Here is a 112,888-nt window from a genome sequence, read left to right as displayed (position 1 = left end):
AGCGCGAGCGTGTAGCCGGTCATCGTCCACGCCACGCGGGCGTAGGACGCGTCGAACTCGCTCTGGAACGTCGGCAGCGCGACGCTGACCACCGTCACGTCGAGGATCGACATGATCGCACCGAGCACGACGACGCCAGCCACCTTGAGGACCGCGGCGTCGAGCTTGTCCGATGTCGGGACAGGCTGCGGTGCCGCGACGGATTGCTGTGTCACGAAGTCTCCTGAAGTCGGATCGACCGAACGGGTGAGCGGTGGTGGCGGCGCGGCGCCGGCGAGGGGCGGGCGCGACGTGCTGAGGAGGAAGCCGCAGGGAAGATTAGCCCCCGCCACCGACACTCCGCCCCCGGTTTAGCGGGCAGCAGACCAACCTGTGAGGACGACCACGGCCGGGCCGGTGGTGGACATGGTGCTGACGGTACGAGCGGCATAGACGTGCCACCACGAGACCCGCATCGCCTCGGCTGATCGGAATCAGCGCGGACGGGGTCGGGCGTGCAGGGCGGCTCGCAGTGCCGGGCCGAAGATGCGCCGCACCTCGGCCGGGGGCAGGGCAGCGATGGGACGGATCGGATTCAGGTACCGGGTGAAGATCAGGCCGCCGAGCACTCCGACGGCCGCGGTGGCACGCTCGGTCGCGTCCGGGCCGCCAAGAAATTCAGCAATGCGGCCGAGTAGCTCACTCTCCAGGTAGCCGCGGAAGGCGCGCATCGTGTCGTCGTCCTGCAGCGCCATGCGGTTCTCGGTGGGTGCGGTGGCGTCCCACAGGGCCGTGACAGCGGTGAGGAGCCGGTCGGCCAGGCCGGCCTGGTCGCCCTGAAGGGCTTGGTCGAGGGCGCCGGGCTGCACGCACAGCAGGTTCAGCGACTGGCCGAACAGGCCCTGCTTGGAGCCGAAGTGGTAGCTGATCAGCGCCGAGTCCACGCCGGCTGCGGCGGCGATCGCCCGGACCGTCGTACCCCGGTAACCGTGCTCCAGGAACAGTTCACGGGCGACCTCGGCGATGCGGGCCTTGGTGTCGGGGTTACCGCGGGGACGACCCCGGGTTTTATTCAGCACCGTTGAATATTGCGCTCCTCCCCCGGCACCGTCAACCCCACCAACCCCACACGAGGAGCGAGCACCCATGCGTACTGTCGTCTTCGGCGCCACCGGCCCGACCGGCCGCCAGCTCACCGAGCAGGCCCTGGCCGCCGGCCACGAGGTCACCGCCGTCACCCGCCGGCCGGGCAGCATCGGGCCCCGCCCCGGCCTCACCGTGGTCACCGCCGATGCCGGCGACCCCGACGCCGTCGCACGGGCCATCGCCGGCAGCGACGCCGTCCTGTCCAGCCTGGGAGTCCCGCTCTCCCCGAAACCGATCACGGTGTACTCCCAGGGCGCCGCGAACATCATGGCGGCGATGCGGCGCCACGGGGTGAAGCGACTGGTCACGGTCAGCTCCAGCGTCATGGACCCGACGTGGCGACCGAGCGGTGAGTTCTTCTTCAACACGGTCATGGACCCGCTGGTCAACCGCCGGCTCGGCCGCACCGCCCACGAGGACATGCGCCGCATGGAGGCGCTCGTACGCGACAGCGACCTGGACTGGACGATCGCCCGGCCGTCCGGGCTGTTCGACAACCCGACCGTCACCCGGTACCGCGTCGAGGAGGACGTCGCGGACGGACTGTTCACGGCGCGCGCCGACCTGGCGGCGGCCATGGTGGCGCAGCTGACCGACGACCGGTTCGTGCGGCGGGCGATGGCGGTGATCACCACCGAGGTCAGGCCGAGCATCCTGGGCCTGATCTGGCGCGAGGCTGTCGCCAAGAAGAAGCAGAAGTGACGCGACACCTCGGCGTCGATGGCCGGCCGGAGTCGCACCGCGGATCGCCGAATTCAACCGGTCGCCGGCTCCGCCTCGACCTCCCCGGCGCTGGGCGCCGGCGGCATCCGCCGTTGCAGGAGCCGCACGCGCCGGGCGCGGGCCATCTCCGACAGCCGGTTCGTCCAGGAGGCGAGCAGGAGCACCAGCATCCCCGCCCCGACCACCCACGCGAGCCGATCGTCCAGGGTCCGCACCGCGGGCAGGGTGATCGCCAGGGCGAGCGCGGAGACGCCCGGGAAGATCAGACCCATGGCCGCCGCCTGGGCCAGGTGCCCGTCCTGCTTCCGTTTCCAGTAGAACGCCTCCCAGCCGAAGAGGGTCCCGTTCCCGGTGTACTGGGCGATGGCCGGGCGCAGCACCTGCTCGATGTAGTCACCCGCGATGCGGATGTCCCGGTACTGCGAGACGACGTTCAGGCCCAGCGCGGCGCTGACGAGCGGCAGGAGGAGGAGCAGGCGGAGGTCGGCCTTCTCGGCGAGGATGAAACCGGCCACCGCCGCGACGACGGTGAGATGCACACCGATGACGTTCTGGTTGTGGGTCGCCTTGCGTTCGATGGTGCTCCGGATCGCCGCGGCGTCGGCCAGTGCCGCCGTCAGGGCTCGTTCCCGCATCTCCTCAGTCACCGGCAACTCCTTCGCGTACGTCCTCTCCCGGTCTACCAGTCGCAGTCAAGATGGTCGATGCAGGCGTGCCCGGGGTGGCGAACTGCACGTTCGAGGCGCACCTGGCCGGCGAACGGCGGGTTTCCTGCGGTTTCGCACCTTCTCGGCGCGAACGCGCCACCGACGCTGGCGTCCGCGCTGTGGCGGCAACGTCAACAACTGGACTCCGTTTCACCCGGATCCTCGCCGGGTAACCGCGTCGCCCGGCCAGTTCGCTGTCCCGGTACGGCGGACCGTGGCACGCCACCGGACGACGGCTGACGCCGATCGCGGTGCGAAGCCAGGCGTGCCGAGCGCAGGCGGTTGGGCACGTCGGTCGGCGGTCCAAGCGGCGGTGGTCGCCGTGAAGTCGGGCGTTCGGGGGAGGCATGCGCGAACTGCTGGTCGTCGTGGCCTGGGTCGTTGCCGCCCTGCTCGTGGCCTTGCTCGCTAAGTTCCTCGTCCGGTGGGCGGCCACGTCCCGCTTCGGGTGGATCGTCAGACCGATCTATCACGCCTGCCGCTGGCCCGGGGTGGCTGTCCTGGTGATCGGGGCCTTGTTCGCCTCGGTGCCCGCCGCGAGAGGCGGGTGGCTGTCGGCCTTCCGACACGGACTCCTGCTCGCGTTCGCGGCGGCCTGTGCGTGGTTGGTGATCAGACTTCTGCAGGTCAGCGAGAGCCTCGCGTTGGGGCGGCTCGCCCACGAACCGACGGCGAACCGCCGGCAACGGCGGATGCACACCCAGGTCCGGTTGATCCGTGGCCTGACCGCCGTGATCGTGACGCTGGCCGCGATCGCGGTCGCGTTGATGAGCTACGAGCAGGTGCGCGTGGTCGGGGTGTCCCTGGTGACCTCGGCCGGTGTGATCGGCGTACTCATCGGTGTGGGCGCCCGTACCTCCCTGGCGAACGCCTTCGCGGGCCTGCAGATCGCCTTCACCGACGCGATACACGTCGACGACGTGGTGGTGGTCGACGGCGCGTGGGGTCGCGTCGAGGAGGTGAAGCTGACCAGCATCGTGCTACGGATGTGGGACGAGCGCCGGCTGATCCTGCCGACCACCTACTTCACCGACCGCCCCTTCCAGAACTGGACCCGCCACGAGGCCCGGGTCGTGGGCGAACTCCGGCTGCACCTCGACTACACCGCCGAGGTGGAGGAATTGCGGAGAGAGGCGCGGCGGCTGGTCGAGGAGTCGCCGCTGTGGGACCGCGCGCTCTGGACCCTCCAGGTGGTCGACGTGACGCCGCAGACGCTGGAGGTCCAGGTACGCGTCTCGGCCGCCGACGGGCCTAGCTCCTGGGACCTACGCTGCGACCTGCGCGAGGGCCTGATGAAGTACGTCCGCGAACAGCACCCGCAGTGGCTGCCGCGTACCCGCGGCGAGTACCAGCCCTAGCTTCCCCGACCGGCGCGGGCAACGTCGACGTCGCCGGAACACCGGTGAGTTTCCCGGCGCCCGGCAGTCCTACCCCGGTGACGACCTCCGCCATCTCCTTCGTCGTCGGCGGGACGCCGACCCGCGCGGACATCCCCGCCCTCTGCGACGAGCTGGCCGAGGTGCTGCGAGGCCGGGACGGTGGCGTGGTGGTCTGCGACGTGAGCCTGGCCCGCCCCGACGTGGTCACGATCGAGGCGCTCGCCCGGCTGCGGGTGACCGCGCGGCGGCACGGCTGGCGGCTGGTGGTCAGCGGCGCCGGCGCCGGTCTGCTGGAGCTCACCGACCTGCTCGGCCTGACCGACGCGCTATTCCAGCCGGCCCGGCAACCCGAACAGCGGGAACAGGCGGGGAGTGTCGAGGAAGTTGTTGACCCCCGCGATCCGTCCGCCTGAGATCTCCAGCACGATCAACGCCCAGGGGTCGTGCCCGGCGCCGTCGAGGCTCGGGCGGTACTGCCCGAACGCCGGCAGGCCGCCGGCACCAGCCGGGAGCCGCGGCATCCGCAGCCCGTGCCGCTCATCCAGGCGAGGATGTCGTCGTGGCCGCGCAGCCACAGCGGCAGCGGCGGCATCGACAGCGTGGCGTCCTCGTGCAGCAGCGTCGTGAGCGCGCTCAGGTCGTACGCCTCGAACGCTTTCACGTACCGCGCGAGCAGCGCCTTCTGCTCGTCGTCGAGCGGCCGGTAGACGTCGGTGGCGGTGTCGGCGAGCGTGGCCCGGGCCCGCTGCAGGGTGCTGTTGACGCTCGCCACCGTGGTGTCGAGGAGGTCGGCCACCTCCTGGGCCGACCAGGCCAGCACCTCCCGCAGGATGAGCACGGACCGCTGCCGCGGGGGCAGGTGCTGCAGTGCGGCGACGAACGCGAGCCGCACCGACTCGCGGCCGGCGATCACCTCGGCCGGGTCGCTGCCCTCCGGCAGGACCCGGCTGTCCGGCTATCCTGCCCGGGCTGACCCACTACAACCTCTTCTCCTCGCCGCTCTTCGCCGCGGTCACGCTCGCCTTCCTCGACGAGGAGAGCTGACCAGGCGTAGCCGGGCGGGAAGTGGGTACGCGCGGCGCGCCCGGTCGGGGCTGCGGGGAGCGTGGGGGAAGGTGGTGCCAGCGTGGCGAAGTTCCTGGTCAAGGCGACCTACACCGCCCAGGGGATCGCCGGGCTGGGCAAGGAGGGCGGCACTGCGCGCGCCGAGGTCGTCCGGGCTCTCATCGAGAACAGCGGCGGCCGGGTGGAGACCCTGTACTTCGCGTTCGGCGAGTACGACCTGTACGTGGTGGGCGACCTGCCGGACACGGTGACCGCCGCCGCCCTGGGCATCGCCGTCCGGGCGGCCGGCGGCGTGGACGCGCGGGTCGTCCCGCTGATCACCCCGGAGGAGATCGACGCGGCGGCCCAGCTGCCGGTCATGTACCAGCCACCGGGCCGGTGACGCTGGAGCGGCTCGGCGGGGCCGGCGGTGGCTCGCCACCGGCCCCGCCGCCGTTCAGCGGCGCTCCCCCACCCGGTACGTGACCAGGTTCGGGTCGGCCTTGAGCTGCTTCTCGGTGAACTTGATCGTGTCCCAGCCCTTGCCCGAGTACAGCCGGGTCTGGTCGGCGGGGTTCGCCCGCGGGGGCAACGCGCCCACCGTGCAGGTCGTTTGTTGCGGTCGACCAGACCGCGGAACGGGCTACCTCGTGGAGCACTTCTCGATCGGCCGGCTCGGTTGTCAGTGGAAACGCTGGTTGGTCGACGGCTTGGCCGTCAGCCGAGGTTCCACATCCTCCGGCAGTTCAGCACCACAGAGCGCACAGATGTAGTCGTCGTCGCGGACGACGTTGCGCTCGCCGCAGTCAAGGCAGCGCCGGAAGATGACGGCCACGGTGAAGCCTTCCGGGCTGTCGATACCTGCCCGGTCGAGGGCGCCCGCCACCGCCACCCATGAGGTGGGATCGGGGCAGTAGCCGGTGGACTGGTTAGTCACCTCGGTCACGACCCAGCCGTCCCGCCCGCCGGCGAAGGCGATCTCTCCCGCGCCGAGGACCTCTCCACCGCCGGCGCAGGCGACGTGCTCACTGCGTCTCGGCGCGAGCAGCAACGTACCGCCGGTGTCGACGACGTAGGTGAACGGCTCGTCACGGTCGCGTGGATCCGCAGCCGCCAGGTAGGTGTCGAGATCGACCGGCGCTCGGATGGGCCGGCCCTCGGGAGCGTCGGCGACCGACGCCCGCACGTCGGCCGGGCCGACGTACCGGTATCGACGCCCGTCCACAGCATCGACCCTACGCCCGTGCGGCCGCCCCCAGGGGCAACGCACGCCGCCGGACCGGTGCGCTCATCGCTGCAGCGTCGCCGTCGCGTAGCCGTCCGGGTAGAACTCCCAGTAGTCGCGGTACCGGACCGTGAAGGTGGTGGTGCCGCGAGGCAGCGCGTAGGTGAGGGTGTACCTGCCGCTGGCGTCCATCTTGCCGCGCCAGAACTCCCGCTCCGCCCCGCCGTTGGTGGACGCGGTGATCCACCAGTAGTTGTCGTCGCCGATCGGCGAGCTCCAGGTCACGGTGAGCTGCGCGGTCTGCTTGTCCTTGCCGGTCCCCACCTGGGCGGTGACGGCCAGGTCGGTGACCGGCGGCCTCGGCGGGTGCGCCGGCCCGAAGGAGTGCAGCAGTTGGGTTTCCTGGTAGGGGTCGGTCGAGCTGACCGCCCAGGCCCGGGTGCCGTCCCGGTTGACCAGCAGCGTGCCCTTCCAGAGGCTGTCGCCGTTGCGGAAGTCGACGGCGTACGCCGGGACCGTGCTGCCCTTGCCGTAGAGGTAGACATCGGCGTCACCGGTGGAGGTCGAGGCGCGGCCGATGGCGACGGTGGAGCTGTCCGCGGACCAGGCGGCGTCCTGCGGGTAGACGCCGCTGGGATAGACGGTGGCGTCGGCGAGGTCCGGCAGCCGGTAGGAGTGGTGCTCGTACGGGTGGCCGACCGTCTCCACCACCTCGGTGCCGTCCGGGCTCACGGCGTAGTCGATGAGGTTGCTGCCGGTGTTGTCCCGCCGCGCGACGATCCTCGGGCTGTCACCGGAGACGTCGATGACGTACGTGGTGACGGGCGAGTATCCGGTGTCGCCGGCGACGAGGAGACCGGGCGCGCCGGGGCTGGCGTCGATGATCGGGTGGTAGTTGGGGCCCTCGGTGTAGACCACCGGCGGCACTCCGGGCGCGGACCAGATCAGCAGACCGCCGGAGCCGAGGCCGGCGTCGATGAACCCGCCGATGACTTTGTCTCCGGTCGGTTCGACCGTGTACAGGTGGGCGCCGGGGGGTGCGGGGTAGCTGGCGACGATGGCGAGCGTGGCGGCGTCCAACGCGACGATCCGGTTGAAGCCCTGGGCCGCGTACAGGATGCGCCCGTCGTCGCTGAGGACGAGGTCGGAGATGTCGGCGACGGCGGTGACCCGTTGCAGCAGCCGGCCGTCGAGGTCGGTCACCACCAGCGGTAGCCCGCCACCGACGCCCTGGGCGATGTAGAGGCGGCCCCGTGCCTCGTCGAGCTCGATCGCCCGGAAGTCGTCGATCGGTAGCTGGGTGCCGACGCTCTTCAGTGGGGCTATCGCGGCGGCGGCCGGTGCTGCTCTCAGCAAGTCCCCGGCGCTGATCCCGATCGCCGCGGTTATCCCGGACGCCAGCAGATGACGACGCCGCATGACACCTCCCCGTGTCGGCCGCCGCCGTCGCGACGGCCAGGCGAGATCCTAGTACCGGGTTCGCGGCCGGCGCTGCACCTCACCGCCCGCCCCGCACCATGGACAAGGTGATGGCGGGTAGGCCCGACAGCGCCCGGCCCTCGGCCGAGTCGCGTCTCGCGTGGCGGTAGCACCGGCGCGGCGTCGGTCAGGAGAAGTGCGTCTTCGGTCGGCTGAGCCGCTCGCCGCCGACGATCAGATCGACCTTCTCGTTGTAGAAGGCGATCAGGCCGGCGATCGGCAGGAGCGCCGCGGTGGGGAAGGCGTACGACCAGGCCAGGTCCGGGTGGACGGCGTCGTCGGCACGGACGGACCAGTAGTCGCTGGTCCGGCCCTTGTACGGACAGGCGGTCGTCGTCGCGGACGGCACGAGGTGGTGGAAGTTCACGTCGGTGCGGTTGAGGTAGTAGCGCGTCGGGAGACCGGTCTCGAAGACGAGCACGGGCGACGTCGACTCGGCCAGAACGACGCCGTCCAGTTCCACCCGTACGCTGCGGGTGGACCGCAGCGCGTCCACCCGGGCGTACGGGTTGCGGGGGTGGACGAAGACCTCCTCATCCTCCTCGAACCAGCTGTCCATGGCGTCCCAGTCGAACCGGATCATGTCCGCCAGCCCCGGCAGCGCGTCGTCGCCGTACCACCGCCCGCACGAGCGACGGACTGTCTCGCCCACTCGCAGCCCATGCAGGCGCGCAGTGCCGCGCCGCGACTCCTCCGTGCGCTGCTCATCAACCAGCAGGCTGCGATTCACGTCGGCGACCGGGATGTAGTACTGGGGGTAGAACGCCCACTCCCACACGTACCGCGCCTGCGTGGTGTCCAGCACCTGCTCCCCGGCGAGGAAGGCGCGGATCCGGCGGGGCACCGGCTCCATACGGTCGACCATGGCGATCACCTTCGGAAAGTCCGGCACCGTGTCCTCCTGGGCTCGCAGATCCGGTATCGGTCTAACGATCAGTGCTGCCCAGCGGATTTCGACGCCCGGCCTTCCGGGTGGCCCTGCCACCGTGCAGGCGGCGGTCTCGCGTCGGTGCGCTCAGCGGGTGGCCGCGGCCAGGAACATCGGGACGGCGACCAGCAACCGATCGTCCTGAGCGCGCCGAGTCTGCTCGCTGACCCACTTTTCGGCTTCGTCGCCGCTGATGGCGCCAGTTTTGTGTGCGGCGGTGGCGTGCCCGACGAGCATGGGCAGCATGGTGGCGTCCGTGAACACTGCGGTGTGGACCTCGACGTCGACGTCGTGGAATCCGCCGTCGAGGAGCAGGTTGCGATGGGCGCGAGCGATGCGTGGGTGGGGAATGGTGTCGGCGCGGGCGTGGACGATGCGACGGGTCAGTTCGGGTTGATCGGAGTCGATGACCAGGGTGTCCCAGTCCTGGCCGAGCAGCACGATTCGGCCACCGGGCGCGAGGATCCGGCGGGCCTCGGCCAGGGCGGCGGGCGGGTCGGGCAGGACGTGGTAGAGCTTGTCCGCCCGGTATCCGTGCGCCTGCCCGTCGCCGAGCGGCAGTTCGGTGGCGTCGGCGACGCGTACGTCCATGTCGGGAAACCGGCTGCGGGCGGCGGCCAGCATGGCTGGGTCCAGGTCCACGCCGATGGCGTGGGCTCCATGCTCAGCCAGTTCGGCAACGGCGCGTGCGGTGCCGCAGCCGACGTCGACCACCGTCGCGCCCGGGGATAGCCGCAGGAGCTGGTAGCTGCGCGCACGCAGCCGCGCGGCGGCGGGCATGGTCTCCGCGGCGTCGAGTAGCCGGATCAGCGTGTCGGTGTCGGTGTGGGCGGTGTGCGTCTCGGTCATGCGCCTGAGAGTGCGACTTCAGGTCAACCTGAAGTCAACCCAGCTGCTTCCATGGTGCACATGAACTCCGGGGAGACGGTGGTGGAGTACTCGATCGGGGAGCTGGCGGCCCGTTTCGGGCTGGCCACGCACGTGTTGCGGCACTGGGAGGACATGGGGTTGCTGTCCCCGGCGCGGCGGGTGGCGGGGCGGCGGGTGTACGGGCCGGCGCAGGTGACCCGGGTGGCGGAGATCCTGCTGGGCAAGGACGCCGGATTCAGCCTGGAGCAGTTGCGCGAGCTGTTCACCGCCCCGGACCGGAACCAGCGGCGGGAGGTGCTGCGTGCCCAGCTGGCGCAGGTGCGGCAGCGCATCGCCCGGCTGACGCTGTCGCAGACGATGCTGGAACACGCGCTCCGGTGCCGGCAGCCGGATTATCAGACCTGCCCTCACTTCCAGGCCATGGTGCTGGCCCGGCTGGACGGGGTGGATCTGGCGGAGGCCCTGGACCACGGCTGACGCTGCGGTTGCGGCACCGCCCATCTCCGAACGCCGCGAACGCGAACGCGCTCAGCGCCATCAGCTGTTCATCACGGCCGCCCGGGAACTGGCCGAGGCCGAAGGGTGGGAGGCGGTGACAACGCGGAGGCTGGCCGAGCGCGTGGAGTACAGCCAGCCAGTGCTTTACAGCCACCTCAACGGCAAGGACGCCATCATGCGGGCCGTCGCCATCGAAGGCTTCGGTGAACTGGCGCCCGCCTGGGCCGTGCCCGGCTGGACACCCCGGAGCCGCCTCAGGCAGTGCACGCCGTCTGCCGCGCCTACCTGGAGTTCGCGACCGAGCAGCCCGGCCAGGTTCATCCTGCCGACCGGCGTGAAGTTCGCGCACGCCGAGACGCCGCCCCCACTGCGCGCCGCCTTCGATGAGTTCGTGAGCTGCTTCCGCCCGGACAATCAGCGACGCGAACTGTTCGCCGAAGTCACCTGGAGCGCGTTGCACGGCATCGCAGCTCTGACCGAGAGCGGCCGCATCCCCGAACGGCCAAGCAGAGCGGCTCGGCTTTCCTCGTCACCCAGATCGCCGGGCACAGCGAGTGGCCCGGCCACGGCCTGAGGGTCAAACGAAAGGCGAAGAATCTAAAGCACCCGGCTGGACGTTAGGATTTGACCATCTCCGTATCGAGCAGCCTCCCGGAGATTCCGCTGTCCTTCGACCCGCCGCAGGTTACGCGACCCGGCCGGAAGTGCCCGGACTCCGAGTCGCGTCAATCGGTCAGCACTCGTTCCACGGCGCTGAACCGAATCCGCTCCTGCTCCAATCGCAAGGCGGATGCGTACCGGTTGGCGACCAGATCGCGGTACAGCTGCGACTCCGCGGGCGTCAGGTGGGCGAGTTCCACCGCAACCGGGGTAGCCTCCCGGCCCCAATGTTCCCGGTGACCTAGCAACGTCGCGGAGTCCATCAGCACCGACGTCGTGTGCGGAAACACCTGGCGGAGCCGGTCGAGGATGGCAAACCCGTGGGTGTCAATGTCGCCCCAGTAGCTCAGCTCCCGGTCGTGCAGCCAGGTCAGCGGCGCCAGCGCGCGGACCGCGTAGCCGCCGCCGAAGACCGCAACAGTGTCCGGCATCGGCGGAAGGGCCAGGTACGTAGTCTCGTTCTCCACGACGAGCACCCGGTCAAGGTCGAGCGGAGTGCGCGCCAACTCGTCGACCCGGACCGTCACCTCGCTGAACGGACCGAGCGCCGCCGGGATGGGGCGGGCAAGCGCGCGCAGCCGCACGTACGTGGGCTTGGTGCGGAACCGGTACCGCTCGGCGAACCGGGCCGGGGGCTTTGCCGTATCGATCCGCTCGGGTGCCAGCTGCCGGTCCAGCAGCTGGGCCAGGACGCCGCGGTGCTGCTCGATGAACTTGGTGTCCACGCCGGGGACGTCGATCTGCCGCACGTAGAGCTCCTTCGTGGGGTGCCGGTCGATCCAACGGACGACGTCGACCAGGCGGGCCCAGCTCTGCTCGTTGTCCAGGACCTTCATCGGCTCGGCGGTCATCCACTCGACCAGGGCGGGCGCAGCCGGAAGCGTAGCCTCCAGCAGCCGCACGAACGTCTCCACCTGCCGCCTTACCCGCAGCAGCGCCCACACCTGGTCAGGACTGTCGATGACGGCCCGGTACGGCACCTCGTTGCGGCCGACAAGTCGCCCGCCGACGCGTTTCCATTCGAGGCGCACCAGGGCCGGGTCGACGGCCTGCCACGCGACGAGCCAGTCCTGGGCCGCGCCGAAGTTCTCCGCCAACTCGACCGCGGTCGGCGCTCGCAGCGGCACGACGATCGGCTCCCACCGCTGCCGCGCGTACGCGCTGAGCAGCTCGCCGGAGTTCCACCGCCGGCGCACCTTTGTCAGCAGGTCCGTCGGGGTGGACCAGCGCGACGCCGGCACTGTCACTCCCCGACGGTGATCAGGTGGGCGAGCTGGTGCGTCTCACGCTGCTGGTGGTACTCCTCGATGGTGAGGCTGCGCAGCCGCGAGTTGCTGCCGGTGGGGTTGTCGACGAAACCAACGGCGGAGACGTACGGCTCGATCACGTGGATCTTCTGCAGTGGGGTGACGATGAGCAGTTGCAGCCCGAGCCGCCGGAACAGCGCGAGCGCGAACCGCGTCGACTCGTCGGAGCCCCGGCCGAACGCCTCATCGATGACCACGAAGCGGAAGGTCTGGCCGGGGTCGGTGGTCAGGTCGAGCTTGAACTGGTACGCCAGCGACGCGGCGAGGATGGTGTAGGCGAGCTTCTCCTTCTGCCCGCCCGACTTGCCGCCGGAGTCGCTGTAGGTTTCGTGCTCGCTGTCGTCCTCCCGCCACCGCTCGGAGGCGGAGAAGACGAACCAGTTGCGCACATCGGTCACCCGCCGCGCCCACGCCTTGTCGATGTCGGTGAACCCCGGACGGCCGCGGAACCGTTCGATGAGCTGCTTGACCTGCAGGAACTTCTGCTCGGAGTACTGGTCACCGTCGTCGCGGGCGAGCGAGTTCTCGGTGCAGGCGCGCAGGTCGTTGATGAACTCGCGGATCTCCACGTTGGGCGTGCGGTTGCCTTCCAGCCGGATGTACCGGCCGTCGTTGTAATCGATGCCCACCAGCGACCGGTTGATCGTGTCGATGCGTTCCCGGATGAGGTCGGCCTGTTTGTGCAGCCGGGAGTGGAACCCGGCGATGTCGCGGATGGTGTTGGTGTTGAGGTACGTCTTGAACTCGTTCTCGAAACGCGGCAGGTCGTCGCGGACCAGCCGCTCGTGCATTGCCCGGTACTCTGGCGCCGACTGCATCGAGCTGTCCAGCTCGGCGGCCTCCACGGGGTAGGTGTTGCGGAAGTCCATCATGCGGCTGACTGCACGGTTGCCGGCCAGGGCCTGCCGGTGGGCAGCGTCGTTGCGGTCCTTGGTGAGCCGGTCCTCGGTGACGCTCCGCAGCTGGTCATAGTCCTCAGGGCTGGGCAGCGTCGTGTCGCCGGCGAGTTCGGCGATCGCTGCGTACCAGCGCTCCGCCTCCCGCGCGGCCGGCTCGCTCAGCAGCGCCTCCGCGTCGCGCCGGCCGTGCTGGGCCTGTTCCAGATGTACGTCGGTCTGGGCGACCCGGCGCTGCAGGTCGTCGCGCTCGGCGCTGCTGCCGTCGATCGCCTCGAGCACCGTCTTCAGCTGGGCGGTGACCCGCTCCAGCGCCCGGGAGGAGCGTTCCAGCTGCTGCTTCTCCTGGCGCAGCCGCCGCACCCGCTGCGCGGAGGACTGCCAGTCGACGTCGGTGAAATCGGTGAACTCGACGAGCTTGCTCAGCACGTCGAGCCGGCGGTTGAGCGCGCCGAGCCGGTCGACGACCGCTTCCCTGGCCGTCGCTGCCCGAGCCTTGTCGGTGGTGAGTGCGCGCGCCTTGGCGAGCAGTGCGTCGATCTTCTGCTCGATGCTCCAGCCCAACACGTACGTGCTGCGGTCGTCGATGCGGCTGCGGTCGTCCTTCTCGTGCCGGCCGCCGGTGTCCTTGACCTGCCCGGCCCGGGTGATGGCCCGTTCGGCCCGGCGGAACTCCTCGATCGTCTGCACGCACTCGTAGCCGGCACGGCGGCGCAGCTGGCGTTCCAGCCAGGGCCGGAATGGTGATTCCTTCAGTTCCAGCTTGGCGACGAGCTGCCGGCCGGCGTCGGCGGGCAGCGGCTCCGCCTGCCGGGGCAGGGTCGCCGGTACCCGGTAGTAGACGAGCCGGCCGCCGAGATGACGGCGGTCGACCCAGCCGGCCACGGCCGGGTAATGCTCGTCCGGCACCAGGATCGACAGCGCGAAACCGCGCAGCAGCCGCTCCGCCGCCCCCTCCCAGTCGGCGGCGTCGACCCGGACCTGGATCAGCTCGCCCGCGAACGGCAACGCCGCCTCCGGCAAATCCAGCTCAGCGCAGATGCGCGCCCGCAGCTCCAGGTTGCGCCGGGGGATGTTGGTGCGCCGCTCCTGCAGGCTGCGCAGCTCGGCGTTCACCTCGCTCTCCTGCTGCTCCAGCTCTCGCACCCGCACCGCGGCGTCGGTCAGGTCGTTCTGCAGGCCGGCGCGCTGCTCCTCGGCGCCGGTCAACTCGTCGGCTACCTCCCGTTGCCGGGCGGTGAACTGCTCGATCGCCTCCACCGGCGGGAGGCCCGCGTCGGCCAACAGCCCGCTGAACCGCTCGAACCGGCGCCACCGCTCGTCGCGGGTGCCCTCGGCCTCGGTGATCTGCCGTTCTAGGTCGGCGATCCGGTCACCGCCGTGCCCGGCGCGCTCGAGCTCCAGGCGCTGCCGCTCGACGTCCAGGTCGGCCAGCCGGGCCCGGGTGGCGGACAACTGCGCACGCAGCTCCGCGAGCTCGGCGGTGTGCGCGGCGACCCGGGCGGCGTACAGCTCGGCCTTGCCCCGGGCACAGAAGTACGGCAGCGCCTCCCGCTTGGCGTCCAGCTCGCCGATCGTCTGGCCGTGCGCGTCGTAGGCGTCGCACGCGTCGAGCAGCGGCTTCAGCGCGGCCAGCTGTTGGCGGGCCTTGACGACCGCCTCGTGCGCCTTGGTCAGGTCCTGGAAGTGCTCGACAAGACGCCGGATCCAGCCGCCGGTGTCGAACGGCTCCAGCATGTGGTGGCGGACGAAGTCGTTGAGGTCACCGACCGCCTTCATCGAGACGGTCTGGTGGAACAGCTCCATCGCCTGGTCCGAGGCGATGCCGAGGCGGCGGCGGAAGTCCTTGCCGTACTCCGGGAAGTGGTCATACACCTTGGCGCCGGACTGGCGCAGCCGCCGCTTCAGGTGGCCGATCTCCGAGCCGAAGTCGGCGAAGTCGCCGGCGATCGTGAACTCCTGACCAGCGGTCACGTAGAAGCGCTCCGGCTGGCCCGGGTTGCCGTCGTGCAGCCAGAACACCTGCGCCAGGCTGACCGTCGCCCCGCTGGCGGGCTCGGCGAAGACGCCGAGCAACACCGAGTAGCAGGAGCCGCGGCGCAGGCCGACCGGCTCGGAGGCGCCGGTCTTCTCGTTGCGCTCCGACTTGTAGTGGCCCTGAACGTAGGAGCGCAGGGAGCGCTCCCGCGTGTCGGCACCGGCTGCCTTGTTGTACGAGATCCGGTTGGCCGGCAGCAGCAGCGTGGTGATGGCGTCGACGACCGTGGACTTGCCGGAACCGATGTCACCGGTGAGCAGGGCGTTGGCGCCGTCGAGGCGCAGCGTCCAGACCCGGCCGTCGAACGTGCCCCAGTTGTGCAGCTCGAGCCGTTGCAGGCGGAACCCGGCGAGGGCCGACGGCACCTCGAGTGTGATGTCTTCGGTCAGGGTCTCGGTCACCGGGCCGCCCCCAGCTCGGCGGCGTACTCCGCCAGCCGCGCATCGAAGTCCGCCAGCCACTGGGCGTCGACGAAGGCCTTGATGATGCGCCGCACCTCGTACGTCGCCTCGGCGTCGTCGATGCGGCGCAGGAACCCCAGCTCCACCACCTTGCCGATGTGCGTGTCGATCTGGTCGATCAGCCGGGCCTCGCTGGTCGACGCGGGCAGGAAGACCGCGCACAGGTCCACAATCTGCTGCCGGGTCAGCACCAGCCGGGTGTCGGCGTTGCTGGCGTCGAACTCGGCGAGCTTCTTGCGCAGCAGCGCCAGCAGCAGACTGACGTGGAACGACAGCGCCCGGCGAGGGATGAGCCGGGGAATCGCCGGCTGCCCGTCCGCCTCGTCGTCGCTGGGCTGGGAGCGCAGGAACGCGTACCCCTCCGCTTCGTCGATGACGACGGTGAGGCCGAGCACGGCGACGTAGTCGCGGACCTGCGCCTGCAACCGCATCAGGTGATGCCACGGCACCGGGTGCGTGTCGCGGTAGACGACACCTTTCATCAGGTGGGCGGCCGCCACGGACAGACTCGGTTCCTCGCTTCTGGTCGCGGCCATCACACACCATCCAATGCCGGCACCCGGCGCACGAACGACACGGCGGGCAGGATCGCGGTCCGGGTCCGCCCGTCGGGATCGCGCCACCGCACCTGATCCCGCCGGTCCTCGTCGAAGACTACGTCGAACCCCTGATCGCGCAGCGACAGGTACGTCACCAGCTCCGCCAGGCCCTGCTCCAGCGGGCGGGCGGCCAGCAGGTCGGGCAGGGACACCTGGGAGCTGCGGCGCAGCGCGGCGCGCACGGCGTCGGTCAACGGGCCCGGATCGACATGCACCTGCTCGAACAGCCGGGAGACGTCGACGTCGGTCTCCCCGGTGTCGACCGTGCTGTCCAGCGACTGCTTCGCGCGAGGCCGGTACAGCGGACGCTCCATCGGCAGCACGATCTGCGGTGCGGGCGCGTCGAGCTCGAAGACCAGCCCGTGCGTCGGCTGGTCGCGCAGTGCCAGCGCGTGCGCCTCGATGCCGCGCAGGAGGTCCATCACCCGCCGATTCTCCAGCCACACCTGGTCGTCGAGGAACCGGCGCAGCTGCTCCGACAGCAGCCGGACCGTCGCCTGCGTGCGCTCCGCCGCGTCGAGCCAGTCGTAGTGGATGCGCCGCATACGCGGATCCGCTGCCCCGATGACGTCGAGCGACTGCACTCGCGCGATTAGGTCGCTGAACTCCTGCTGGCGCTGTGGCGACAGCAGGAAGTCGTAGAAGGCGTGGAAGCTGCGCCCCTGGTCGGAGTCGGCGATCGCGTGCCGGCTGCCGACGACCTCGTCGAGCAGCTCGCCCTTCGAGCCGCTCCACGTGGCGATCTTCTCGCGCAGCGCCCGATCCAGCGCCCGGAAGTTCGCCTCGACCTCGCGGAAGTCGGCAAGCAGCCCGCGAGCCGTCGTCACGAACTGCTGGTACCGATCTCGCTGCGCCGCTCCGTCGAGCACCTCCACCTGACCGGCACGCACCTTGGCGATCTCGGCGTCGATCGCGTCACGGCGCGCCTGCAGCTCCGCCAGCCGGGCGTCCGGATCGGTCTCCGCGCCGTAGACCATCTGACGCAGCAACTCGAGCACGATGTTGAGCCGGGATTCGGTACCGACGAACGATCGGGCCTGCAGCGACTGCGCCCACGACAGCGCTCGCTCCACCGCCGGAGTCGCGTCGAAGTGCACCTCGTCCGAGTCGGGCGGATAGTACTTGCGCAGCCAGCCGACCTCCGACTGTGACCAGTCGTCAAGGTACGACTTGGCGGCGCGCGGGAAGGTGCCGGCACCGAGACGCTCGTTGAGCGCGAACAGCTCGTCCTCCAAGCGCGCGGTCAGCTCGACGCCGGAGATGGAGCGAACGTTCTCCTCGACGAACACCCGCCCCAGGAAGCTCAGGACAAGAGCGGCATGGTCGGCGCGCAACAGCCGCCACGCCGCGTTGTTGCGGCGCAGCCACTCGACCTCGTCGAACTCGATCGTCACCGCCGTATGCCCGTCCCTGACCGGTCAACCAACCGCCGCCCATGCTAGAGACCAGGAGGGACATTCTGCTCCGGTCCCTGTGGGCCGGCCGGCCTGCTTGTCCTTAGCGGGGCTTCGGCAGCTGCCGGTTGAAGCGGGGCTTGAGGGCCAGGACCAGGGCTTCCTTCGTACCCTCCGGGTTGTCGGTCTCCTGCCAGCGCACCTCGTGCTGGGCGAGCCAGCCGGCGATGTCCTGGGCTGTCGCCACTGGGTCCTGCTTGTCGAGGAGCTTGCCGACCTGCTCGTGCAGCACCGACGACTCGCGGTTACCGGTCAGGTGCTGCCGGAGCCGGTTGCGCAGGTTCCCGGTCCGACCGACGTAGTGACCGTGCCGCCTTCGAGGACCACGTGCACGCCGGGCGCGCGGGGAGCGTCGGCGGCGGCCTCCATCGTGTACGGCCGGGGAGGCGTGAAGCCGGCCAACAGGTCGTCGATCAAGGGTCGGACATGCACGGAGGCTACTCCCCCGTGACCCCGCACGGGCCGTCGTGGTCGTTGCGGCGTCGGCAACGGCCAGCGCCGTCGAGCCTGGCGTCACACCAGACCCGGGTATGCAGGAACTGGCGATCCTCCTCACTGAGGGTGGTCTCGCCGAAGTCGATGGCGGTGACGTGGCCGAGCGACTCGCGGAGTGCGGTGGCGAGGATGACCGCGCCGTCGAGGCTGGTCAGCGTGGTGGGCAGGTGGATGATCCAGCGGGGTGCGGTCATCGCGGCCACCGGCTGTTAGGCGAACCGGGAGCGGTGTGCCGGCAGCCGGCGTGGCGGGACTGCCACTGGCGCAGCGCCTGGCGGATGCGTTCCGCTTCGGTGTTCGTGGTGGTCAGCTCCCGGTGGAGGCGGTCGAGTTCGTCGGCGATCCGGTTGAGGTAGTCGTGCACCTGGCTCGGGTCGAGGCCGCGCCAGCGGGTGTCGAAGGTGGCGGTGCGGACGTGGTGCGCCTGCAGGCGTACGCCGGTCACATAGATCATCGCTGCGGTGCCTCCTGCTCGGCGATCAGCGCCTGAACCTGCCGGTCGGTGAGGCCGCGCTGGTCGAGGACGCGTTGGCCCCAGCGGTGCAGTCGGCACGGGTGCGGTGCCCGGTCGTTGCGGCAGCGCGGGCCGTCGGGCCACTGCTCGGGCGCGTGCACGGTCAGCGCCTTGACGGCGAAGCCGACGTCCTCCGCGGTGACGTACAGCGGCAGCGGCAGCTCGCCGAGCACCTCGTCGATCGAGTCCATGTCCCTCCCTCGCGTTGGTAGGGCACCGAGGCGGGCGGGGACGGCGCTCGTCGTTCGGTTCGACGCCGCCGGAGCCCAGCACCCGCCCCGGGCCTCCATCGCAGGGTTGTGGATCAGTGCGGCAGACCGTATGACGTGCGCGAGGTAGCCAATATGCACGGCTCGTATGCGGCTGCTCTACCGACTGTTGGCACCACTCCGGTAGGCCTGCCACTGACGGGCGGCATCGAGAAGTGGCTCGTGGTGGGGACCGGGCGCTGCCTGCTGCTTGCGTTCCCAGAGGCGCACCAGCCCGTCGGCGAACGCGTTCACTACCTCGTCGGACGCCTGCGCCCACGCCGGGATCTGCCGGGCCCACGCCTCGGCGGCGGCCGGTTTGTGGCCGGCGCGGATGAGGCGTACCAGCATGAAGGCAGTGTCGATCCACGCCGCGCCGCCCGCCGGGCTGGACCAGTCGACGAGCCGCAGCCGGTCGGCTAGCAGGAAGTTCCGCGGCGTCAGGTCGGTGTGCAGGAGCGTGTCGCCGTCGACCAGTTCGGGGGCGATGAGGTCCCGCCACCGATCCGCGAATCGCTGCACCGGGATGGGCGGAGCCGGGGTCAGCTGACAGTTCAGGGCGCTCAGCAGCTGCGCCACCGGAAGCAGGTCGGGCGATCCCGGGCCCAGGTCGGGGTGGCGGCCGGCGGCGTACTCGAACCCGAGGAGCAGCCAGCCCTCCTCCTCGATCGCCCACCGGAGGCGAGGCACCACGTCGGGCAGGTGTGGATTGACGCGGGCCTCGTTGCGGTAGAGCCATGCGCTCGGGCCGTCGCTGTCGCCGCCCTTGCAGAAGATGCGGCCAGTATCGGTATCGAGGACGGCCGCGAGCTCGCAGGACGCACCGATCGGGATCGAATACGCGGCGTGGATGGTGCCGCTGTGGTGTTCGACCTGCCGGCGTACCTCGTCGGGAAGCTCATGCCAGTGGCGGCGGCGCGGCATGCGGTGGCCTCCCGACGGCGAGCGGTCCCGGGCAGTGTATGCCCGGGACCGCTGGTGAGCTGCCTATCGAGTGGGGCTGTCGGTGCAGCCGGCGTGGCACTGGCTGCACTTTGAGGAGCAGTCGGCGGCCGAGCCACCCCACAGCTCGTGGTCGAGGGCGAATCCGGCGGCGGTGATTGCCGCGACCGTACGGGAGATCGGAGCGCCGATCGGCTCGGGTCCGGAGGGCGGGTCGTCCGGGGTCGGTTCGGGCTGGTGGTGGATGAACCGGCCGGCGATGCGCTGGCAGAAGTCGGCGTACTCGCGGGTGTACAGGATGAACGCGTGCCAGCCGATGTCCACCAGGTCGCTCGGGCCGAGCGGCTCGGTGGCGGTGGCGCAGGCGGCGAGGAAGGCGAGCGCCTGGTCCAGGATCCGGGCCGGCAGGTCGGGGGCCAGTTCGGGGTGGTCGCGGGCGATGCGGGCGGTCAACTGGGCGAACAGGTCGTCGGAGACGAGCGCTCGGCCGCTTCCGACCCGGTCGATGGTGAGCATCCTGTTCCTTCCGTCGGCGTGGATTGCCTCACCGGCAGGCTCCGGCGGACTGGCCGCGATCGGCATGACGGCGCGAGGATCGTCGATATACGTGGCGCGTATACCGCGAACCCTAGAAACGGTTTGAATGGTTAGGCTCGACAGAGCGCAATGGACACAGCCACCCGCGAACGGCGAGGTTGCCGGTGACACCTGCGAACTGCCCCCGCTGCGGGGGACGCCTGGCCCGCGACAACGACAGCGGACGCTGCGCGCCCTGCCAGGCCGCCGAACGCGTCCGGCTGAGCGCACCGCCGGAGGTTCCGGCGACGTTCTGGTCGCACCCGCCACTGCGGGCAGCCTTGGCGGAGCGGCATCTCGGGCGGGTGATCCGGGCGTACCGGCACCACCCGTACCACGGGCGGGCGGCGTTGCCGCAGGCCGTGGTGGCGGGCTGGCTGGGCATCACGCAGGCGCAGCTCAGCCGCGTGGAGAACGGTCCGCCGATGGTGCACCTCGACCGGCTCGCCCACTGGGCACAGCTCCTGCACATCCCGCCGTCAGCGTTGTGGTTCTCTCTTCCGGGCAGTCGTACTGTGGCGACTGTCAGGCCCGTCGACCTGGCCCCGAAGGCCCTCGAAGAAGGTGGCACCACGAACCGCCGGCAGTTTCATGCCCTGGCCGCACTCGCTGGTCTCCACGCCAGTGGCTGCATCGACCTGCTCACTTCGCGGGCCACCACACCCACCAGCATCGGCATGGATCACGTGCGCTACGCCTCGACTCTTGTCGAGGAGTTCCGCAGAGCGGACGCGCAGATGGGCGCTGATGCGCTCTGCGACGTAGCGATCCATGCGCACGACCGGTTGTCGGCCTGGGCGGCCAAGGCGTCGTACAGCCGATCGGTGGGCGACGCGCTGCAGAGCGCCCTGGCTGAACTGGCGATCCAGGCAGCCTGGCTCGCCATCGACGCGAACCGGCGGGCAGAAGCTCGTCCCTACCTGAATGAAGCCATCGCACGTGCCCGGATCGCCGACGACTCACGAGTTGAGGTACGGGCACTGGCATGTATGTCGCTACTCCTGCGGCAGGACCGGCCGAGCGAGGCGGCCCAGTGTGCCGAAGCTGCACTGCGTGCGTCCGCCGGATGGGCAACGCCTAGATTGCGCACGTTGCTGCACCTGCGTGCCGCACACGCGCACGCCACGCTTCAGGACAGTCTCGGCTACGAACGCGAGATGACCAGGGTGCGGCGGGCCTTCGACGGCGGTGAGCACGAGGACGACCTGCCGTTCATCACCTTCGTGACGGCCCAGGAGGTGACCGGCATCCAAGGGCTTTCGTACCTCGTACTTGGCCGCGCCGATCGTGCCGCCATCTGCTTCAGGTCCGTCACAGCTACGCCGGCTGGAACTCACCGCCGGAACCAGCTCTACTACACGGTCCAGTTCGCTCGGGCAGCGAACCGGCAAGGTGACTTTGAGAGCGCAGCAGAGGCGGGTCTGAAGGCGCTGCCGGAAGTGGGGCGGGTGCGGTCGGGGCGAGTAAGCGCGCTGCTGGCCGAAGTGCGATCCGATCTTGCGGGGGCAGGCACCTCGCTCCCCCGCGTTCGGGAGTTCATCGACGCTCACGACGGGACGCTGGCGTGATGCAGGAAGACCTGCGGCTGCGGCACTACACGGCTGAGGAAGCCCAGCCGTTGGTTGACCAGCTCGTCGACATCTACCTGGACGCCCATGCGAACGACGGACCGCTGTACAACGCTGAGCGGTACCGGAAGCAGCTCGCCGCGCACATGCCATGGCCTGGCTGGGAGCTCGTGACGGCGACGGTCGACGGCGATTTGGTGGGATACATCTACGGGTTCCCGTTGGCGCCGGACACGCGGTGGTGGGATGGCATCCAGGAGCCGGTGCCGGCCGGCTTCACCGAGGAGACTGGCCAGCGAACCTTTGCCGTAAGCGAGTTGCTGGTACGCCGCGCGTGGCAGCGACGAGGCATAGCCCGAGCCCTTCACGACGAGCTGATGAGCAGCCGGACCGAGGAGCGCGCCACCCTGCTGGTTCGTCCCGACAACGTCGTCGCCCTACAGGCCTACAAGCGTTGGGGTTGGAAGGGCGTTACCCATCTCCGGCCAAACTGGGCGAATGCGCCGGCCTACCTCGTGCTCACTCGGACGCGAGACTGCACGGCCCCAACACTTCCCGACGCTACCGTCTGACGTGACATGACCCTCTAGGACTGACCCTGTCAACGCTGCCAACGCTGTGGCCGTTCGATGGAGAGACCGCATCCGCTGCTAGTGGCACCATGCGGATCATGGTTGATGCAGCCTTCGACGCTCGGTTGCGAGCAGCCGCCAGTGAGTGGCTCATGGAGCGCACACGCAGTCAAGGTGAGCTGGCAACACACGCGGAATTGGCGGAATTCACGTTTGAAGGAATTCGAATCCCCTTACTTGACCGGCAACGCGGCATCCGCAAGCCGGCCCTACTTGACGCCGCCCTGTCATTCCGTACCACATTTACGCCACCAGGGCAGTCACCACCGTACGAAGACCGCGAAGGACCAGATGGCCTACTGCGGTACAAATATCGTGGCGACAATCCTAATCACCCAGAAAACGTAGCACTGCGCCGCGCCTACGAACTCGACCTTCCCCTGATCTGGTTTGTCGGTATCGCCCCGGGCGTGTATTTGCCAAGGCACCCGGTATGGTTAATCGCCGACGAGCGTAAGGAACTCCAGTTCGCAGTCGCGCTCGACGAAGACCAGAAGCTTGTGGAACCCGGTGCCGTCCTTGAGCCCGATCGGCGGCGCTACGTTGAAAGGTTAACCAAGCTACGGCTCCATCAGCCGCTCTTCCGCGCCCGGGTACTACAGGCGTACGGTGCGAGCTGCTCCGTATGCCAGCTCCGGCATCGATCCCTACTTGAGGCTGCTCACATCATTCCGGACGGCCAACCCCAGGGCGAGCCTGTCGTGCCAAATGGATTGGCTCTTTGCAAGATTCACCATGCAACGTTCGATCAGGGCATCCTCGGCATTCGTCCGGACCACGTGGTTGAAGTACGCAAAGACATTCTCGCCGAAGTCGACGGCCCAATGTTGCGTCATGGCATCCAAGAGATGCATGGAAGACTGATTTCGCTTCCTCGGGACCGTTCGGCCCGCCCGGACCGTGACAGACTTGAGATTCGGTACGAACAGTTTCGGAAGGCCGCCTGACGACAAACGCGGACCTTAGATGGCAGCGCCTGCACGTTGCATCGAGCAGCACAGCAACAATGGATCAAGCAGCAGTGAGGTACGCAGTAGGTTACCCGTGGCCGCAGCATTGGCAACCCATCTGATCACAGCGGCAGCCGGACGGCCCCGGCGACGCCGTGTTCTTCTGAGCCGCCGGGATGGCTACGCCGCCCGCTACGCCCCGACCACGCTCGCCGGCTCCGGCGGTGCATGCGGCCCACTGATCGGCCGCTCGTCCCCATGCCCCGGCCACCACGCCTTGTGCCCGATCAACGCCGTCAACGCCGGCACGAAGAACATCGACATCACAAACGCCGACAACACAATCCCGATCGCCACCGCGAACCCCATCTGCTGCAGGAACGAGATCGGCGCCAACATCAGCACCGCGAACGTCCCGGCAAGGATCAAACCAGCCGCGGCCACCGTCGGCCCCGCATGCTCCACCCCGATGGCAGCCGCCCGGCGCGGCTCGTTGCCCTCCCGCGCCTCCTCCCGCAGCCGGGCGATCATCAGGATGTTGTAGTCGGTCCCGATCGCCACCACGAAGAGGTACAGGATGATCGGCAGCTGGAAGGTCACGCCGGGCTGGTCCTGCACCCCCTGGAAGAGGTAGACCGTCGCGCCCAGCGTCGCGGCGAAGTTCAGCAGCACCGCGATCACGAGGTAGATCGGCGCGACCAGGCTGCGCAGCAGCAACGCGAGGATAAGCGCGATCAGGCCGGCCGCCACCGGCAGGATCACCGACAGGTCGCGGTTGTTCGCCGAGTTGATGTCGGCGAAGATCGCGGTGGTCCCGCCAACCAGCGCCCGGGTGCCGGGTGGAGCGGCCGCGTGCACGGCGTCGCGCAGGTCGTCGCGGACGAGCGTGATCGCCTCGTTGGAGACCGGGTTCTCGTTCAGCAGCAGGTTGAAGCGGGCGACACTCGGGTCGCTGCCGCGCTCCGGGGGCTGTGCCTGGCCCACGCCCGGGGCGTTCGCCGCTGCCGCCGCGAAGTCGGTGACCTGTTGGTCGGTGAGCGGCGTCCCGTTGCCGGTGGTCAGGTAGACCTCGGTGGGGGCGAGCGCGCCGGCGGCGAACCCGCGCTGCAGGTCCTGCGCGGCCTTCGCCGACTCGGTGTCCTTGGGGAAGCCGGCGCTGAAGTCGTAGTCGGCCTTGTAGCCGAGCACGCCCGCGGCGAGCGCGACCAGCAGGGCGCCGGATGCCGCCGCGACGAGCGCCGGCCGGCGCCCGATGAGGTTGCCGAGACGGTGCGACATCGTGGCCTTGGGCGGACGCTGCCAGGCCTTGGACGGCCAGAAGACGTACCGGCCGAGCAGCGAGACGACCGCCGGGATGAGCGTGAGCGACGTGATCAGCATGACGCCGACGGCGATCGCAAGCGCCGGGCCGAGTGAGCCGAAGAAGCCCAGGGAGGCGAGGAGCAGCACCAGGAACGCGACGATGACCGCTCCCGCGGCCGACGTGATGACCTCGCCGACCCGCTGGACGGAGACGATCATCGCGGTGCGCTTGTCGTCACCGGCGCGCAGCCGCTCGCGGTAGCGGAAGAGCAGGAACAGGATGTAGTCGGTGCCGATGCCGAACAGCACGATCAGCAGGATCGTCTGCAGGTCCTGGCTGACATTGAGATCGAACGCCTTACCCACGGCGGCGACGAGCCCGGTCGTGACGCTCATGACGACGCTGATGACCACGATGGGCAGCAGCGCGGCGATCGGGCTGCGGAAGATGGCCAGGATCAGTCCGATGATCAGGATGATCGTCGCGATGCCGACCACGGAGAAGGCCTGGTTGAAGGTGTCCTCGTTGTCGACGAAGCTCGCCACGTCGCCGGCCACGCCGGCGGTCAGCCCGCTGCCCTGAAGCTCCGGGCCGATGGCGGCCCGCATGTCGCGTACGGCGTCGAGCAGCCCCGGGTCGTCCGGGGTGGGGGCGTCGAGCCCGACGTTCACCACCTGCACCGACTTGTCCGGTGCGACCGCCTGCGGACCGGTCAGGTAGCCGGACGTGTGCGGGATGTTCTCGGCCTTGAGCGCCTGGGCGAGCTGGCCCACCTTCGCCTCGTCCGCCGGTGTGAGCGGCTGCCCGTCGGCGCGTTTGACCACGATGATCGCGGTCGCAGTGGCCGCCTGCGGAAATGCCTTCTGGCCGAGCTCGGTGGCCTGCACGGACTCGTAGGAGCTGGGCAGGAAGCTCTCCTGGTCGGCGGAGGTGATGTCGCCGAGCGACGGTGCGGTGAAGATGATGGCGAGCGCCGCGAGCAGCCAGCCGGCGATCACCCACCACGCTCTGCGTACGACGAATCTGCCCAGCCGCTCGAACATGGAATCCCCCGTCTGTTCGGCACAACCGACGTCTGGGCCCCCGGCCGCCGGCTCGTCACCCTGCCGGGCAGCCGTCGCTACCCGGTGTGCAGCCTACCGGCGGCACGCAATCCATTTCGGACGCTCGCGGCAACGCGTCGAGGATGCGCACCCGGCGCTACGCGTACACCGTCCTCCTGATACCGCGATGGTCGGCGCACTCGTCGGGCTGTCCGCCCACCAGGCCGATCAGGCCGTCTCGGCACGTCACCAGGTGGCCGCTGCCGCTCAGGAAGTCGGCCATACAGGGGAAGTAGCTGCACACGTCGGCGGCCGGTTGGTGGATGAGCGCGCCGCCGCAGTAGTTGTAGCCGTACGGGTTCGGCGGCGCCCCGCAGCGGTCGATCTCGGTCGGTGCGGCCGACGGCGAAGGGCTCGTCTGGGGACCGCTGGACGTCGGCTGCGGCTGAGGGTCACCGGAGACGGTCGGGGTGGGCGACGGCCGTACCGGGGCCACGACACCGCCCGTCGCCCCCGCAACTACTGTCGAGCCTCCCGCGGCGGCCTCCCGGGACGGTGGCGGCGTGACTTCCCCGCCCGGTCCAGCGCTCGTCGTGGCGGCTGCGCCGCTGGCGGTCGGGGCGACCGTGCTGACCGCGCCGATCGCCGACGCCTGCCCGTTGAGTTCCGAGGCCGGCCTACCGTGCCCCACGATGCCCACCGTCGTCGCCGTGACGAGCATCGCGACGGCCGCCGCCCCGACGGCGATCCGCCGGTCGTGCAGCAGCGCGATCTGCGGGGCCACGTCGGCGTCGGCCGGGTCGGGCACCGCCGGCCGCGCCTGCTCGTGGGCGGTGATCTGCTCGTCGAGGTACGCGGCCACCACGTCGCGGTCGCCAAGGACGTCGGCGAACGCGAGGGTCAGATAGAACCGGAAGTTCAGGGCGGATTCCGGTGGCACCCGCAGCCCGGCGAGCTTCCCGCCGTGGATGGTGTGCAGCAGGGTGACCGGGGCCTGCGCGTGGTGCGCGGGTCCGGTGAGGTCGGCGTACCACCAATGGCGCTGGCCGCGCGGACCGGCGAAGGCCACGCGGCGGTCCGTGACGACGGCCAGGCCCGCGTCGGTGACTCGCAGGCCGCGCGGCAGCGCGCGGCCGGGCGCGTCGGCGGGGAGCGGCGTGACGGCGAGCCCCGGCGCGGGCAGCCCGGCGAGGTGCCGGGCGGTGGCCTCGACCAGCTCCGCCGCCGGGAGTACGCGGAAGACGACCTCGTCGTCCTCGAGGTCGACCGGTAGGCCGGGTTCGTGGTAGCCGTGGAAGCAGTCGACCTCGGCGCGCAGCCGGGCCAGCTCGTCGGCCCGCCGGCGCCAGCTCTCGGCGTCGGCGTCGTGCGCGCGTCGCCGTCGCTCGTTCTCCCGCTCCGCCCACCGGGCCCGCCAGTCCGGACGCCTCACGTCCCTGGTTGCCAGAGCTGCGGGTGACTCCCCCCTCACATCCGGCACAACCGCTCACGTTCCGCTGGGGAAACGCGGCGACCGGAAACCGGCCCCATTGCTGCCCGTCCAGGCGAAGTGTCCGGACGTGCCGTCAGGTCACCGGCACACCGTCGCGCTTCTCGTCAGGGCGGCAGGCGGCGGTGAAGGTGGCGACGGGATCCAGGTACGCCCGGGCGACGAAGCTCATCCACTGATGGACCGCGTCCTCGTTCGACGCCAACGGTCCCGGCCGGAAGTGGGGAGAGGAGAGCCCGCGCTGGACCGACTCGCACGCCGCCCAGTCCTGGCGGTTGGTGATGTCCCAGAACGTCACCGCGTACGCCACCTCGGTCGCGTCCTCCGGCACGTACCAGCTGCACTCGACCCGCGTCCGGTCGGGTGCGAGCGGCTCGATCCGGTGCGTCATGACGTAGTCGGGGTGCGCCGAGATCAGCAGGTTCGGGAAGAGGCCGACGTACCGGACCGTGCCGCGGGGAGCCCCGTCGATGAACCGCCCGCGCGACCGGCCGTCCAGCGACATGGTCTCGGCGTGCTCCCGCAGGTCCATCGAGCCGCCGATCCAGGCGCCCGGCAGATCCCAGTTGTCACCCGATGCCGGCGGCGAGACCCGGCAGAGCTCCGGATGGATCCGCGGGCAGTGGTAACACTCGTGGTAGTTCTCCACGATCACTTTCCAGTTCGCCGCGACGTCGTACTCATGGCGATCGCCGAGGCGCAGGCCCTCAGGCTGGTACGGCGCGATCAGCCCGTCGAGGGCGCCGACGTACTCCGCGAACGGCCGAGCCCCGCCCGCCGCGTTGACGAACACCCAGCCCTGCCACTGCGCCACCGGCAGCTCGATCAGGCCGTGATCCGCGGGATCAAAGGCCGCGACGCCGCTCATGGCGGCCGCCGCGGCGAGCGTGCCGTCCAGCCGGTACGCCCAACCGTGGTACGGGCACACGATCGCCGCCCGGTTCGCCGTCTCGCCCGCGGCAAGCAGTTCATGGCCGCGGTGCCGGCACACGTTCGCCAGCGCCCGCACCGTCGCGCCGTCGAAGGTCAACAGCAGCCCCGTGTCGCCCACCGTGACCGCCCGCTGGTTGGCTGCCCCGCCCAGCTCCGACCGCCGGCCGACGCAGACCCAGCCGCCGCCGAAGAGGTGCCGGCGTTCCCACGCCAGCACCTCCGGCGAGGTGTACGCGCGGGCCGGCAACGTGCGGGACGAGCCGAACGGCAGCGACGCCGCGAGCAGGTCGTCCGCGTCCAACGGTGCGGCCGGGCCGTCGAAGCGAACAGACACTGGTCCTCCTGCGCTGCGGGCGTTCCCGATCCAACCACCGCCGCAAGGGACTTGTCGACAAGCAGCTCAACCGCCCCTTCGCGAGCTCGACAACCCCAGCAGCTACCCGACCGGCACCAGCTGCCGGACCAGGGCCTGCATCCGAGTCCGGTCCGCAGCGCTGGAGGACATCTGCTTGAGCCCTGCCACGGCGGGTGCGCCGAAGAAGCGGTGCAGTACCTCCGCGGCCTGGCGTCCGGTGACGCTGACCGGCCAGTCAGCGACTCGCAGCCCGGCGGCGTAAGCCGCGTGGATGAGCCGCCACAGGTCGACCGCGTCCTTCGGAGCAAACCGTCCGCGGTAGGCGAGCGCCTTCAGGCAGAGCGCGGACGTTACGTCCGGGAGCGCGAGGCGCAGACTGAGCTCCTCGCCGTTGGTGAGCTGTACGCGGACGTCCAGCAGCTCGGCAGGCCGGTGCAGGGCGAGTACGAGGCCGGGCACCTCGTCGACCACCAGATCGCCGTGCCTCTGGTTGGGCACCAGCCCGCCCCGGTACGACGGCGCGAGGATGTCGATCACCAGGCTCAGCTGCCCGTACCGATCGTCGGTGTCGCGCGTGAATCGGTTGGCTGCCTCCCGAGACCGGTAGCCGCGCTCGATGAGGGCGGCTGGCAGACGAGGGTCCGCGATGACGGTGGGCAACGCGGCGAAGTCGGCATCAGCGGTCTCCCGCAGTGGCACCTGCGCGGAGACCCCGTGCAGCGCCACGAGCAGGGTGACCATGTGCCCACCGACGATCCGGTAGTCCAGGTCCAGAGTGGTGGTGATCTGCGCCAGATCGGCAAGCGTCAGAAATCCGGCGTCTGCGGCCCGGCTGGTGGAGACGAGCGAGACAGGTCGGGGCTCGGCCGGGGCCGGACTCGCTGGCGTCGGACCGGTCATGCCGCGTACCCCCGATCACGGTGATCGCGGCGCAGCACGTCCCACACCCGCTGCGCCGCCTCCTCGCTGTCGGAGCCCGGCGAACGCCGCACATCCCAGAGGATCTGGAGCGGGTCGGCAAGGGGAAGATTGGGCGTGGCGGGTACCGCCATACCGGACGGCTGCCACAGGCCCGGGTCTCTCGGCACGGTGAATTCGAGCGTTGCCTCCTCCACGCCTGAGGGGATGAAGCCCGTATCGGCCAGGTTCACGCCGGTGGTGGCATACAGGATGGCGCGGGTCGGGGCACGCCAGGGAGCGATGATGTCGGCCGCGACATCTCCGGAGACCGCGACGCCATGCGAGTCGCCTGCCGCGACCATCTCGACGACCGTCCGGGCCTGCTCGACCGCTGACGCCAAGCCGTACCAGTACGTGCTGATGCCTCCCGGTCCCGGGTAGTTCTCCAGCCACCACCGGATCGCCTCATCCAGTTTCCGGACCGTCCACCCGCTCGACGTGCGCTGCACGACGTCTTGATCGGCAAGCGTGCGCAAGGCCTGGGACACCCGCGGCTGGGAGACGCCGACGAGGGCGGCCAGTTCCTGCTGGGTGGTGTACGGGCGCTGCACCATCCGACGAACCAGGGTGAAGGTTCCCCACGGCACCGGGCCCCGCTTGGCGGATCGCTTAGCCGCTTCTGCCTGAGGCTGAAGTGCAATTCGTTCCCCGCCGATGCGCAGCACACCCGTGATCGCCTGCCCGCTTTCGGCTAGCCACGACCAGCCCGCCGCCTCGACCGCCTCTTGAACGGCGGGCGTAGCCGCCGGAACGATGATCAAACAAGGTTCCGGATGGCGGCTGACCAGAGCAGCGATGTCACGGGGGCTCAGCGGGGTTGGAGACGCGACAACAGTCAAGGTGACGCGGGCGTCGGCGTAGCTCAGCTCGACGCGGTCGGCGCCACGTGGGATGAGCGCGACGCCAGCGTCCGTCAGCACGCGCCACGCAGACGTCGATATAAGCATTACCTAACCTCCATAGATAATACTTATACACCCTGTTGGTCGGCGAATCAGCCGTTCAGGTATGCGAGCACCGCCAGCACCCGTCGGTTGTCGTCGTCCGACGGCGGCATGCCCAACTTGCTGAAGATGTTGTTGATGTGCTTGCTGACCGCCTTCTCGGTCACGAACAGCCGCCCGGCGATCGCCGCGTTCGACCGCCCCTCCGCCATCTGCCCCAGCACCTCCCGCTCCCGAGCGGTCAGCTCCCCCAACCGGTCAGCGCCCGCGTTCCGGGCCAGCAGCTGGGACACCACCTCGGGGTCCATCACCATCCCGCCGTCCGCGACTCGGCGCACGGCGTCGATGAACTGCCCCACGTTCGACACCCGGTCCTTGAGCAGGTAGCCGACTCCCCCACGCCGATCGGCGAGCAGCTCCCGCGCGTACAGCTGCTCGACGTGCTGCGACAGCACGAGGATCGGCAGCCCCGGCATCTCCACCCGGGCGGCGAGCGCCGCCTGCAGTCCCTCGTCGGTGAAGGTGGGCGGCAAGCGTACGTCGAGCACGGCGACGTCGGGTCGGTGCCGGGTGAGCGCCGGCAGCACCGACGGCCCGTCGGCGACCGCCTCGACGACCTGGAAGCCGTACGCGTCGAGGATGCGCGTCAGCCCGTCCCGGAGGAGGGCGAGATCCTCCGCGATGACAACGCGCACGGCAGCTCCATGGTCACGACGGTCGGTCCGCCGGGCGGACTCGTGACGGTCATCGTGCCATCGAAGGCTGCCAGCCGGCGTCGCACACCCGCCAGGCCGCTGTCGACATCGAAAGAGGCGCCGCCGCGCCCGTCGTCACCGACAACGACTCGCAGCACCGCGTCCCGATGAACAAGAGAGACCCAAGCCCGACCAGCTCCACTGTGCTTGGCGACGTTCGTCAACAACTCGGCCACCGCGAAGTACGCCGCGGACTCGACCGCCGCCGGCGGGCTGCCGGGCAGGTCCACGTCGACGTCGACGGGCGGCGTGACGGTGAGGGCGAGGGCCTGCACCGCGCCGTCCAGGCCGCGCTCGGCGAGCACCGGCGGGTAGATCCCGCGTACGAGATCGCGCAGCTCGACCAGCGCCCGGCCGCTGGCCTCCTGCGCCTCGCTGAGCAGCCGCGCCGCCCTGGCCGGGTCGTCGGCCAGGAGTTCCTCGGCCAGGCCGATGCTCATCCGCAGCGCGACCAGCCGTGCCTGCGCGCCGTCGTGCAGGTCGCGTTCGATGCGGCGCAGCTCGGCGGCCTGGCTGTCGATGGTGTCGGCGCGGGTGGCGGCGAGGTGCCGTACGCGCAGCGCCAGCTCCTGCGCCTGGGTGGGTGCGAGGAAGAAGCCGGCGAAGCGGAAGTGCAGCCACACCAGCCACGGTGGGACGGCCAGCCCGCCGCCGAAAATCAGCCAGCCCTGCGGCATGGACAGCCACGCCTCCAGGTAGTTGTCCATCGGCCAGAAGACGCCGTAGCCGTACCAGTCGGTGATGGCGTACAGCAGTATCGGCACGAGCAGGACGCCTTCGAGGCCGTAGAACGGCAGCACGAACGCCAGCAGGCACGCCCCGCCGGTGATCGCGCCAGGGATCAGCCAGGCGAAGTCCCGCCACGTGGCCGCGTCCGAGACCACCCAGCGGAACCGCTTCCAGGTCCCGAGCGACGCGCCGGCCGGGACCGGTTGGTACGGCGACGCGATCGGCGCACGGCTCCAGCGGCTCAGCCGGCGTTGCAGCCCCACCGACAGGCGCACCAGCACGGTCACCGCCGGGAAGAGCGCGAACCCGATGCCGAACGCGGGGATGAGCGCGAGCGACACCACCGACAGCACGAACAGCGCCACGTTGGTGGTCAGGCTCAGCAGCGCCACGGCCAGGCCCTGCACGGCGGCGACCGCGCCGGGCCGCACCAACTGCCACACCACGGCACGTACGGAGCTGTCCACGGCGCTCATTCTCCGCCCCCGGTGCCACGGATTTCGGTGGTGCTACCACCACCCCCGTTCGGGACCTGGCACTCCTGTCTTCGACCCGCGCCGCTCGAAGGATCGAAGGCATGACCACGACCACGGAAACCGCGCGGAAAGGACTGGCCGGCATACCGTCCGGCCGCCGCGGCAAGTACGCGATGCTCGTCTTCTGGCTCGTCCTGATTGCGGCGGCCGGGCCCCTCGCCATCAAGCTGACCGAGGTGCAGGACAACGACGCCCTCGGCGCGCTGCCCGCCACCGCCGAGGCCAGCCGGGCGGTGCACCGGGCGGAGGAGGCGTTCCCGGACTCGCAGAAGCCCCTGGCCGTCGCCGTCTACGTCCGGGAGAGCGGGCTCACCGACGCCGACCGCGCCAGGGCCGAGGCCGACCGCAGGGCCTTTTCCCGGTACGCCGACGGCGGCCAGGTGTCCCCGCCGGTCCCGAGCGAGGACGGGCAGGCGCTGCTGCTCTCCTTTCCCGTCGGCGGCGACGCCGACCAGCGGGCCGAAGCGGTCGCGGACATCAAGGATCACCTGGAGAACCCGCCGGCCGGGCTGAAGACCGCGTTGACCGGTCCGGCCGCCGCCGAGGACGACGTCTTCGACGCGTTCGCCGGCATGGACAGCGCGCTGCTGCTGGCGACCGCGGCCACCGTCGCGCTGCTGCTGCTCATCACGTACCGCAGCCCGGTCCTGTGGTTGATCCCGCTCATCACGGTCGCGCTGGCCAACCAGCTCGCCAGCGCGGTGGTGTACCTGCTGGCCAAGCACGCCGGGCTGGCCGTGGACTTCCAGAGCCAGAGCATCCTGACCGTCCTCGTCTTCGGGGTCGGCGTGGACTACGCCCTGCTGCTCATCGCCCGCTACCGCGAGGAGCTGCGGCGGCACGCCGACCGGCACGCGGCGATGGCCGTCGCGCTCCGGCGGTCGTACGGCGCGATTGGCGCCTCGGCCGCGACCGTCGCAATCGGCCTGCTGTGCCTGCTCGCCGCGGACCTGCCGTCCACCCGGGGCCTCGGGCCGGTCGGCGCGGTCGGGATCGCCGCGGCGTTCCTCGCCATGACCACGCTGCTGCCGGCCGTGCTGGTCATCTTCGGGCGGTGGCTGTTCTGGCCGTTCGTCCCGCGGTACTCGCCCGACGCGGTCGGGCTCGACGTGGCGGCCGAGCACGGCGTGTGGCGGCGGATCGCCGGGTTCGTCGGGCGGCGGCCCCGCCCGGTGTGGCTGGGAACGGCGGCGGCGCTGGTCGCCCTGAGCTTCGGCATCGGCAACCTGAGCATCGGCCTGCCCGGCGACGAGACCTTCACCAGGGAGGTCGGCTCGATCACCGGCCAGCGGATGATCGAGGCGCACTACCCGGGCGGCACCGTCGCGCCGGCCGAGATCCTGGCCGCCGCCGGCTCGGCCGACCAGGTGGTGGCCGCCGCCCGTACCGTGCCGGGGGTGGCCGAGGTGGGCGAGCCGGAACCCTCCCCCGACGGCCGATGGGTACGCGTCGCCGCGGTCCTGGCCGCCACGCCGGACAGTGACGCGGCGCTCGCCACCGTCGAGCGGCTGCGCGACGCGGTGCACGGCGTGCCGGACGGGCAGGCCCTGGTCGGCGGGGACACCGCGTACCTGATCGACGAGGAGCGGACGGTCAGCCGCGACAACCGGATCGTGGTGCCGCTGGTGCTGGCGGTCGTCTTCGTCATCCTGGTGCTGCTGCTGCGCGCGCTGGTCGCGCCGCTGCTGCTGCTCGCGAGCGTGGTGCTGTCCTACGTCGCCGCGATGGGCGCGGCCGGGCTGGTCCTCGACGCGATGGGCTACCCGAAGCTGTTCGTCGGGATCCCGTTGCAGACGTTCCTGTTCCTCGTCGCCCTCGGCGTGGACTACACCATCTTCCTCGCCACCCGGGCCCGCGAGGAGACGGCGCGGCTGGGACACCAGCAGGGCGTGCCGCACGCGCTGACCGTCACCGGCGGGGTCATCACCAGCGCGGGCGTGGTGCTGGCGGCCACGTTCGGCGCGCTGAGCGTGCTGCCGCTGGTGCCGTCCGTGCAGACGGCCGTCATCATCAGCGTCGGGGTGCTGCTCGACACGTTCCTCATCCGCAGCCTGCTCGTCCCGGCACTGGCGCTGGACCTCGGCCCCCGCACCTGGTGGCCGAGCGCCCTGGCCCGGCCGGCGTTCCGGCCGCTCGCCGCCCCGCCGGTCGAGCGGATTCCGGTGGGGTCGTAGGAGCCCGGCTGCGGGAGAACTCATGGGCGCCGGCCGCACCCCGACGGTACGGCCGGCGCCGTACGTTGCCCACTGGTCGCCGCCTGATCGCGGACAGCCCTGATCAGGCATCCAGTATGTGGTCCGTACGGCCTTGACGGATCCCCCATGGGGAGCCTCGTCCCGCGTGTCTCGCTGATTCCGGAAATGAGATGAGGCGCCAGCGCACCGGCCGCGCCTCACCACTCCGTCCCGCTCGGCACACGTTTGCCGGGCGTTCAGGACCACGCCTCGGGTGCCGCCACCTCAGCCCGGTCCACACTGGCAGGGACCAGCGCGAAGTGAACCGTACGGCCGAACCGGCGCCGCCCGACCCGATGCGTCAGCGGCACGAGCACCCCGTGCAGCAGCGGATACTTCCGACGCAGTGCACGGGCGGCCCCCACATACTCCGGACCCGTCAAGCGCCGCGCCAAAGCCGCCACCCCCGGCCCGGTCGCCACGCCACGCGCCGTCGACAGCGCCACCACCACCGCAGGATTGTGCGCGATCCGCCGCGTCTTCCACGCCCGCTCGAAGCTGCGTACGTACGCCCGATCATCCGCCACCGCGATGCTGACCGGCGTCACGACCGGCGTGCCGTCCCGGCGGAACGTGGTCAGCACGACGGTCTTCTGCCGCCCGAACGGCACGAACGATGACACACGAGTCGGCGCCACGAAACCCAGCACCCAGCCGAGCTCCCGCCACCGCGCCACCAGCGCAGCCGCGGCCACGAGAGACGACACCGCGATCAACCAGGTCTGCAGATCGCTGCCACCCTCGTTCCGGTCGACGATGTGCGACACGGTGTGTGCGACCGCCCCTACGAGGTACCCGCCAAGAGCGACCGCGAGCCCGTCCGCCCAGATCAGGGCCAGCAGGAGCGTAGCCCCGATACCGAGCTGGAAGGCGCCCACGTCATGGACGAAGTGCCGATGCTCCGGGAAGTTGACCGCCGCGGCGAACCTGTCCGGTGCGACCAACGCCCACACGCCGACCACGACAGCGAGCGCAGCCAGCAGCGCGGCGAGGCCGCGCACGATCCCTCTCATGCCCGGACGACGCGGCAGGCCCCGAGGATGTGACCGAGGGGTGCGGACGCGCCACGGGCTGACCCCGACGGACGTCGACCTGCCGCAGCTGTTGCGTTCTGGTGAGCTGCGCAGATATCACAAGCGTCGATCCCTTCTCACCTCTCGGAGGGCCTTGTGTCCGTCGTTCGGTTACCTTCTGCGCCGACCGCACGGGGGCGGCGATGACGTCGCCTACTCGCAGACGGAGCGTTCGCTGGTGGCTGCCGACCGGGGTGGCTGCGGTCCTGCTGATCCCGGCAGCCCCGGCGCCGGCGGCCGGGGAAACCCCGTTGGTCGCGCCGGCGCCGGCCGTGTCGGACAGCCCGCCGACCACCGCGTACCTGCACGATGTGTCCCAACCGATCCCCGGGGTGACGGTGACCGGCTCGATCGTCGAGCACCATCGGATTGCCGCACCCGACGGCGCGATGGTGGACAGCTGGATCGTTCGCCCGCCGGTCAGCGAACCGGTCCCGGTGGTGCTCGACGTGACGCCGTACTACGGTGGCGGCTCGCCGGTGCTGGAGGGCGGTCTCCGCCATCTACTCGGGCGGGCTGCGGATGTCCTGGTGCCCCGCGGCTATGCCTACGGCGTCGTGTCGCTGCGCGGCACCGGCAACTCCGAGGGCTGCTTCACCATCGGTGGCCCGACCGAGGCCCGGGACACCGCGGCGGTGATCGAACACTACGGCCATCAGCCATGGTCGAACGGGCGGGTCGGGCTGATGGGCGTCAGCTACGACGGCACCGCACCACAGGACGTGTGGGTGGAAGCGCCACCGTCGCTCAAGACGATCGTGCCGATCAGCGGAATCTCTGACCTGTACAAGTACAACTTCGTCAACGGAGTGCCGATCAACATCCAGGGTTTCGGGTTCAACACCTACTACTGGACCCTGGTGGGGCTCAGTCCGGTCGGCCTGTACACCGGCAGCACCCAACTGCGCGATCCGGTGCACATACCGGGCGCCGTCGCCGGCGAGGTCTGCTCCGAGCAGGTTTGGGTCCAGGAGGGCGGCGTCACCTCCACCGTCAACGGGAACAAGGACGGGTACTGGCAGTTGCGTGACTTCGGTGCCGAGTTGCGCGCCACGCCGAACCGGCAGCGGGCGAGTGTCTTCTACATCCATGGCCTGCAGGACTGGAACGTGAAGCCGCACAACATGGCCGATTGGCTGGCCGATGTGCAACGGACCGGGGTGCCGTTCAAGGCATGGCTGGGCCAGTGGGCGCACGCGTGGCCGGCGCGCGCCGACTGGTGGGAGCAGGTGATGGTTGCCTGGTTCGACCAGTTCCTGAAGGAACGCAACACCGGCATCCTCGCCGCGCCGGCCGTCCAGGTTCAGGACGACGCCGGACGGTGGCGGCACGAGAAGGACTGGCTGCTGGGTGTCCGGGACGCAGTGGAGCTGTACCCGCGCGCCGATGGCAGCCTCCGCACCGCACCAGGCACCGGCTCGGTGCACTACTACGACTACCAGGGTCGGCTCGCCACGGAGGCCGAGGAGTCCAGCAGTGGCCTCGGCAACGGCAAGGTGCTCTTCGCCTCGGCCCCGCTGAACCGCGACATGGTGCTGTCCGGCATGCCCAGGTATCAGGCCACGGTCACCGCCAGCGGCAACCGGGCCAGCCTGGTGCTGTCGCTGATCGAACGGCGGGCCGACGGCACTGAGCGCCCGATCAACTGGGCGGCGCAGAGCCTCAACCACGTGACGGATCCGGCGGCCGGCCGGTTGAGCGTCGCTGGTCTGCCGCAGCGGGTAAACGTCGACTTCTTCCCGCAGGACACGGTCGTCCAAGCCGGTAGCCGGATCGTGCTGGTGGCGGCCGGTAACACCGTGGGTGACCAGCCGAGCCTGCAACCGGTGGCCGACGGGTCGACGATCGTGCTGGATCTGGCCGACGCCCGGCTCACCCTCCCGGTCGATACCTCGCTGCGGTTCGAGCGGTCCTGAGCTGTCGTGATGCGGGTAGGGGTCCGGTTCGCCCGGACCCCTACCCGATTCCGAGTCCGCGACTGGCGGTATGACCGACTGGCGGATGGTTGCGAGCGCAGCGGCGTCGAGCGGCTGTTACGCCGCAGGTGGCCTGGGCGATACATCGGTAGGACAGGCTTCCGTCGGTCTTCCCTCCCAGTGAAAGGGGAACCCGCGTGTCCACCAAGACACGAGGCGCCCTTGTCGCGGCCGGCGTCGCGACACTCGCCCTGCTCGTCGCCCTCCCACCGGGCACCGCCGGTGCGGCGACCTCAGCGACCGTCACGATCGCCACCGTCGATGGCAAGCCCGTGAAGAACGGCAAGGTGTCGGCACCGTTGTCGGGTACGGTCCCGGTCGCCGGGACGGCCGACCCCGCAGCCACGACCCCCGCGCCCGCGCCGGCGCCGCTGGTCGCCGATGCCGGCGACAGTCCGTTCGTCACCGCCGGCGAGCGCGCGGTCCTGCTCGGCTCGGCGTACGGCGGCACCGCCCCGTACCAGTTCTCCTGGTCCAGTCCGGCCGGCAAACTCATCAGCCCCGACGCGTCCAGCACCGAGCTGGACACCACCGGCCTGGCCGCCGGCAGCTACCCGGTGACCCTGACCGTGCGGGACGCCACCGGGAAGTCCACATCGGACACCGCACGCGCCGTGGTTTACCAGGCCGGCGAGACCACGCTGCTCGACCGGACGAACAGCGACCTCACCCCGGGGACCGTGGCGACCGGGGAGAAGCTGGAGTTCGGCTTTGCGGTGCCGGCCGGGACCCGGCGGATCACCGTCAAGCTCTCCTTTACCAACGCCGTCAACGACTATGACCTGGAGGTGTACGACCCGACGGGTGCCCGGGTGGCATCGTCCGGCGCCTCGGCCGGCCAGCCGGAGGAGGCGGTCGTCGCCTCGCCCGCGCCCGGTGCCTGGCGGGCGGTCGCGGTCAAGTTCGCCACCGTGCCGCCCGAGCAGGTACGGGTCGTGGTGACCGGCGAGACCGGCGCCGCCGACCCGCGGCCCGAGGTGACCTCCGGCGGGCCGTACGCGTTCGCGACCGGCGCCGAGCAGGCGTTGCGCGGCACGGTCAAGGGCGGAGCAGCGCCGGTCGCCGCGGCCTGGGACCTCGACAGCGACGGGGTGTTCGAGACCGCCGGCGCCTCGGTGACCGCGCACCTGCCCGAGGGGCGGCACCTGGTGACGCTGAAGGCCACCGACGCGGCGGGACTAGAGCGGCGGGAGACCACCAGCGTGCTGGTGGCCGACCCGGCGGTGATCGCCACGAAGACCACCCCGCTGACCGTGATCGGCATCGCCGACACCGGCATCAACCCGTATCACCTCGAGTTCTCCGCGCAGACCTACCCGGACCCGGACGTCCTCGCGCTGACTTGGAACTTCACCCGGCACCCCGGCGAGTACGTTCCCGGCTATCCCAAGGACGCCAAGGCGCTGAACATCACGCTCGGCCGGGGCTACTTCCCGCCGGAGGACACCAAGATCTGGTCGGGGAACACCACGGTCCAGGCGGGCTCGATGTATTGGATCCCGGGCACGAAGATCATCGGAGCGGTGGACGCCGGTGGCTCGACCGGGGTCACGTCATCCGACGACCCGCATCCGATCCTGGACGACAACGGGCACGGCTCGGGATCCGCGTCGGTCTCCGCCGGCAACCGGTACGGCTACTGCCCGACCTGCCTGCTGGTGGTCGTCGAGGCGCTGGACGAAACCGTCGTGGCCAAACTGCCCTGGGTCGACATCTCCAGCAACTCGTTCGGCTACGTCGGCGGCGCGCCCGTCGGTCCCATCGTTAACGGGCAGGACGTGACCAAGCGGGCGGCCGAGCGCGGCCAGACCACCCTGTTCGCCGCCGGCAACGGGGTCGGCAACGCGTTCGACGTACCGGTGAGCACCTGGCACTCCGACCAGACCGGGCCGGACTGGAACATCACCGTGGGCGCGATCCGGCGCGACAACCAGCGGGCGATCGTCGGCGACGGCATCCCGGTACACCTGTCGTCCTGGGGTGATGGCAACCTGCCCTCGGCCTGCCGGACCGGCACGGTGGGCCAGTGCGCCTTCGGCGGCACCTCGGCCGCGACGCCATACACCGCGGGGGTTTTCGGCACGGTGCTCGCCCAGGTGCGGGCCGCTCTCGGCGACGGCGCCGCGGGGCAGCGCCCCGGTCAGGCGGTGGCGGTGGGCGTGCCCCGCGCGGAGAGTGGCTACCTCGCCGACGGCAAGCTGACCCGCGACGAGCTGCGGCAGGCCGTGCTCAAGAGCGCCCTGCCGCTCGGGCGGGACAAGACGGGAGCGCCGTACGCGTACCCGCTGACCGCGCCGTACACGGGCGAGCCGAACGTGCTCTTCGAGGGGTACGGGGCAGCCACCCCGGAGGCCGCCCAGCGGGCAGTCGCCGTCCTGCTCGGCGAGGCGCAACTGCCGGAGCGGCCGTTCGAGGACCAGTTCTTCGCCTACGACCGGGCCGTGCGGGACACGCTGTGGGGTGGCTTCGACCGAGACGGCGACGGCAAGGCCGACTCCTCGGCGCTCGCCAGCGGGCTCGGCGTGGACCTCGCCGACGTGGCCACCTCGGCTGGCGCGCTGGCCGTACTGCAGAAGGTCGCGGCGGCCAAGTCGCCCGCGGCACAATCCACGCTCCAGCCGCTCGGTGACAACACCCTGTCGTACTGGCTGCACCGCCGTGTCGCGTCGACGCCCGGCGTGAGCGGCTGCGCGGCGACGGACAACGAGCAGTACATGGACCGCGCGGACAGCGCGGGCGACCTGGAACCCTGCTTCGAGTCCCGGGTCACGTCGGTGGTCGCGGCGTACCGGCCGGTGGGCATCTTCGCCAGTACGGACACCCTCGACGCGCCGCTGCCCGCCGAGTCGACGGTCAATGTGGAGCTGTACATCGCCGGTGAGACACCCGCCGTGATCCGGCCGGTCGGCGTCCTGATGGCCACCGACCGCGAGATCGGCACGGGCGAAGGGCTGGCCCAGCCGGTGCTTGGCAGCGGGCCGGGCGGCGCAACGTGCGCCACCCTCGGCGAGACCTGCTGGACCCGGTACGCCTACTCGTTCCGCACCAACCGGCCGGCGTTCACCGGGGAGCAGCTCACGTTCCAGGTGCAACTGCTCGGTGCGCGGTCATGGGCGTTCGGGTTCGAAGGTCAGCACGCGTCCCGCGTACAGATCACGCCCGCGCCGCTGCCGCCGAGCGGGCTGGACTTCGGGGTGACGATCGACTCGCCGGCGGACGGCACGGCGGTGTCCGAGGACGAGACGGTGCGCGCCGGCGGGCGGTACACCTTCCCCGACCTGGGCGAGGACCCGACCGGCGCGGGCGACCACCCGAGCCAGCGCCGGGTCGAGGTATCGGTCGACGACGCGTCGTTCGGCAATCCGGTGGAGGCGGAACTCGACTCGACGACCGGCACCTGGTCGGTGTCCCTCGGCAAGCTGCCGGTCGGTGAGCACACCGTCTACGCGCGGGCGCGCCAGGACAGCACCACGTCGGCGGTGACGGCGAGCACGTTCACGGTGACGCCGAACGCGGTGGTGCAGTGGCAGGTGGTGGACCGCAACGGCGCGGCCGATCCGGCCGGGTGGCGGGCCGCCACGGGCCTGACGGACTGGACCTTCCGCATGGACACCGACGAGTACGGCTCCGGCCAGAAGATGATCCTGATCCGCTTGGTCGAGCGAGAGATCGAGACGGCACGGGACGTGGTACGGGTCACGATGCATTAGCCCCACGCACCGTCCCGGTACTCAAGCGAACCAACCGCAGACGGGACTGGGGAGCCGGCCACCGCGCCGGCTCCCCAGTCGTACCCCTGCTCAGGCCGGAAACTCGAAGACCCGGCGGACGTCGACCTCGACGTCGACCCCGTCCTCGATGAAGAGGTTGGTGAACCGCCGCCCCCACTCCATCGCCTCGTCCTTGTCCCGCACCTCCAGGATCGCGAACCCCGCGATCAGCTCCTTCGTCTCGGTGAAGGGCCCGTCGGTGACGGTCACCTTGCCCTTCTCGGCGGTGATCCGGCCGGACTCCTTGCTGCTCTTCTCCAGGCCCTCACCGGCCAGGAATACGCCGGCCTTCTGCGCCTCCTCGATGAAGGCGCCCATCTTCTCGATGAACTCGGGGCTCGGGTCGAAGGCGCGCGGCTGGTTCTCGTCGAGCTTGTGCATCAGCATGTAGCGCATCTCAGACTTCCTCTCACGAACAGGTCCGCGCGAAGCGGACTCCGTATCGGGCTTTCACTGACGCGTCGATCGGGCCGACCCGGATCCGACATGCGTACTCAAGATTTTTTTAAGCGGTGCCCTTGCCTCGCCGTGCGATTCTCTCTCCGACGGCCGCAAAGAGGATCGAGGTACGGGCGTGGAGCTGCGCAGAAGCAGGCGTCTCCTGGTCATGGGCATCGTGTTCGTCGCCGGCGGCGGGCTCGTGTTGCTCTGCGGCATCGCGGGCAGCTCCATCGGAGCGTGGATCCTCGGTGGCTTCGCTCTGCTGCTCGGCGGCGCGCTCGTCGTCAGCGAGCTCCGGCCGTTCCGGTTCCACATCGGAGCGGACGGGCTGACTCTGCGGGCCGCCGGGCTCAACCGGCTGGTGTCCTGGGCCGAGATCGACGCGCTCGTTCTCGACGAGCCGGTGCCGACGATCGGCCGCAACAAGCCGACGTCCCCAACGTTGTTGCTGGTACCGGCCGGATCGACCATCGATCGCCCACTCGACGGCAAGAGCCCGCTGGACGGCCGCGCGGGTCTGGTCCTCCTCGAGCTGGACGACGTCCGGCAACCAGTGGATGAGGTGGCAGAGGCCCTGGCCCGCTTCGCCGGAGGTCGCTTCACGGACGTGCGGCAGCTACGCCGGGCCCGGTTCGACTCGCCGGACCTCACCATCGGGCTGCGCGGGTACGAGCCGACCCGGGTCGACGAGCTGATCCGGCGGGCCCAGGACGCGCTGCTCTCGGGCAACGGGTTGCAGCGCTACGGGGCCCGGGCAGAGCTCGACGACGCCCGCAAGAATCTGCCCATCGCGATGCGCGGATACAACCATGGCCAGGTCGACGCGCTCCTGGATGAGCTGTCGGCTGAGCTGGCCCGGTGGCCGCACGACGACACCGAGCCCGAGTAACGCAGAAGGAGCCGGCCACGACAGCCGGCCCCCCGCCTACGTCAAACCGCCTTCGGCCCCTCGTACGCCCGGCGGACGTCGACCTCCACGTCCAGCCCGGCGTCGATGAAGATGTCGACGAACTTCTTCGACCACTCCACCGCCTCCTCCTTCGACCGCACCTCCAGCAGAGCGAACCCGGCGATCAGCTCCTTGGTCTCGGTGAACGGTCCGTCCGTGACCGTCACCTTCCCCTTCTCCACGGTGACGCGCGCCGACTCGCTGCTGCTCTTGTGCAGCCCTTCGGCGGAGACCAGGATGCCCGCCCTGTCCACCTCCTGGATGAAGGCGGTCATCCGCTCCATGAACTCCGGGCTCGGGTCGAAGGCGCCGGGCTGGTTCTCGTCGAGCTTGTGCATGACCATGTAACGCATCTCGAAGCCCCCTTCAGGACAGGTCGGCGCGGACGCGGGCGGACACGGCCGTGAACCAGCCGAAGATGAGGGCCGAGCCGGCGGCCATCCTGATGCTGATGCTGCCCTGGTCGGGCCAGGCCATCACGACGACGGTCGCCGCCGCGACCAGCACCGACACCAGCGCCCAGCCGCCCCGACCAGCAGAGCGGAAGCGTCGGGCGAACACCAGGCAGGCAACGGTGAGCGACCCGAACGCCAGCATCGCTCCGACACCGTGGCCGACGGCGTGCCAGCTCAGCGTCCCGGGCGCTCCCTCGGGGGCGCCGGCGGGCCAGCCCATGCTGGGGTCGCTCGGCAGCACCCCGCCGATGATCAGCCCGGTGCCGAAGACCGCCACCAGCGCCGGCCCCCACGTCCCGCCCCCGCGACCGTGCAGCGCGCGGCGCAGCCCGGCGGCGCCGGCGAGGGCCAGCAGGCCGGTCAGGACGAAGTTGGTGATCTGGATCCAGCCGTACTCGCCGAGGGCGAGCAGGCTGAGCGGTTGCCGGCTCAGGTCGAAGCCGTCCCGGGTGAGCACCTGCGCGAAGGACAGTCCCAGGAAGAGCGGCCCGGCCGCCATCCCGGCGGCGAGCAGGGTGCCGGTGGAGACGGCCGTGCCGGCCCGCGGAAGTGTCGTACTCGTCATTTCGATCTCCTCGTCGGTGGTCTCTCACCGACGCGTCGATCGGGCCGACCGGGATCCGACATGTTGTTTCAAGATTTATCCGGGGCCGCACGCGGCGGCGCGGTCGAGCAGCAGTGCCCGCTCCCGGGCGTTGCCGGCGAGCGACGCCGCGCGTTCGAACTCGCGCCGCGCCTCGTCGTGCCGCCCCAGCCTGGCGAGCAGGTCGCCGAGCACGCTCGGCAGCAGGTGGTACTGCGCCAGCGCCGGCTCGTCGGCCAGCGCCCGAGCGACCTCCAGGCCGGCGGCGGGCCCGTCGGCCTGGGCGACGGCGACGGCCCGGTTCAGCTCCACGACCGGCGAGGGCACGAGCCGGGCCAGGTCCGCGTAGAGGGTCGCCATCCGCGCCCAGTCCGTCTCCTCGGGGGTACGCGCCCGCGCGTGGCACGCCGCGATCTCGGCCTGGATCGTGTACGGGCCGGGCTCCTCGGGCACGCCGTCGGCGGCACCGGCCGCCGGCGAGCGGGCCCGGTCGAGGGCGGCGAGCCCACGGCGGATGAGCAGTTGGTCCCAGCGGGTGCGGTCCTGGTCGTTGAGGAGGATGGGCTCGCCGTCGGGGCCGGTGCGGGCGTGGATGCGGGACGCCTGGATCTCCAGCAGCGCGGCGAGGCCGTGCACCTCGGGCTCGTCGGGCATCAGCCCCTCGAGTTGGCGGGCCAGGCGCAGCGCCTCCTGCACGAGGGTCGGGCGCATCCAGTCGTCGCCGGCGGTGGCCGCGTACCCCTCGTTGAAGATCAGGTAGACGACCTCCAGCACCGAGTCGAGCCGCTCGGCGCGCTCGGCCGGGCCGGGAACCTCGAACGGGACGCGGGCGGCGGCGAGGGCGGCTTTGGCTCGGGTGATCCGCTGGCCGACGGTGGACTCGGTGGTGAGGAAGGCGCGGGCGATCTCGCCGGTGGTGAGGCCACCCACGAGCCGCAGGGTGAGCGCGGCGCGGGCGATCGGCGAGAGCACCGGGTGGCAGGCCACGAAGATCAGCCGGAGCAGGTCGTCCTCGATCCGGTCTTCGAGGGCCGCGTCGAAGTCGGGGGTCACCTGCTCGTCGAGGTCGCGGCCGAGCGCGGCGACCACCCGCTCCCCGGTCTGCCGGCGGCGCACCGCGTCGATCGCCCGGCGCTTGCCGACGGTGGTCAGCCAGGCGCCGGGATTGGCGGGTACGCCCTCGCACGGCCACGATTCGAGCGCGGCGACCAGCGCGTCCTGGGCCAACTCCTCGGCCTGGCCGACGTCGCGGACGATCGCGGCGATGCCGGCGACGACCCGCCCGGCCTCCAACCGCCACACCGCCTCGATGGTGCGCCGTACCTCTGTCTCCCCCACGCGCACCATGACAGCAGCCCGGTCCGACGCCCGCCAGTGCCGCCACGCGCGAACCGGTCACCACCGTCGGCGACCGGGCGGAGACGGACCGGATCAGCCGGGCGGCGGCCCGGAAATCCTTGCCGCGCGACGACTTTAAGTTTCCCTTATCGAGGCTCCTGATCTGCGAGGAAGATCGGTACCTTGCCCGGATGCGACACCTCAGAACCGTGATCGCCGCAATTCTCGTGGGCCCGCTGTCGTGGCTCCTGTTCGCCGCCGGCCAGGACCGGTCGGCCCAGGCGTTCGCGAACGCGGCCGACGGCGGCGTGCCGGACGGCGCCGACCTTCTCCGCCCCCTGCTGGTACTGGCGGCCGCCGGGATCCTGCTCGGGCTCATCGCCACGCTCCGGATCTCCCCGCTGGGCGCGGCGGTGGCCGGGTTGATCTACTCGGCGAGCTACCTGGCCCTGCTGGTCAGCCCGGGCCTGGTGACAACCGTGTTCGACCACACGCTGACCCTGGCCGGCTACCGGGTGGACCTGATGGCTCCCGTACGGAACGGCACGTCGCTGCTGGTGGGCTCGCTGCTCCTCGTCGGCGTCGTGAGCATCCGCCGCTGGCGGCGCTGGCCGGAGCCGGCCGGCGACGCACCCGCGGCGCTGGCACCGGACGAGATCATCCCCGCCGTGAAGGAGAAGGACCGCCCCGTGGGCGTGGACGGTCTCGGCCTGGGCCGGCCGGCCGCAGCGCCGGAGCCGGAGCCGGTCGCGGCCGGCGGCCAGGGCTGGGCCAGCCGCTCCGACGGGGCCGGCGGCCAGGGCTGGGCCGGCCGTACCGACTGGGCCAACCTGCTGTCCGGCCGCTCGGAGGCTCGTCCGACGGATTCGTCCGACTGGACGCGCCCATCCTCCCGATGAGCTGCCGCTGACAGCCCGGCGCGTCACGGCGCCGGACGCCGGGGGTGCGGGTGTCGAGCCCGCACCCCCGGCGCTGTTTGTCAGGCGAGGCGGCGGATCCGGCGGACGGCGAGGAGGATCAGCAGCGCCGCGAGGGCGACGAAGATGCCAGTCTCGATCGCCTGGAACAGCCAGTACCGGTCGGCGGGCTGGTAGAGCTGCCAGTTGTGGGCGCCCGGGCCGAGCCCGAGGTCGGCACCGCACTCCCGGCCGTCCGGACCGGTCGCGCCCTCCGGGCACATCACCTGGGCGTTGGGGGCGACCAGCTTGCCGGAGGCATCACGGACGCCGTTGGCCAGGATCCAGTCCCCGTCGATCCGGTCCGCCGTCGCGGCGCCGCCCTGCACCGGGAACGTGAGCTCCTCGGCGGGCAGGTAGCGGGGCCGGGCCAGCACGCCCACGGCGACGCGTACGCCGATGAAGCCGACCAGCGTGACGGCCATCGCCGGGAGCATGCGGGGCCAGACGGTGCCGGCGAAGATGCCCAGCGCGACGGCGAAGAGCGTGTACCCGGCCGGCGCGACGCCCTGCATGTCGAAGAAGAACGCGTCGAACCGGTTCTGCTCCCAGCCCTGGTTGAGCGGGGACATCGACCAGGACACGCCCAGCCCGTAGCCGACGGCCGCAAGGAGGACGGCGGGGGCGATGAGGCCGAGCTTCACCAGCGCCCAGCGCCGCCGGCTGACGCCCTGGGTCCAGACCAGCCGGTGGGTGCCCTGCTCGACCTCCCGGGCGATCAGCGGGGCGCCCCAGAACAGCCCGACGATCAGCGGCAGCGCCAGGAACAGCACGCCCGCCAGGTTGAGGTCGGGACAGCCCGACCGCCAGGTGGAGCAGGGTGCTCTTGCCCGCTCCGTTGGGCCCGACCAGGGCGGCGATGCGGCCGGCCGGCAGGTGCAGCGAGCAGTCCCGCAGCGCCCACTGTCGGCCGTACCGTTTGCCGAGTTGGTCGGTCTCCACCGCTGCCTGCATGGCGTGTCCTCTCATCGTGCCGACGCGGTCTGCTGTGGTGGTTCGGCGGGGAGCGACGCCCGCAGCGTCGTCTCCACCAGGGCGGTGATGTCCTCGGGTGTCAGCCCGGCGGCCTGGGCCCGGTCCAGCCAGGCCACCAGGTCCGCGCGGAGTTCGGCCTGGTTGGGCAGGGACGCCCCGGCGAGGGTGCGGGTGACGAAGGTGCCTACCCCGGGGCGGCCCTCCGCCAGGCCCTCGATCTCCAGTTCGCGGTACGCCTTGAGGACCGTGTTCGGGTTGATGGCCAGGGACTGCGCCACGTCGCGCACCTTCGGCAGTTGGTCGCCCGGGCTCAGCAGCCCCACCCGGAGAGCCTGCTTGACCTGCTGCACGAGCTGCACGTAGGTGTTCACCTTCGACCGGCTGTCCAACACGAACTCGATCACTCGCCGTTGCCCTCCCCTATTGTCCTACGCAAGTAGGACTATAGGGCAGCGTGGGTGCGATCGGGGCCGTTGTCAAGCTCCACGGCCGACGGTCAGACGGACGGCGACCTGCCCGGCGAGCGGACCCGCGAACTCAGCCCGGCCGGTCGCCGGTCGGGGTGGCGTCGGCGCCCGGGCCGCTCACCGGACCGGTCATCACCGCCCCCACGATGCCGACCAGCGCGGCGAGCAGGATCGCCCCGAGCGCGATGGCGACGCTCAGGAGGATCTTCCGCGGCCCCCAGCCACCGCACTCGTTCCGCGGGCGGGTGCGGGCGTCGGCGGCGGGCACGGTGGGCGCGGGTCGGGGCGGTGTCCGCGCGAACGAGGGCCCGGAGACGCCCCAGCCCGGTTGTCGGCGTACCCGGCCGCCGGGCCCGGACGGAGCCGGCGGTTCGGCGGCGGGCTGGCCCGGGCCGGGGAAGGCGACGAAGCCCCGGACCAGGGAGGCGCTGCGGAAATGGTCCTCGGCGGCACAGTGCAGGCACACGTCGTCGGCTGTGGACCGGCCGCAGCCCGGGCACTGGCGGGCGCGAATTCGCGCCCCGTCCCAGCCGGGGCGGCTGTCATCGGTGGAACCGGTCACCTCGTCCCCCCACGGGCCCGGGACCGTTCGGCACGACCCGCTCGTCCCGCGTACGGTACTAAGACCGGCGTCCCGTCGCCACGCGTGCACCGACATCCGAGACCGGCGACGCCGGCGGCGGAGGTCGGCCGAACGGTGACCGTCCACCATGTGCGCCGCGGCTACCGTACGGCGGTCGATCTCCCTACCGTGTTGATCGTGAGCGTCTTCGACGGGGTGGACTGGACGGCGCGCCGGGCGGGCCGGTACCGCGGCCTGCACCAGGAGCCGGGCGGCCTGGGGCTGAGCGTCGGCTACCTGGTCCTCTGCGGTGTCGGCATCGTCGTGTACCCGTACCTGTCCGACGTGCAGAAGATGGTCGACTTCCTGCTGCTGTCCTTCGCGACGGTGCCGGCGGTCATGATCGGGCTGAACCGGACGCCCGCCGGGCACCGGAAGCCCTTCTGGTTCCTGCTCGCGGCCCTGGTCAGCTTCAACGCCAGCAACGTGGCCTGGTACTGGTACGTGTTCGCGATGCGCCTCCCGAGCGGGGACGGCGGCGTCGTGGGGCTCTTCGCGGCGCTGGGGCAGGTGTTCATGTTCGCCGGGGCGATCACGATCGTCGTACGGCGGGGACGCGACGACGTGGGCGGGCTGATCGACGCCACGATCGTGTCCATGGTGGCCGGTGGTGTGCTGTGGAACTTCCTGCTCCTGCCCCACCTGCGGGACGTCGGCGCCCCGGCGATCTCGCAGGTGTCGACGTGTGTGATGGTCTTCATGCTGACCGGCATCTTCGGGTGCCTGGTCCGGCTGCTCCTGACCGCCCGGGAGTTCATCCCGGCGCTGTGGTTCCTGCTCGCCGCGATGGGGTCCTCCCTCGTCGGGGTGGTCAGCGTCGCGCTGGTGGTCGTCCCGGGGTCGAGTGATCGGCCGGCGTACACGGACATGGCGTACCTGGCGGGGTACACGGCGGTCGGGTTGACCGCGCTCGCCCGCTCGGTCGTCCGCCTGCTCCAGCCCGGGCCCGCGCCGACGGACGAGCTGAGCAAGGAGCGGCTGCTCTTCCTCGGGCTGGCGCTGTGTGCCATGCCCGCCGTGGGTAGCGCGAGCGAACTGCTCGGCCGGAACGTCGACACGACGCTGCTCGCGGTCAACACCGCCGCCGTGACGCCGCTGGTCATGCTGCGGATCTGGAGCGTGTGGTCGGAGCGGGTACGCGTCCTGCGCTACCAGGCGAGCGTCGACCCGGTCACCAACCTGCCGAACCGGGCGGAGTTCCTCCGCCGCCTGGACGCCGCCCTGGCGGCGGGCCGCCCGGTGGTGGTGCTGTTCTGCGACCTGGACGGGTTCAAGAACGTCAACGACCGGTACGGACACGCCGGGGGCGACCAGGTGCTGGTGGACATGGCCGGGCGGCTGCGCGGCTGCGTCCGCCCGGGTGACACGGTGAGCCGGTTCGGCGGCGACGAGTTCGTCATCCTGTGCGTGGACGCCCAGCGGGACGACGCGACGGAGCTGTGCCGGCGGATCGAACGGGTCTTCCGGCCGCCGTTCATCGTGGCCGGTGAACCGGTGCGCCTGGGCGCGAGCATCGGCGTGGCGTGGAACGACCGCCCCGAGGACGGCGAGCGGTTGATCCGGCGGGCGGACACCGCGATGTACACGGCGAAGCAGGACCGCCGCGCCGGCCCCGGCCTGCAGATCTGCCTCGCCACGTCGGAGCGTGTCACACCCGGGTCGTAGCGTGCGCCCGTCAAGCCCCCTCGTCGACGAGGAGCCGTCATGCTCGACCACCTTGGGATCCAGGTGCGTGACCTGCCCGCCAGCCTCGCCTTCTACGACGCCGTCCTGGCACCGCTCGGGGCCCGCCGCATGATGGAGTTCCCGGGGGCGGTCGGTTACGGCAGCAGCGCCCCCGACTTCTGGCTCAGCCCGCTGGACGGCGAGGCGCAGGGCGTCGAGTCGCACATCGCGTTCACCGCGCCGGACCGCGCGGCGGTGCAGGCGTTCCACGACGCGGCCGTGGCGGCCGGCGCCGAGGTGCTGCACGCCCCGAAGCTCTGGCCGGAGTACCACGCGACCTACTTCGGCGCGTTCGTCCGCGACCCGGACGGCAACAACGTCGAGGCGGTCTGCCACAAGCCGGAGTGACGACGCAGGACCGGCCCCAGGGCGTGGGCCGACGTCCTCGGCTCGGCCGAGGGCTTCGACACCTGCCCTAGCCGTACACCGGGGATCTCGCGCCGCGGTGGGTCGCACACGTGCCGCCCGGGCCACCGACCCAGCCGATCAGCCCGTCCTCGCACCGCACGAGATGGCCCTTCCCCCGCCCGAAGTCGGCGACGCAGCGGAACCAGCCGCACACGTCGGCGGCGGGGTCGTGGATGCGGGAGCCGCCGCAGTAGTTGTAGCCGTACGGGTTGGCCGGCGCCCCACACCGGTCCGGCCCGGTGGGCGCCGACGACGGAGGCGTGGGCGGCACGGACGGGGTCGGGTCGGAGGGAGGTGGCTGTGGCACCACCACCGGCGGGGAGTCGGGCATGGCCGGCACGGCCGACGGGCCGCCCGGGCCGGGCCCGCCCTCCTGCGTGCCGCCGCCCGGCGGGACACCGCCCACGGACCGACGCCCCCGGGGCTCCGGGGCTGCGGGGGCGGTGGGTGGCGTCGCGCCGGTCGGGTGCGCCGGCGAGCCGCCGTCCGGTTGGGGCGACGGCGTGGTCGGCACCCCGCTGGCCGTCGGCGAGCCGTCGACCGGGCCGGTCACGTCGCTGACCACGACCGGGCTCGGCGTCCCGCTCGGGACAGTCGGGGTGAGCGTCCGGCTGACGGCGAACGTGGCGCCGATGACCAGCGACGCCGCCACCGCCGCCGCGGCGCCGGCGAGCCGGCGGTCGTGCAGCCGGGCGATCACCGGCGCCTGGGTGGGTGCGGCGAGCGGTGGCGCGACCGGTCGGGTGCGCTGGTGGGCGGCGACCAGGTCGTCCAGGCAGGCGGCGACGGCGTCGCGGTTGCCGAGGCCGTCGGCGAAGGCGAGGGTGAGGTAGAAGCGCAGGTTCAGCGCGGCCGGTGGCGGCGCGAGCAGCCCGGCGAGCGGGGTGCCGTCCGTGGTGTGCAGCAGGGTCAGCGGGGCGCGCGGGTGGTGCGCCGGGCCGGCCAGGTCCGCGTACCACCAGATCCGCTGGTGGTGACGGCCGAGGAAGGCCACCCGGCGGTCGGTGACCACGGCGGTGCCGGCGTCGACCGCGCGGATGCCGGGCGGCAGCGGGCGCGCCGGCGCGTCGGTGCCGGCCGGATCGACGGCCAGGCCGGGAGCGGGCAGGTCGGCGAGGTGCCGGGCCGCGACCTCGACCAGTTCCACCCTCGGGAGTACGCGGTAGACGACCTCGCCGCGGCGCAGGCGCACGACGGGCACGTCCGGCGGCAGGCTGGACCCGAGGAAACAGGTGGCCTCGATGCGCAGCCGGGTCAGCTCGTCCGCACGGCGGCGCCACGCCTCGGCGTCACCGGCGTGGGCGCGCCGCCGCCGGTCGTTCTCCCGCTCAGCCCACCGGACACGCCACGACGACCGCGGTGCAGCGGGGGGTGAAGTAGCCGTCACGCACGGTACAACGTTTCACATCCCCGCGGGGACACGCTCGCCCGCCCGGCGCACGGTCAGCGGACCGGGTCGTGGGTGCCGCACGGGACGTCGGGGCGGCAGCGCCGCAGCCGGTCGGCTGCCATCCGCCCGCCCAGGGCGAGGCCGTACCGCTCGACGGCGGCCAGCCCGTACGCGCTGCACGTCGGGGTGTAGCGGCACTGGCCGGGCCAGCGGTGCGACAGCCAACGCCGGTACCCGAGGATCGCCGCCCGCCCCGCCCGGTCCACCAGCGACAGTGGCCGGCCGGCGGCAGCGGAGGTGGGAGCGATCCCCGGCGCGCCGTCCGGCCCGGCGACGGAGGTGGGAGCCGCCTCGGGCGCGCCGTCCGGCCCGGCGCCGTGGGCGGCGGCACCCCCCGGGCCACGCAGGGGTACGTCCTTCCGTCCGCCGCCGGGCGAGACGAGCCGCGCCCCCAGAGCGCCGAGGGTGAGCAGGGTCGAGAAGAGCCCCAGGTCCAGGCAGGGAAAGTCGCAGTCGCACCCGTCGCAGCCGTCGCAGCGGTTGCGCTTCTTGCGGCGGCGGCGGTCCCGTTTGAGGTTGATCACGCGTCCCATGGTGAGACAGTCGCGCCACCTCCCCGCGGATCAGCGCCGGAAGGTACGGCGGACGCCGCCGTACGCGCCGCACGCCCGGGAACTGCCGCCGGCGAGGCTGACCGACCCGTCCCCGCACTGCACGAGGTACCCGCGTCCGGCCCAGAACTCGGGCACGCAGTCGAACCAGTCGCACACCTCGGCAGCGGGTCTGCGGATGCGGGTGCCGCTGCAGAAGCCGTACCCCATCGGGTTGGCCGGCGCACCGCACAACTCCTGCTCAGACGACGACGGTGACGACGCGGGCGCGGGCGACGACGGCGCGGGTGAGACGTCATCGCGGCGCGGCCTCGACGACGCGGCGGCCTCGACCGGCGTCGCGGTGGTCGTCGTGGGTGCCGGCGTGGCGGCGACCGCGACCTCGGAGCGGCCCGGATCCGACGGGTCGGACTCCAGCAACGCTACCGGCACCAGCAGCGCGATGCCGGCGGCGACGGCCACGGTCCGCCGGCCGCCGGGCACGAACCCGCTCAGCCGCGCCTGCGCGGGCGTCGCGATGGCCGGCCGGAACGGCTTGAGCTGGTCGTGCTCGGCGATCGCCTCGTCGAGTTGCGCGATGACCGCCCGGCGCTGCTCGATCGCGTCGGAGAACGCCAACGTCAGCTTGAACCGGAAGTCGGCCGCCACGTCGACCGGGAGCAGCAGCCCGGAGGCGCGGCGCCGGTCGAGCACCTGGATCAGCGTGACCGGCGCGGTCGCGTCGTGGGCCAGGCCGGTCATCTTCCCGTACGTCCAGTCGCGCCGGCCGCGCCCGCCGAGCAGCACCAGCCGGCGGTTGGTGATCACCGCCATGCCGGCGTCGGCGATCCGGATGCCGTCGGGCCGCCGATTGCGCAGCGACGCCGGCTGCGGCGTGACCGTGAGGTCGGGCGCGGGCAGCACCGCGGTGTGCCGGACCTCGACCAGTTGGGCGGCGGGCCACGCCCAGAAGACCACCTCGCCGGGGGCCAGCTCCAGGGGCAGGCCAGTGCCCGCGTCGGTCGAGCCTTCGAAGTCCTCGGCGAGGGTACGCAGTCGGCGCAGCTCGTCGTCGCGCCGCCGCCATGCCTCGTCGGCGTCGCGGAAGGTCCGCTGCCGCCGTTCGTTCTGCCGGTGTGCCCACCGGTACCGCCACGTCGAACCCGTCGAATCAGTCATTGCCACGCCGACTCCTAGGCCCTGGGCCACCAACGGGGTGTCACACCTGTTAACTCCGGTGGGGCCCGCGCGGGGACGGGTTGCCGGGTGCAAATTGCCCGATCGGTGGAGCAACCCGGACGATAGGGCGGTTTCGCTGAGTCGATTCATGCCGTCCGGGCGTGTCGCGTGACCCGAGGCCCCGCGGCGGGACCACTCGACACGCGGCGCGCCCGCGCGCCGGACCGCACGACCGGATTCGCCGTCCCGCCCGCCCTCGGCTCGGTAACGTCAGCGACGGCCGGGGGCCGCGCACGGCGAGGGGGTGGGGCCGGTGACCGACAGGGCCCTGGGCGTCGTGATCGGCGTCGACGTCGGCACCACCAGCACGAAGGCCGTCGCGTACGACACCGGTGGCCGACTGGTCGCCCACCACTCCGCCGGCTACCCGCTCGACGAGCCCCACCCCGGGTACGCCGAGCAGGATCCGCACCGGATCCACGCGGCGGTCATCGAGGCGATCCGGGGCGCGGTGGCCGGACTCGACCGACCGGTGATCGCCCTCTCCCTCTGCAGCGCGATGCACAGCCTGATCGGGCTCGACGCCTCCGGCGACCCGATCACGCCCTCGATCACGTGGGCCGACTCGCGGTCCGCCCGGCAGGCCGAGCGGCTGCGGGCGGTGCCGTCCGGGCTGGCCCTGCACCAGCGCACCGGCACCCCGATCCACCCGATGGCACCACTGCCGAAGCTGCTCTGGTACGCCGAGATGGAGCCGGAACTCTTCGGCCGGGTGGCGTACTGGGTGGGCATGAAGGACTGGCTGCTGCTGCGGCTCTGTGACGCGCTGGTCACCGACCACTCGATCGCCTCGGCGACCGGCCTGCTGGACATCCACCGGCTGTCCTGGGACGCCGAGGCCCTCGGCATCGCCGGGATCACGGCGCAGCAGCTGCCCGAGCTGGTCTCCACCACCCATGTCCTGCCGGGCCTCATCCCCGAGGTGGCCGCGGCGACCGGGCTGCCCCGGGACACGCCGGTGGTGGTCGGCGCCGGGGACGGGCCGCTGGCGAACCTGGGTCTCGGCGTGGTCGCCCCGGGGATGGCGGCCTGCTCGATCGGCGCCAGCGGCGCGATGCGGGTGATGGTGGAGCGGCCCGGCGTCGACCCGCTGGGTGGCGTGTTCTGCTACGCGTTGACCGAGCAGCGCTGGGCGGTCGGCGGCGCCATCAACAACGGCGGCATCGTGCTCGACTGGGCCGGCGAGGCGCTGGCCCCCGAGCTGGGCCCCGACGCCGAGGAGGAGCTGCTCGCCGAGGCCGCCCGGGCGCCGGTCGGCTCCGGCGGGTTGCTCATGCTGCCGTACCTGCTGAGCGAGCGGGCCCCGCACTGGTCGGCGTTGCCGCGCGGCGCGTACGTGGGGCTGACCCACGGGCACCGCCGCCGGCACCTGGTCCGGGCCGCTCTGGAGGGGGTCTGCCAGCAGCTCGCGCTGGTGCTCGGCGCGATCCACGGGGCGGGCAACGAGGTCCACGAGGTCCGGGCCAGCGGCGGCTTCGCCCGCAGCCCGCTGTGGCGGCAGATGCTCGCCGACGTGCTCGGCATGCCGGTGCGCTTTCCCGCCGGCCGCGGGGGGTCCGGCTTCGGCGCCGCGCTGCTGGGCATGGAGGCGCTGGGCCTGGTCGCGTCCATCGACGTCGCGGCCGAGCTGGTCGACATCGAGGAGGCCGTCCGGCCCGACCCGGCCGCCGCCGCCACGTACGCGTCGCTGCTGCCACTCTTCTCGGAGCTGTACGAGGCGCTGGTGCCCGCCTTCTTCACGCTGCGCCGGCTCGCGCCCAGCCTGCCGCCGGAGCCTCCCCCGGTGGCACCGCCGAAGTGAACCCGCCCGCCCACTCCATCGGGTGACGGGGTCGGGCAGGCCACCCGTCGCTCCACCCGCTCCTTATGGTGCAAACATGAGGAAAGCGGACAACAAGCACTCATCTTCGCGGCGGAGGGCTGTCCGCGTACTCCTGCTGGTCCTGGCGCTGGCGCTGGCGCCGCAGCCGGCGGTGGCCGACGGCGGCGGGCCCGGGTCCGCGCCGGCCCGACCGCCGGCCAGCGACCTGGCCTGGCTCGCCTTCGCGGGCGGGGTGTTCTCGGTGGACGCCGCCGCGCGGACCGTGCGGTACCGGGCCTGCGACGGCGACACCGGCCGCGTCGCCGACCCGGGCATGCGGGTGCGCGACGGCGTCGCGCGCGGCCGGGTCACCGTCGCCGGCACGACGTACGCCTACGACATCCCGCTGACCGGCCGCAGCCGGGGCTTCCTCGCGGTGTTCCCGCCCACCGGGCGACCGGACGGGCACCTCGGCACGGTGGTGACCGACCCGATGCCGCCCACCGACCCGGTCGCCGGGCGACGGCTGCTGCCGCTCACCGGGCAGCTCGCGGCGATCGTGGACGACGCCGCCGCGACCAACCCGGCCGGCGTGACGGTCCGCGACCTCTCCGGCCGGTACGGCGACCAGCAGATCGCGGTCAACGGGACGTTCCGCCCGAAGGCGGCCAGCGTGATCAAGCTGTGGATCCTCGTCGAGCTGCTGCGCCGGGTGGACTGCGGCCAGGTGTCGCTGGGCGACGGGGTGCTGGTCACGCCGGCCGACGTGGTCGACGGCACCGGCGAGTTGCAGCACGAGACGTTCCCCCAGGTCGTCACGCTGCACCGGCTCGCCGAATACATGATCATCTACAGTGACAACACGGCGGCGAACGTGCTGATCGACTACCTGGGCGGGTTCGCGCCGGTCAACGCCCTGATCGACTCGATGAACCAGCGCGAGACCATCCTCGCCCGCAAGATGCTCGACACCGAGGCCGCCCGGCGGGGCGAGGAGAACTACACCAGCCCGGACGACGTGGTCTCGCTGCTCGGCGCGGTCTGGGACGCCGACATCCTGGCGCCGCCCACCCGCGACCTGATGATCAACTTCATGCGCCGGCAGACCCTGAACAACAAGATCCCCGCCGCGCTGCCGCCCGGCGTGCCGGTCGCCCACAAGACCGGCGACCTGCCGGACGCCTCGCACGACGTCGGGTACTACCTGATCCCCGGCACCGAGGTCGCCGTCGCGTTCCTCACCGGCGGCCCGATCGCCACCGGCGACGAGGTGGTGCGCCGGCTGGCCCGGACGGTCTACGACTACCTGACCACATCGGGGGCGGTTGAGGGGTGACCGGTCAGGGGGCCTCGACCCCCGAGATCAGGTATCGGTGGACCTCCGCGCCGCGGATCGCCACCTGCTGATCCTCGGTGGGGCCGGAGCCCCGGAACGCGAGTAGCTCCTCCTCGGACTCCCACCGCTCGTAGACGTTGACCCGGCCCGGCTCGACCAGGTCCCCGCTGATGGCGAAGTCAACGCAGCCGGGGGACTTCCGGGCGGCCTCCACCACCTCGACGCACCCGGCGAGGTAGTCGTCCCGGTCCTCCGGGTCGACGTACAGGCTTCCGGCGACGATGAACACGGATGGCACCTCCACTGAGCACGGTCCTGTCGTGACAGTCCCACACTCGTACGACAGCCGTCGGATCTTCCACGAAGGTCGATCGCCGCGTACGCTGACCTGCACATTGAGCGGCGACGATGCTGCGGAAGGCCGGGTGGACCCATGCGGTCGGTGCTGTCGAGACGGACACGGTTCCGGATGATCGGCGCGGGGGTGGTGGCGGCCGCGCTCACGGTCGCGACGACCCTGGTGCACCTGGCGGGTGATCCACCGCGCCCGGTCGCACTCGAGGAGGAGGAGAATCCGGCCGCGCCCGCCGAGTGGATGTGGGCGCAGCGGGCCAACGCGGACGGCTCGATCCCGGCCACCGCGTACCAGGAGGCGCTGGCCCAGAACCGGGCGCTGGAGAGCGCGACCCGGCGCGGCGCGCCGCAGCTGTCCGACGTCACGTGGAACCTGCTCGGGCCGGGCAACATCGGCGGGCGACTGATCGACGTGGTGGTCGACCCGACCACGCCCGGCACGGTCTACGTCGCCGCCGGCACCGGCGGGGTGTGGAAGAGCACCGACGGCGGCGCCACGCTGGCCAGCGCCTGGGCCGACGACCTGCCGCAGTCCATGGGCGCGCTCGCCGTCGCACCCGACGGCACCCTGTACGCGGGCACCGGCGAGCCGGACCACGGCGGCGGCGGCTCGTACTACGGCACCGGCCTGTACCGCTCCACCGACGGCGGCGCCACCTGGCAGAGCCTCGGGCTGACCGACACCGGCGCCATCGGGCGCATCCGCATCGACCCGACCGATCCGCGCCGCATCGTCGTCGCCGCCCAGGGCCGGCTCTTCGACACCGGCGGCGACCGCGGCGTCTACCTCACCACCGACGGCGGGGAGACCTGGAAGCAGGTGCTCGACGGCCTCAACGACTCGACCGGCGCGATCGACGTCGCGATCAACCCCGCCGACCCGGACGTCCTGCTCGCGGCCATGTGGGACAAGCTGCGCTACCCCGACGGGCGCGAGTACGGCGGCCCCGGCTCCGGCCTGTACCGCTCGGCCGACGGCGGCGCCACCTGGACCCGGATCGGCGCACCCCTGCCCGCCCCGACCAGCGACCCCGGCCGCATCGGCGTCGCGTTCGCGCCGAACAACCCCAACCGGGCGTACGCGATCACCAACGACCGGATCGGCAACCTGACCGGCTTCTTCGTCTCCGACGACGCGGGCGCCACCTGGACCCGGCCGATGACCGGCGAGCCGGCGCTCGACGCCGCCGACGGCGGGTTCGCCTGGTGGTTCGCCCGGCTCTGGGTCGACCCGGCCGACGCCAACCACGTCTTCTCCGCCGGCGTGCCGATGATGGAGTCGCGCGACGGTGGCCTGACCTGGGTGACCGGCCGGGGCATCCACGTCGACCAGCACGCGATGGCCTGGGACCCGCACACGCCGGGCCGCGTGTACGTCGGCAACGACGGTGGCCTCTACTGGTCCGACCAGGGCGGCGACGTGGTCGGCCCGTGGACCGCCGCGTCCGTCCAGCCGTACATGCAGTTCTACGCGATGGACGTGAGCGCGCAGGACGTCCGCCGCGCCTCCGGCGGCACCCAGGACAACGGCTCGCTGCGGTCCTGGGGCGGCACCGACTGGAACCTGTACCGCGGCGGCGACGGGATGATGAACCGGATCAACCCGGTCGACCTCAACAACGTGTACGCCTGCTCGCAGAACGGCGGGTGCGCCCGCTCCGACAACGGCGGCGACACGATGACCTCCATCCGGGGCCGGTTCGCCGGCACCCGGTTCAACTGGGTGTCGCCGCTGGAGATCGCACCCGGCACGCCGGACACCGTCTACTTCGGCTCCAACGTCCTCAACCGCTCCGACGACCGGGGTCGCACCTGGCGGGCGGTCAGCCCCGACCTGACCGGCGGTCCCACGCCGCGCAACGCCACGTCGTACGCGACCATCACCACCATCGGCATCGCGCCGACGGACAAGGAGACCGTCTACGTCGGGACCGACGACGGCTACCTGTGGGTCACCCGGAACGGCGGCGGCACCTGGACCCGCCTGACCGACCCGGACCTGCCCGACCGGTGGGTCACCCGGGTCACCGTCGACCCGGAGGACGCGGACGTGGCCTGGGTGACGTACTCCGGCTTCCGCTGGGAGAGCGAGACGCAGCCGCACGTGTTGATGACCACCGACGGCGGGGCGAACTGGACGGACATCTCCGGCAACCTGCCGCAGGCGCCGATCAACGACGTGATCCGGCACCCGAAGCACCGCCAGTGGCTGTACGTCGGCACCGACATGGGCGTCTTCTTCACCCCGAACCTGGGCCGCACCTGGCTCAAGGTCGGCGAGAGCTTCCCCGTCGTCCCCGTCCACGACGTGCACTTCCACGCCGGGACCAAGACGCTGTTCGCGGCGACCTTCGGACGCAGCATCTACCACGCGACCATCAGCGACTGAACGCGGCCCGTGGCCCTGGCGGCGCCTGCCAGGGCCACGGGCCGTCACGCCCGGCTGATCGCGTTGGCGTGGATGGCCTCCGCGAGGTACGCGGCCATCCCCGGGCGGATCTTCTCGAAGTACTCGGTGAACCGCGGGTCACCGACGTACATGTCGGCCAGGCCGGTGTGGATCTCGTACGAGCAGTCGTAGAACCACCGGCTGATGAGCTGCCGGTGCTCCTCGGCCAAGTCCATCGCCGCCGGGCTGTCCGCCGGCGCCCCCGAGGCCATCACCTCGGCGAACCGCCGCCCCCAGTCCTCGTTCTCGGCCTTGTTGCGCAGCCAGTCGTCCTTCGAGTAGCCGGCGGTGCGCCGAGCCGACTCGCGGTACGCCTCGGTGCCGCCCCAGCGGCGCTCCGCCTCCTCGGCGTGCGCGTCCGGGTCGAAGTCGCCGAAGACCTCGAACCGTTCCTCCGGCGTCAGCGGGATGTTCATCTTCCGTGCCTCCATCGCGATCTCGATCGCCGCGACCATCTCCTGGAGCTTCCCGATCCGCGCGGTGAGCAGCTCGTGCTGCCGGCGCAGGTGCTCGGCCGGGTCGCTCGCCGGGTCGTCGAGGATCGCGGCGATCTCCTCCAGCGGGAAACCCAGCTCCCGGTAGTAGCGGATGAGCTGCAGACGCTCCAGGTCCGCGTCGTCGTAGCGCCGGTAGCCGGCGCCGCTGCGACCGCTCGGCGACAGCAGGCCGATCTCGTCGTAGTGGTGCAGCGTCCGGACCGTCACACCGGCCGCCTTCGCCACCTGCCCCACCGTGTACGCCATGGTCTCCCTCCCTTCCGCGATCCAGGCTCCCGCCTCCCGCAACGTGAGGGTCAAGGGAAAAGGAACAACCTTCTCGACGCCTCCGCTCGGCCCGGTCCCGGCGCGCCGGCGCGGCCGGGCTGTCACCCCGGGTCAGGGCCTGGCACCAGGGTCCGCGGTCAACGGCTCGGCTGCGCCACCGGCTCGCGGCTCCGGGCACCCGATCGGAGCAGCGCCGCGACGGCCAGCGCGGCGAGCGCCGCCAGGGCGGTCATCGTCCAGAGCACGGTCCGCAGGCCGCCGGTGAAACCGGGGTCGGCGAGCCGGCCAGCCGTGGTGCTCGCGAGCACCGCGCCGACGACCGCGATGGCGATCGTCTCGCTGGCCAGACGGGCGGTGTTGATCATGCCCGCGCCGGTGGCCGCCCGGTGGGGCCCGACGCTGCCGATCGCCAGCACGTCGAGCAGGCCGATCGACAGCCCGATCCCGGCGCCCATGGTCAACAGCGGGCCGGCCAGCGCGGCCGCGTCACTGGTCGGGCCCAGCACGGTCGCCCAGGCCGCGCCCACCGCGACCACCGCCACCGACGTGACGATCACCGCCGGAGGCGGCACCCGCCGGGTCAGCGCCCCGGCGAGCAGCGGCAACACCAGGGTGGGCGCGGTGAGCAGGATCAGCGTCGCGCCCGCCGCACCGGGCGTCAGCCCGACCACGGTCGTGAAGTACGACGGCAGGTAGACCAGCAGTGGCACCATGACGGCCACGATGGTGGCCGCCGCCAGGCAGATGCCGACGAACCGGGGGTTCGCCAGCAGGGCCAGGTCGAACATCGGATCGGGACGGGACCGCTCCACGCGCACGAACACCACGAGCAGCGCCACCGCCGCCCCGAAGGCCGCGACGATCCGCACGTCGTCCCAGCCGTACTCGGGGCCCTGCACGAAGCCGAAGATCAGCAACAGCAGGGCGGCCGTGAACGACCCGGTGCCCGGCCAGTCGATCCGGCCGGCGTGCGGCTGGCGCGACTCGGGCAGCCACGGGACGAGCAGCAGCACCGCCACGCCCGCCAGGGCCGGCACGGCGAACACCGCCCGCCACCCGAGCGTGTCGATCAGCAGCCCGGCGACCGACGGGCCGAAGGCCAGGCCGGCGCCGATCGTCGTACCGAAGATGCTGAACGCGCGCGCCCGCGCCGGACCCTGGAAGGCGCCGGCAAGGAGCGCGGAGGCGCTGGTGGCGGCCGCCGCGGCGCCGACACCGGCGACCGCGCGGGCGACGTCCAGCAGCAGGATGTCGCCGGCGACCGCGGCGAGCAGGCCGGACGCCGCGAACAGCGCCACCCCGCAGGCGAAGACGCGCCGTCGGCCGACGAGGTCGGCGAGCGCGCCGGTGGCGAGCATGAAGCTCGCGAAGGTCGCGTTGTATCCGTTGACCACCCACTGCACGGAGGCCAGACCGGCGTCGAGGTCCCGCCCGATGTCGGGCAGCGCGACCGAGGCCCCGGTCAGCGAGACCGGCAGCGAGAAGGTGGACAGCAGGACGGCGACCAGCACGACGGCCGGGTGGTTGCGCAACGTTCCCCCGTTCCTTGCGAACCTCCCAGGCTAGAGGCCGCCGGTGCGCCAGGTCGCCCGGTCGGGGTGGAGATCACAGGGAACGAGAGCAGAGGTACGGCGTGCGGCGCCGCGCCGGCCGGCAGCGACCGGCGGGCGGGTACGGCGACCGGCGGCGTCAGCGGTCGGCGGAGCGGTTCCGGGGCGAGCGGGGCAGGGCGGTCCCGGCCAACGGTCGGCGCTTCCGGCGGCCGTGCCGCCGCCCCGGAGTGCAGGGCGGGCGGGAGGCGGTGTGCACGGGGGCCGGTGCGGGTGCGACCGGGTCCCGCCCGATCAGCCAGCAGAGGAAACGGGCCACGGGCTCAGCCGACCGCGAGCCGCTGCGCGTCGGACCGCGAGATCTCGTACTGGGCGCCGCAGAAGGTGCACTGCTGCACGTGCCGCGTGCGGACCGGGATGAGCGGGATGAAGAACAGGGTGAACTTCGTCGACCGGCGGGTGATGACCTGCGCGGCGTGGTTGCCGCAGTGGCGGCAGACCTGCTGCACCACGCCGGACCGACTGACCTTCGTGCGAAGGCCGAAGATGAAGAACATCGCCCGCCAGTACCCACCGGGACCCGGGCTAATCACCTCGGTCCTCGGGCGTATCCAGGCCCGGCCGTGCCGGCGTCGCACACGCCGAAGGGGCACCCCACCAGGGGATGCCCCTTCGGATCCGGTCCGCCCTCAGCGCCGTGAGGCACTCAGAGCATCAGCCGGCGCGGACGGGAAGGCCCGTCATCCTTCACGGTGCTCCGAGCCCCGGTCCTTCTCGTCCGAGTGCTCGCCCTTGTCGTCCTTGCCGCCCCAGTCCGACTCCTCGTCGTCCTTGCTCCAGTCCCAGTCCAGCTTCTCGTCGTCCTTGCTGCCCCAGTCCGGCTTCTCGTCGTCCTTCTTCCGGTCCTTCTTGATCTGACCGCGGATCTCGCCGTTCGGGTACTTGTCCGTGTGGACGTTGACGTACGTGACGCCGGCCTTGATCGCCTCCACCACCTCGTCGAACTCGCCGGGCTTGATGCCCTGCTCCTGCGGGCCGATGACGTCCGCGGGCTTGATCGTCCCCTCGACCTTGGCGGGAGAGGGCGGGCACTCCTTCGTGCCCTTCGGCGCGCCGCCCTTCCCGTCCTTCGACGGGCTGCCGCAGAGGAAGGCGATGATCCCCCCGCTCTGGTGCCGCCCACCGAAGTGGATGTGCGCCGCGTTCACCTTCCCTTCGAGGTCCGCGTAGCTGAGCCGGAACTCGATCTCCTTCTTTCCTTCGTCGACGTGAGCCTCGAACCGACCATTGCCCGTTGTCGAGATCGTGAGTGGGTCCTCCTCGTAGCCGCTGAGTTTCGCCCGCACGTCGAACCGCTCACCCTTCGAGTCACCCCAGTCCCGGGAGTCGCTCGAGTCGCGACGGTCGCCGGCGTCGTCCTTGCCGCCGCCCATGGCCGCGCCGCCCGCAGCGGTGGCCGCCACCGCAGCGCCGGCCGCCAGCGCAACTGCCCACAGTCGGGTACGTCCCATCATCACTGCTGCTCCTCACCTCGGTCTTGCCTGGCCAGACTCATCGACGGATCGGTCATCCATCCGTTTGAGGACACAGGCGGAGGCACCGTGCAGTCCGGAGCAGGGCGTGAGGATCTACGCCACTCATGCCGACCAGGTGCCTATGGCGAAATAGTTACACATTCGCCTCGCCGAAAGATGAGGAGCTTACTGATTCGGCCTTCTGGGATCTCCCGGACGTACCGCGATCGGGGGACATTCACCACGAAAGGAGCCCGAGCGGTGCGGTCGGGCTCCTTTCCTGGCGCCCGGGATGCTCAGCCGGCCGCTGCCGCCGGCTCCATGCCCGGCACCTCGACGGAGAGCCAGATCGGCCGCCAGTCGGCCATCTCGTGGTAGCGGCGCAGCTCGGCGAGCCCGGAGACCGACCCGGCCCACGCCGAGTACGGCGGGTTCTGCTCGTCGAAGCCGCTCTGCACGAAGGTCAGCTTCGTCTTCCCCGCCGATTCGGTCAGCTCCCACGTGGTGACGCCGATCGGTCCCCAGTCGACGGACATCCGCCGGCCCGGCTCCACGTCGACCACCGTGGCGGCGTGGCCGGCCTCGAAGCCGCCCATCGCGTACCGGCCGCCGACCCAGGGCTCGATGCCGATCGGGTACCCGAACCAGGCGCTCGCCTGCTCGGAGTCGGTCAGCGACTCCCAGACCTTCGCCATCGGGGCGGCGATGAGCAGTTCGCCGCGCATCTCGGCGGAGGTGAAGTCGACCTTCGGCAGCAGCGGTTGCCCGGCCAGGTGAGCGTCGAGGTTGGCCAGCGCGAGACTCCACCAGGTCTGGAGCACCCCACGGATGGTGCCGCCGATGGCCTCGGCGAAGGTGACGTGGCTCTGCGCGAGGGTCAGCACGGTGGCGTCCGGGCCCTCCGGACGCAGCGTGATCTCGCAGGTGGTCTCCACCCCGTCGAGCAGCCAGGCGAAGCGCAGCGTGTGGTCGTCGACGTGCAGCAGCCGCTGGTGCGGGGCGTCGCCCTCGGGCGTGTGACGGCCCCAGAACTCGTACGCCGTCGGCAGCTCGACGCGGGCCTGCTCGGTGAGCCAGACGCGCAGCTCGGTCGGGTCGGTGAGGGCGCGGCGGACGGCCTCGACCGGAGCGGCGAGGCGGACGGTCAGCTTCATCAGGTCACTCACGGTCTGTTCCCTTCGGGTAGACGGCCACGGCGAGCTTGAAGGCGTCGCCCTCGGCGCCGCCGTAGCGCGTGAACAGGTCCTGCAGGGTCGCCTGCAGGTCGTGCAGGAACTGTTGGCGTTGCTCCGCGGGTACGCGGATCTCGCCGGAGACCCCGACCGAGGGGAGCTCGGGGGCGGTGCGGTCCAGCGCGGCGATGTCGGCCTGGACCTCCTCCATGAGGTCGAGCAGGTAGCCGAGGCTCAGCTCGTCGCGAGCCCGGCGCAGGCCGATGCGACCGACGAGCCGGGGCGACAGCCAGTACGACCGGGCGGCGGCCTGGTAGATGCCCTCGCTGATGCCCCGCACCTTGCGCTCGCTGACCTGTGTCACCAGGCCGGCGGCGACGAGCTGCTTGACGTGGTAGTAGACGCGCTGCGGCGTCTGGTCGAGCCGCGCGGCCACCTCGGTGCAGGTGCGCGGCTCGGCCAACTGCCGCAGGATCTCGACGCGCTGCGGCTTGAGCAGGACCTCGGCCTGCTCAAGCTGCTCCAGGTACAGGACGTCTCTCATGGCAAAATCAGTTTGTACGTACAAAACTTCTTTGTCAATGGCTCTGACGAAAGGCCGCGCCGACCCGCGGCGCGGCCTTCGTCGTGCAGCGGTCAGGGCAGCCAGTCGGGGCGCAGCGGGTAGGTCGTCTCGCCCGCCGGACCGGTACGGGTGGCGACCACCTGGTGCAGCTGGATGCCGTTGCGCTCGAACGCCATCCGCGAGCCGGCCATGTAGAGGCCCCACACCCGGGCGGTGCCGGCGCCGACCTCCGAGACGCAGAAGTCCCAGTTCGCCACGAGGTTGCGGCACCAGGCGGCGAGGGTCAACGCGTAGTGCTGCCGCAGGTTCTCCTCGTGATGCACCTCGAGACCGGCGTCGTGGATCTCCGAGATGATCCGGCCCGGGCCGGCCAACTCGCCGTCCGGAAAGACGTACCGGTCGATGAACGCGCCCGAGCGGTGCGGCGCCCGGTTGTCCGCGCGCGTGATGCAGTGGTTGAGCAGCCGCCCGTCGGGGCGCAGCCGGTCCCGCAGGAAGCCGAAGTACGCGGGATAGTTGCGCACCCCGATGTGCTCGGTCAGCCCGATCGAGGAGACCGCGTCGAACTGCTCGCGCGGGGCGTCCCGGTAGTCGAGGTGGCGCACCTCGGCCAGGCCGGTCAACCCCTCCCGCTCGATCGCGGCCTGCGCCCACTCCGCCTGCGCCCGCGACAGGGTCACTCCCAGCGCCTTCACGCCGTACTCCCGGGCCGCGTGCCGGGCCATGCCGCCCCAGCCGCAGCCCACGTCGAGCAGCCGCATCCCCGCCTTGAGCGCGAGCTTCTGCGCGACCAGGTCGTACTTCGCGGCCTGCGCCGTCTCCAGGCTGTCGTCCGGCGAGCGGAACACCGCGCAGGTGTACGTCATGGACTCGCCGAGCACCTTCTCGTAGAAGGCGTTCGACACGTCGTAGTGGTGCGAGATCGCGCTGCTGTCCCGCGTACGGGAGTGCCGCAGCCCGTTCACCACCCGCTTCCAGCGGGGCAGCGCCTCCTGCGGCGGGGGTGGCGGCGGCAGCAGCCGCTCCCAGCCGAGCGCACGCGCCAGGGACAGCGCCTCGGCGACGGGTGGGACGCGCAGCCGAACCTCGTCCTTCAGCACCCGCAGCGCCTCGTACGGGTCGCCCGGGTGCACCCCCTCCAGCCCGAGGTCGCCGCTCACGTACGCCCGGGCCATGCCCAGGTCCCCCGGGGCCGTCAGCAGGTACGACAGGCCGCGCTCGGAACGGATGGCGAGGGTGATCCCGGCGTCGGCCGGACCGACGGCGCTGCCGTCGTACCCGGTGACCCGAACCGGCAGGGCTCCGGTGGTCAACGCCCGGACGACGTCGGCCACGCTCGGCCCCGGACGCCGGCCCCCCGCCGGCGGTGTCGCGGGAGCGCTCGCCGCTCCCTGGTCTCGATCGATGAGGCTCATTGTCTTGCTACCGCCTTCTCGTACAGTCCGGTGAGCCGGTGGTCCGGGTCGTAGCGGTCCTTGACCGCACGCCAGGTGTCGCCGCCGTAGAGCCGGTCGAACACCTCCCGGTCGTAGTACGCGTCGGAGTACAGCGACTTGTGCCCGCCGACCTCCGACACCTCGCGCTCGATCGCCCGGTTGACGTCGCCGTCGGCGGCGCCCGGGACGATCGGCACGCTCCCCCAGAAACCGATGTTGACGTAGTCCTGCCCCGGCCGCAGCGGATACAGCGGCCAGGCCCGCGCCGACCCCGGGCCGGACGGCTCCCGCAACCGCAGAGGACAGAGCCAGACCGGGGTCATCCCCACGGCCTTGGCGAACCAGCGCAGGAATTCGGCCGTGCGGTCCAGCGGGATCTCCACGTCCTGCACGACCCGCTCCCGCGCCGGCTGGCCACGCCACCGGTCGATGCGCGCGGCCACCTGGTGCCGGTGCTCCAGGCGGACCAGCCGGTGGTAGACGTCGCTGCGCCGCCAGCGGGCCGGCCAGATCCGCCGCACCACCGGGTGCTGCACCCCGAACGCCGCGGAACACCAGAACCAGTCGGTGTCCCAGCGCCACAGGTAGTCGTACCCGGTCAGCGCGTCGTGCGTGCGCCGGCGCAGCGACCGGTAGTAGATGTCCTGGCCCGTGTAGTCGCTGACCGGCCCGGCCTCGTCGGTGAACGTGGCGAGCACCAGGTACGCCTCGCCGGGGCTGAACATCACCCCGTCCATCGCGTCCACCGTCTCGCCGGCCCACGACCGGGTGGCGCTCACCTCGCCGATCGCGTCGGTCAGCTCCTCCAGCCGCGTGAACCGGACGTTGCGCAGGGCCACGCGCCGGCCGATCGGTTGCAGCTCGATGCGCAGCCGGGTCGCGTACCCGAGGCTGCCCAGCGAGTTGGGGAACGCGGCGAACAGGTCGGCGTGCTCCCCCTCCGGGCGGGCCGTGACGATCTCGCCCGCCCCGGTCAGCACGTCCAGCTCGGTCACCGACTCGTGCGGCAGGCCGTTGCGGAACGAGGTGGACTCGATGCCCAGGCCGGTCACCGCCCCGCCCAGCGTGATGGTGCGCAGCTGCGGCACCACCAGCGGCATCAGGCCGTGCGGCAGGGTGGCGTCGACGAGGTCCTCGTACGGGCACATGCCCTGCACGTCGGCGGTGCGGGCCGCCGGATCGACGCGCAGCACCCCGCCGAGGCCGCTCACGTCCAGGCCCGGCGTCAGGGGTGCGTTGCGTGGGCGGAACAGGTTGGAGGTGCGTTTCGCGAGGCGGACCGGCTGGCCGGGCGGCACCGCCGCGTACGACCGCCGGAGCTGGGCCACCGCCTGGTCATGATCACGCACGGCGTACATGAGATCACCTTACGCTGTCGAGGCCCCGCCTGGTGGGATGTCCACGGTGGCCACTTCGCATCGACCACCTCCGCACGGATCCGGTGGCCGCGCGACCGGTGGCGGCATAGTTTGGGGGACATGCCGAAGGCGATGTGGAACGACATCGTCGTCGCCCAGAGCGACGACACCGTGCTGGTCGAGGGAAACCACTACTTCCCGCGCTCGGCGCTGCGCGACGACCTGGTCCGCGAGTCCGACACGCACACGGTGTGCCCGTGGAAGGGCACCGCCTCCTACTACACGTTGGAGCACGAGGGAAAGAACAGCCCGGACGCGGTGTGGTACTACCCAGACCCGAAGCCGGAGGCGGAGATGGTCCGCGACCGGGTGGCGTTCTGGAAGGACGTCCGGGTCGTCGACTGAGCCGGGCCGGCTGGCCGTGGACCGGGCCGGTGGGTCAGGATGCCGGTATGTCCGTCCCCGCTGAACGTCCCGACCCGTCCGGCACGGTCTACGGCCGGCGCGCCACCCGTCCCGGGCTCCCCCGCGATCCGCTGCTGCGGGTGGCGGTCGTCGTCGGCGTGGTCGGCGTCCTGCTGGGGGCGTTCTTCGCCACCGGTGTCCTGGGCGGCGGTGACGACGCGCCGGTCGTGCCGGCGGCGGCCGGCACGCCCTCGGCCGCCGCCGAGCCCACCCCGTCGGCGAGCGAGCCCGCCCCGACCACGCCGGCCGCGCCGTCCCCCACTCCGAGCGCCACCCCGAGCACCGCGCCGGTCCCGCTCACCGGGCCGAAGGTGTTCCGTGGCGTCGCCGCCAACCGTTGCCTCGGCCTCGACGGCGGCGGCGAGAAGGCGGTCGCCCAGCTCGCCGACTGCACCGGCGGCCCGGAGCAGCAGTGGGTCGCCAATCCGGTCGGTGCGGACCTGGTGACCCTGACCAACGCGGCGACCGGGATGTGCCTCGACGTGGAGGGCGGCAGCGGCGACGACGGGGCGAAGCTCCAGCAGTACGGCTGCCACGGACAGGCCAACCAGCAGTGGCGGCTGGTGCCGACCGGCGGCGGGCAGGTGCTGCTCGCCGCGCTGAACAGCGGCCGGTGCGCCCAGGCCGACGACGCCGCCACCGACGCCGGCACCGACATCGAGCAGGCGACCTGCACGGGCGCGCCCGAGCAGCAGTGGCACCTCGGGTGACCTACCCCCGGTAGCTCCAGGCCCGCGGGGCGGCCGCGACGACCGCCGCCGGTGCCGGTGGCGTCAGCCGTCGGCGGCGCAGCAGCAGGGACAGCATCGCCGCGCCGATCGACAGCGCCCCGGCGACGTACCAGGCCAGGGCGTAGCTCCCGAGCTGGTCGCGGACCAGGCCCGCCCCGGTGGCGGCGATCGCCGCGCCGACCTGGTGCGCGGCGAACACCCAGCCGAAGACCACCGCCCCGGAGGCGCCGAAGTACTCCCGGCACAGCGCCACCGTGGGCGGGACCGTGGCGACCCAGTCCAGCCCGTAGAAGATGATGAACACCAGCATGCTCGGCTCGGCGGTGGCCGCGAAGAGCCCCGGCAGCACCAGCAGCGAGCCGCCGCGCAGCGCGTAGTAGACGCCGAGCAGCACCCGGCTGTCGACCCGGTCGGTGAGCCAGCCCGAGGCGATCGTGCCGGCGATGTCGAAGAGGCCGACCAGGGCCAGCAGCCCGGCGGCGGTGGTCTGCGGCATGCCGTGGTCGTGTGCCGCCGGCACGAAATGGGTGCCGACCAGCCCGTTGGTGGTCGCGCCGCAGATCGCGAACCCCCCGGCGAGCAGCCAGAACGGCCGGGTCCGCGCCGCCTGGGCGAGCACCCGCACCGCGCGCGCCGCCGCCCCGCCGGCCGGCGGTGTCGGGGGTACGACCTCGGTCGCGCCGTACGCGGGCAGCCCGAGATCCGCCGGGTGCTCGCGCAGCAGCCAGACCACCAGGGGTACGACCGCCACCGCCGCTCCCGCCACGACGAGCGCCGCCACCCGCCAGCCGTGTTCGGCGACCAGCACGGCCATCAGGGGCAGGAAGACCAGTTGACCGGCGGCCCCACCGGCGGTGAGCACACCGGTGACCAGCCCGCGGAGGCGGACGAACCAGCGCCCTGTGACGGTCGCCACGAACGCCAGCGCCATCGACCCGGTACCCAGCCCGACCAGTACGCCCCAGCAGAGGACGAGCTGCCAGCTCGCGGTCATGAACACGGTCAGTCCGCTCCCGGCGGCCACCAGCAGCAGCGCCGCGGCCACCACCCGCCGGATGCCGAACCGGTCCATCAGCGCGGCGGCGAACGGCGCGGTGAGCCCGTAGAGGAGCAGGTTCACCGAGACGGCCGCCGAGATGGTGGCCAGCGGCCAGCGGAACTCGGCGTGCAGCGGGTGCAGCAGCACCGACGGGGTGGCGCGGAACCCGGCGGCGCCGACCAGCGCGACGAAGGCGACGGCGGCGACCGTCCAGGCCGGGTGCGGGCGGCGGTTACGGCCGGAGCGGGTGCGGCCCGGCGCGGCCGGGTCCGTGGTCGTACGGGTCACGGTGTCGAGTCTCGGCGGTCGGTGGATCGCCGACGAGTGGCCGGAAAGCCATCATGCGCAATAATCGGGCCATGGTTGCCACCCCGCACCGGATCGCGGTCCTCGCCCTCGACGACGTCGTGGGCCTCGACCTCGGCACACCGGCACAGGTCTTCGGTGCCGCCCGGACCCCGGCCGGCGCCCGCCTCTACACGGTGGAGGTGTGCACCCCCGGCGGGCGGCCGGTACCCAGCACCGCCGGCTACCAGGTGCTTCCCGACCACGGGTTGGAGCTGCTGGAGACCGCCGACACGGTGATCGTGCCCGGGGTGCACGGCGCCGCGCTGACACCGGACCGGATCCTCGCCGCCGGGGTGGCCGACGCGCTCCGCGCCGCGTACGACCGGGGCGCCCGGATCATGTCGATCTGCACCGGCGCGTTCGCCCTGGCCGCCGCCGGGCTGCTCGACGGCCGCCGCGCCACCACCCACTGGGCGTACGCCGACCGCTTCCGGGCGCTGTATCCCGGCGTCGATCTCGACCCGGAGGTGCTCTTCGTCGCCGACGACCGGGTCCTCACCTCGGCCGGGGTGGCCGCCGGGATCGACCTGTGCCTGCACGTCGTCCGCACCGACCACGGCAGCGAGGTGGCCAACCGGGCGGCCCGTCGCTGCGTGGTGCCGCCCTGGCGGGACGGTGGTCAGGCCCAGTTCATCGAGCGCCCGGTGCCGAAGGTGGCCGACGCCAGCACGGCCGGGGCCCGCGAGTGGGCCCGGCAGCGGCTGCACGAGCCGGTCAACCTGCGCGACCTGGCCGACCAGGCACGGATGAGCGTGCGCACCTTCACCCGGCGGTTCCGGTCGGAGACCGGGCTGAGCCCGGCGCAGTGGCTGCTCCAGCAGCGCACCGACCACGCCCGGCTGCTGCTGGAGACGACCGACCTGTCGGTGGACCAGGTCGCCCGCCGCAGCGGCTTCACCACGGCGGCCTCCCTCCGCCAACACCTGAACCACCGTGTCGGGGTCTCCCCGTCGACGTACCGCCGCGCCTTCCGCGGCACCTGACACCCTCCCTCCCCCCCCTGCCCTCCCGCGATCTTGCACTTTCGGACCTTGATCTGTCCGCATACGCCCTTTGTGCGGGGGCAAAAAGTGCAAGATCGCGGGGAGGTGGGTGGGTCACGTGGGCCGGAGCATCCTCAGTTGCGCGAGGTGTTTCGGGAGGTGGACCCGGGTGTGGAGGTCTACCACGCGGCCCCAGGGCTGGGGCTCACTGACGTTGAGGTCGTAGCCCTCGCGGAGATGGGTGTCCACCGGCGTCTCGGCCGCCGGGCCGAGCCGGCCGACCAGGGTCACCAGTTTCTGACTTGTGGCACGGAGCAGGGTGGCCAGGGCGTCCAGCCCGCCGTACTCGGCGACCAGCGCGTCGACCTGCGGCCGGTGAATCGTCTCCAGGTCGTAGTAGGCGAAGGGCGCCCCGGCGAGGACCGCCTCCGTCGCCTCGATCATCAGCTCGTCGTTCGCGGCCAGATGCGCCACGATCTGCTCGGCACCGAGCTGCCCCTTCGGCGGCGGCCCGAATCCGCCCGCGTCGACCTCGCCGAGCAGCTCGTCATACGCGCGCCGCAGCCTGTCGGCCTCCATTCGCTCAGGCTAGACCCGAGCGGCGGTGCGGCGGGCCGGACTGCGGGCGCAGGTCACGCCGTCAGCACACCGCGGGTGACTATCCGGCTGATCCGGGCCACCAGCTTGCGTGGGCGCCGTGGCTGCAGGTGCGCGAGCGCGAAGGTGCGCGGCCCCGCGACGACGTACCCCTCGTTACGGTCCAATGCCCGCAACGCCTTGGCCACGACCCGCTGCGGGGTCTCCTTCCGCCCGCCGATCGCCGCCTTGTCGGTGCCGATGGTGGCGAAGAACTCGGTCTCGACCGGACCGGGGCACAGCGCCAGGACGCGAACGCCCCGGTCGCGATACTCGCTCCACAGGGCGAGGCTGAAGTTGAGGACGAATGCCTTGGCCGCGCTGTAGACGGCGAAGTACGCCGCGGGCTGGAAGGCGGCAGTCGAGGCGACGTTGAGCACCGCGCCCGTGCCGCGCGCCAGCATGGGCGGCACCAGCGCGTGGGTGAGGTCGGTCAGCGCCACCACGTTGACCATGAGCTGATCGTGGTCGCGGGGGCCGGTGACCTCCTCGAACCGGCCGCAGGTGCCGAAGCCCGCGTTGTTGACCAGCAGGCTTACCTCCAGGCCCCGCGTACGCAGCTCGGTCACCACCCGCTCGGCGGCGTCCGGCGCGGCGAGGTCCTGCCCGATCACCTCGACGCGGACGCCGCGGGTCTGCCGCAGGGTCGCGGCCAGGGCTTCCATCCGGTCGACCGAGCGCGCCACCAGGACGAGGTCGTGCCCCCGCTCGGCTAGCTGACGGGCGAACTCGGCACCGATCCCAGTCGAGGCGCCGGTGATGAGAGCGACATCATTCATGCGTCGAACTGTAGCGATTGTCCGATGTAGCTGCAACACTAAGTCGCAGTTATCGACAAACCGGCCACCTGTCGTATTGTTTTCGCAGCAGCAGTGGGAGGAGCGCGGGTTGGACACGGACCGACGGCGGCTGCGGGCGGACGCCGAGCGCAGCATCCGCACGATCATCGAGGCCGCCGAGCGGATGCTGACGGAGAATCCTGCGGCCACGATCGAGCAGATCGCCGAGTCGGCAGGGGTCGCGCGCACCACCGTCCACCGGCGCTTCGCCAGCCGGGAGGCGCTGATCACGAGCATGACGCGGGCCGCCTGGAACCAGATCGCCGCAGCCGTGGCGGCTGCCCGACCGGCCACCGCGCCACCCCTCGTCGCTCTCCACCAGGCGACGGCGAACATCCTAAACATCAAGTCCCGGTGGCGGTTCGCGCTCGGCCAGCCCACCGACGACGCGGCGACCGGCGAGATCCAGCAGGAGGTCTTCGCCGCCTGCGACCTCGTGCTCCAGCGGGCCCAGCAGACCGGCCTCATCCACCCGGACGCCGACCTCGCCTGGGCGCGGCGCGTCTACCTGGCACTCATCAACGAGACGATGCACGGCACGCCGCCACCCCACGGCGACTCGGACACGCTGGCCACCCGCATTCTGGACACCCTGCTGCACGGGATCGGCCCGACCGCGCCGGCCTGACGGGCCGCCTGTCGCGCAGACGGGGCAGCTCGACACCCCCTCCGCCGCCACTGGCGCGAGCCGGATCAGCGGCGGCCGTGGCGGGCGCGGAGGTAGTCGGACACCACGTACTCGCCGAGGTCCTCCGTGTCGGGGGTGAACAGGCGGCCCTTCGAGCGGCGGGCCACGGCGTCCATGAAGCGGCGCAGGCCCGGGTCGTCGCCGAGCAGGAACAGGTTGAGCGTCGCCCCGAAGCGGCTGAGCCGGTCGACCTCCCGGATCGTCGCCTCGACCGTCTCCGGCAGCGGCGGCCAGTGGAACAGCGCCTCCCCGTCGTCCGGGTCGAGGTGGGCGGTCGGCTCGCCGTCGGTCACCACCAGGACCACCGGCTCCGCGTCCGGGTGCCGCCGCAGGTGCCGGCCGGCCAGCCGCAGCGCGTGCTGGAGGTTGGTGCCCTGCTGCAGGTCCGGCTCGACCGCCGCCAGCTCCTGCTGGGTCAGCGGCAGCGCCGCCCGGCCGAAGCCGACGATCTGGAGCGCGTCCTGCGGGAAGCGGGTGGCCATCAGGTGCGCCAGCGCCAGCGCCGTCTGCTTCATCGGGCCCCACCGGCCCTGCGAGATCATCGAGTACGACAGGTCGACGCAGAGCACCACCGCCGCCGACGCCCGCCGCTCGGTCTCCACCACCTCGAAGTCCTCGACGGCGAGCTGCACCGGCACCCCGGTGCCGGAGCGCCGGACCGCCCGGGTCAGGGTGCGCACCACGTCCAGCGGCTGCTCGTCGCCGTACTCCCAGGGCCGCGACCCGCCGCTCACCTCGCCGGCGGCGCCGGCCGAGCGCAGGTCGTGCTGGCCGCGCGGCCCGGCGGTCAGGTCGGCGAAGACCCGCCGCAACGCGGTCCCGCCGAGCCGGCGAAGCGCCTTCGGGCTGAGGGTCAACCCCTCCGCGTCCCGGTTCACCCAACCCTGCCGGCGCAGTTCCCGCTCCAGCTCCCGCAGCCGGCGTACGTCGTCGGCGGCGTCCCGCCCGAGCGTCCGGGCCACCGCGTCGACGTCGACGTCGTCCAGGGTGGCGCCCGGGTGCTCCTGTTCGAGGGCGTCGAGCAGGTCGTCCAGCTCGCCGATCTCGTCGAGCGCGCCGGCCGCGTCCGCGTACCCGAGGGGTTGCTCGCCCCGGACCCGCTCCCCCCGGCCCCAGCGCAGGTCGGGCCGGAGCGTCCGCAGGTTCGCGTCGAGCGCGGCCACCTCGCCGGCCAGCCGGTCGCCCAGCGACTGGCGCATCAGCCGGGCCAGCTCCTCGCGTTGCCGGTCGGACAGCGAGTTCATCAGCCGCTGCCCGGCCGCCGCCCGGCGGGCCAGGACGTCGACGAGCTCGTCGGTGTCGCGCGGCTGCTCCGGGAAGAACTCGCCGTGCCGGCGCATGAACTCGGCGAACGCGTCGGTGGTGTCCTCGGCCCGGGCGTGCCGGGCCAGCAGGTCGTTCAGGTCGCGCATCATCTCGGCCAGCCGCTGCTGCGCGGCCGGGTCCGCCGATGCCCGTACGGCGTCGCGCAACCCGGCGAAGCGTTGCCCGAGCACGTCGTCGCGGAGCCCGTCGAGGATGCGCTGGTACGTCGCGCGCGCCTCGGCGCTGGCCCACTCGTAGCCGGACAGCTCCTCCACCGCCCGGGCCGTCGAGCGGGGCAGGTTGTCCAGCACCGTCTCGGCGAACCGCGCGCCCTCGTCGTCGCGACCGCGAAGCTCGTCCCGCTCGGCGGCGAGCGCCTGGTCGAGCAGCGCCCGCGCCCGGGTCACCGCCCCGTCCAGGTCGCCCCGGCGCAGTGCCTCCCGCCGCAGCCGGCGCGCCCGCGCCGCCAGGTCGTCGAGGCCGCCCCGTCCCTGCGGACCGCGTCGCAGCAGGTTGCGCAGCGCCTCCCGCAGGCTGCCGCCGGCGAGCACCTCGGCACCGACGTCGTCGACCGCCGCCCGCACGTCGTACGGAGGCGCGAGCGGGTCGGGGCCGCCGCGCCACTGCCCGTACCGGAACCGGTTGCCGGCCATGGTCAGCCCCGACCGCCGTAGCGGGTCCGGCCGGAGTCGGTGACGTCCTTGCCGAGCCGGCGGGTCAGGTGCAGCCCCTCGAGCACGAACTCGACGCCGGCGGCGGCCTGCTCGGGGCTCGGCGCGTCGCCGAGGCCGAGCCGGTCGAGCACCTTGGCCAGGCCCGGCACCGTGCCGACCTGCCGGAGCAGCTCGGCCGAGCCGACCAGTTCACCGGTCTCGATCACCCGGTCGTCGTCGACCAGCGCGGTGAAGCCGGAGAGGTCCAGCCCGGCCAGCCGGGCCCGGAACGTCTCCGCGGTGGCGGTCCGCAGCAGGTGCCCGAGGATCTCGATCTCACGCCCCTCCTCACCGCTCTCGAACTCGACCTTGCCGCGCAGGGTCGAGGTCACCGACACCGCGTCTCCCACCCGCGCGACCGGCGCCTCGGGGCGTACGCCGTCGGTGGCGGAACCGGCGGCGAGCAGGCCGGCGCGGCGCAGCGCGGCGGCGGCGACCGTCTCGGCGGCGGCGATGGCGAACCGCGCGGACACGCCGGAGCGCGGATCCACCGAGGGCGACTCGCGGACGGCGCGGGCGAACCGGGCGAGCACCTCCAGGACGTGCTCGGGCACCTCGGCGACCAGGTCCGCCTCCTGGCGGATCAGGTCCAGCTCCAGGTCCAGGTCGAGCGGGTAGTGGGTGCGGATCTCGGCGCCGAACCGGTCCTTCAGCGGCGTGATGATCCGGCCCCGGTTCGTGTAGTCCTCCGGGTTGGCGCTGGCCACGAGGAACAGGTCCAGCGGCAGCCGCAGCTGGTAGCCGCGGACCTGGATGTCCCGCTCCTCCAGCACGTTGAGCAGCGCCACCTGGATCCGCTCGGCCAGGTCGGGCAGCTCGTTGACGGCGAAGACGCCCCGGTTGGTCCGGGGTACGAGTCCGAAGTGGATGGTCTCCGGGTCGCCGAGCGTACGCCCCTGGGCGATCCGGATGGGGTCCACGTCGCCGATCAGGTCGCCGACGCTGGTGTCCGGGGTGGCGAGCTTCTCGCCGTACCGCATCGAACGGTGCAGCCAGCCCACCGGGAGGTCGTCGCCGGCCTCCGCCACGAGCGCCCGGGAGGCCGGGGTGATCGGGTGCAGCGGGTGCTCGTTGAGCACCGAACCGGCGAGCACCGGGGTCCACTCGTCGAGGAGCCCGACCAGCGACCGGATCAGCCGGGTCTTGCCCTGGCCGCGCTCGCCGAGCAGCACCATGTCGTGGCCGGCGAGCAGGGCCCGCTCGACCTCCGGCAGCACGGTGTCGTCGTACCCGACGATGCCGGGGAACCGGTCGGCGCCGGAGCGCAGCCGGGCCAGGAGGTTGTCTCGGAGTTCCTGCTTGACGCTGCGGTACCGGTGGCCCGCCGCGCGCAGCTCACCGAGCGTGCCGGGCAGGTCGGCGGGCGGGACCGGGATAACCGGGGAAGGCGCAGTCACTCGACCCAGGCTATCTCGGCGCTCCCACCACGGCCGGTTCCCCGACCAGCTTCCGGCTCCCGTTCACGAAGCGTTCAGCCGGACCGGCGCGAGCGCGGCGTCGACGGCGGTGCGTTGCGCCTCGTCGCGGTAGGTGTCCGGGTCGACGGCGGCGAGGGTGTTCAGTCCCTCGACGAACGCGACCAGGGTCGTCGCGGTCGTCGTGCAGGCCGCCGGGTCCCAGTCGGGGCGGGCGGCCGCGACGAGCCGCCGGATCCGGTCGACGAAGGAGCGGTTGTAGCGCTGGTGCAGCTCAGCGAGGGCCGGGTCGGCCAGCGCGGCGGCGAGGAAACCGATCCACACCCGGGCCTCCTCCCGCTTCTCCTCGGTCGTCGACGCGGCTTGGAGCAGCACCGCCCGCAGCGCGGACAGCGGGTCCGCGGCCGCGGACGCGGCGGCGTCGGCGCGCTCCCCGGTCCGCTGGTGCAGCAGCTCGCGGGCGTGCACGAGGAGGGCGCGCTTGTCGGCGAAGGTGTGCAGCACCATGCCCGTCGTGCAGCCGGCGCGCTCGGCGACCGCCCGCAGGGTGAGGCCGGCGAGGCCGTGGTCGGCCAGCACCGACCAGGTCGCCGCCGAGAGCCGCTCCCGCTGCCCCGTCAGGTCCCGCCGTCGCGCCACCGCTCCCCCTTCTCGCCGACCGCCCGCGAACCGTAACATGCGTTACGGTAACGTCTGTTACGGAAATGGGGGCAGCATGATCCGCACCGTCTCGGTGGACCGGGAACCGTGGGAGTCGGCCGACGCCACCCGCCTGCGCGCCGCCCAGCGCGCCGAGCTGGACGCCCGCTACGGCAACGACGACCACGAGCCGGGCGAACCCGGGCGTCCGGCACCACGACGGCCAGCACGAACGCGACCCAGCCGTAGCCGAGCAGAGCCGCCCGCGGGGAACCGGCCGGACGGGCCGTGCCGGCCATGGTGAGCGCGGCCACCGCGGCGGTGAGCAGCAGCGCGGCGAACAGCGGCGGCCCGGCCTCGACGGGCACCAGGCGCAGCAGGTTGGTCTCGTCGCCGGCTGGATCGTTCGCGCCGAACGGGTAGCCGGCGCCGGTGATGGTGGCGAGCAGGGCCAGGACGCCCCAGAGCGCGAGCCAGCCGGCGGCGAGCGGGGCGAGGGGCCCCGAGCCCGGCCACCGCGTAGCCGAGGGCGACCAGGACGACGACGCCGGCGAGGCTCCAGCCATCCCGCCTCCCGCCCGTCCAACGGGCCGAACCGGTCCTCGGCGGTGAGTCCGGCGTCGAGACCGACCTGGTGTGCGATGAACGCCAGCGCCATCGGCACCGCGCTGAACAGAGCGGCCACCACCAGGCCACCGCTGACCAGGATCAGCACCAGCACCCGGGAGACCGTGTCCTGCCGGAACATCTGCGCGAAGGCCACCGCCAGCAGGGCGTACGGCAGCGCGAGCACCCCGCCGAGCAGCAGGAACACACCACGCCGCGAGGTGCTGGCGGCCACCAGCGGAGCGAGGACCGCGCGGGGGTTCACCGGCTTCTGCCGCCGACCCGCCCCGAGCCGACTCCCCCACGTCGGGGAGATCGGGCCCGACGCACGCCGTCCCGCCCGGTCGGCGGCGCGAGTAGGCTCATGATCGTGACCTACCTCGCCGCCGATGAGCGCTACGACACGATGACCTACCGGCGCAGCGGGCGCAGCGGGCTGCGGCTGCCCGCGATCTCGCTCGGCCTGTGGCACAACTTCGGCCCGGACCGGCCGTACGAGCGGCAGCGGGACATCGTCCGGCGTGCCTTCGACCTCGGCGTCACCCACTTCGACCTGGCGAACAACTACGGCCCGCCGCCCGGCGCGGCCGAGGAGAACTTCGGCCGGATGCTCGCCACCGACCTGAAGCCGTACCGGGACGAGCTGGTCATCTCCAGCAAGGCGGGGTACCTGATGTGGCCCGGCCCGTACGGCGAGTGGGGCTCCCGCAAGTACCTGATCTCGTCGCTGGACCAGTCGCTGCGCCGGCTCGGCCTCGACTACGTGGACATCTTCTACTCGCACCGGTTCGACCCGGACACGCCGCTGGAGGAGACGATGGGCGCGCTGGACGCCGTCGTGCGCTCCGGCAAGGCGCTCTACGTCGGCATCTCCAACTACAACTCGGAGCAGACCGAGCGGGCCGCCGCGATCCTGCGCGACCTCGGCACGCCGCTGCTGATCAACCAGCCGTCGTACTCGATGCTCAACCGCTGGACCGAGGCCGACGGCCTGCTCGACACGCTGGAGCGGGTCGGCGCCGGCTGCATCGCCTACAGCCCGCTCGCGCAGGGCCTGCTCACCGACCGCTACCTGGGCGGCATCCCGGAGGACTCCCGCGTCCGGACCAGCATCTTCCTGGACGAGAGCCACGTGAGCGAGAAGCACCTGGCGCAGGTCCGGGCGCTCGGCGCGATCGCCGATCGACGCGGCCAGTCCCTCGCGCAGCTCGCCCTCGCCTGGGCCCTGCGGGACCCGCGCATGACCAGCCTCATCATCGGCGCGAGCAGCGTCCCGCAGCTGGAGGCGAACATCGGCGCCCTGGACAACCTCGACTTCACCCCGGAGGAGCTGGCCGAGATCGAGGGCCACCTCGGCTGAGCCGGGTCACCACTCCCGTCGTCGGCCGGCCCGGTGGTTGCGTACCTCGCAGCGCCGGCCGACCGGGATGCTGCCTGCGCGGCGCAGACGCGCCGCGACCACCACGGCCAGCAGCAGCGTCAGGGCCGCGCCGGCGCCGCCAACCACCGGCCAGCCGGCCCGGTCCAGGTCCGTCACCGCCGCCACCGGCACGCCGTCGGTCACGCTCTCCGATGAGGTACGCACACCCGCGGGCCCCCCGCCTCCGGCGGCTACCGGGCTCGCCTCCGTGGTGCCCTCCTCCGCCGGAGCCCCGGCGGCGGGCGACGGCGGCCGGCCGGGCCCACCCAGGCCGGCTCGCCCGGCAGGCTCCTTGAACACCACGTCGGAGCAGGAGTAGTAGGTGTCCCGCGAGTCGGAGTTCTGCCACACCGTGTAGATCAGGTGCCGCCCGGTCCGCTGCGGCAACCGCCCCGCGAACTGGTACGCCCCGTCGCGCAGCGGCGGGTCGGTCACCCGGATGAACGGCGCCCGCTCCAGGTCCGCCCAGCGCAGCCGCTTCGACGGGTCGTAGTTCGCCCGGGTCAGGTAGAGCCGGAAGGTGCCCTCGTGCGGGATCGTCGTCCGGTAGCGGAAGGTGACCCGCGCCCCGGCGGTCAGCTCCGTCGCCGGCCAGTCGTCCCGGGCCAGGTCCAGTCCCCGGTACGCGGACAGCCCACCGCTGCACAGCTCCCCGTCGGGGATCCGCTCCCGGTCCTTCCCGTCGACCCCGAACACGCGGATGTTGTCCCACTCCCGCAGCGCCGCGCCGGACGCGGTCGCCGCCCGGCAGGCCGGGCTGCCCGCCTGCCCGCCCTCGGGACCGCAGGCCGCGGCGCGGCTCAGCGGGCTGGTCGGCGCCCCGTGCGCGTGGGCCGGCGTGCCGACGACCGGTACGGCGGCGACCGCGACCAGCGCCGCGGCGACGAGTCGGCGTGCGGGCATGGCGTCCACCTCCCGCACACTGGTACGGGCGCGAACTCCGAAGAGTTCGACGGGTCAGCGGTCGCCGTACTGGTGGCGGCAGGCGATGATCTGCCGCCCCGCCCTACTTCCCGTGCGGGTCGGCGGCGTTGAGCGTCGCGACGACCTCGTCGTAGTCGCCGCGCGCCTCGCCGTACCGCAGGAACTTGACGCGCTCGACCTGGATCTCCGTCGCGTCGGGCTGCGATGCGATCAGCTCGACGACCTCCGCCACGAACTCGTCGAGCGGCATCGCGAAGTCGCTGTTCTCCTGCCCGGGCAGCAGCGACGTACGCACGGACGGCGGTTCGAGTTCCACCACCTTGACGGTCGTGTCCGCGAGTTGCAGCCGGATCGACTCGCTGAGCATGTGGATCGCGGCCTTCGAGGCGTTGTAGCTGGGGGTCGCCTTGAGCGGCGCGAACGCGAGGCCCGAGGAGACGGTCATGATCGTGGCGTCCGGCTGCGCCCGCAGGTGCTCGATGAACGCGGCGATGAGGCGGATCGGGCCGAGCACGTTCGTCGTCACCACCTCCTCGGCGGAGGCGAGGAACGAGTCCGGCTGGTGCCAGTCCTCGACGCGCATGATGCCGGCCATCGTGACCAGGACGTTCAGGTCGGGGTGCGTCGCCAGCACCTCCCGGGCGGCGGAGTCGATGCTCGCGGGGTCCGTCGTGTCGATCTGCACGGTGTCGAGGCCGGGGTGCTCCGCGACGATCCGCTCCAGCAGGTCGGCCCGCCGACCCCCGATGATCACGGTGTTCCCCCGGGCCTTCAGCGCGAGGGCGAGGGCGAGACCGATGCCGCTCGTGGAGCCGGGGATGAAGACGGTGTTTCCGGAGATGTTCATGCGTCGAGCCTCGCCGGTCGGCCGGGGCGGGGGCAGAGAGCGCCTGTCGGGGGATCCGCAGTCCCTGGTTCGCGCCGGGAGCGGGCGGATACTGGATTCATGGACCGAGCAGCACTGGCGTCCTTCCTGCGACGTCGACGGGAGGCGTTGCAGCCGGAGGACGTCGGGCTGCCGGTGGGCGCACGCCGCCGGGCGGCGGGGCTCCGCCGGGAGGAGGTCGCCGCGCTCGCCGCGATGTCGACCGACTACTACACCCGCCTCGAACAGGAGCGCGGGCCGCAGCCGAGCGAGCAGATGCTCGCGTCGCTCGCCCGGGCGCTGCGCCTGACCGACAACGAGCGCGACTACCTGTTCCAGGTGGCCGGGCGGAACGCTCCCGCATCGGTGCCGGCGACCACGCACGTCGCTCCCGCGTTGTTGCGGGTGCTGGACCGCCTCGACGACACCCCGGCCCTGATCCTGTCCAACCTCGGGGAGACGCTCGTGCAGAACCGGATGGCGGAGGCGCTGTTCGGCGACAAGTCCGCCTACACGGGGCTCGCGCGCAGCGAGATCTACCGCTGGTTCACCATGCCGGACGAGCGGCTGAGCTACCCCGAGGACGACCGCGACCGGCAGAGCCGGGCCCAGGTGGCGAACCTGCGCGCCGCCTACGGGTCGATGGGGCCCCGGTCGCGGGCCGGCGAGCTGGTCCGCGCGTTGCTGAAGGCGAGCAAGGAGTTCGCCGAGCTGTGGGACCGGCACGAGGTCGGGACGCGGTTCGCGGACCACAAGACCCTCGTCCACCCCCAGCTCGGCCCGATCGAGCTCGACTGCCAGGCGCTGTTCACCGAGGACCAGTCCCAGGCGCTGCTCGTGCTCACCGCTCCCCCTCGTTCCGAGGCGGACGAGAAACTGCGGCTGCTCAGCGTGCTGGGGCACGAGCGCTTCCCGACCGACGTACGGCTCGGCTAGGCCGCGTCCCGACGCGCGGAGGAGCCCGCTTTCCTGGTCGTGGCCGATATCCCCAGGTCCGGCAGGGAGCGGAAGTTGCTCCGGCGCAACTAGGATCCGGGGGTGGTCCCGGTTGAGGTGCTCGGAGACGAGCAGTGGTTGCGCCGCGTCGAGGCGGTCACCGATGCCACCCTGTCCCGGCTCGACGTCGCCGACCTCTTCGACGAGCTGCTCGACCGCGTACGCGAGCTGCTCCAGGTCGACACCGCCGCCATCCTCCTGCTCGACGTCCGCGCCCAGCAGCTCGTGGCCACCGCCGCGAGAGGGCTGGAGGAGGAGGTCCGCCAGGGTTTCCGGATTTCGGTCGGTCGGGGGTTCGCCGGTCGGATCGCCCTCACCAGGCAGCCGGTGATCGTCGAGGACGTGACCTCGGAGAAGGTGGTCAACCCGGTCCTGTTGCAGACCGGCGTCCGGTCCCTGCTCGGCGTGCCGATCACCGCACGCGGAGAGCTGGTCGGCGTCCTGCACGTCGGCACCCTCACGCCCCGCCGGTTCACCCCCGACGACCTCCGCCTGCTGGAACTGGTCGCCGACCGGGTCAGCCTGGCCAGCCTGGCCCGCGCGAACACGCTCGACCACACGGCCGCCCTCGCTCTGCAACGCAGCCTCATCCCCACCGAGCTGCCGAACGTGCCCGGGCTCGAGATGGCCGGCCGGTACATCCCCGGCCACGCCTCGGGCGTCGGCGGGGACTGGTACGACGTGTTCACCCTGCCCTCCGGCTGGTTGGGCGTGGTCGTCGGCGACGTGTCGGGCCACGGACTGCAGTCCGCGGTGGTCATGGGCCGGATCCGCAGTGCGCTGCGCGCGTACGCCCTGATCTGCGACGACCCGGCGGAGGCGCTGACCCTCCTCGACCGCAAGGTGGTCCACTTCGAGGCCGGCAGCCTGACCACCGCGCTGTACGCGATGATCTCCCCGGACAACTCCACGGTGCACGTGTCCCTGGCCGGGCACCCCCGGCCCGTGCTGGCCGCGCACGACCGCCCGAACACCGTCCTGCCGGTGCACATCGACCCTCCCCTCGGCACCGGCCGTCAACGCCCACAGCGGCACACCACCACGATCGAGTTCCCGCCCGGCGCCGTCCTGGTCACCTACACCGACGGGCTCATCGAGCGCCGCGGTGAGCTGTTCGACACCGGTCTCGCCCGTCTGACGGGAGCCGTACCACTGGCTCCCGTCGACACCGTGGCCACGACGGTGATGGCGACCCTCGACGTCGAGCGCCCCGCCGACGACATCGCTCTCCTGGCGCTGCGCCGGCTCTCCTGAGCGGACGCTACTTCTGCTGCGCGATCTGGATCAGATTGCCGCACGTGTCGTCGAAGACGGCGGTGATCACCGCACCCATGTCGGCGGGTTCCTGCGTGAACACCACACCAAGCTTCCTCAGCCTGTCGTGCTCAGCGGCGACGTCGTCCACGGCGAACTGCGTGAGGGGGATGCCGTCGCTGACCAGGGCCTCCTTGAACACCTTGGCGGCCGGGTGCGCGTCGGGCTCCAGCAACAGTTCGACCCCGCCCGGCTCGTCGGGCGAGACAACGGTCAACCACCGGTACTCACCCACCGGCACGTCGGTCTTCTTCACGAAGCCCAGCACCTCGGTGTAGAAGCGCAGCGCCCTGTCCTGATCATCAACGTAGACGCTCGTCAGGTGGATCCTCATGTCGTCTCCTGTCGGGGTTCGGGCCTGAGCCATCGCTCGGCGATGGACCGCAACGGCCGGACATCGATGTGGTGGAACTTGTAGCGGCCCTGCCGCCGCGTGACGATCAGGCCGGCGGCCTCCAGGACGTCGAGATGCTGGGAGATCGCCTGGCGCGACGACGCGATCTGGTGCTTGGTGGCCAACCGGCCACAGATCTCGAACAGGGTCTGGCCGTCACGTTCGGTCAGCTCGTCCAGGATCCGCCGACGCGTGTGGTCGGCCAGCGCCTGGAACAGGTCCCCCACGCTGGCCACTATAGGCAAGTGACGACTTGCCTATCAATCCGCATGGGTATCGGGTCGAGGTCCGCTACCGGACCAACGCATGGCGCCGATGCCATCAGCTGATGATCACGAAGGTAGGAGTCGGTCTCGCCGATGACCGTCCAACGACAAACGCCCTGGTGGAGGATGTCCTCACCAGGGCGTTTCGTCACGGGTGGAGCCGAGGGGACTCGAACCCCTGACCCCCACACTGCCAGTGTGGTGCGCTACCAGCTGCGCCACGGCCCCGTGGTGTCGTCCCGGTCGCCCGGGCACGGGAGAACTATACACACGTCATCCGGCATGGTCACATCGCGGGGTGCCACCGGGCCGGGGTCAGTTGAGCGCCACGTCCGGCGGGAAGTGGGCCACCGCGGCCATCATGCCGCCCTGCCGCCGCAGCACCATCGGCCACAGGTCGTCGGGGCGGTCGACGAAGGCGTCGCCGGGCAGCGCGTCCAGGACGAACCACGAGCCCTCCTCGATCTCCTGCTCCAACTGGCCGGAGCCCCAGCCGGAGTAGCCGGCGAAGACCCGGATCCCGCCGATGCTCTCCCGCAACCGCTCCGGGTCCACCGACAGGTCGAGGGTGCCGACCGCACCGGAGACCTGGTGGAAGCCCTTGACCCGCTTGACCGGGTGGCGCATCCGGGCGAGGCAGATCGCCGAATCCGGCTGCACCGGGCCACCCTCGAAGAGCACCGCCGGGTGCCGGGCCAGCTCGCCCCAGTCGCCGAGCACATCCGCCACCGGCACCTCGGTGGCCCGGTTGAGGACGACTCCCAGGGCGCCGCCGGCCTCGTGGGCGACCAGCAGCACAACCGTACGGTCGAAGTTCGGATCCTTCAGGGTCGGTGTCGCGACCAGCAGCCGCCCGGCCATCGACTCCGTCGCCCGCCCGCCGATCGCCTGCCCCTCTCCCTGCATGCCGGACACCCGTCAGACCGACCGCACCGGGACGGCCGGGGGCACCGGTGTCAGCCGCGTCGTCAACACCATGCCTGGCACCATAGCCTGCGCCCGCGCCGGTGGCTAAGGTCTGACGGTCGGGTGATCGACAGACACGAGGGAGGACCGATGGGTCCCACGGCGGAACTGGCGGTGATCGGCGGTTCGGGCCTCTACGCCCTTCTCGACGGCGCCACCGAGCATCGGGTCGACACCCCGTACGGGCCGCCCTCGGACGCCGTCACCATCGCCGAGCTGGCCGGCCGGCGCGTGGCGTTCCTGCCCCGGCACGGCCGGGACCACCGGCACCCACCGCACAAGATCCCCTACCGGGCCAACCTGTGGGCGCTGCGTTCGCTCGGCGTCGGCCAGGTGCTCGCCCCGTGCGCGGTCGGCGGCCTGCTCCCCGAGCTGGGTCCGGGCACGTTCGTGGTGCCGGACCAGCTCATCGACCGCACCAGCGGCCGGGTGCAGACCTACTACGACCGGGGTGCCGTGCACGTGTCGTTCGCCGACCCGTACTGCCCGGTCGGCCGCCGTACGCTGCTCACCGCCGCGGCGCGGCGGGACGTCCCGGCGGTGGACGGCGGGACGGTGGTGGTGGTCGAGGGCCCGCGCTTCTCCACCCGCGCCGAGTCACGCTGGTTCGCCTCGATCGGCGGGACGGTGGTCAACATGACCGGCCACCCCGAGGCGGTGCTCGCCCGGGAACTGGCCCTCTGCTACTCGTCGATCGCGCTGGTCACCGACCACGACGCGGGTGTGCCCGGCGGCGGCTCGGTCACGCAGGAGGAGGTGTTCCGCGTCTTCGGCGAGAACACCGACCGGCTGCGCGGGCTGCTGCTGGAGGCGGTGCGGGCGCTGCCGGCCGAGCGGGACTGCGACTGCGGCCGGGCGCTGGAGGGCATCACGCTGCCGTTCACGCTGCCGTAGCGGCTGACCGAAACACCCCGTCCCACCCGGCCCGCCCCGATACGTTATGTGCGATGGCCACGGTCCGCGACACCACGTACAACCTGCTGCGCGACCTCGGCATGACGACCGTGTTCGGCAATCCCGGTTCGACGGAGGAGCCGTTCCTCGCCGCCTTCCCGGACGACTTCCAGTACGTCCTCGCCCTGCACGAGGCATCGGCGGTCGGCATCGCCGACGGGTACGCGCAGGTCACCGGCCGCCCGGCGCACGTCAACCTGCACACCGCGCCGGGGACCGGCAACGCCATGGGCAACCTGGTGACCGCCTGGCACAACCGGGCCCCGCTGATCGTCACCGCCGGCCAGCAGACCCGGGAGATGCTGCTCATCGAGCCGCGGCTGACCAGCCGCCGCGCCACCGAGCTGCCCCAGCCGTACGTCAAGTGGAGCCACGAGCCGGTGCGGGCGCAGGACGTCCCGGCGGCGCTCATGCGGGCGTACGCCACCGCCGTGCAACCCCCGTCCGGGCCGGTGTTCCTGTCGCTGCCGCTTGACGACTGGGGCCAGCCCGCCGACCCGTACCGGCCGCCGCGCACCGTGTCCACCCGCATCGCGCCGGACCCGTACCGGCTGGGCGAGTTCGCCGCGGTGCTGGCCGCCAGCCGCACGCCGGCGCTCGTGTTCGGGGCGGGGGTGGACCGGGCGGGCGCCTGGCCGGCCGGGGTAGCGCTCGCCGAGCGGCTCGGCGCCCCGGTGTGGACGGCACCCGCGCCGGAACGGGCGACCTTCCCCGAGGACCACCCGCACTTCCAGGGCGTCCTGCCGTACGCGATCGCGCCGCTGGCCGAGAAGCTGCGCCGCTACGACACCGTGCTCGTGGTGGGCGCACCGGTGTTCCGCTACTACCCGCACGTCCCCGGCGACCATCTGCCCGAGGGCGTCCGCCTGCTGCACGTTACCGATGACCCGGACGAGGCCGCGCGGGCCCCGGTCGGCGACAGCCTGCTGGGGGACGCCGGCCTGACCCTGGCCGACCTGCTGGACCTGCTCCCGCCGGGTGACCGCCCGCCCCCACCGCCTCAGCCCGCGCCGGCACCGCCCGAGGACGGGACCCCACTCAGCCCCGACGCGCTGTTCGCGGCGCTGGCCCGGTACTGGCCGGCCGACGGAATCCTGGTGCAGGAGTCGCCGTCCAACCTGTCGGCCCTGCGCCGCCGTCTGCGGATCACCCGGCCCGGGTCGTACTTCACCATGGCCAGCGGGGGGCTCGGTTACGGGCTGCCGGCGGCGGTGGGTGTCACCCTCGCCCAGCGGGACACCGGCCGGGGCCGGCCGGTCGTCGCGGTGATCGGCGACGGGTCGTTCCACTACTCGGTGCAGGCGTTGTGGACCGCCGCGCAGCTGCGCCTGCCGCTGGTCGTCGTGGTCCCGGTCAACCAGCAGTACGCGATCCTCAAGGCGTTCGCCGACTTCAAGCAGACACCCGGGGTGCCGGGTCTCGACCTGCCCGGCCTGGACATCGCGGCTCTGGCCCGTGGCTACGGCTGCGCGACGGGGACCGTCGAGACGCCGGAGCAGTTCGGCGAGGCTCTGGCCGCCGGCCTGCGGGCGGATCGCCCCACGGTGCTGCCCGTGCCGATCCGCACCGACATCCCCGGGCTGCTCTGAGCGCGGACCGGACTCGGACGGACCGCGCTCGGGCCGCCGCCGGGAGCCGGCGGCACGCGCCGGTCAGCCGGTGGTGAGCCGCAGCGGCGCGCCGGTGAGCACGTCCAGCACGGGCCGCTCCCCCAGCGGCGCGGCCAGCCGGACGGTCACCGGCTCCAGCACGAGCTGGTCCGTGCAGACGCCGGTGGACCGGATCACTCCGCCGCCGACCACCACGACATCGTCGCGCTCGAGCACCAGGGGGGTCGTGCCGGTGTCGCAGGCGCCGGTCCCCAGCCGCACGGTCAGCGTCGCGCCGTCCACCGCGCGCAGGTCCTGGGCGCCGACCACCCCGTCCGGCGGCGGGGCCGCCGGGGCGGTCGGCTCCGGCACGGCGCCGACGGCGGCCGGGGCGACCGCGAGCCGGGCCACCCGGGCGGTCAACTCGTCGACCGTGAACAGCCAGGCCGGCACCTGCGCCTCGCCACGGCTGGTGCGGACCGGTACGGTGCCCAGCTCGACCGCGGTCACGGTCAACGGGATGCAGGCCGTCTGCGGACCGCTGCTCGCCGCGTCGTCCGGCCCACCCGGCGTGGCCGGGGGCGGGGTGCCGGGCTCCTTCGGGCGCCCGACGCAGGGTGGCGGGTCCCCCTGGTCGAGCTGCCGGTACGCCTCGGCGGCGCCGATCAGCGGCACGGTGAGCGTGCCGTCCGGGAACCGGACCGTGCCGTCGGCGGGCCGAGCGGTCGGCAGCGGGATCTGCTCCCGGTACCAGCCGGCCAGGAAGGCGGTCTCGGTGTCGGGGCTGAACCCGGGTTTCCCGACCAGCACGGTGGGCTCCTGGAGCGGCACGTAACCGCTGTTCCATCGCGAATCGGGCCGCCACGCCTCGGCGACCTGGGCGGCCCGCTCGTCGAACGCCGGCCGCACCCGTTGCGAGGGCGGGGCGACGCTCGGCTCGGAGCCCGCGGGCGCGCAGCCCGCGGCGGCCAGCAGGGACAGACTCAGCAGGGCGACCATTCGACGCATACCCGGTTGGACGCGACAACGCACATGGCGGTTCCGTCACCACTTGGTCGGCTCGACAACGCGTGTGCGCGCGATGACGGGCCGTCCCGGCGCCCGCGAACCGCCGGCGGCTCGCGGACAGGCTGTCGAGCTGCCCTCGTGAACGGGGCACAGCCACCGACCGCACACGCACACCCGGTCGAGCTGCCACCGCGCACGGGGCAGAGCCGCCGGTCGCACAGGCGGGGCAGCTCGACAGCGCCGCCGGCGCCACCTGTCCCCGCACTGGGCGCGCGGCAGTTCGGTTGGACCGCACCGCCGGGAGATCAGTCCTCGCCGCCGAGGTCCGTCTGGTACGCCTGCCAGAGCAGGTCCGCGCCGCGCTGCCGGTGCCGGGCGAGCGCCCACACCAGGTGCTCGGTGGCGCGGCGGAGTTCGTCGGCGGCGACGCCCGGACGCTCGGCTGCCTGCCGCAGCGCGTCGAGGGCGGCGACGATGACGGTGTGCTCCCGCACCAGCCGCGTCACGCTGTGCTGGAGCCGGGGCGCGTGGTGGAGCAGTTCCGCGTACCTGCCGGCGGGGCCCTCGGTGAGCCGGACGTGCTCGGCGAACTCCTGCCGCACCGGGCCGAGGCGGCGCAGGAGCCGCTCCCGCCAGTACGGCTCGGTGTCGAGCGCCCGGCTCAGCGCATGAGGGCCGGGAAGCAGGCTGGCCCGGGGTCGGCGGGCCGGTGTGGGCCGGGCCGACCTGGAGGCGGCGGACGGTTGCTGGATCGGACCGGTGACCATGGGCACCTCCCCGCGCTGCTGACCGCGTACGCCGATGGTGAACCTCGCGGGCCGGCCTGTCCAGGGCCGGCGCCTGCCACAGTCACCCCATCAGTCCCATCGGCACCCCTGGTCACACACGTCCCGACGAGGGGCCCGGATACGACTGTGCGCCCCGGTCCAGTGGACCGGGGCGCACAGGTCAGGTGGTGGAGGTGCCGGGAATCGAACCCGGGTCCTTCGCCGCCTTGTCAGGGCTTCTCCGAGCGCAGCTCGCTGTGCCTCTACTCGGCCCCTCCGATCACGCGAGCGAGTCGGTGTGACGGGCCCAGTCGCTGATTGATCTCGCCGCACGGACCCCGCGACCGGGTCCGATTGGCCAGCCTTCTAGCTGATGCCGGCTAACTGGGTCGAAGGCACTCCCAGGCCGACAGACTCGCTACTCGCCTCAGGCGGCGAGAGCGAAGTCAGCGCGATTGTTCTTGGCGCTTATTGGTTTCCGACGATCGATTCACGAGACGACGTCGGCTTCCTCGGCTCGCTTCCCCTGCCGCAACGTACGAAGTCGAAACCAGTCACCCCCTCGACAGGCCGCCCCTTTCGGCGGCACCGTCAAGCCTAACGCCTGCCGCAACGGGTTTCATCCCGAGCCCCCGGCCGGCACGCCGGCCCGGACAAGGCAGACAAATCAGTCATCCATGCCCTTGCCACGCCGGCCGGCGGCCCGGGCGATCTCCCGGTCCGCGTCCCGCTTGGCGAGGTCCTGCCGCTTGTCGTACGCCTTCTTGCCCTTGGCCAGGCCGATCTCGACCTTGGCCCAGCCGTCCGAGAAGTAGACCTGCAACGGCACCAGCGTGAGCCCGCTCTCCCGGGTCTTGCCGATCAGCCGGTCGATCTCCAGACGCTTGAGCAGCAGCTTGCGGGTACGCCGGGGCTCGTGGTTGGTCCAGGTGCCCTGCGTGTACTCCGGGATGTGCATCCCGTGCAGGTACAGCTCGCCGTTGCGCTCCTGGGCGAACGCGTCGACCAGCGACGCCCGCCCGGCCCGCAGCGACTTGACCTCGGTGCCGGTCAGCGCCATCCCCGCCTCGTACGTGTCGAGGATCGAGTAGTCGTGCCGGGCCTTGCGGTTGGAGGCGACGACCTTGCGTCCCTTTTCCCGTGGCATCGGCGCCACCTCCCTTCCTGGTCGCTCCCGGTAAGCCGGGAAGCGGAGATCATGCTACCCGAGTCACAAGGGCCCTCCCGCGCCGTTTATTCCGGCGCGGAAGGGCCCTCGGAGGCACCCGTACGGTGACTAGACCCGCAGGTAGAAGCGGAGGGTGACCCAGGCGGTGATCGCGCTGATCAGGCCACCGACGGCGGCCATCGCCGGGAAGGTCAGGAAGACCTCGCTCCAGCTGACCGGCGCGAAGAGGCCCTGGAGCGCGCTGAGCGCGCCGTCGAACAGGAAGACCTTCAGGCCGATGAGGGCGCCGAGGCCGATCACCGAACCGATCAGGCCGGCGACCACGGCCTCCAAGACGAACGGCGCCTGGATGAACCAGTTCGAGGCACCGACGAGCTTCATGACGGCGACCTCACGCCGCTTGCTGTACGCGGCGACCTGGATCGTGTTGGCGACCAGGAGCAGTGCGGCGACGGCCATCGCGATCGCGGCGACGAGGGCGATGTTCTGGCCGGCGGTGAACAGGTTGAAGATCTTGTCCAGCACGCGGCTCTGGTCGACGACCTGGTCGACGCCCTCGACGTTCGTGTACTGGTCGCTGATCGCCTTGTACTGCTGCGGGTCGACCAGCTTGAGCCGGTACGACTCGGGCAGCACGTCGGGCTTGACGGCGCTCAGCAGGTCGGGCGAATCCCGGAACATCTCCTGGAACCGCTTGTACGCCTCGTCCTTGTTGACGAGCGTCGCCTCCTGGACCAGCGGGTCGGCGTCGAGCTTCGCCTGGATGTCCGCCTTCTGCTGCTCGGTCACCTCGTTGTCGAGGAAGATGGAGACCTCGATGTTCTCGAAGTACAGCTCCTTCATGTCGGCGACCTTGGTGTAGATCAGACCGCTGGCACCGAGCATGGTCAGCGAGACCGCCATCGTGATGATCATCGCGATGGTCATGGTCACGTTGCGCCACAGTCCGACCAGTACCTCGGACAGGACGTATTTCACGCGCATCGGGGAATCCTCCGGGTCTCCGGCATGAGGTGTTCGTCGTCAGGCGGGGTGGAGCGCCGGCTCACCCGTAGACGCCGCGGGCCTGGTCGCGCACGATCCGGCCGCTCTCGATCTCGACGACCCGGCGGCGCATCTGGTTCACGATGTTGGAGTCGTGGGTGACCATGACCACGGTCGTGCCGGTGCGGTTGATCCGGTCCAACAGGCGCATGATCTCGATCGAGGTGTCAGGGTCGAGGTTCCCCGTCGGCTCGTCCGCCAGCAGGATCAGCGGACGGTTCACGAACGCCCGGGCGACGGCCACCCGCTGCTGCTCACCACCGGAGAGCTCGTGCGGGTACCGGTGCTCCTTGCCACCGAGCCCGACCAGCTCCAGCACCTCGGGCACGACCCGGCGGGCGACCGCCTTGGTCTTGCCGATCACCTCGAGGGCGAACGCCACGTTCTCGTACGCGGTGCGGTTCGGCAGAAGACGGAAGTCCTGGAAGACGCAGCCGATCGAGCGCCGGAAGTGCGGTCGCTTCCAGGAGCGCATCGACGTCACGTCCTTGCCGTTCACGATGACCCGACCCTTGTTGGGGCTGACCTCGTGGAGCAGCATCTTGATGATCGTGGACTTGCCGGAGCCGGATGGGCCGATGAAGAAGACGAACTCGCCCTTCTCGATCGAGACGGACACGTTGTCGAGCGAAGGCCGGGACGCCTTCGGGTACGTCTTCGTCACTTGCTCAAGCTGAATCACGGGTGGTGAGTCTACGCGGTGTAACCAGAGAGCCAAGTCCCACGCCCCATGGTTGCGAGACGCGTCATCGATTTGCTGGGGAACGTGGAGATCGATGACGCGCTGCGCCCACGATCGGTCACACGCTGTCGCCGGCCAGCTGCTGCTGCTTCCGCCACCGGATACCCGCCTCGATGAAGGCGTCCAGCTCGCCGTCGAAGACCGACGACGGGTTGCCGGTCTCCTGCTCGGTTCGGAGATCCTTCACCATCTGATACGGGTGCAGGACGTACGAGCGCATCTGGTCGCCCCACGACCCGGCGGCGTCGGTCTTGAGCCCGGCCATCTTGGCCTGCTCCTCCTGGCGCTTGCGCTCCAGCAGCCGGGCCTGGAGGACGCGCAGCGCGGACGCCTTGTTCTGAAGCTGGGACTTCTCGTTCTGGCAGGTGACCACGATGCCGGTCGGGATGTGGGTGATCCGGACCGCCGAGTCGGTTGTGTTGACGCTCTGCCCGCCGGGGCCGGACGACCGGTACACGTCGATCCGCATCTCGTTCTCGGGGATGTCGATGTGGTCGGTCTGCTCCACCACCGGCAGCACCTCGACGCCGGCGAAGCTGGTCTGCCGACGGCCCTGGTTGTCGAACGGGCTGATCCGGACCAGCCGGTGCGTGCCCGACTCCACGCTGAGCGTCCCGTACGCGTACGGCACCTTGACCGCGAAGGTGGCCGACTTGAGGCCCGCCTCCTCGGCGTACGAGGTCTCGTAGACCTCCGTCGGGTAGCCGTGCCGCTCGGCCCAGCGCAGGTACATCCGGAGCAGCATCTCGGCGAAGTCCGCCGCGTCCACACCGCCGGCGCCGGCCCGGATGGCGACCAGCGCCTCCCGGGAGTCGTACTCGCCGGAGAGCAGGGTGCGGACCTCCATCTCCTCGATGGCCTTGGTCAGCCCGGTGATCTCCGACTCGACCTCGGAGAGGACGCCCGGGTCGGATTCGGCCTCGGCCAGCTCCAGCAGCACCTGGGCGTCGTCCAGCCGGGAGCGGAGGCCGGAGAGCTTGCTGATCTCGCCGTTGACGTACGACAACTGGGAGGTGACCTGCTGCGCCTTGGCCTGGTCGTCCCACAGGTCGGGGGCGGAGGCCTCCTCCTCCAGGCGAGCCTTGTCCGCCCGCAGCCTGTCGATGTCGAGCACCGACTCGATGTTGCGAAGGGTCGCGTCGAGGTCTTTGAGCTGTTCGGCGTAGTCGGCAGCAGTCACGACAGACAAGCGTACTGCGTCACCCGACCGGAGCCGACTTCAGCCAGGAGAGCGCGGCCTTGTGGTAGGCGACCGCGAACTCCAACGCGCTGGCGTCGTACGGGTCGCCTTCCTTCTTCGCGTTCTTGACCTGCTCGCGAACCCGCGCCAGGGCTTCGGTGTGGTACTCGTTCGCGGCGGCCTGGAGGCTCTTGAGCTGACTGGCCGAGTGCAGGTTGCCGAAGGCGATCCGCAGGGCGATCGGGTTGCGGATGGTGTCCCGGCCCGGGTCCTCCGCCAGCCACTTCGAGAACGTCCGTTTCCCGGACGCCGTGATCGCGTACGGCTGACTCATCCGCGGCCCCGGCTTGCCGAGCCGGACCAGCCCCTTCTCGGCCAGGACGGGCAGTTCGCGGTAGACCTGGCTGCGGGTCATCGACCAGTACGGCGCCAACCGGCGCTCGGCGGCGGCCATCAACTGGCCACCTGTCATGGGGCCCTCATGGAGCAGCCCGAGCAGGGCCGCCGCCGTGGGGTTGACTCCGGAATCCGCCATGCCCCTCACGCTGCCACTTTGCCGACGCGGCGTCCAGGATTTCACAGTTTCGCCACCCGTTGGGGCTTCCTATGTGCACTGTCGGCCGGCGACAGTCCGGCGTCCCCGCCGGACGCGGCGTTGTCGACCGCCTCGCATCACCTGTCGCACCCGTACCGGAGACGCCATGACGGGGCCCCTCCCCGGACGCGCGGGCGTCGAGAAGGGGCCCCAGGCGACGGATTCAGCCCATGTGGGGGTAGGTGTGGTCGGTCGGCGGGACGAAGGTCTCCTTGATGGTCCGCGGCGACATCCACCGGATGAGGTTGTGCCAGGAGCCGGCCTTGTCGTTGGTGCCGCTGGCCCGGGCGCCGCCGAAGGGCTGCTGCCCGACCACCGCACCGGTCGGCTTGTCGTTGATGTAGAAGTTGCCGGCCGCGTACCGCATCTTCTCCGCCACCGCGTCGACCACCTGACGGTCGGTCGCGAAGATCGAGCCGGTCAGGGCGTACGGCGCGATCGACTCGGCCTGGGCGACCACCTCGTCGAAGCGGCCGTCGTCGAAGACGTGCACGCCGAGGATCGGGCCGAAGTACTCGGTGGTGAACGTCTCGTGTGCCGGGTCGCTGCACTCGAAGAGCGTGGGCCGGACGAAGTAGCCCACCGAGTCGTCGGCGGTGCCGCCGGCGAGGATCCGGCAGGTGTCGTCGTCGGAGATCAGCTCCAGCGCGGCGGTGTGCCGGGAGAAGGCCTTGTCGTCGATCACCGCGCCCCCGAAGTTGCTGAAGTCGGTCACGTCGCCGTACGTCAGCGAGTCGGTGGTCGCGGCCAGCCGGTCGCGCAGGCCCCCCTCCCAGATGGACCGCGGGATGTACGCCCGGGACGCCGCGGAGCACTTCTGGCCCTGGTACTCGTAGGCGCCGCGGATGAGCGCGGTGTGCAGGGCGTCCACGTCGGCGCTGGAGTGGGCGACCACGAAGTCCTTGCCGCCGGTCTCGCCGACGAGGCGCGGGTAGCCCCGGTAGCCGGCGATGTTCTCGCCGACCGTCCGCCACAGGTGCTGGAACACCTTGGTGGAGCCGGTGAAGTGGATACCGGCCAGATCCGGGTCGGCGAGCACCACGTCGGAGACCGCCTCGCCACGCCCGGTGACCATGTTGATCACGCCCGGCGGCAGCCCGGCCGCCTCGAACAGTCGCATGGTGAAGTGCGCGGCGAACTGCTGGGTCGGGCCCGGCTTCCAGACCACGGTGTTGCCGAGCAGGGCCGGCGCGGACGGCAGGTTGCCGGCGATGGCGGTGAAGTTGAACGGGGTGATCGCGTAGACGAAGCCCTCGAGGGGACGGTGGTCGAACCGGTTCCACACGCCCGGCGAGGACATCGGCTGCTCGGCGAGGAGCTTGCGGGCGAAGTGCACGTTGAACCGGAGGAAGTCGATGAACTCGCAGGCTGAGTCGATCTCGGCCTGGACGGCGGTCTTGGACTGGCCGAGCATGGTGGCCGCGTTCAGCGTGTCCCGCCAGGGGCCGGAGAGCAGCTCGGCGGCGCGCAGGAAGATCGCTGCGCGCTCCTCGAACGGCAGCGCCCGCCACATCGGAGCGGCGTCCTTGGCCGCCTTCACCGCCGCGCGGGCGTCGTCGTGGGTGGCGTGCCCGGTGACGCCCAGCACGTGCGCGTGCTTGTGCGGCTGGACCACGTTGATCGGTTCGCCGCCGGGCATGCGCTGCTCGCCGGCGATGGTCATCGGCAGGTCGATCCGCTCGGCGGCCAGCTCGGCCAGCCGTCGCTGGAGCCGCTCCCGGTCGGCGCTCCCCGGCTCGTAGGTGCGTACCGGCTCGTTGCGCGGCTCGGGTACGGAGAACACGGCGTCCATCACAGGCTCCTGTGCGATCTCGACAGCGGTGGCGAAATCGGACCCGCGGGCACCGGCCGGACGACCGGGTGCCGGGCACCGGGCGGCAGAGCCGGTCACGGCGGCGGGACCTCGGCCGATTCTCCCACGACCGGGGGCCCGCCCCAGCACCGCCGCCCGGCCTTCACATGCTGGTCGACGCGCCCTCGGGGCGGTCGACCGTGGGCGCGTACCCTGGGTGACCGGTGAACGCCGGCCCCGCTGGAGGCCGGGTGTCCGTCGAAGGGAAGACGATGACCAAGCAGCCCGGCGGCTCCTCCGCCGCGGAGTCGGAGCAGCCGAGCCCGGTCACCGACGAGGCGCCCGTGGCTCCGGACCGGCCGGAGACGGCTCCCGAGGACGGGGCCACCGGCCCGTCGCCCGTTCCCGGGGCGCCCGTGCTGGCGCTGCTGGCGCTCGGCTGGCTGGTCGCGATGCTCTGGTCGACCCGCGAGGCGATCCACTCGGCGGCCGCCGGGGTCACCGCGATCAGCCTCTCCGCCTTCGCGCTGCCCGGCGTGATCTCGGCCGCGCTGGTCGCCGGGGCCGCCTTCGCGCTGTTCGGCGTGGACCTGCTCGCCCGGCGGGGCCGGGAGCGGGCCACCCTCCGCTTCGTGGCGGCGGTCGCCACCGGCCTGCTGGTCGGGCTCGCCGCCGCGTTCGCCGTCAACCTGACGTACGCCGACAACGCCACCACCAACGTGATCGCCGGCACGACCGCCGCGGCCGCGATCATCGGCGGCGCCGTCGCCGGTGCCCGCACCGCGCCGGTGGTCGGCGCGGTGGTGGCCGCCGCGCTCGGCACGCTGATCTTCGTCGTGGCGTTCAGCCGGGCCCGGGACCCGCTCTTCGACCTCTTCGGCGCGGGCGAGACGCAGGAGTCACTGCTCAGCGCGGCCAAGTGGGTCTCCCGGACCGAGTCCCTGCTCGCCGGCCTGGTGGCCGGGCTGCTCGCCTTCGGCTACCTCACCTGGGCCCGGCGTCGGGCCATCCGCCGGGATCCGGCCGCGCCCGCCCTGCGGTGGCCGGCGTACCTCCTCGCCGGCGCCGGCCCCGGCCTGCTGCTGCTCGTCGCCGAGGTGATCCTGCGTACCGGCGGGCGGAAGCTGCTCGACCTGGCGAGCGCGCTGAGCGAGGCGGACGCCGTGGCGCAGACCTCGCTGGGCACCTCGCGCCTGGACAACGCCATCTGGGTCCTCTTCGTCGGTGCGCTGACCGCGATGATCGCCTTCGGCCGCACCCTGGGGCCCACGTCGCGCGACGAGGACGAGGCCGAGCCGGTCGACTGACCCGGTCAGCCGGCGTCGAGGAGCTGGTCCAGCTCGGAGACGTCGTACCACTCCAGCTCGTGGTCCTCGGCACCGTCGACCGTGAACTGGGCGTCCGGGTCGCCGGCGAGCGCCTCGGTCACCACCTCGGCCGCCGCGGCGACGTCCTCGACCGCGTCCGTCCCGTCGACGTGGATCGCGGCCACTGACGTCACCGGCACCGCCCGGGTCAGCTCCACGGTGCTGGAGCCGAGGTCGCCGTCACCGCGCCCGACCAGGGTGGCCGGCACGTCCGCCGACACGACGACGCGGCGGCGGGGCGCGGCCGGATCGGCCCGCAGCAGCTGCAACGCGTCCTGGGCGGCGCGGGTGAAGGCGACGTACTCCAACTCCTCCTCGTCGCCCTCCGCGTACCACTCCCGCAGCGCCGGGGTGACCGCGTGCGCGGACGCCGCCGGGAGGCCGTCGGCGCGCAGCAGGGTCAGCATCGGGACGGTCGCCGGCACGTACACCCGGACAAGCTCGTCGGTCACCGGTCGTCTCCCCTGCTCAGGTTCTCCACCGGCGGGTGCCGGCCCGGGCGCCGATCATGCCGTACGCCGTGACCGTCATACACCTCGCACCCGCGAACGGGAAGTTCTTCCCCGCAGTGTCCTCCGGCGGAGCCGCGAACGCGCGGGGATCCGTCCCTGGGCGGGGCCAACCGGTGGTGGCAAACTGAACCAAACGCCGTCAACCCAGGGAGTCTCCGTGGCGGAGCCCAGGTTCCTGCTCCTGTCCGACGTGGCCACCGAGCTGAACGTGTCGGATTCGCAGGTCTACCACATGGTGCGCAGCGGCGAACTGCCCGCGATCAAGATCGGTGGGCGCGGCCAGTGGCGCGTCGAGCGCACGCGGCTGGAGGAGTACATCGAGCGCAAGTACGCGGAGACCGCCGAGTGGGTGCGCGGCAACCCGCTCGCCGACCGCGACCCGGAGTGAGCCGGCGAACGCGATGAGGCATTGACCCTGGGCTCTGCCATGCCCGAGAATGGCATCAGTCGGAGGCAAACGAAGGAAAACGCAAGGATCACGGAGGTCTGAATGACCGACTCGCGCCGCCCAGGTCCGGTCCGACCTCCCGTCCGGCTCCGCCCCGCCCCGTCCTTCGACCCGCCCTGTGTCGAGGACGACCCGGCCGGCTGGCCGGCCCACGGCCAACTCGCGCTCGACCTGTTCGAGGCGGCCCGGCGCGGGGCGGCCCGCCCGCCGGACCGGCGTCGCCGGCCCGGCCCCGCACCCGGACGGCCCGGCCGTCCGGCGCCGTCCGGAGTCCTGGTCACCGCGACTCCCGAGGCGTCCCGGGCCGCCCACCGTTTCGTCGCCACCTGCCTGGAGGTCGTCAACGGCTACCGGCCACCCGGCCAGCTCCGGCCGTTGCTCGACCCGGTCCGGGCGGCCGACCTGCTGCCGGAGTTGGGCCGGGCGGCGGGTCGCTCCGGTCCGGCGCGCCGCCGGTCCAGCCGTCCGGCGGTGCACCTGCGCCGGCTGCGGGTGTGCGAGCCACGGAGTGCGGCGGTCGAGGCTGCCGCGGTGCTGACCGGGCCGGCGGGCCGGGTGTGGGCCATGGCGTTCCGCCTCGAACACCGCCGCGGCACCTGGCTCTGCACCACCCTCCAGGTCCTCTGACTGGCCGGCGTGAACCGGGCCCTGGCCGAGCCAGGGGCCGGGGCCAGGGGCCGGGGCCAGGGGCCGCGGCTCGGGGCCGGGGCCAGGGGCCGCGGCTCGGGGCCGGGGCCAGGGGCCGCGGCTCGGGGCCGGGGCCGGACCGACCGTGGCCCAGGGGCGACCCGGGGCCCGGGCCGAGTCAGGGCCGGCACCGAGCCAGGGCCGGGCATGATCCACTCGGTTTCCATGGAATCGGGGTGTCCGTGCCCCCCCGATATGAAGGAAGTCGAGTGGATCATGCCCGACTCCGCGCGCCCTGAGGTCCGCGCGCCCCGAGGTCCGCGCGCCCCGAGGTCAGCCGCACCCGCCCAGCCGCACCTCGACCGGGCCGGATGAAGCCGGGGCCCGGCGCGCGGCGGCGACACGGACAAAGGGACGGGCCGCGGTCCCCCGGAGGAGACCGCGGCCCGGTCAGGTCGGGCCGGCGGGACGAGCCCCGCCGGAGTGACCGTCAGGCGCCGCCGTTGGGGGCGCCGTGGCAGCGCTTGTACTTACGGCCGGAGCCGCACGGGCACGGCGCGTTGCGGGACGGGCCGTTGCCGGCCTCCGCCTGTCCCGGTGCCGCTCGGCGGGCGGCACCGGCCGGGACGACCGGGCCGCGCAGCCCGCTCGCCGGCCGCTGGGGAGCCGTCGGGGCGGTCCGCCCGGGGGCCGCCGGAGCAGCCGGAGCGGGCCGGCCCGTCGTCGGCGCGGCCTCGTCGGCGCGCTCGACGGCGACCGAACCGCGCCCCGCCTCGCCGTCGATGGTCGGCGCGGAGTACTGGAGGCCCTGCTGCTGCGGCGCGCGGCCCAGGCCCTTGGCCCGGATCTCGACCGGCTTCTCCAGCAACTGCACCTCGTCGGCGGCCGGCTCGGGCTCCTGGACCTGCACCTCCAGGTTGTAGAGGAAGCCGACCGTCTCCTCCTTGATGCCGTCCATCATGGTGGCGAACATGTCGAAGCCCTCGCGCTGGTACTCCACCACCGGGTCGCGCTGGGCGTACGCCCGGAGGCTGATCCCCTCCTGGAGGTAGTCCATCTCGTAGAGGTGCTCGCGCCACTTCCGGTCGATCACCTGGAGCAGGACCATGCGCTCCAGCTGACGCGTGCCGTCCTCGCCGAGCTGCTCCTCACGCCGGTCGTACGCGGCGTGCGCGTCCTCCTTGAGGCGGCTGAGCAGGAAGTCGACGTCGATGCTGGCGCGCGAGCCGCCGGCCTCCTCCTCCAGCTCCTCGATGGTGACGCCCACCGGGTAGAGCTGCTTGAGGTTGGACCAGAGCTGCTCCAGGTCCCAGTCCTCCGCATACCCCTCAGAGGTGGCACCTCGCACGTACGCCTCGACGACGTCGTCGATCATGTTGCGGACCTGGTCGGACAGGTCCTCGCCGTTGAGTACGCGCAGCCGCTCGGCGTAGATCACCTGGCGCTGCTTGTTGAGCACCTCGTCGTACTTGAGGACGTTCTTGCGGATCTCGGCGTTCTGGGCCTCGATCTGCGCCTGGGCGCTCTTGATCTGGCGGGTGACCATCTTCGACTCGATGGGCACGTCCTCGGGAATGTTGAAGCGCTCCATGACGGCCTCGACCGCCCCGGAGCGGAAGCGCTTCATCAGCTCGTCCTGAAGGGAGAGGTAGAAGCGGGACTCACCCGGGTCGCCCTGCCGGCCCGACCGGCCGCGCAGCTGGTTGTCGATGCGCCGCGACTCGTGCCGCTCGGTGCCCAGCACGTAGAGACCGCCGGCGGCGGCGACCTCCTCCGCCTCGGTGTCGCAGGCCTGCTTCCACTGGGGCAGGACCTCCTCCAGAGCCTTGGCGTACTCCTCCTCGTGCTCGATCGGGTCGAGCCCGCGCTGGCGGAGCTCGCTCGCGGCGAGGAACTCGGGGTTGCCGCCGAGGAGGATGTCGGTGCCACGGCCGGCCATGTTGGTGGCGACGGTGACCGCGCCCTTGCGGCCGGCCTGGGCGACGATCTCCGCCTCGCGGGCGTGGAACTTGGCGTTCAGCACCGAGTGCGGGATGCCGCGGCGGCGCAGGAGCTGGGAGAGGATCTCGGAATTCTCCACCGAGACCGTGCCGACGAGCACCGGCTGGCCGGCCTGGTGCCGCTCGGCGATGTCCTCCACGACCGCGTTGAACTTGGCCTTCTCGGTCTTGTAGATGACGTCGGGGCGGTCCTCCCGGACCATCGGCCGGTGGGTCGGGATGGTCACGACGCCGACCTTGTAGACCTTGTTGAACTCGCCCGCCTCGGTCTGGGCGGTGCCGGTCATGCCGGAGAGCTTCTCGTACAGGCGGAAGTAGTTCTGGAGGGTGATCGTCGCGAGGGTCTGGTTCTCCTGCTTGATCTCCACCCCCTCCTTGGCCTCGATCGCCTGGTGCATGCCCTCGTTGTAGCGGCGCCCGTGGAGGATGCGGCCGGTGAACTCGTCGACGATCAGGACCTCGCCCTCGCTGACGATGTAGTCCTTGTCGCGCTTGTAGAGCTCCTTGGCCTTGATCGCGTTGTTCAGGTAGCCGACGAGCGGGGTGTTGACCGACTCGTACAGGTTGTCGATGCCGAGCCGGTCCTCGACCTTGGCGACGCCGCGCTCGGTCACCGCGATGGTGCGCTTGGCGTAGTCGACCTCGTAGTCGCCCTCGCCGTCCTTGCCGGGCTGGAGCCGGGCGACGACGGCGGCGAACTCGCCGTACCACCGGGCGGAGTGCTCGGCCGGGCCGGAGATGATCAGCGGGGTGCGGGCCTCGTCGATGAGGATCGAGTCGACCTCGTCGACGACCGCGAAGTTGTGGCCGCGCTGGACCAGCTCGTCCTTCGACCAGGCCATGTTGTCGCGCAGGTAGTCGAAGCCGAACTCGTTGTTGGTGCCGTACGTGATGTCGCACTCGTACGCGGCCCGGTGCTCGGCGGCGGGCCGGTTGGGCAGCACCACGCCGACGGTGAGGCCGAGGAACTGGTGCACCCGGCCCATCCAGGCGGCGTCGCGCTGGGCCAGGTAGTCGTTGACGGTCACCACGTGCACGCCCTTGCCGGAGAGCGCGTTGAGGTAGACCGGCATGACCGAGGTCAGCGTCTTGCCCTCACCGGTCTTCATCTCGGCGATGTTGCCGAAGTGCAGCGCCGCGCCACCCATCACCTGGACGTCGTACGGGCGTTGGCCGAGCACGCGGGCGGCCGCCTCCCGACACACCGCGAACGCCTCGGGCAGCAGGTCGTCGAGGGTCTCGCCGTCGGCCAGCCGCTCCTTGAACTGCTCGGTCATCCCCCGCAGCTCGTCGTCGGTGAGGTTGACGTAGTCGTCCTCGATCGAGTTGACGGCGGCCGCGATGGCCTTGAGCCGACGCACCATGCGGCCCTCGCCAGCGCGAAGGACCCTTTCCAGAATCGACACGGATCAACGCTCCCCTAGACGGTCTCGAACCATCGTAGGCGCTCCATCGGGGCGATGGTCACTGGTGGCGGGGGTCCGAACGGGCGGAACCGACATAACGCTCGGACGGGTAGCGAGTGGCGCGATATCCGGTTACGCCGTGGGCGAAAGATCCGGCACGATGGCACGGGTGGAGCCTGTCGAGATCACCGAGGCCGGCCTGCTGCTGCGACCGTGGCGGGAAACCGACGCCGACGCCGTGCACCGGGCCTGCCAGGACCCGGACATCCAACGCTGGACGACCGTTCCACGCCCATACCTGCCGGAACACGCCCGCGCTTTCGTCACCGAGTTCTCCACCCGGCAGTGGGAGAGCGGCAGCGGAGCGCCCTTCGCGGTCTGCGACCCGGCGACCGGCGAGCTGCTCGGTGCCTGCGGGCTCATCACGATCGACCAAACCGCCCATCAGGCCAGCGAGATCGGCTACTGGACCGCACCGTGGGCGCGCGGGCGCGGAGTCGCCGTCCGTGCCGCCCGGGCCGTCGCCCGCTGGTCGTTCGACGAGCTGGAGCTGCGCCGACTGCTCTGGGGGGGCGCTCGTCGGCAACCACGCGTCCCGGCTCGTCGCGCTCCGGACCGGGTTCCAGATCGAGGGGCGGCTCCGCGCCGCCGACCCCGAGTACGGCGCCCACGAGTGGGTCGGCTCCCTGCTACCCGGTGAGGTGCCCGCACCGGACGACGTCGGGCCGGCCGGCCCTGGCACGCTCGACGCTCGCCGGGCCACCGTCTTCGGCCGGCCCCAGCCGGTCCTGTTCGCCACGGCGGGCGAGGGCGAGGTGCGGCTCCGCCCGATGGAGGCACGGGACGTCGACGCCATCATCGCCACCTGCCGCGACGCCGACACGATCCGCTGGACCACCGTCCCCGACCCCTACGACCGGGCCGACGCCGAGGACTACCTGGCGTACGCACGGGATGCGTGGGCGGCCGGCACGAGTGCCTGCTACGCGATCGCCGGCGCCGACGACGGGTTCGCAGGCGCGATCGACCTGCGGCTCTCCGCCGCCGACTCGCTCCAGGCCAGCGTCGGCTTCATGACCGCTCCGCACGCCCGCGGCCGGGGCCACATGCCTGCCGCGCTGTCCGCGCTGGCCGCCTGGGGCTTCACCACGCTGGGCCTGGCCCGGATCGAGTGGCGGGCCAACGTCGGCAACACCGCGTCCCGACGGGCCGCCGAGAAGGCCGGCTTCAGGGTCGAGGGCACGGCCCGCGCGGGGCTGAACCACCGTGGCGCCCGGACCGACGCGTGGGTCGGCGCGTTGCTCGCGGAGGACCTGACGTGACTCCGGAGACCATCGAGGCGTACGGGGTCCGGCTGCGCCTCTTCCGCCCCGAGGACGCCGCCGACACCGCCACCGCCTGCGCCGACCCGCAGACGCAACGCTCCGGCCTGCCCTCGCCGTACACCGAGGCGGACGCCCGGTGGTGGATCACCGAGGGCGCGCCGGCGGCCTGGGCCACCGGCGGCGCCGCGTACGCGGTCGCGGACCGGACCAGCGCCCGGCTGCTCGGCGGCATCGGGCTGAGCAACCCGGTCCCGACCCGGAACCAGGCGGAGATCGGCTACTGGATCGCCCCCTGGGCGCGCGGGCGCGGGGTCGCCACGGCCGCGACCCGCGCGCTCGCCGAGCGGGCGTTCGCCACCGGGGCCGTCCGGCTGGAACTGCTCACCAGCGCCGAGAACACCGGCAGCCAGCGGGTGGCGCTGGCGGCCGGCTTCCGGCACGAGGGCGTACGCCGGGACGCGAACCCCACCCGCGGCGGCGGGCGCCACGACCTGCTGGCATGGGTACGCCTCGCCGGCGACCCGGTGGGCCCCACCCCACGGCTGCTGCCCGACCTGCCCGACGGCCGGCTCACCGACGGCGTGGTGACCCTGCGCCCGCTCGGCCCGGACGACGCCGACCTCGCGTACGCCCTGCACACCCGCCCCGAGGTGGTGGCGAACCAGGCACCTCCGCTGCCCCCGACGCGGGCGGCGATCGACCGGCGGTGTGCGTTGTCGGGCAGCGCCTGGCTCACCGGCAGCATCGCCCGGATGCTGATCCTCGACGCCGCCACCGGCGAGCCGGCCGGCACCTGCGGGCTGTCGTACAACGCCCCGGCGGCCGGGGAGGGCACCATCGGATACGCGCTGCTACCGGCGTGGCGCGGACGCGGGTACGCCACCCGCACGGTCCGGCTGGTCGCCCGCTGGGCGTTCGGCCCGGTGGGGATGGCCCGCCTGGCCGCTATGACCCTGACCGACAACACCGCGTCGCAGCGGGTGCTGGAGAAGGTGGGCTTCCGCCGGGAGGGACTGATCCGCGGCGCGGTCCCGGGCCTTGACGGCGCCCGGATCGACGACGCGGTTTTCGGGCTGCTGCCCGAGGACCTGACGGACTGACGGCCGGCCGGGGGCCCGGATCGGTCCGGCCGACCCTGCCCCCGGCGTACCGGCTCAGATGTCCAGCGAGATGATCCCGTAGTCGTACGCGTGCCGCCGGTAGACGACGCTGGGCCGGCCGGACTCCTTGTCCTGGAACAGGTAGAAGTCGTGCCCGACCAGTTCCATCTGGAACAGGGCGTCGTCGACGGTCATCGGCTCGGCGGGGTGCACCTTCTCCCGCGCGATGTGCCAGGGCTGGTCGTCGTCGTACTCATCCTCGACCCGTTCCGCGACGGCGGTGGCCGTGCCGGCGGAAGCGCCGTCGCCGTTGAGCGACGCGGCGACGAGGTCGGTGACCGGCAGGCCGGCGGTGGCGGCCGCGACGGAGATGGGTGCGTGCCGGCCGCGGTGGACCCGGCGGCGGTCGGCCGCCCGGCGTAGCCGGGTGTCGAGCTTGGCGATGGCCGCGTCGAGCGCGCTGTAGAAGTCGTTCGTGCAGGCCTCGGCCCGGATCACCGGGCCCCGGGAAACGCAGGTGATCTCCACCCGCTGGCAGTGGTCCGACTGGCGCGGATTGCGCTCGTGGAACAGCTCGACATCGACACGGATAAGTTTGTGATCGTAGCGTTCGATCTTCGCGAGTTTCTCCGCTACGTGCACCCGGTAATGGTCCGGCACTTCGACGTTTCGGCCCTTGACCACGATGTCCACGTGACCTCCCTCGTTCGGACGGTCGTTCGATGCGTACCCGGTCGCGCGTCCTCGGGGCGGTCCCACTCGGCGTCGACCGGTCAGTGCGGCTACGCCTCCTTTCACCGCCGGGAGCGGGTGGGAAGACCTCCTACCCCCGACAGCAAAACGCTAACTCCTGTTCGCCCAGCAGTCACCCCTGGTTGTCGAGACCGCTCAGGAATTTTCACAGCTCATACACCAACGGGTGAAACGGAAACACGAACGGTTACATCGGCGCGCGTTTCTCCGTCGCGGCGAGCACGGCGGCGACCGCCGGTGACCCGCCGGTCGCGCTCAGCGCGCGGCTGACCGCGGCGAGAGTGGACCCGGTCGTGACGATGTCGTCCAGCACGACCACCGCCGCACCCGCCGGGACCGGCGCCCACCGGTCCCGCACCCGGAAGGCCGTCTCGGCCGCCGCGGCGCGGCCGGCGCTGTCCAGCGTCACCGAGTCGGGGCGGGGCAGCGCCCGTACCGCGCGGCGCACCTCGACCGGCCAGCCGGCCCGGCGCAGCCGGCCCGCGCAGTGCCGGGCCAGCCGGCCCAGGTGGTCCCCGTACCGCGCGCGGGCTGCCGCCGCGGTGTCCGGCACCGGCACCAGCAGCACCGGGCGCACCGCGCCGACCGCGACGGCCACCACCTCGGCGAGCAACGCGCCGAGCGGCCGGGCCAGCCCGTGGCGGCCATGGTCCTTGTACGCCAGCAGCACCTCCCGCAGCGGGCCGGCGTACGGGCCGAGCGCGACGCAGGGCGGCAGGCCGGCCGGCGCGGGCGTCGGGCGTACGGGGCGGGGACGCAGTCCGTCGAGAGCGGCGGCGCAGTCGGCGCACACGCCGTGCCGCAGCCCCGGACGGCGTTCCCGGCATCCGGCGCACTCGACGGGCAGCACCAGGTCGCCGAGGTCCGCGACGAGCCGGCCGACGTCCCGCACGGCGATCAGTACAGGAAGAAGGGGGCGGTCGGGTTGCCGGCCGGTGGTTGGGTGACGCCCTGCACCGGATCCCGCTTGATCTGCTCGAACGGAACGCCGCGGAAGGCCACGCCGTTGGCCTCGTACATGACCTTGCCGCTGATCTGGGCCGCCGGGTTCGCCGGGTTCGCCGGGTACGCCGCCAGGTGCGTCACGGCCGCACCGGTGGCCTCCCGCAACGCGCTCTCCCGGGCGCCGTCCACGCTGATCTCGTAGATCGCCGGCTGGCCCGCCGAGCCACCCACCACCAGCGTGTTCTCGCCGGACCAGTCGACGGCGGAGAGGTTGGTGAGCGAGGTGTACAGCTGGCGGGGAGAGCCGGCGTCGAGCACGCCGCCGTTGTGGTTCACCGCCAGCACGTACAGCGCATTACCCGCGATCACCGCGAGCCGGTGGCCGTCCGGGGAGGCGGCCACCCCCGTCACGTTGCCCGCCGCGGTCAACGGCACCCGGCTCATCCTGGCCTGGGAGTCGAAGCGGTACAGCTGCCCGTCGGCGACGACCAGGCCGGCCGGCGGGTTGGCGGAGCGCAGCCAGACCGGGCGCCCCATCGTGGCGTAGCCGGTGCCCTGACTGCGGGTGAAGGCGGTCACCGGATCGGCGCCGACCCCCACCGACAGGTGCTGCCGGCCGTTCTGGCCCGTCACCACCAGCGCGGCGAGGATGCCCCGTTCGTAGCGGCTGAACCCGGCCGAAACCACCCTGGTGTTCGCCGTCGCGGCCACCGGCACCGGGCCGCTCGGCTCACCCGGGTAGTCGAGGGAGTGGACAGCCCCCTCGTAGACGCAGAACCGCTGCGGGGCGTCGTCGACGGTGTAGGCCGGGAACGCCTGGCGGCGCTGCGCAAGATCATCGATGGTCAACCGGGACTGGTTGTTGACCTTCAGCTCGAGTTGGCCGGTCAACTCCGGCAACGACCACGCGAGTTGGGTACCCAACTGCTCCAGCCGGGTGCGGTCGTCGCCCGGCATGTCGAGGTTGACCTCCCAGCGGTCGTCCGTCCGGGTGGCGTTGTTGATGAGCCGGGTGTCGTCCCGCGCTGGACTGACGCCCTTGCGCAGCCAGTTCGACGGGCCGCCGGTGAGCCACCGCACCACCTCGCTGACCAGCCGGTCCTTCGGTACGGCTCGCGGCAGGTAACGCTCGTCGGGTACCAGACGACTGCGGTCGGAACTCCAGAAGTAGACCGGTCGGGGCGTGTAGTAGTTCTTCAGCGCCTCGACGCTGAGCAGGAGCACGGCCGGCGGGTCGACCACGTACCAGTCGGTCTCGACGCCGGAGTCCTGCAGGGTGGGGCGCAGCCCGAATTCGTACGAGGTCGCGGTCGCCTCCGGCGGCTCCAGGACACCGTCGGCTCCCAACTGCCCGACCTGCTGCACCCGCAGGGTGACCCGGCTCTGGTCGGGCGAGGCGACGATCCGCGGGGGCCCGATCAGGCGGACCACGGTCAGCGAGACCGCGCTGCCCTGCTTCTCCTGGAGGCGGGGGCGGTCGGCGCTGTCGACGAACTGGCGGACCCGGTCGTACGCCCCGTCCGGCTCGCCCGCCGCCGCGGAGAGGAAGTTGGCGACGAACTCCTCGACGGTGTCGCTCGCCGTCCGGCTCGGCGGCTCGACGCGGCCGCCGCTGGTGGCACCCGCCTCCGCCGCCGGGCCCGACCCTTCGACGCGGACCTCGGTGTCGTCCGGGATGCCGCAGCCGACCGGACCGAGCAGCAGCAGCGCGGCGAGCAGGCCGCCCAGGGCCGGTCGCCGGCTCACGGCCGCGACTCCGCGCGCTCCCCCGCCGGTGCCGGCCCGACCGCCAGTGCGCCCGCGGTGCCCGGGCCGATGGCCAGCAGGCCGCCGTCGCGGGGGCCACCGAAGGGCAGCGTCGCGTCGGCGGGGACCAGCCGGAGCGGCGAGGTGGTCAGGCGGTCGCCGGCGCGGGCCGGCAGGGTGAGCCGGAACTGCGCGCCCTGGCCCGGCGCCCCCCACGCCTCCAGCCACCCGCCGTGCAGCCGGGCGTCCTCCAGGCTGGTCGACAGGCCCAGCCCGGTGCCGCCGGTCTGGCGGGCGCGGGACGGGTCGGCCCGCCAGAACCGGTTGAAGACCAGCTTCTCCTCCCCCGGCTTGAGGCCCACCCCGTGGTCGCGCACGGTGACCGCCACCGCGGTGTCGTCGACGCCGAGGGTGATCCGCACCGGGTTGCCCTCGCCGTGCTCCACGGCGTTGCCGACCAGGTTGCGCAGCACCCGCTCGACGCGTCGCGGGTCGATCTCGGCGATGACGGGCGCTGCCGGCACGTCCAGCTCGATCGTGACCCCGACCCGCTCGGCGAGGCAGGTCAGCCGGTCGGCGACCCGGTGCACCACCGGCACCAGGTCGGTCGGCTCGGCGTCGAGCGCGGCGAAGCCGGCGTCGAAGCGGCTGATCTCCAGCAGGTCGGTCAGCAGTTCCTCGAACCGGTCCAGCTCGGCCTGGAGCAGCTCGGCGCTGCGGGCGACCGCCGGGTCGAACCCGTCCCGCTCGGCGAAGATCAGGTCGGCGGCCATCCGGACCGTCGTCAGCGGCGTCCGCAGCTCGTGCGAGACGTCCGAGGTGAATCGTCGTTGCAGGCGGGACATCTCCTCCAGCCGGAGGATCTGCCGTTGGAGGTTCGTCGCCATCTGGTTGAAGGAGGCGGCGAGCAGCGCCAGGTCGTCCTCCCCGTTGACGACCATCCGCTGGTCGAGCAGGCCGGCGGAGAGGCGCTGGGCCGTACGGGCGGCCACCCGTACCGGCGTCACCACCAGGCGGGTGACCAGGGCGGCCAGCAGGCCGAGCAGGAGCACCAGGGCGGCGCCGGTGGCGACCACGGTGGCCCGGGCCTCGGTGGCGGCGGAGTCCTGCCGGGTCAGCGGAACCAGGTAGTACAGCTCCACCTGACCGAACCGGGTGGGCACCGGCGAGCCGTAGACCAGGTACTTCGTGCGCTCCTCACCGAGCCGTCCGGTGCGGATCTGGCTGGCGACGCTGCCCCCGGCGACGGTGGCGCGCAACTCGGGGCTGACGACCGAGTTGAGGTTGCCGACCGCCGGGGACGTCCGCGGTTGGATGACACCGCTGAAGTTGTCGGCGGTGAGGGCCACCACGACACCGCTGGTCTGCTGCGGGTCACCGCCGGCCAGGTAGTTCACCGTGCCGTCGACGGTCTCCTGGAACTGCGCCTCCTGCGGCTGGTTGTAGAGGCCGAACTGCTTGCCCGCGTACGCCGCGCCGCTGTCCAGCCGGGTCTTCACGTCGGCCTCGGCGTTCTCCAGCAGGATGTTGGTGATCTTGTCGGCGATCAGGTACGCGAAACCCCCGACCAGCAGGCTGGACGCCAGCAGCGTGATGGTGACCACACGCACCTGCAACGAGCGGCGCCAGGTCTGGTGCAACCCCGCCAGCAGCCGCGTACCCCGCCCGCTCAGCGCACGCCACAGCTCCCAGGCGGCGCCACGCCGCTGGGGGGCTGCCGTCGCGAGGTCGGAGATCGGGGGGAGGGCCACAGTGTGACCAGGTTATCCGGTGCCCGCCTTGTAGCCCACGCCCCGCACGGTGAGGATGATTTCCGGCCGCTCGGGATCCGGCTCGATCTTGGCCCGCAGCCGCTGCACGTGCACGTTGACGAGGCGGGTGTCGGCGGCGTGCCGGTAACCCCAGACCTGCTCCAGCAGCACCTCCCGGGTGAAGACCTGACGCGGCTTGCGGGCGAGCGCGACCAGCAGGTCGAACTCCAACGGCGTCAGCTTCACCTCCTCGCCGTTACGGCTGACGGTGTGCGCGGGCACGTCGATGGTGATCTGGTTGCCGGGCGGGCCGATGGTGAGCAGCTCCGGGGCCACGTCCTCGCCGCGCCGCAACCGGGCCCGCATCCGGGCCACGAGCTCCTTCGGCTTGAACGGCTTGACCACGTAGTCGTCGGCACCGGACTCCAGCCCCAGCACCACGTCCACCGTGTCGCTCTTGGCCGTCAGCATGACGATCGGCACGCCCGACTCGCCCCGGATCGACCGCGCCACGTCGATACCGCTCATGCCGGGCAGCATGAGATCGAGCAGGACGATGTCCGGCCGGTTCTCCCGGAACGCGGCCAGGGCGCGTTCCCCGTCGGCCACGAACGAGGGCAGGAACCCCTCGCTGCGCAGGACGATGCCGAGCATCTCCGCGAGCGCGGGGTCGTCGTCGACCACCAGTACCCGGGCTCTCATGGGATTAATTTTCCATCCCCATTTCCTTCAGTGGGATCCGCGTCCTCCGGCACGGTACTGCCGTCGGCCGCCGTCGCCCAGCAACCCGCGCCCGCGACGTCGCCGCCGGGCCCACGGGGCCGTCCGATCGGATCCCGCGTGTCACCATGATCCCTGCGTGTGCCGGCCAGCGCCACCACCGCCGCCACATGCGTCACACCGGCCCCGGGGAGTGTGACAGGATCCGGCTTCCCGCGCACGACAGGACGACCAGTGGCTGACGATCTCCTCACCCCCACCGTCGCCGCCGAGGCGTACGAGGTACGCCGTACCCCGTGGCGACCCCAGTCCCTGCTGTATCCGGCGGTGTTCGGCGGCCCGACCGCCGTCACCGTGCTCGGTCTCGTCAACGGCGCCCGCCTGGGCGTGTCCCGGCGCGCCACCATGGCGGTCGCGGGTGCCGGCGTGGCGGCCCTGGCCGCCCGGATCGCGGTGACCCTCTGGTTGTCGGCGGCGGGGACGGAACGGCCCAGCCGCGTCATCGGCGCGGTCGCCGGTGCCCTTGCCTGGCTCGCCGTCGCCGCCGTCCAGAAGCCCCGGTTCCGGGCCTACGAGCTGCGGGGCGGGGAGCCGGCCTCGCTGTGGGGGCCGGGCCTCGCCGCCGTGCTGGTGTGCGGCTTCGCCGAGGCGGCGCTGATCCTGGCGGTGACGTCGTGAGCCCGCGACCCGCCACGCACCGGGCGTTCCTGGACGCGCCGGCCCAGAGGGCGGCGACATGAGTACGTCGCACGACCAGCTCGCCCGGGTCGCCCACCTGTTGGAGGTGGGCCGGGCCGAGCAGGCACTCGACGAGCTGGGGCGGCTTCCGGGCGACGTGGCCACGGGCGTCGCCGCCTTCCGGCTGCGGGCGGCGGCCCTGACCGACCTGGACCGCTGGGACCAGGTCGTCACCGTCGCCCGGCAGGGCCTCGCCGAGACCGGCCCGGACGCCGAACTGCTCGGCCGGCTCGGCCTGGCGCTGCGCCACGAGCGGGAGTTTCCCCTCGCCGAGCGGGCGCTGCTCGACGGTCTCGCCCTCGCGCCCGAGAATTCGTGGCTGCTCTGCCAGTACGCCGACCTCTGCTCGGCGGTCGGGCAGACCGACAAGGCCGAGCGTCTGGTGGCCCGGGCCGCCGCGATCGCCCCGGGCGCCCCGACCGTCTTCGCCTCCCGCTTCCAGCTCGCGTACGCCCGGGGCGACGACCGGGGCGCGGAGCGCGTCGCCCAGGAGTTCCTGGCCGCCTGGCCGGCCCACCCGGCGGCGCTGGCCCTGCACGGTCACGCCGCCTCGGCCCGGGGCCGGGTCGACGCCGCGCGCCGCTCGTTCGGCCAGGCGGTGGCCCACGACCCGACGGACGCCGGATTCGCCGACGCGGCCTGGGAGTCCCGGGTGTACGCCCACCCGCTGCTGCGCCCGCTGCGGCCGCTGTACCGGCTCGGGGTTCTCCGTACGTGGCTGGTCGCCGTGGGCGTCATAGCGGTGCTCAACATCGTGGGGCTCGACCTGCTCGCCGCCCTGTTCGCGCTGCTCTGGGTCGTCTACTGCGTCTGGTCCTGGGTGGCCCCGCCGCTCGTACGCCGGCTGGTGCGCCGGCGGTGGCGACCGTGAAGGGGTTCGGGCCCTGGTTGGCCGTGCTGGCGGTGGTGCTGCTGCTCACCGCGCTGCGGCTGCGGACGCTCGCCGCGGCGGTCTCGCTCGGCTGGCTCGCGTGGTGCGTCTGGACGTGGGTGCGCCCTGCCCGGCGCCATCGCGAGCCGGACTGAGAACGTCGGACCGCTGGCGGCCGGGCGCATCGCCGCTGGGACGCGCGAACGGCCGGGCGTCGCGGGTCGGCCGGCCGCATCGCTGAGCCGCAGAGCGGCCGGCCGGGTGCGCCGTTGCTGGGATGCGGAAACGGCCGGGCCGCCGCTGGTGGTCAGCGACGGCCCGGCCGTTGGTGGC

The 112,888-nt window shown here is 72.0% G+C and carries 110 protein-coding genes, 1 tRNA gene, 1 other RNA gene and 2 pseudogenes (1 of these 114 cut by a window edge); 38 read left to right on the top strand and 76 right to left on the bottom strand.

The features are described 5' to 3' along the window. Positions 1 to 215: the 5' portion of a DHA2 family efflux MFS transporter permease subunit gene (locus HCJ94_RS08755; RefSeq protein WP_168000458.1), read on the bottom strand. 1,393 nt of this gene lie to the left of the window's left edge; 215 of the gene's 1,608 nt are visible here — the first part of the coding sequence; it begins with the start codon at positions 213 to 215; its stop codon lies beyond the left edge, outside the window. A gap of 258 nt (positions 216 to 473) precedes the next feature. Then, complete coding sequence (locus tag HCJ94_RS30905; RefSeq protein WP_309227198.1) at positions 474 to 1,058, bottom strand: TetR/AcrR family transcriptional regulator; 585 nt, start codon at positions 1,056 to 1,058, stop codon at positions 474 to 476. A gap of 67 nt (positions 1,059 to 1,125) precedes the next feature. Here HCJ94_RS30905 and HCJ94_RS08745 point away from each other — a divergent pair, with 67 nt between their 5' ends. Then, positions 1,126 to 1,827, top strand: coding sequence for an NAD(P)-dependent oxidoreductase (locus HCJ94_RS08745; protein WP_168000457.1), 702 nt, complete (start codon positions 1,126 to 1,128; stop codon positions 1,825 to 1,827). Positions 1,828 to 1,880: 53 nt separating this feature from the next. Here the strand turns inward: HCJ94_RS08745 and HCJ94_RS08740 are convergent, their stop codons facing one another. Next, positions 1,881 to 2,495 carry a hypothetical protein gene (locus HCJ94_RS08740; protein ID WP_168000456.1) on the bottom strand — a complete coding sequence of 205 codons (615 nt, stop codon included), beginning with the start codon at positions 2,493 to 2,495 and terminating at the stop codon, positions 1,881 to 1,883. A 407-nt stretch (positions 2,496 to 2,902) separates the two neighbouring features. On the opposite strand from HCJ94_RS08740, the gene HCJ94_RS08735 reads away from it, so the two are divergent. Both HCJ94_RS08735 and HCJ94_RS30745 read left to right on the top strand, forming a co-directional pair. After that, positions 2,903 to 3,913: a mechanosensitive ion channel family protein gene (locus HCJ94_RS08735; RefSeq protein ID WP_168000455.1), complete on the top strand. Its 1,011-nt coding sequence runs from the start codon at positions 2,903 to 2,905 to the stop codon at positions 3,911 to 3,913. A 77-nt stretch (positions 3,914 to 3,990) separates the two neighbouring features. After that, positions 3,991 to 4,347, top strand: a complete 357-nt coding sequence (locus HCJ94_RS30745) for an STAS domain-containing protein (RefSeq protein ID WP_168000454.1) — start codon at positions 3,991 to 3,993, stop codon at positions 4,345 to 4,347. A 14-nt stretch (positions 4,348 to 4,361) separates the two neighbouring features. On the opposite strand, the gene HCJ94_RS30030 is transcribed toward HCJ94_RS30745, so the two are convergent. Then, a complete protein-coding gene (locus tag HCJ94_RS30030) occupies positions 4,362 to 4,847 on the bottom strand; it encodes a sigma factor-like helix-turn-helix DNA-binding protein (RefSeq protein WP_309227197.1) in 486 nt (161 codons plus the stop codon). Positions 4,848 to 5,060: 213 nt separating this feature from the next. Here HCJ94_RS30030 and HCJ94_RS08715 point away from each other — a divergent pair, with 213 nt between their 5' ends. Continuing rightward, positions 5,061 to 5,381: a GYD domain-containing protein gene (locus HCJ94_RS08715; protein ID WP_168000453.1), complete on the top strand. Its 321-nt coding sequence runs from the start codon at positions 5,061 to 5,063 to the stop codon at positions 5,379 to 5,381. A 54-nt stretch (positions 5,382 to 5,435) separates the two neighbouring features. On the opposite strand, the gene HCJ94_RS30740 is transcribed toward HCJ94_RS08715, so the two are convergent. The 5 genes from HCJ94_RS30740 to HCJ94_RS08695 form a co-directional block, all read right to left on the bottom strand. Continuing rightward, positions 5,436 to 5,570, bottom strand: a complete 135-nt coding sequence (locus tag HCJ94_RS30740; protein WP_255480995.1) for a hypothetical protein — start codon at positions 5,568 to 5,570, stop codon at positions 5,436 to 5,438. Positions 5,571 to 5,660: 90 nt separating this feature from the next. Beyond that, positions 5,661 to 6,203, bottom strand: a complete 543-nt coding sequence (locus HCJ94_RS08710) for a hypothetical protein (protein WP_168000452.1) — start codon at positions 6,201 to 6,203, stop codon at positions 5,661 to 5,663. 63 nt (positions 6,204 to 6,266) lie between these two features. Continuing rightward, on the bottom strand, positions 6,267 to 7,622 hold the full coding sequence (locus HCJ94_RS08705; protein ID WP_168000451.1) for a hypothetical protein: 1,356 nt from the start codon (positions 7,620 to 7,622) through the stop codon (positions 6,267 to 6,269). Between the two features lie 187 nt (positions 7,623 to 7,809). Further along, positions 7,810 to 8,574, bottom strand: a complete 765-nt coding sequence (locus tag HCJ94_RS08700) for a DUF427 domain-containing protein (RefSeq protein ID WP_309227196.1) — start codon at positions 8,572 to 8,574, stop codon at positions 7,810 to 7,812. Between the two features lie 123 nt (positions 8,575 to 8,697). Next, positions 8,698 to 9,459, bottom strand: a complete 762-nt coding sequence (locus HCJ94_RS08695; RefSeq protein ID WP_168000450.1) for a methyltransferase domain-containing protein — start codon at positions 9,457 to 9,459, stop codon at positions 8,698 to 8,700. 60 nt (positions 9,460 to 9,519) lie between these two features. On the opposite strand from HCJ94_RS08695, the gene HCJ94_RS08690 reads away from it, so the two are divergent. Next, the gene (locus HCJ94_RS08690) at positions 9,520 to 9,957 is read left to right on the top strand and encodes a MerR family transcriptional regulator (protein ID WP_168000449.1); all 438 of its coding nucleotides are present in this window, start codon (positions 9,520 to 9,522) and stop codon (positions 9,955 to 9,957) included. Then, positions 9,872 to 10,552, top strand: a complete 681-nt coding sequence (locus HCJ94_RS08685) for a TetR/AcrR family transcriptional regulator (protein ID WP_373684223.1) — start codon at positions 9,872 to 9,874, stop codon at positions 10,550 to 10,552. The genes HCJ94_RS08690 and HCJ94_RS08685 overlap by 86 nt, the downstream gene beginning before the upstream one ends. Positions 10,553 to 10,703: 151 nt before the next feature. Here HCJ94_RS08685 and HCJ94_RS08680 read toward each other — a convergent pair whose 3' ends face one another. The 11 genes from HCJ94_RS08680 to HCJ94_RS08630 all read right to left on the bottom strand — a co-directional run bounded on the left by HCJ94_RS08680 (position 10,704) and on the right by HCJ94_RS08630 (position 20,108). Continuing rightward, entirely contained in the window at positions 10,704 to 11,885 is a 1,182-nt protein-coding gene (locus HCJ94_RS08680) for a Wadjet anti-phage system protein JetD domain-containing protein (protein ID WP_168000448.1), read from the bottom strand. Next, positions 11,882 to 15,280 (bottom strand): ATP-binding protein, encoded by a 3,399-nt coding sequence (locus HCJ94_RS08675; RefSeq protein WP_168000447.1) that lies wholly within the window; start codon positions 15,278 to 15,280, stop codon positions 11,882 to 11,884. The genes HCJ94_RS08680 and HCJ94_RS08675 overlap by 4 nt, the downstream gene beginning before the upstream one ends. Further along, the gene (locus HCJ94_RS08670; protein ID WP_205800911.1) at positions 15,277 to 15,876 is read right to left on the bottom strand and encodes a DUF4194 domain-containing protein; all 600 of its coding nucleotides are present in this window, start codon (positions 15,874 to 15,876) and stop codon (positions 15,277 to 15,279) included. The genes HCJ94_RS08675 and HCJ94_RS08670 overlap by 4 nt, the downstream gene beginning before the upstream one ends. After that, on the bottom strand, positions 15,876 to 17,333 hold the full coding sequence (locus tag HCJ94_RS08665) for a DUF3375 domain-containing protein (protein ID WP_205800910.1): 1,458 nt from the start codon (positions 17,331 to 17,333) through the stop codon (positions 15,876 to 15,878). Before HCJ94_RS08665 ends, HCJ94_RS08670 begins: the two co-directional genes overlap by 1 nt. Positions 17,334 to 17,436: 103 nt before the next feature. Beyond that, a complete protein-coding gene (locus HCJ94_RS08660; protein ID WP_168000446.1) occupies positions 17,437 to 17,625 on the bottom strand; it encodes a hypothetical protein in 189 nt (62 codons plus the stop codon). 20 nt (positions 17,626 to 17,645) lie between these two features. Further along, positions 17,646 to 17,825 (bottom strand): hypothetical protein, encoded by a 180-nt coding sequence (locus HCJ94_RS08655; protein WP_168000445.1) that lies wholly within the window; start codon positions 17,823 to 17,825, stop codon positions 17,646 to 17,648. A gap of 5 nt (positions 17,826 to 17,830) precedes the next feature. Then, positions 17,831 to 18,082, bottom strand: coding sequence for a hypothetical protein (locus HCJ94_RS08650; RefSeq protein WP_168000444.1), 252 nt, complete (start codon positions 18,080 to 18,082; stop codon positions 17,831 to 17,833). Then, positions 18,079 to 18,342, bottom strand: a complete 264-nt coding sequence (locus tag HCJ94_RS08645) for a DivIVA domain-containing protein (RefSeq protein ID WP_168000443.1) — start codon at positions 18,340 to 18,342, stop codon at positions 18,079 to 18,081. Before HCJ94_RS08645 ends, HCJ94_RS08650 begins: the two co-directional genes overlap by 4 nt. After that, positions 18,339 to 18,593 carry a hypothetical protein gene (locus HCJ94_RS08640; RefSeq protein ID WP_168000442.1) on the bottom strand — a complete coding sequence of 85 codons (255 nt, stop codon included), beginning with the start codon at positions 18,591 to 18,593 and terminating at the stop codon, positions 18,339 to 18,341. The genes HCJ94_RS08645 and HCJ94_RS08640 overlap by 4 nt, the downstream gene beginning before the upstream one ends. A 177-nt stretch (positions 18,594 to 18,770) precedes the next feature. Continuing rightward, the gene (locus HCJ94_RS08635) at positions 18,771 to 19,574 is read right to left on the bottom strand and encodes a hypothetical protein (RefSeq protein ID WP_168000441.1); all 804 of its coding nucleotides are present in this window, start codon (positions 19,572 to 19,574) and stop codon (positions 18,771 to 18,773) included. Positions 19,575 to 19,637: 63 nt separating this feature from the next. Beyond that, complete coding sequence (locus HCJ94_RS08630) at positions 19,638 to 20,108, bottom strand: glycine-rich domain-containing protein (protein WP_240944061.1); 471 nt, start codon at positions 20,106 to 20,108, stop codon at positions 19,638 to 19,640. A gap of 185 nt (positions 20,109 to 20,293) precedes the next feature. Between HCJ94_RS08630 and HCJ94_RS30025 the strand changes: the two genes are divergently transcribed. The 3 genes from HCJ94_RS30025 to HCJ94_RS08615 all read left to right on the top strand — a co-directional run bounded on the left by HCJ94_RS30025 (position 20,294) and on the right by HCJ94_RS08615 (position 23,315). After that, positions 20,294 to 21,736, top strand: a complete 1,443-nt coding sequence (locus HCJ94_RS30025) for a helix-turn-helix domain-containing protein (protein WP_309227194.1) — start codon at positions 20,294 to 20,296, stop codon at positions 21,734 to 21,736. Continuing rightward, on the top strand, positions 21,736 to 22,308 hold the full coding sequence (locus tag HCJ94_RS08620) for a GNAT family N-acetyltransferase (RefSeq protein ID WP_168000440.1): 573 nt from the start codon (positions 21,736 to 21,738) through the stop codon (positions 22,306 to 22,308). Before HCJ94_RS30025 ends, HCJ94_RS08620 begins: the two co-directional genes overlap by 1 nt. Before the next feature lie 98 nt (positions 22,309 to 22,406). Further along, entirely contained in the window at positions 22,407 to 23,315 is a 909-nt protein-coding gene (locus tag HCJ94_RS08615; protein WP_205800909.1) for an HNH endonuclease, read from the top strand. Between the two features lie 195 nt (positions 23,316 to 23,510). Here HCJ94_RS08615 and HCJ94_RS08610 read toward each other — a convergent pair whose 3' ends face one another. From HCJ94_RS08610 to HCJ94_RS08580, 7 genes are all read right to left on the bottom strand, one after another. Beyond that, positions 23,511 to 25,664 (bottom strand): MMPL family transporter, encoded by a 2,154-nt coding sequence (locus HCJ94_RS08610; RefSeq protein WP_168000439.1) that lies wholly within the window; start codon positions 25,662 to 25,664, stop codon positions 23,511 to 23,513. 157 nt (positions 25,665 to 25,821) lie between these two features. Then, entirely contained in the window at positions 25,822 to 27,096 is a 1,275-nt protein-coding gene (locus tag HCJ94_RS08605; RefSeq protein ID WP_240944060.1) for a hypothetical protein, read from the bottom strand. Between the two features lie 133 nt (positions 27,097 to 27,229). Continuing rightward, a complete protein-coding gene (locus tag HCJ94_RS08600; RefSeq protein WP_168000438.1) occupies positions 27,230 to 28,420 on the bottom strand; it encodes an aromatic ring-hydroxylating oxygenase subunit alpha in 1,191 nt (396 codons plus the stop codon). A 102-nt stretch (positions 28,421 to 28,522) separates the two neighbouring features. Further along, complete coding sequence (locus HCJ94_RS08595; protein ID WP_168000437.1) at positions 28,523 to 29,341, bottom strand: hypothetical protein; 819 nt, start codon at positions 29,339 to 29,341, stop codon at positions 28,523 to 28,525. Then, positions 29,338 to 30,321: a winged helix-turn-helix transcriptional regulator gene (locus tag HCJ94_RS08590; RefSeq protein WP_168000436.1), complete on the bottom strand. Its 984-nt coding sequence runs from the start codon at positions 30,319 to 30,321 to the stop codon at positions 29,338 to 29,340. Before HCJ94_RS08590 ends, HCJ94_RS08595 begins: the two co-directional genes overlap by 4 nt. Before the next feature lie 74 nt (positions 30,322 to 30,395). After that, on the bottom strand, positions 30,396 to 31,040 hold the full coding sequence (locus HCJ94_RS08585; protein ID WP_168000435.1) for a LuxR C-terminal-related transcriptional regulator: 645 nt from the start codon (positions 31,038 to 31,040) through the stop codon (positions 30,396 to 30,398). Next, on the bottom strand, positions 30,992 to 32,305 hold the full coding sequence (locus HCJ94_RS08580; protein WP_168000434.1) for a sensor histidine kinase: 1,314 nt from the start codon (positions 32,303 to 32,305) through the stop codon (positions 30,992 to 30,994). The genes HCJ94_RS08585 and HCJ94_RS08580 overlap by 49 nt, the downstream gene beginning before the upstream one ends. Positions 32,306 to 32,406: 101 nt before the next feature. On the opposite strand from HCJ94_RS08580, the gene HCJ94_RS08575 reads away from it, so the two are divergent. Next, positions 32,407 to 34,539 (top strand): MMPL family transporter, encoded by a 2,133-nt coding sequence (locus HCJ94_RS08575; protein WP_168000433.1) that lies wholly within the window; start codon positions 32,407 to 32,409, stop codon positions 34,537 to 34,539. A gap of 257 nt (positions 34,540 to 34,796) precedes the next feature. On the opposite strand, the gene HCJ94_RS08570 is transcribed toward HCJ94_RS08575, so the two are convergent. Continuing rightward, positions 34,797 to 35,612, bottom strand: coding sequence for a PPOX class F420-dependent oxidoreductase (locus HCJ94_RS08570; RefSeq protein ID WP_168000432.1), 816 nt, complete (start codon positions 35,610 to 35,612; stop codon positions 34,797 to 34,799). A gap of 332 nt (positions 35,613 to 35,944) precedes the next feature. Between HCJ94_RS08570 and HCJ94_RS08565 the strand changes: the two genes are divergently transcribed. Next, positions 35,945 to 37,588 (top strand): CocE/NonD family hydrolase, encoded by a 1,644-nt coding sequence (locus HCJ94_RS08565; protein ID WP_168000431.1) that lies wholly within the window; start codon positions 35,945 to 35,947, stop codon positions 37,586 to 37,588. 197 nt (positions 37,589 to 37,785) lie between these two features. Continuing rightward, positions 37,786 to 41,358 (top strand): S8 family serine peptidase, encoded by a 3,573-nt coding sequence (locus tag HCJ94_RS08560; protein ID WP_168000430.1) that lies wholly within the window; start codon positions 37,786 to 37,788, stop codon positions 41,356 to 41,358. Between the two features lie 90 nt (positions 41,359 to 41,448). On the opposite strand, the gene HCJ94_RS08555 is transcribed toward HCJ94_RS08560, so the two are convergent. Beyond that, positions 41,449 to 41,814, bottom strand: coding sequence for a YciI family protein (locus HCJ94_RS08555; RefSeq protein WP_168000429.1), 366 nt, complete (start codon positions 41,812 to 41,814; stop codon positions 41,449 to 41,451). A gap of 178 nt (positions 41,815 to 41,992) precedes the next feature. Between HCJ94_RS08555 and HCJ94_RS08550 the strand changes: the two genes are divergently transcribed. Continuing rightward, entirely contained in the window at positions 41,993 to 42,748 is a 756-nt protein-coding gene (locus tag HCJ94_RS08550; protein WP_168000428.1) for a hypothetical protein, read from the top strand. A 41-nt stretch (positions 42,749 to 42,789) separates the two neighbouring features. Here the strand turns inward: HCJ94_RS08550 and HCJ94_RS08545 are convergent, their stop codons facing one another. The 3 genes from HCJ94_RS08545 to HCJ94_RS08535 form a co-directional block, all read right to left on the bottom strand. Continuing rightward, complete coding sequence (locus HCJ94_RS08545) at positions 42,790 to 43,161, bottom strand: YciI family protein (protein WP_168000427.1); 372 nt, start codon at positions 43,159 to 43,161, stop codon at positions 42,790 to 42,792. A 13-nt stretch (positions 43,162 to 43,174) separates the two neighbouring features. Then, complete coding sequence (locus HCJ94_RS08540; protein WP_168000426.1) at positions 43,175 to 43,828, bottom strand: DUF998 domain-containing protein; 654 nt, start codon at positions 43,826 to 43,828, stop codon at positions 43,175 to 43,177. Between the two features lie 75 nt (positions 43,829 to 43,903). Then, entirely contained in the window at positions 43,904 to 45,184 is a 1,281-nt protein-coding gene (locus HCJ94_RS08535; protein WP_309227192.1) for an RNA polymerase sigma factor, read from the bottom strand. Between the two features lie 191 nt (positions 45,185 to 45,375). On the opposite strand from HCJ94_RS08535, the gene HCJ94_RS08530 reads away from it, so the two are divergent. After that, positions 45,376 to 46,083: a hypothetical protein gene (locus HCJ94_RS08530; protein ID WP_240944059.1), complete on the top strand. Its 708-nt coding sequence runs from the start codon at positions 45,376 to 45,378 to the stop codon at positions 46,081 to 46,083. Positions 46,084 to 46,163: 80 nt separating this feature from the next. On the opposite strand, the gene HCJ94_RS08525 is transcribed toward HCJ94_RS08530, so the two are convergent. The 4 genes and pseudogenes from HCJ94_RS08525 to HCJ94_RS08510 form a co-directional block, all read right to left on the bottom strand. Further along, positions 46,164 to 46,913 carry an ABC-2 membrane transporter-related protein gene (locus HCJ94_RS08525; protein WP_168000424.1) on the bottom strand — a complete coding sequence of 250 codons (750 nt, stop codon included), beginning with the start codon at positions 46,911 to 46,913 and terminating at the stop codon, positions 46,164 to 46,166. 58 nt (positions 46,914 to 46,971) lie between these two features. After that, positions 46,972 to 47,094: pseudogene (locus tag HCJ94_RS08520) on the bottom strand (ABC transporter ATP-binding protein); the annotation flags it as partial. 11 nt (positions 47,095 to 47,105) lie between these two features. After that, entirely contained in the window at positions 47,106 to 47,519 is a 414-nt protein-coding gene (locus tag HCJ94_RS08515; RefSeq protein WP_168000423.1) for a GntR family transcriptional regulator, read from the bottom strand. A 133-nt stretch (positions 47,520 to 47,652) separates the two neighbouring features. After that, a complete protein-coding gene (locus HCJ94_RS08510) occupies positions 47,653 to 48,144 on the bottom strand; it encodes a hypothetical protein (protein ID WP_168000422.1) in 492 nt (163 codons plus the stop codon). A 198-nt stretch (positions 48,145 to 48,342) separates the two neighbouring features. Here HCJ94_RS08510 and HCJ94_RS31145 point away from each other — a divergent pair, with 198 nt between their 5' ends. Continuing rightward, positions 48,343 to 49,869, top strand: a complete 1,527-nt coding sequence (locus HCJ94_RS31145; RefSeq protein WP_168000421.1) for a GGDEF domain-containing protein — start codon at positions 48,343 to 48,345, stop codon at positions 49,867 to 49,869. 39 nt (positions 49,870 to 49,908) lie between these two features. Beyond that, positions 49,909 to 50,277: a VOC family protein gene (locus HCJ94_RS08500; protein ID WP_168000420.1), complete on the top strand. Its 369-nt coding sequence runs from the start codon at positions 49,909 to 49,911 to the stop codon at positions 50,275 to 50,277. A gap of 67 nt (positions 50,278 to 50,344) precedes the next feature. Here HCJ94_RS08500 and HCJ94_RS30015 read toward each other — a convergent pair whose 3' ends face one another. The 3 genes from HCJ94_RS30015 to HCJ94_RS08485 are packed head-to-tail and all read right to left on the bottom strand — an operon-like array spanning position 50,345 to position 53,502. Further along, complete coding sequence (locus HCJ94_RS30015) at positions 50,345 to 51,724, bottom strand: hypothetical protein (protein WP_309227191.1); 1,380 nt, start codon at positions 51,722 to 51,724, stop codon at positions 50,345 to 50,347. A gap of 56 nt (positions 51,725 to 51,780) precedes the next feature. Next, the gene (gene yidD, locus HCJ94_RS30010) at positions 51,781 to 52,311 is read right to left on the bottom strand and encodes a membrane protein insertion efficiency factor YidD (protein ID WP_309227190.1); all 531 of its coding nucleotides are present in this window, start codon (positions 52,309 to 52,311) and stop codon (positions 51,781 to 51,783) included. Positions 52,312 to 52,350: 39 nt separating this feature from the next. Continuing rightward, entirely contained in the window at positions 52,351 to 53,502 is a 1,152-nt protein-coding gene (locus HCJ94_RS08485; RefSeq protein ID WP_168000419.1) for a hypothetical protein, read from the bottom strand. Between the two features lie 307 nt (positions 53,503 to 53,809). On the opposite strand from HCJ94_RS08485, the gene HCJ94_RS08480 reads away from it, so the two are divergent. After that, a complete protein-coding gene (locus HCJ94_RS08480) occupies positions 53,810 to 55,357 on the top strand; it encodes a gluconokinase (RefSeq protein WP_168000418.1) in 1,548 nt (515 codons plus the stop codon). Between the two features lie 76 nt (positions 55,358 to 55,433). Further along, positions 55,434 to 56,693: a serine hydrolase gene (locus HCJ94_RS08475; RefSeq protein WP_168000417.1), complete on the top strand. Its 1,260-nt coding sequence runs from the start codon at positions 55,434 to 55,436 to the stop codon at positions 56,691 to 56,693. 4 nt (positions 56,694 to 56,697) lie between these two features. Here the strand turns inward: HCJ94_RS08475 and HCJ94_RS08470 are convergent, their stop codons facing one another. Further along, positions 56,698 to 56,982, bottom strand: a complete 285-nt coding sequence (locus tag HCJ94_RS08470) for a putative quinol monooxygenase (protein ID WP_168000416.1) — start codon at positions 56,980 to 56,982, stop codon at positions 56,698 to 56,700. A 180-nt stretch (positions 56,983 to 57,162) separates the two neighbouring features. Here HCJ94_RS08470 and HCJ94_RS08465 point away from each other — a divergent pair, with 180 nt between their 5' ends. Further along, entirely contained in the window at positions 57,163 to 59,436 is a 2,274-nt protein-coding gene (locus HCJ94_RS08465) for a WD40/YVTN/BNR-like repeat-containing protein (protein WP_168000415.1), read from the top strand. Between the two features lie 44 nt (positions 59,437 to 59,480). On the opposite strand, the gene HCJ94_RS08460 is transcribed toward HCJ94_RS08465, so the two are convergent. The 8 genes from HCJ94_RS08460 to HCJ94_RS08425 all read right to left on the bottom strand — a co-directional run bounded on the left by HCJ94_RS08460 (position 59,481) and on the right by HCJ94_RS08425 (position 67,855). Further along, positions 59,481 to 60,239 carry a MerR family transcriptional regulator gene (locus HCJ94_RS08460; RefSeq protein ID WP_168000414.1) on the bottom strand — a complete coding sequence of 253 codons (759 nt, stop codon included), beginning with the start codon at positions 60,237 to 60,239 and terminating at the stop codon, positions 59,481 to 59,483. Between the two features lie 158 nt (positions 60,240 to 60,397). Next, complete coding sequence (locus HCJ94_RS08455; RefSeq protein WP_168000413.1) at positions 60,398 to 61,792, bottom strand: MFS transporter; 1,395 nt, start codon at positions 61,790 to 61,792, stop codon at positions 60,398 to 60,400. Positions 61,793 to 62,133: 341 nt separating this feature from the next. Next, positions 62,134 to 62,367, bottom strand: coding sequence for a zinc-ribbon domain-containing protein (locus tag HCJ94_RS08450; RefSeq protein ID WP_168000412.1), 234 nt, complete (start codon positions 62,365 to 62,367; stop codon positions 62,134 to 62,136). Positions 62,368 to 62,550: 183 nt separating this feature from the next. Next, positions 62,551 to 63,321, bottom strand: coding sequence for a CHRD domain-containing protein (locus HCJ94_RS08445; protein ID WP_168000411.1), 771 nt, complete (start codon positions 63,319 to 63,321; stop codon positions 62,551 to 62,553). Positions 63,322 to 63,620: 299 nt separating this feature from the next. Beyond that, positions 63,621 to 64,490, bottom strand: coding sequence for an SRPBCC family protein (locus HCJ94_RS08440; protein ID WP_168000410.1), 870 nt, complete (start codon positions 64,488 to 64,490; stop codon positions 63,621 to 63,623). After that, positions 64,483 to 65,040, bottom strand: coding sequence for a winged helix-turn-helix domain-containing protein (locus HCJ94_RS08435; protein ID WP_168000409.1), 558 nt, complete (start codon positions 65,038 to 65,040; stop codon positions 64,483 to 64,485). The genes HCJ94_RS08440 and HCJ94_RS08435 overlap by 8 nt, the downstream gene beginning before the upstream one ends. 92 nt (positions 65,041 to 65,132) lie before the next feature. Next, positions 65,133 to 66,476 carry a class I SAM-dependent methyltransferase gene (locus tag HCJ94_RS08430; RefSeq protein ID WP_168000408.1) on the bottom strand — a complete coding sequence of 448 codons (1,344 nt, stop codon included), beginning with the start codon at positions 66,474 to 66,476 and terminating at the stop codon, positions 65,133 to 65,135. Further along, on the bottom strand, positions 66,473 to 67,855 hold the full coding sequence (locus HCJ94_RS08425; protein ID WP_168000407.1) for an FAD-binding oxidoreductase: 1,383 nt from the start codon (positions 67,853 to 67,855) through the stop codon (positions 66,473 to 66,475). Before HCJ94_RS08425 ends, HCJ94_RS08430 begins: the two co-directional genes overlap by 4 nt. Before the next feature lie 120 nt (positions 67,856 to 67,975). Here HCJ94_RS08425 and HCJ94_RS08420 point away from each other — a divergent pair, with 120 nt between their 5' ends. After that, on the top strand, positions 67,976 to 68,260 hold the full coding sequence (locus HCJ94_RS08420; protein ID WP_168000406.1) for a DUF427 domain-containing protein: 285 nt from the start codon (positions 67,976 to 67,978) through the stop codon (positions 68,258 to 68,260). 47 nt (positions 68,261 to 68,307) lie between these two features. Then, positions 68,308 to 69,030 carry an RICIN domain-containing protein gene (locus HCJ94_RS08415; protein WP_168000405.1) on the top strand — a complete coding sequence of 241 codons (723 nt, stop codon included), beginning with the start codon at positions 68,308 to 68,310 and terminating at the stop codon, positions 69,028 to 69,030. 1 nt (position 69,031) lies between these two features. Here the strand turns inward: HCJ94_RS08415 and HCJ94_RS08410 are convergent, their stop codons facing one another. Continuing rightward, positions 69,032 to 70,378, bottom strand: coding sequence for an MFS transporter (locus HCJ94_RS08410; RefSeq protein ID WP_168000404.1), 1,347 nt, complete (start codon positions 70,376 to 70,378; stop codon positions 69,032 to 69,034). Positions 70,379 to 70,449: 71 nt separating this feature from the next. Here HCJ94_RS08410 and HCJ94_RS30900 point away from each other — a divergent pair, with 71 nt between their 5' ends. Continuing rightward, on the top strand, positions 70,450 to 71,421 hold the full coding sequence (locus tag HCJ94_RS30900; RefSeq protein WP_373684218.1) for a GlxA family transcriptional regulator: 972 nt from the start codon (positions 70,450 to 70,452) through the stop codon (positions 71,419 to 71,421). A 114-nt stretch (positions 71,422 to 71,535) separates the two neighbouring features. Here the strand turns inward: HCJ94_RS30900 and HCJ94_RS08400 are convergent, their stop codons facing one another. Both HCJ94_RS08400 and HCJ94_RS08395 read right to left on the bottom strand, forming a co-directional pair. Next, positions 71,536 to 72,000 (bottom strand): hypothetical protein, encoded by a 465-nt coding sequence (locus HCJ94_RS08400; protein WP_168000402.1) that lies wholly within the window; start codon positions 71,998 to 72,000, stop codon positions 71,536 to 71,538. Positions 72,001 to 72,053: 53 nt separating this feature from the next. Next, a complete protein-coding gene (locus tag HCJ94_RS08395; protein WP_168000401.1) occupies positions 72,054 to 72,836 on the bottom strand; it encodes an SDR family NAD(P)-dependent oxidoreductase in 783 nt (260 codons plus the stop codon). A 109-nt stretch (positions 72,837 to 72,945) separates the two neighbouring features. Between HCJ94_RS08395 and HCJ94_RS08390 the strand changes: the two genes are divergently transcribed. Then, positions 72,946 to 73,524: a TetR/AcrR family transcriptional regulator gene (locus tag HCJ94_RS08390; RefSeq protein WP_205800907.1), complete on the top strand. Its 579-nt coding sequence runs from the start codon at positions 72,946 to 72,948 to the stop codon at positions 73,522 to 73,524. A gap of 65 nt (positions 73,525 to 73,589) precedes the next feature. Here the strand turns inward: HCJ94_RS08390 and HCJ94_RS08385 are convergent, their stop codons facing one another. From HCJ94_RS08385 to HCJ94_RS08375, 3 genes are read right to left on the bottom strand one after another with little or no spacing between them, the layout of a single operon-like run. Then, positions 73,590 to 75,542, bottom strand: a complete 1,953-nt coding sequence (locus HCJ94_RS08385; RefSeq protein ID WP_168000399.1) for a VWA domain-containing protein — start codon at positions 75,540 to 75,542, stop codon at positions 73,590 to 73,592. 2 nt (positions 75,543 to 75,544) lie between these two features. Continuing rightward, complete coding sequence (locus HCJ94_RS08380; RefSeq protein ID WP_168000544.1) at positions 75,545 to 77,008, bottom strand: magnesium chelatase ATPase subunit I; 1,464 nt, start codon at positions 77,006 to 77,008, stop codon at positions 75,545 to 75,547. Between the two features lie 54 nt (positions 77,009 to 77,062). Then, positions 77,063 to 77,656, bottom strand: a complete 594-nt coding sequence (locus HCJ94_RS08375) for a TetR/AcrR family transcriptional regulator (RefSeq protein WP_168000398.1) — start codon at positions 77,654 to 77,656, stop codon at positions 77,063 to 77,065. A 76-nt stretch (positions 77,657 to 77,732) separates the two neighbouring features. Here HCJ94_RS08375 and HCJ94_RS08370 point away from each other — a divergent pair. After that, positions 77,733 to 77,852 (top strand): annotated as a pseudogene (locus tag HCJ94_RS08370) (GNAT family N-acetyltransferase); the annotation flags it as partial. A 774-nt stretch (positions 77,853 to 78,626) separates the two neighbouring features. After that, positions 78,627 to 79,622: an L-glyceraldehyde 3-phosphate reductase gene (gene mgrA / locus HCJ94_RS08360; protein ID WP_168000397.1), complete on the top strand. Its 996-nt coding sequence runs from the start codon at positions 78,627 to 78,629 to the stop codon at positions 79,620 to 79,622. 6 nt (positions 79,623 to 79,628) lie between these two features. Here the strand turns inward: mgrA and HCJ94_RS08355 are convergent, their stop codons facing one another. Continuing rightward, complete coding sequence (locus HCJ94_RS08355) at positions 79,629 to 80,585, bottom strand: lytic polysaccharide monooxygenase auxiliary activity family 9 protein (RefSeq protein ID WP_168000396.1); 957 nt, start codon at positions 80,583 to 80,585, stop codon at positions 79,629 to 79,631. 103 nt (positions 80,586 to 80,688) lie between these two features. Beyond that, a complete protein-coding gene (locus tag HCJ94_RS08350; protein WP_168000395.1) occupies positions 80,689 to 81,453 on the bottom strand; it encodes an SDR family oxidoreductase in 765 nt (254 codons plus the stop codon). A gap of 99 nt (positions 81,454 to 81,552) precedes the next feature. On the opposite strand from HCJ94_RS08350, the gene HCJ94_RS08345 reads away from it, so the two are divergent. Both HCJ94_RS08345 and HCJ94_RS08340 read left to right on the top strand, forming a co-directional pair. Further along, the gene (locus tag HCJ94_RS08345; protein ID WP_168000394.1) at positions 81,553 to 82,407 is read left to right on the top strand and encodes a helix-turn-helix transcriptional regulator; all 855 of its coding nucleotides are present in this window, start codon (positions 81,553 to 81,555) and stop codon (positions 82,405 to 82,407) included. Between the two features lie 102 nt (positions 82,408 to 82,509). Then, positions 82,510 to 83,721 (top strand): PP2C family protein-serine/threonine phosphatase, encoded by a 1,212-nt coding sequence (locus HCJ94_RS08340; protein WP_168000393.1) that lies wholly within the window; start codon positions 82,510 to 82,512, stop codon positions 83,719 to 83,721. 7 nt (positions 83,722 to 83,728) lie between these two features. Here the strand turns inward: HCJ94_RS08340 and HCJ94_RS08335 are convergent, their stop codons facing one another. The 4 genes from HCJ94_RS08335 to HCJ94_RS08320 form a co-directional block, all read right to left on the bottom strand. Next, positions 83,729 to 84,115: a VOC family protein gene (locus tag HCJ94_RS08335; protein WP_168000392.1), complete on the bottom strand. Its 387-nt coding sequence runs from the start codon at positions 84,113 to 84,115 to the stop codon at positions 83,729 to 83,731. After that, on the bottom strand, positions 84,112 to 84,414 hold the full coding sequence (locus HCJ94_RS08330) for an ArsR/SmtB family transcription factor (RefSeq protein ID WP_168000543.1): 303 nt from the start codon (positions 84,412 to 84,414) through the stop codon (positions 84,112 to 84,114). Before HCJ94_RS08330 ends, HCJ94_RS08335 begins: the two co-directional genes overlap by 4 nt. Positions 84,415 to 84,596: 182 nt before the next feature. Continuing rightward, positions 84,597 to 84,669: transfer RNA gene (locus HCJ94_RS08325), tRNA-Ala, on the bottom strand. An 87-nt stretch (positions 84,670 to 84,756) separates the two neighbouring features. Further along, positions 84,757 to 85,347 carry a YqgE/AlgH family protein gene (locus HCJ94_RS08320; protein ID WP_168000391.1) on the bottom strand — a complete coding sequence of 197 codons (591 nt, stop codon included), beginning with the start codon at positions 85,345 to 85,347 and terminating at the stop codon, positions 84,757 to 84,759. Positions 85,348 to 85,497: 150 nt separating this feature from the next. On the opposite strand from HCJ94_RS08320, the gene HCJ94_RS08315 reads away from it, so the two are divergent. Both HCJ94_RS08315 and mdlC read left to right on the top strand, forming a co-directional pair. Then, complete coding sequence (locus HCJ94_RS08315; RefSeq protein ID WP_168000390.1) at positions 85,498 to 86,301, top strand: S-methyl-5'-thioadenosine phosphorylase; 804 nt, start codon at positions 85,498 to 85,500, stop codon at positions 86,299 to 86,301. A 53-nt stretch (positions 86,302 to 86,354) separates the two neighbouring features. After that, positions 86,355 to 87,950, top strand: a complete 1,596-nt coding sequence (gene mdlC / locus HCJ94_RS08310; RefSeq protein ID WP_168000389.1) for a benzoylformate decarboxylase — start codon at positions 86,355 to 86,357, stop codon at positions 87,948 to 87,950. 63 nt (positions 87,951 to 88,013) lie between these two features. Here mdlC and HCJ94_RS08305 read toward each other — a convergent pair whose 3' ends face one another. The 9 genes from HCJ94_RS08305 to pruA all read right to left on the bottom strand — a co-directional run bounded on the left by HCJ94_RS08305 (position 88,014) and on the right by pruA (position 96,246). Then, complete coding sequence (locus tag HCJ94_RS08305; protein ID WP_168000388.1) at positions 88,014 to 88,958, bottom strand: hypothetical protein; 945 nt, start codon at positions 88,956 to 88,958, stop codon at positions 88,014 to 88,016. Between the two features lie 305 nt (positions 88,959 to 89,263). Next, positions 89,264 to 89,725 carry a hypothetical protein gene (locus HCJ94_RS08300; RefSeq protein ID WP_168000387.1) on the bottom strand — a complete coding sequence of 154 codons (462 nt, stop codon included), beginning with the start codon at positions 89,723 to 89,725 and terminating at the stop codon, positions 89,264 to 89,266. A gap of 186 nt (positions 89,726 to 89,911) precedes the next feature. After that, positions 89,912 to 90,287, bottom strand: a transfer-messenger RNA (tmRNA) gene (gene ssrA, locus HCJ94_RS08295). 105 nt (positions 90,288 to 90,392) lie between these two features. Then, the gene (smpB, locus tag HCJ94_RS08290) at positions 90,393 to 90,872 is read right to left on the bottom strand and encodes an SsrA-binding protein SmpB (RefSeq protein WP_168000386.1); all 480 of its coding nucleotides are present in this window, start codon (positions 90,870 to 90,872) and stop codon (positions 90,393 to 90,395) included. A gap of 129 nt (positions 90,873 to 91,001) precedes the next feature. Continuing rightward, positions 91,002 to 91,877, bottom strand: a complete 876-nt coding sequence (gene ftsX, locus HCJ94_RS08285; RefSeq protein WP_168000385.1) for a permease-like cell division protein FtsX — start codon at positions 91,875 to 91,877, stop codon at positions 91,002 to 91,004. Positions 91,878 to 91,938: 61 nt separating this feature from the next. Then, a complete protein-coding gene (gene ftsE, locus HCJ94_RS08280; RefSeq protein WP_088977559.1) occupies positions 91,939 to 92,619 on the bottom strand; it encodes a cell division ATP-binding protein FtsE in 681 nt (226 codons plus the stop codon). 118 nt (positions 92,620 to 92,737) lie between these two features. Beyond that, positions 92,738 to 93,859: a peptide chain release factor 2 gene (gene prfB / locus HCJ94_RS08275; protein ID WP_168000384.1), complete on the bottom strand. Its 1,122-nt coding sequence runs from the start codon at positions 93,857 to 93,859 to the stop codon at positions 92,738 to 92,740. A gap of 19 nt (positions 93,860 to 93,878) precedes the next feature. Further along, positions 93,879 to 94,394: a PadR family transcriptional regulator gene (locus tag HCJ94_RS08270; protein ID WP_168000383.1), complete on the bottom strand. Its 516-nt coding sequence runs from the start codon at positions 94,392 to 94,394 to the stop codon at positions 93,879 to 93,881. A gap of 223 nt (positions 94,395 to 94,617) precedes the next feature. After that, complete coding sequence (pruA, locus tag HCJ94_RS08265; protein ID WP_168000382.1) at positions 94,618 to 96,246, bottom strand: L-glutamate gamma-semialdehyde dehydrogenase; 1,629 nt, start codon at positions 96,244 to 96,246, stop codon at positions 94,618 to 94,620. Positions 96,247 to 96,518: 272 nt separating this feature from the next. Between pruA and HCJ94_RS08260 the strand changes: the two genes are divergently transcribed. Further along, positions 96,519 to 97,553 (top strand): hypothetical protein, encoded by a 1,035-nt coding sequence (locus HCJ94_RS08260; RefSeq protein WP_168000381.1) that lies wholly within the window; start codon positions 96,519 to 96,521, stop codon positions 97,551 to 97,553. Between the two features lie 5 nt (positions 97,554 to 97,558). On the opposite strand, the gene HCJ94_RS08255 is transcribed toward HCJ94_RS08260, so the two are convergent. Further along, positions 97,559 to 98,065 (bottom strand): DUF6912 family protein, encoded by a 507-nt coding sequence (locus HCJ94_RS08255; RefSeq protein ID WP_168000380.1) that lies wholly within the window; start codon positions 98,063 to 98,065, stop codon positions 97,559 to 97,561. 217 nt (positions 98,066 to 98,282) lie between these two features. On the opposite strand from HCJ94_RS08255, the gene HCJ94_RS08250 reads away from it, so the two are divergent. Next, positions 98,283 to 98,513, top strand: coding sequence for a helix-turn-helix domain-containing protein (locus tag HCJ94_RS08250; RefSeq protein ID WP_168000379.1), 231 nt, complete (start codon positions 98,283 to 98,285; stop codon positions 98,511 to 98,513). A gap of 102 nt (positions 98,514 to 98,615) precedes the next feature. Beyond that, a complete protein-coding gene (locus tag HCJ94_RS08245; RefSeq protein WP_168000378.1) occupies positions 98,616 to 99,200 on the top strand; it encodes an Rv3235 family protein in 585 nt (194 codons plus the stop codon). 490 nt (positions 99,201 to 99,690) lie between these two features. Here HCJ94_RS08245 and secA read toward each other — a convergent pair whose 3' ends face one another. Beyond that, complete coding sequence (gene secA / locus HCJ94_RS08240; RefSeq protein WP_168000377.1) at positions 99,691 to 102,606, bottom strand: preprotein translocase subunit SecA; 2,916 nt, start codon at positions 102,604 to 102,606, stop codon at positions 99,691 to 99,693. A 169-nt stretch (positions 102,607 to 102,775) separates the two neighbouring features. On the opposite strand from secA, the gene HCJ94_RS31140 reads away from it, so the two are divergent. From HCJ94_RS31140 to HCJ94_RS08230, 3 genes are read left to right on the top strand one after another with little or no spacing between them, the layout of a single operon-like run. Further along, positions 102,776 to 103,306 (top strand): GNAT family N-acetyltransferase, encoded by a 531-nt coding sequence (locus tag HCJ94_RS31140; RefSeq protein WP_309227189.1) that lies wholly within the window; start codon positions 102,776 to 102,778, stop codon positions 103,304 to 103,306. A 1-nt stretch (position 103,307) separates the two neighbouring features. Then, entirely contained in the window at positions 103,308 to 103,928 is a 621-nt protein-coding gene (locus tag HCJ94_RS31135; RefSeq protein WP_309227188.1) for a GNAT family N-acetyltransferase, read from the top strand. Beyond that, positions 103,925 to 105,031: a GNAT family N-acetyltransferase gene (locus tag HCJ94_RS08230; protein ID WP_168000376.1), complete on the top strand. Its 1,107-nt coding sequence runs from the start codon at positions 103,925 to 103,927 to the stop codon at positions 105,029 to 105,031. The genes HCJ94_RS31135 and HCJ94_RS08230 overlap by 4 nt, the downstream gene beginning before the upstream one ends. Before the next feature lie 54 nt (positions 105,032 to 105,085). Here the strand turns inward: HCJ94_RS08230 and hpf are convergent, their stop codons facing one another. The 5 genes from hpf to mtrA form a co-directional block, all read right to left on the bottom strand. Next, positions 105,086 to 105,724, bottom strand: a complete 639-nt coding sequence (gene hpf / locus HCJ94_RS08225) for a ribosome hibernation-promoting factor, HPF/YfiA family (protein ID WP_168000375.1) — start codon at positions 105,722 to 105,724, stop codon at positions 105,086 to 105,088. Positions 105,725 to 105,971: 247 nt separating this feature from the next. Continuing rightward, positions 105,972 to 106,634: a ComF family protein gene (locus HCJ94_RS08220; protein WP_309227202.1), complete on the bottom strand. Its 663-nt coding sequence runs from the start codon at positions 106,632 to 106,634 to the stop codon at positions 105,972 to 105,974. Positions 106,635 to 106,681: 47 nt separating this feature from the next. Next, a complete protein-coding gene (locus tag HCJ94_RS08215) occupies positions 106,682 to 108,475 on the bottom strand; it encodes an LpqB family beta-propeller domain-containing protein (RefSeq protein WP_168000373.1) in 1,794 nt (597 codons plus the stop codon). Beyond that, complete coding sequence (gene mtrB / locus HCJ94_RS08210) at positions 108,472 to 110,148, bottom strand: MtrAB system histidine kinase MtrB (RefSeq protein WP_205800919.1); 1,677 nt, start codon at positions 110,146 to 110,148, stop codon at positions 108,472 to 108,474. The genes HCJ94_RS08215 and mtrB overlap by 4 nt, the downstream gene beginning before the upstream one ends. A gap of 90 nt (positions 110,149 to 110,238) precedes the next feature. Beyond that, on the bottom strand, positions 110,239 to 110,928 hold the full coding sequence (mtrA, locus tag HCJ94_RS08205; RefSeq protein WP_168000372.1) for an MtrAB system response regulator MtrA: 690 nt from the start codon (positions 110,926 to 110,928) through the stop codon (positions 110,239 to 110,241). A gap of 252 nt (positions 110,929 to 111,180) precedes the next feature. On the opposite strand from mtrA, the gene HCJ94_RS08200 reads away from it, so the two are divergent. From HCJ94_RS08200 to HCJ94_RS08190, 3 genes are read left to right on the top strand one after another with little or no spacing between them, the layout of a single operon-like run. Continuing rightward, a complete protein-coding gene (locus HCJ94_RS08200) occupies positions 111,181 to 111,624 on the top strand; it encodes a hypothetical protein (protein ID WP_168000371.1) in 444 nt (147 codons plus the stop codon). A 58-nt stretch (positions 111,625 to 111,682) separates the two neighbouring features. Beyond that, complete coding sequence (locus HCJ94_RS08195; RefSeq protein WP_168000370.1) at positions 111,683 to 112,555, top strand: tetratricopeptide repeat protein; 873 nt, start codon at positions 111,683 to 111,685, stop codon at positions 112,553 to 112,555. Continuing rightward, positions 112,552 to 112,710, top strand: a complete 159-nt coding sequence (locus tag HCJ94_RS08190) for a hypothetical protein (RefSeq protein ID WP_168000369.1) — start codon at positions 112,552 to 112,554, stop codon at positions 112,708 to 112,710. Before HCJ94_RS08195 ends, HCJ94_RS08190 begins: the two co-directional genes overlap by 4 nt. Positions 112,711 to 112,888 lie beyond the last annotated feature (178 nt).

The organism is Micromonospora thermarum (assembly GCF_012034245.1).
Lineage (GTDB): Bacteria > Actinomycetota > Actinomycetes > Mycobacteriales > Micromonosporaceae > Micromonospora > Micromonospora thermarum.
Note: the sequence above shows the minus strand (reverse complement) of the source record. Positions and strands in the feature narration are given on the sequence as shown.

What these genes read in the sequence shown, in the direction of transcription:
- HCJ94_RS08420 (WP_168000406.1), top strand. Translation starts at nt 67,976, where the DNA reads ATGCCGAAGGCGATGTGGAACGACATCGTCGTCGCCCAGAGCGACGAC.
- HCJ94_RS30900 (WP_373684218.1), top strand. Translation starts at nt 70,450, where the DNA reads ATGGTTGCCACCCCGCACCGGATCGCGGTCCTCGCCCTCGACGACGTC.
- HCJ94_RS08610 (WP_168000439.1), bottom strand. Translation starts at nt 25,664, where the DNA reads ATGTTCGAGCGGCTGGGCAGATTCGTCGTACGCAGAGCGTGGTGGGTG.
- HCJ94_RS08635 (WP_168000441.1), bottom strand. Translation starts at nt 19,574, where the DNA reads ATGCCGCGCCGCCGCCACTGGCATGAGCTTCCCGACGAGGTACGCCGG.
- HCJ94_RS08385 (WP_168000399.1), bottom strand. Translation starts at nt 75,542, where the DNA reads ATGGCCGGCAACCGGTTCCGGTACGGGCAGTGGCGCGGCGGCCCCGAC.
- HCJ94_RS08735 (WP_168000455.1), top strand. Translation starts at nt 2,903, where the DNA reads ATGCGCGAACTGCTGGTCGTCGTGGCCTGGGTCGTTGCCGCCCTGCTC.
- HCJ94_RS08570 (WP_168000432.1), bottom strand. Translation starts at nt 35,612, where the DNA reads ATGAGAGGGATCGTGCGCGGCCTCGCCGCGCTGCTGGCTGCGCTCGCT.
- ftsX (WP_168000385.1), bottom strand. Translation starts at nt 91,877, where the DNA reads ATGCGCGTGAAATACGTCCTGTCCGAGGTACTGGTCGGACTGTGGCGC.
- HCJ94_RS08430 (WP_168000408.1), bottom strand. Translation starts at nt 66,476, where the DNA reads ATGAGCCTCATCGATCGAGACCAGGGAGCGGCGAGCGCTCCCGCGACA.
- HCJ94_RS08695 (WP_168000450.1), bottom strand. Translation starts at nt 9,459, where the DNA reads ATGACCGAGACGCACACCGCCCACACCGACACCGACACGCTGATCCGG.
- HCJ94_RS08355 (WP_168000396.1), bottom strand. Translation starts at nt 80,585, where the DNA reads ATGCCCGCACGCCGACTCGTCGCCGCGGCGCTGGTCGCGGTCGCCGCC.
- HCJ94_RS08270 (WP_168000383.1), bottom strand. Translation starts at nt 94,394, where the DNA reads ATGGCGGATTCCGGAGTCAACCCCACGGCGGCGGCCCTGCTCGGGCTG.
- HCJ94_RS08320 (WP_168000391.1), bottom strand. Translation starts at nt 85,347, where the DNA reads ATGCAGGGAGAGGGGCAGGCGATCGGCGGGCGGGCGACGGAGTCGATG.
- HCJ94_RS08300 (WP_168000387.1), bottom strand. Translation starts at nt 89,725, where the DNA reads ATGGTCACCGGTCCGATCCAGCAACCGTCCGCCGCCTCCAGGTCGGCC.
- HCJ94_RS08650 (WP_168000444.1), bottom strand. Translation starts at nt 18,082, where the DNA reads ATGACCGCACCCCGCTGGATCATCCACCTGCCCACCACGCTGACCAGC.
- HCJ94_RS08645 (WP_168000443.1), bottom strand. Translation starts at nt 18,342, where the DNA reads ATGATCTATGTGACCGGCGTACGCCTGCAGGCGCACCACGTCCGCACC.
- HCJ94_RS08575 (WP_168000433.1), top strand. Translation starts at nt 32,407, where the DNA reads ATGACCACGACCACGGAAACCGCGCGGAAAGGACTGGCCGGCATACCG.
- HCJ94_RS08245 (WP_168000378.1), top strand. Translation starts at nt 98,616, where the DNA reads ATGACCGACTCGCGCCGCCCAGGTCCGGTCCGACCTCCCGTCCGGCTC.
- HCJ94_RS08475 (WP_168000417.1), top strand. Translation starts at nt 55,434, where the DNA reads ATGAGGAAAGCGGACAACAAGCACTCATCTTCGCGGCGGAGGGCTGTC.
- HCJ94_RS08460 (WP_168000414.1), bottom strand. Translation starts at nt 60,239, where the DNA reads ATGGCGTACACGGTGGGGCAGGTGGCGAAGGCGGCCGGTGTGACGGTC.
- HCJ94_RS08630 (WP_240944061.1), bottom strand. Translation starts at nt 20,108, where the DNA reads ATGCTCACCATCGACCGGGTCGGAAGCGGCCGAGCGCTCGTCTCCGAC.
- pruA (WP_168000382.1), bottom strand. Translation starts at nt 96,246, where the DNA reads ATGGACGCCGTGTTCTCCGTACCCGAGCCGCGCAACGAGCCGGTACGC.
- HCJ94_RS08580 (WP_168000434.1), bottom strand. Translation starts at nt 32,305, where the DNA reads ATGAGCGCCGTGGACAGCTCCGTACGTGCCGTGGTGTGGCAGTTGGTG.
- HCJ94_RS08465 (WP_168000415.1), top strand. Translation starts at nt 57,163, where the DNA reads ATGATCGGCGCGGGGGTGGTGGCGGCCGCGCTCACGGTCGCGACGACC.
- HCJ94_RS08705 (WP_168000451.1), bottom strand. Translation starts at nt 7,622, where the DNA reads ATGCGGCGTCGTCATCTGCTGGCGTCCGGGATAACCGCGGCGATCGGG.
- HCJ94_RS08690 (WP_168000449.1), top strand. Translation starts at nt 9,520, where the DNA reads ATGAACTCCGGGGAGACGGTGGTGGAGTACTCGATCGGGGAGCTGGCG.
- HCJ94_RS08500 (WP_168000420.1), top strand. Translation starts at nt 49,909, where the DNA reads ATGCTCGACCACCTTGGGATCCAGGTGCGTGACCTGCCCGCCAGCCTC.
- HCJ94_RS08640 (WP_168000442.1), bottom strand. Translation starts at nt 18,593, where the DNA reads ATGGACTCGATCGACGAGGTGCTCGGCGAGCTGCCGCTGCCGCTGTAC.
- HCJ94_RS08545 (WP_168000427.1), bottom strand. Translation starts at nt 43,161, where the DNA reads ATGCGTTACATGGTCATGCACAAGCTCGACGAGAACCAGCCCGGCGCC.
- HCJ94_RS08670 (WP_205800911.1), bottom strand. Translation starts at nt 15,876, where the DNA reads ATGGCCGCGACCAGAAGCGAGGAACCGAGTCTGTCCGTGGCGGCCGCC.
- HCJ94_RS08350 (WP_168000395.1), bottom strand. Translation starts at nt 81,453, where the DNA reads ATGAACATCTCCGGAAACACCGTCTTCATCCCCGGCTCCACGAGCGGC.
- HCJ94_RS08435 (WP_168000409.1), bottom strand. Translation starts at nt 65,040, where the DNA reads ATGAGAGACGTCCTGTACCTGGAGCAGCTTGAGCAGGCCGAGGTCCTG.
- HCJ94_RS08315 (WP_168000390.1), top strand. Translation starts at nt 85,498, where the DNA reads ATGGGTCCCACGGCGGAACTGGCGGTGATCGGCGGTTCGGGCCTCTAC.
- HCJ94_RS08530 (WP_240944059.1), top strand. Translation starts at nt 45,376, where the DNA reads ATGCGACACCTCAGAACCGTGATCGCCGCAATTCTCGTGGGCCCGCTG.
- smpB (WP_168000386.1), bottom strand. Translation starts at nt 90,872, where the DNA reads ATGCCACGGGAAAAGGGACGCAAGGTCGTCGCCTCCAACCGCAAGGCC.
- HCJ94_RS08195 (WP_168000370.1), top strand. Translation starts at nt 111,683, where the DNA reads ATGAGTACGTCGCACGACCAGCTCGCCCGGGTCGCCCACCTGTTGGAG.
- HCJ94_RS08555 (WP_168000429.1), bottom strand. Translation starts at nt 41,814, where the DNA reads ATGCGCTACATGCTGATGCACAAGCTCGACGAGAACCAGCCGCGCGCC.
- HCJ94_RS08415 (WP_168000405.1), top strand. Translation starts at nt 68,308, where the DNA reads ATGTCCGTCCCCGCTGAACGTCCCGACCCGTCCGGCACGGTCTACGGC.
- HCJ94_RS08540 (WP_168000426.1), bottom strand. Translation starts at nt 43,828, where the DNA reads ATGACGAGTACGACACTTCCGCGGGCCGGCACGGCCGTCTCCACCGGC.
- HCJ94_RS08260 (WP_168000381.1), top strand. Translation starts at nt 96,519, where the DNA reads ATGACCAAGCAGCCCGGCGGCTCCTCCGCCGCGGAGTCGGAGCAGCCG.
- HCJ94_RS08445 (WP_168000411.1), bottom strand. Translation starts at nt 63,321, where the DNA reads ATGGGACGTACCCGACTGTGGGCAGTTGCGCTGGCGGCCGGCGCTGCG.
- HCJ94_RS08395 (WP_168000401.1), bottom strand. Translation starts at nt 72,836, where the DNA reads ATGAATGATGTCGCTCTCATCACCGGCGCCTCGACTGGGATCGGTGCC.
- HCJ94_RS08450 (WP_168000412.1), bottom strand. Translation starts at nt 62,367, where the DNA reads ATGTTCTTCATCTTCGGCCTTCGCACGAAGGTCAGTCGGTCCGGCGTG.
- mgrA (WP_168000397.1), top strand. Translation starts at nt 78,627, where the DNA reads ATGATCGTGACCTACCTCGCCGCCGATGAGCGCTACGACACGATGACC.
- mdlC (WP_168000389.1), top strand. Translation starts at nt 86,355, where the DNA reads ATGGCCACGGTCCGCGACACCACGTACAACCTGCTGCGCGACCTCGGC.
- HCJ94_RS08620 (WP_168000440.1), top strand. Translation starts at nt 21,736, where the DNA reads ATGCAGGAAGACCTGCGGCTGCGGCACTACACGGCTGAGGAAGCCCAG.
- mtrA (WP_168000372.1), bottom strand. Translation starts at nt 110,928, where the DNA reads ATGAGAGCCCGGGTACTGGTGGTCGACGACGACCCCGCGCTCGCGGAG.
- HCJ94_RS08400 (WP_168000402.1), bottom strand. Translation starts at nt 72,000, where the DNA reads ATGGAGGCCGACAGGCTGCGGCGCGCGTATGACGAGCTGCTCGGCGAG.
- HCJ94_RS08595 (WP_168000437.1), bottom strand. Translation starts at nt 29,341, where the DNA reads ATGACCGGTCCGACGCCAGCGAGTCCGGCCCCGGCCGAGCCCCGACCT.
- HCJ94_RS08345 (WP_168000394.1), top strand. Translation starts at nt 81,553, where the DNA reads ATGGACCGAGCAGCACTGGCGTCCTTCCTGCGACGTCGACGGGAGGCG.
- HCJ94_RS08305 (WP_168000388.1), bottom strand. Translation starts at nt 88,958, where the DNA reads ATGCGTCGAATGGTCGCCCTGCTGAGTCTGTCCCTGCTGGCCGCCGCG.
- HCJ94_RS08615 (WP_205800909.1), top strand. Translation starts at nt 22,407, where the DNA reads ATGGTTGATGCAGCCTTCGACGCTCGGTTGCGAGCAGCCGCCAGTGAG.
- HCJ94_RS08745 (WP_168000457.1), top strand. Translation starts at nt 1,126, where the DNA reads ATGCGTACTGTCGTCTTCGGCGCCACCGGCCCGACCGGCCGCCAGCTC.
- HCJ94_RS08335 (WP_168000392.1), bottom strand. Translation starts at nt 84,115, where the DNA reads ATGAGGATCCACCTGACGAGCGTCTACGTTGATGATCAGGACAGGGCG.
- HCJ94_RS08425 (WP_168000407.1), bottom strand. Translation starts at nt 67,855, where the DNA reads ATGTACGCCGTGCGTGATCATGACCAGGCGGTGGCCCAGCTCCGGCGG.